Source organism: Bacillus sp. FJAT-49711, assembly GCF_018343715.1.
In the GTDB taxonomy this organism is placed as follows: Bacteria; Bacillota; Bacilli; order Bacillales; family Bacillaceae_C; genus Lederbergia.
On sequence record NZ_JAGYPL010000004.1, the window covers coordinates 173,015 to 288,357 of the forward strand.

At 36.0% G+C, this 115,343-nt stretch carries 108 protein-coding genes, 1 tRNA gene, 1 pseudogene and 2 riboswitches (2 of these 112 running past the window's edge); of the genes and pseudogenes, 25 read left to right on the forward strand and 85 right to left on the reverse strand.

Annotated features, from left to right (window positions below):
- Positions 1-1,490, forward strand: partial view of an IS66 family transposase gene (gene tnpC, locus KHA96_RS18500; RefSeq protein WP_213128674.1) — the 3' portion only. Its footprint begins 82 nt before the window's first position; the window shows 1,490 of its 1,572 coding nt (coding positions 83-1,572); the start codon falls outside the window, past its left edge; its stop codon occupies positions 1,488-1,490.
- Positions 1,491-1,736: 246 nt separating this feature from the next.
- Positions 1,737-2,306 (forward strand): hypothetical protein, encoded by a 570-nt coding sequence (locus KHA96_RS18505; protein WP_213130806.1) that lies wholly within the window; start codon positions 1,737-1,739, stop codon positions 2,304-2,306.
- A 102-nt stretch (positions 2,307-2,408) separates the two neighbouring features.
- Here the strand turns inward: KHA96_RS18505 and KHA96_RS23410 are convergent, their stop codons facing one another.
- From KHA96_RS23410 to KHA96_RS18520, 3 genes are all read right to left on the reverse strand, one after another.
- A complete protein-coding gene (locus KHA96_RS23410) occupies positions 2,409-2,549 on the reverse strand; it encodes a DUF1572 family protein (RefSeq protein ID WP_349305813.1) in 141 nt (46 codons plus the stop codon).
- A 292-nt stretch (positions 2,550-2,841) separates the two neighbouring features.
- Positions 2,842-3,267, reverse strand: a complete 426-nt coding sequence (locus tag KHA96_RS18515; protein ID WP_213130807.1) for a GNAT family N-acetyltransferase — start codon at positions 3,265-3,267, stop codon at positions 2,842-2,844.
- A 188-nt stretch (positions 3,268-3,455) separates the two neighbouring features.
- The gene (locus KHA96_RS18520; RefSeq protein ID WP_249315743.1) at positions 3,456-3,956 is read right to left on the reverse strand and encodes an NUDIX domain-containing protein; all 501 of its coding nucleotides are present in this window, start codon (positions 3,954-3,956) and stop codon (positions 3,456-3,458) included.
- A 1,156-nt stretch (positions 3,957-5,112) separates the two neighbouring features.
- On the opposite strand from KHA96_RS18520, the gene KHA96_RS18525 reads away from it, so the two are divergent.
- Together KHA96_RS18525 and KHA96_RS18530 are read left to right on the forward strand one after the other, a co-directional pair.
- Positions 5,113-5,433, forward strand: coding sequence for a hypothetical protein (locus tag KHA96_RS18525; RefSeq protein WP_213130808.1), 321 nt, complete (start codon positions 5,113-5,115; stop codon positions 5,431-5,433).
- Between the two features lie 50 nt (positions 5,434-5,483).
- Entirely contained in the window at positions 5,484-5,774 is a 291-nt protein-coding gene (locus KHA96_RS18530; protein ID WP_213130809.1) for a hypothetical protein, read from the forward strand.
- An 87-nt stretch (positions 5,775-5,861) separates the two neighbouring features.
- On the opposite strand, the gene KHA96_RS18535 is transcribed toward KHA96_RS18530, so the two are convergent.
- The 15 genes from KHA96_RS18535 to KHA96_RS18605 all read right to left on the reverse strand — a co-directional run bounded on the left by KHA96_RS18535 (position 5,862) and on the right by KHA96_RS18605 (position 18,453).
- Positions 5,862-6,410: a hypothetical protein gene (locus KHA96_RS18535; RefSeq protein ID WP_213130810.1), complete on the reverse strand. Its 549-nt coding sequence runs from the start codon at positions 6,408-6,410 to the stop codon at positions 5,862-5,864.
- A gap of 41 nt (positions 6,411-6,451) precedes the next feature.
- On the reverse strand, positions 6,452-6,916 hold the full coding sequence (locus tag KHA96_RS18540) for an NUDIX hydrolase (protein ID WP_249315745.1): 465 nt from the start codon (positions 6,914-6,916) through the stop codon (positions 6,452-6,454).
- A 313-nt stretch (positions 6,917-7,229) separates the two neighbouring features.
- Positions 7,230-7,718, reverse strand: coding sequence for a GNAT family N-acetyltransferase (locus KHA96_RS18545; RefSeq protein WP_249315746.1), 489 nt, complete (start codon positions 7,716-7,718; stop codon positions 7,230-7,232).
- A 952-nt stretch (positions 7,719-8,670) separates the two neighbouring features.
- Positions 8,671-8,889 (reverse strand): hypothetical protein, encoded by a 219-nt coding sequence (locus KHA96_RS18550; protein ID WP_213130811.1) that lies wholly within the window; start codon positions 8,887-8,889, stop codon positions 8,671-8,673.
- A gap of 154 nt (positions 8,890-9,043) precedes the next feature.
- A complete protein-coding gene (locus KHA96_RS18555; RefSeq protein ID WP_213130812.1) occupies positions 9,044-9,460 on the reverse strand; it encodes an NUDIX hydrolase in 417 nt (138 codons plus the stop codon).
- 133 nt (positions 9,461-9,593) lie between these two features.
- Complete coding sequence (locus tag KHA96_RS18560; protein ID WP_349305798.1) at positions 9,594-10,028, reverse strand: NUDIX hydrolase; 435 nt, start codon at positions 10,026-10,028, stop codon at positions 9,594-9,596.
- 126 nt (positions 10,029-10,154) lie between these two features.
- A complete protein-coding gene (locus tag KHA96_RS18565; RefSeq protein ID WP_249315748.1) occupies positions 10,155-11,528 on the reverse strand; it encodes a UDP-N-acetylmuramoyl-tripeptide--D-alanyl-D-alanine ligase in 1,374 nt (457 codons plus the stop codon).
- A 490-nt stretch (positions 11,529-12,018) separates the two neighbouring features.
- Positions 12,019-12,456, reverse strand: a complete 438-nt coding sequence (locus tag KHA96_RS18570) for a GNAT family N-acetyltransferase (RefSeq protein WP_213130813.1) — start codon at positions 12,454-12,456, stop codon at positions 12,019-12,021.
- A gap of 520 nt (positions 12,457-12,976) precedes the next feature.
- Positions 12,977-13,747 carry a class I SAM-dependent methyltransferase gene (locus KHA96_RS18575; protein ID WP_213130814.1) on the reverse strand — a complete coding sequence of 257 codons (771 nt, stop codon included), beginning with the start codon at positions 13,745-13,747 and terminating at the stop codon, positions 12,977-12,979.
- 174 nt (positions 13,748-13,921) lie between these two features.
- Positions 13,922-14,794: a methyltransferase domain-containing protein gene (locus KHA96_RS18580; protein WP_213130815.1), complete on the reverse strand. Its 873-nt coding sequence runs from the start codon at positions 14,792-14,794 to the stop codon at positions 13,922-13,924.
- 107 nt (positions 14,795-14,901) lie between these two features.
- Entirely contained in the window at positions 14,902-15,684 is a 783-nt protein-coding gene (locus KHA96_RS18585; protein WP_213130816.1) for an SDR family oxidoreductase, read from the reverse strand.
- 669 nt (positions 15,685-16,353) lie between these two features.
- Entirely contained in the window at positions 16,354-16,959 is a 606-nt protein-coding gene (locus KHA96_RS18590) for a hypothetical protein (protein WP_213130817.1), read from the reverse strand.
- Between the two features lie 170 nt (positions 16,960-17,129).
- Positions 17,130-17,495 carry a hypothetical protein gene (locus KHA96_RS18595; RefSeq protein WP_213130818.1) on the reverse strand — a complete coding sequence of 122 codons (366 nt, stop codon included), beginning with the start codon at positions 17,493-17,495 and terminating at the stop codon, positions 17,130-17,132.
- 104 nt (positions 17,496-17,599) lie between these two features.
- Positions 17,600-17,887, reverse strand: a complete 288-nt coding sequence (locus KHA96_RS18600) for a hypothetical protein (RefSeq protein ID WP_213130819.1) — start codon at positions 17,885-17,887, stop codon at positions 17,600-17,602.
- Positions 17,888-18,036: 149 nt separating this feature from the next.
- A complete protein-coding gene (locus KHA96_RS18605) occupies positions 18,037-18,453 on the reverse strand; it encodes a hypothetical protein (protein ID WP_213130820.1) in 417 nt (138 codons plus the stop codon).
- Between the two features lie 467 nt (positions 18,454-18,920).
- Here KHA96_RS18605 and KHA96_RS18610 point away from each other — a divergent pair, with 467 nt between their 5' ends.
- Positions 18,921-19,088, forward strand: a complete 168-nt coding sequence (locus KHA96_RS18610; RefSeq protein WP_213131133.1) for a hypothetical protein — start codon at positions 18,921-18,923, stop codon at positions 19,086-19,088.
- 493 nt (positions 19,089-19,581) lie between these two features.
- Here the strand turns inward: KHA96_RS18610 and KHA96_RS18615 are convergent, their stop codons facing one another.
- The 3 genes from KHA96_RS18615 to spoIIP form a co-directional block, all read right to left on the reverse strand.
- Entirely contained in the window at positions 19,582-20,244 is a 663-nt protein-coding gene (locus KHA96_RS18615) for a nucleotidyltransferase domain-containing protein (RefSeq protein ID WP_213130821.1), read from the reverse strand.
- A 61-nt stretch (positions 20,245-20,305) separates the two neighbouring features.
- Complete coding sequence (locus KHA96_RS18620) at positions 20,306-21,043, reverse strand: alpha/beta fold hydrolase (protein WP_213130822.1); 738 nt, start codon at positions 21,041-21,043, stop codon at positions 20,306-20,308.
- 294 nt (positions 21,044-21,337) lie between these two features.
- On the reverse strand, positions 21,338-22,465 hold the full coding sequence (gene spoIIP / locus KHA96_RS18625) for a stage II sporulation protein P (protein ID WP_213130823.1): 1,128 nt from the start codon (positions 22,463-22,465) through the stop codon (positions 21,338-21,340).
- A gap of 370 nt (positions 22,466-22,835) precedes the next feature.
- Here spoIIP and KHA96_RS18630 point away from each other — a divergent pair, with 370 nt between their 5' ends.
- Positions 22,836-23,204, forward strand: coding sequence for a VOC family protein (locus tag KHA96_RS18630; RefSeq protein WP_213130824.1), 369 nt, complete (start codon positions 22,836-22,838; stop codon positions 23,202-23,204).
- A 1,010-nt stretch (positions 23,205-24,214) separates the two neighbouring features.
- Here KHA96_RS18630 and plsY read toward each other — a convergent pair.
- From plsY to KHA96_RS18695, 14 genes and pseudogenes are all read right to left on the reverse strand, one after another.
- Positions 24,215-24,835, reverse strand: a complete 621-nt coding sequence (plsY, locus tag KHA96_RS18635) for a glycerol-3-phosphate 1-O-acyltransferase PlsY (protein ID WP_249315750.1) — start codon at positions 24,833-24,835, stop codon at positions 24,215-24,217.
- Positions 24,836-24,949: 114 nt separating this feature from the next.
- On the reverse strand, positions 24,950-25,159 hold the full coding sequence (locus KHA96_RS18640; RefSeq protein ID WP_349305814.1) for a DUF2651 family protein: 210 nt from the start codon (positions 25,157-25,159) through the stop codon (positions 24,950-24,952).
- A 12-nt stretch (positions 25,160-25,171) separates the two neighbouring features.
- Positions 25,172-26,107 carry an aminoglycoside phosphotransferase family protein gene (locus tag KHA96_RS18645; protein WP_213130826.1) on the reverse strand — a complete coding sequence of 312 codons (936 nt, stop codon included), beginning with the start codon at positions 26,105-26,107 and terminating at the stop codon, positions 25,172-25,174.
- A gap of 143 nt (positions 26,108-26,250) precedes the next feature.
- Positions 26,251-26,842 (reverse strand): annotated as a pseudogene (locus KHA96_RS18650) (GNAT family N-acetyltransferase).
- A gap of 387 nt (positions 26,843-27,229) precedes the next feature.
- Positions 27,230-27,730 (reverse strand): DinB family protein, encoded by a 501-nt coding sequence (locus tag KHA96_RS18655; protein ID WP_213130827.1) that lies wholly within the window; start codon positions 27,728-27,730, stop codon positions 27,230-27,232.
- 743 nt (positions 27,731-28,473) lie between these two features.
- Positions 28,474-29,172 (reverse strand): hypothetical protein, encoded by a 699-nt coding sequence (locus tag KHA96_RS18660; RefSeq protein WP_213130828.1) that lies wholly within the window; start codon positions 29,170-29,172, stop codon positions 28,474-28,476.
- Between the two features lie 78 nt (positions 29,173-29,250).
- Positions 29,251-30,492 (reverse strand): ABC transporter substrate-binding protein, encoded by a 1,242-nt coding sequence (locus tag KHA96_RS18665; RefSeq protein WP_213130829.1) that lies wholly within the window; start codon positions 30,490-30,492, stop codon positions 29,251-29,253.
- A gap of 842 nt (positions 30,493-31,334) precedes the next feature.
- Positions 31,335-31,871, reverse strand: a complete 537-nt coding sequence (locus tag KHA96_RS18670; protein ID WP_213130830.1) for a hypothetical protein — start codon at positions 31,869-31,871, stop codon at positions 31,335-31,337.
- Positions 31,872-31,887: 16 nt separating this feature from the next.
- Positions 31,888-32,013, reverse strand: coding sequence for a hypothetical protein (locus KHA96_RS23295; RefSeq protein WP_283248474.1), 126 nt, complete (start codon positions 32,011-32,013; stop codon positions 31,888-31,890).
- A gap of 138 nt (positions 32,014-32,151) precedes the next feature.
- Positions 32,152-32,733 carry a class D sortase gene (locus tag KHA96_RS18675; protein WP_213130831.1) on the reverse strand — a complete coding sequence of 194 codons (582 nt, stop codon included), beginning with the start codon at positions 32,731-32,733 and terminating at the stop codon, positions 32,152-32,154.
- A 132-nt stretch (positions 32,734-32,865) separates the two neighbouring features.
- Positions 32,866-34,872, reverse strand: a complete 2,007-nt coding sequence (locus tag KHA96_RS18680) for a leucine-rich repeat domain-containing protein (protein WP_213130832.1) — start codon at positions 34,870-34,872, stop codon at positions 32,866-32,868.
- 222 nt (positions 34,873-35,094) lie between these two features.
- The gene (locus tag KHA96_RS18685; RefSeq protein WP_213130833.1) at positions 35,095-35,706 is read right to left on the reverse strand and encodes a response regulator transcription factor; all 612 of its coding nucleotides are present in this window, start codon (positions 35,704-35,706) and stop codon (positions 35,095-35,097) included.
- Entirely contained in the window at positions 35,703-37,511 is a 1,809-nt protein-coding gene (locus KHA96_RS18690; protein WP_213130834.1) for a sensor histidine kinase, read from the reverse strand. Before KHA96_RS18690 ends, KHA96_RS18685 begins: the two co-directional genes overlap by 4 nt.
- Positions 37,512-37,791: 280 nt before the next feature.
- Positions 37,792-37,876, reverse strand: a riboswitch (cyclic di-GMP riboswitch).
- Between the two features lie 641 nt (positions 37,877-38,517).
- Positions 38,518-38,590: transfer RNA gene (locus KHA96_RS18695), tRNA-Arg, on the reverse strand.
- 291 nt (positions 38,591-38,881) lie between these two features.
- Here KHA96_RS18695 and KHA96_RS18700 point away from each other — a divergent pair.
- Both KHA96_RS18700 and KHA96_RS18705 read left to right on the forward strand, forming a co-directional pair.
- A complete protein-coding gene (locus KHA96_RS18700) occupies positions 38,882-39,025 on the forward strand; it encodes a hypothetical protein (RefSeq protein ID WP_213131134.1) in 144 nt (47 codons plus the stop codon).
- Between the two features lie 143 nt (positions 39,026-39,168).
- Positions 39,169-39,315: a hypothetical protein gene (locus KHA96_RS18705; protein WP_213130835.1), complete on the forward strand. Its 147-nt coding sequence runs from the start codon at positions 39,169-39,171 to the stop codon at positions 39,313-39,315.
- A 43-nt stretch (positions 39,316-39,358) separates the two neighbouring features.
- Here the strand turns inward: KHA96_RS18705 and KHA96_RS18710 are convergent, their stop codons facing one another.
- Positions 39,359-40,786 (reverse strand): aldehyde dehydrogenase family protein, encoded by a 1,428-nt coding sequence (locus tag KHA96_RS18710; RefSeq protein WP_213130836.1) that lies wholly within the window; start codon positions 40,784-40,786, stop codon positions 39,359-39,361.
- Between the two features lie 126 nt (positions 40,787-40,912).
- Between KHA96_RS18710 and KHA96_RS18715 the strand changes: the two genes are divergently transcribed.
- The 6 genes from KHA96_RS18715 (at position 40,913) to sspL (ending at position 44,836) form a co-directional block, all read left to right on the forward strand.
- Positions 40,913-41,284 (forward strand): GntR family transcriptional regulator, encoded by a 372-nt coding sequence (locus KHA96_RS18715; RefSeq protein WP_213130837.1) that lies wholly within the window; start codon positions 40,913-40,915, stop codon positions 41,282-41,284.
- 5 nt (positions 41,285-41,289) lie between these two features.
- Positions 41,290-42,153, forward strand: a complete 864-nt coding sequence (locus KHA96_RS18720; RefSeq protein WP_213130838.1) for an ABC transporter ATP-binding protein — start codon at positions 41,290-41,292, stop codon at positions 42,151-42,153.
- Positions 42,150-42,803, forward strand: coding sequence for an ABC-2 transporter permease (locus KHA96_RS18725; protein ID WP_213130839.1), 654 nt, complete (start codon positions 42,150-42,152; stop codon positions 42,801-42,803). Before KHA96_RS18720 ends, KHA96_RS18725 begins: the two co-directional genes overlap by 4 nt.
- 13 nt (positions 42,804-42,816) lie before the next feature.
- On the forward strand, positions 42,817-43,392 hold the full coding sequence (locus KHA96_RS18730) for an ABC-2 transporter permease (RefSeq protein WP_213130840.1): 576 nt from the start codon (positions 42,817-42,819) through the stop codon (positions 43,390-43,392).
- A 295-nt stretch (positions 43,393-43,687) separates the two neighbouring features.
- Complete coding sequence (locus tag KHA96_RS18735; protein WP_213130841.1) at positions 43,688-44,617, forward strand: DMT family transporter; 930 nt, start codon at positions 43,688-43,690, stop codon at positions 44,615-44,617.
- A 57-nt stretch (positions 44,618-44,674) separates the two neighbouring features.
- The gene (gene sspL / locus KHA96_RS18740) at positions 44,675-44,836 is read left to right on the forward strand and encodes a small, acid-soluble spore protein L (RefSeq protein WP_213130842.1); all 162 of its coding nucleotides are present in this window, start codon (positions 44,675-44,677) and stop codon (positions 44,834-44,836) included.
- A 404-nt stretch (positions 44,837-45,240) separates the two neighbouring features.
- Here the strand turns inward: sspL and KHA96_RS18745 are convergent, their stop codons facing one another.
- The 8 genes from KHA96_RS18745 to pabB form a co-directional block, all read right to left on the reverse strand.
- A complete protein-coding gene (locus KHA96_RS18745; protein WP_249315752.1) occupies positions 45,241-46,713 on the reverse strand; it encodes a sulfatase family protein in 1,473 nt (490 codons plus the stop codon).
- Positions 46,714-46,841: 128 nt separating this feature from the next.
- A complete protein-coding gene (locus KHA96_RS18750; RefSeq protein WP_213130843.1) occupies positions 46,842-48,335 on the reverse strand; it encodes an extracellular solute-binding protein in 1,494 nt (497 codons plus the stop codon).
- Positions 48,336-48,372: 37 nt separating this feature from the next.
- A complete protein-coding gene (locus tag KHA96_RS23160) occupies positions 48,373-49,239 on the reverse strand; it encodes a carbohydrate ABC transporter permease (protein ID WP_213130844.1) in 867 nt (288 codons plus the stop codon).
- Between the two features lie 15 nt (positions 49,240-49,254).
- Entirely contained in the window at positions 49,255-50,235 is a 981-nt protein-coding gene (locus KHA96_RS18760; RefSeq protein ID WP_249315753.1) for an ABC transporter permease, read from the reverse strand.
- A gap of 127 nt (positions 50,236-50,362) precedes the next feature.
- Positions 50,363-52,648 carry a helix-turn-helix domain-containing protein gene (locus KHA96_RS18765; RefSeq protein WP_213130845.1) on the reverse strand — a complete coding sequence of 762 codons (2,286 nt, stop codon included), beginning with the start codon at positions 52,646-52,648 and terminating at the stop codon, positions 50,363-50,365.
- A gap of 485 nt (positions 52,649-53,133) precedes the next feature.
- Entirely contained in the window at positions 53,134-53,970 is an 837-nt protein-coding gene (gene pabC / locus KHA96_RS18770; RefSeq protein ID WP_213130846.1) for an aminodeoxychorismate lyase, read from the reverse strand.
- A 1-nt stretch (position 53,971) separates the two neighbouring features.
- Entirely contained in the window at positions 53,972-54,553 is a 582-nt protein-coding gene (gene pabA / locus KHA96_RS18775) for an aminodeoxychorismate/anthranilate synthase component II (RefSeq protein ID WP_213130847.1), read from the reverse strand.
- Complete coding sequence (gene pabB / locus KHA96_RS18780) at positions 54,550-55,944, reverse strand: aminodeoxychorismate synthase component I (RefSeq protein WP_213130848.1); 1,395 nt, start codon at positions 55,942-55,944, stop codon at positions 54,550-54,552. The genes pabA and pabB overlap by 4 nt, the downstream gene beginning before the upstream one ends.
- A 148-nt stretch (positions 55,945-56,092) precedes the next feature.
- Between pabB and KHA96_RS18785 the strand changes: the two genes are divergently transcribed.
- A complete protein-coding gene (locus tag KHA96_RS18785; protein ID WP_213130849.1) occupies positions 56,093-56,335 on the forward strand; it encodes a hypothetical protein in 243 nt (80 codons plus the stop codon).
- Between the two features lie 36 nt (positions 56,336-56,371).
- Here KHA96_RS18785 and KHA96_RS18790 read toward each other — a convergent pair whose 3' ends face one another.
- The 3 genes from KHA96_RS18790 to KHA96_RS18800 all read right to left on the reverse strand — a co-directional run bounded on the left by KHA96_RS18790 (position 56,372) and on the right by KHA96_RS18800 (position 58,704).
- A complete protein-coding gene (locus KHA96_RS18790) occupies positions 56,372-57,013 on the reverse strand; it encodes a ThuA domain-containing protein (protein WP_213130850.1) in 642 nt (213 codons plus the stop codon).
- Positions 57,014-57,022: 9 nt separating this feature from the next.
- On the reverse strand, positions 57,023-57,475 hold the full coding sequence (locus tag KHA96_RS18795) for a VOC family protein (protein WP_213130851.1): 453 nt from the start codon (positions 57,473-57,475) through the stop codon (positions 57,023-57,025).
- 98 nt (positions 57,476-57,573) lie between these two features.
- Positions 57,574-58,704 carry a DEAD/DEAH box helicase gene (locus KHA96_RS18800; RefSeq protein WP_213130852.1) on the reverse strand — a complete coding sequence of 377 codons (1,131 nt, stop codon included), beginning with the start codon at positions 58,702-58,704 and terminating at the stop codon, positions 57,574-57,576.
- 87 nt (positions 58,705-58,791) lie between these two features.
- Between KHA96_RS18800 and KHA96_RS18805 the strand changes: the two genes are divergently transcribed.
- On the forward strand, positions 58,792-59,706 hold the full coding sequence (locus tag KHA96_RS18805; protein ID WP_213130853.1) for an MBL fold metallo-hydrolase: 915 nt from the start codon (positions 58,792-58,794) through the stop codon (positions 59,704-59,706).
- A 296-nt stretch (positions 59,707-60,002) separates the two neighbouring features.
- Here the strand turns inward: KHA96_RS18805 and KHA96_RS18810 are convergent, their stop codons facing one another.
- The 8 genes from KHA96_RS18810 to KHA96_RS18845 all read right to left on the reverse strand — a co-directional run bounded on the left by KHA96_RS18810 (position 60,003) and on the right by KHA96_RS18845 (position 69,400).
- On the reverse strand, positions 60,003-61,478 hold the full coding sequence (locus KHA96_RS18810) for an amidase family protein (RefSeq protein ID WP_213130854.1): 1,476 nt from the start codon (positions 61,476-61,478) through the stop codon (positions 60,003-60,005).
- 3 nt (positions 61,479-61,481) lie between these two features.
- Positions 61,482-62,018, reverse strand: a complete 537-nt coding sequence (locus KHA96_RS18815) for an MFS transporter (RefSeq protein ID WP_213130855.1) — start codon at positions 62,016-62,018, stop codon at positions 61,482-61,484.
- On the reverse strand, positions 62,015-63,463 hold the full coding sequence (locus KHA96_RS18820; RefSeq protein WP_213130856.1) for an FAD-binding oxidoreductase: 1,449 nt from the start codon (positions 63,461-63,463) through the stop codon (positions 62,015-62,017). The genes KHA96_RS18815 and KHA96_RS18820 overlap by 4 nt, the downstream gene beginning before the upstream one ends.
- A gap of 168 nt (positions 63,464-63,631) precedes the next feature.
- Positions 63,632-65,344, reverse strand: coding sequence for an acetate--CoA ligase (gene acsA, locus KHA96_RS18825; RefSeq protein WP_213130857.1), 1,713 nt, complete (start codon positions 65,342-65,344; stop codon positions 63,632-63,634).
- Positions 65,341-66,060 carry an ABC transporter ATP-binding protein gene (locus tag KHA96_RS18830; protein WP_213130858.1) on the reverse strand — a complete coding sequence of 240 codons (720 nt, stop codon included), beginning with the start codon at positions 66,058-66,060 and terminating at the stop codon, positions 65,341-65,343. Before KHA96_RS18830 ends, acsA begins: the two co-directional genes overlap by 4 nt.
- Before the next feature lie 14 nt (positions 66,061-66,074).
- Positions 66,075-66,824, reverse strand: coding sequence for an ABC transporter permease (locus KHA96_RS18835; RefSeq protein ID WP_213131103.1), 750 nt, complete (start codon positions 66,822-66,824; stop codon positions 66,075-66,077).
- 119 nt (positions 66,825-66,943) lie between these two features.
- Positions 66,944-67,918: an aliphatic sulfonate ABC transporter substrate-binding protein gene (locus KHA96_RS18840; RefSeq protein WP_213130859.1), complete on the reverse strand. Its 975-nt coding sequence runs from the start codon at positions 67,916-67,918 to the stop codon at positions 66,944-66,946.
- A 129-nt stretch (positions 67,919-68,047) separates the two neighbouring features.
- Positions 68,048-68,158: riboswitch (SAM riboswitch) on the reverse strand.
- A gap of 99 nt (positions 68,159-68,257) precedes the next feature.
- Positions 68,258-69,400 (reverse strand): trans-sulfuration enzyme family protein, encoded by a 1,143-nt coding sequence (locus tag KHA96_RS18845; protein WP_213130860.1) that lies wholly within the window; start codon positions 69,398-69,400, stop codon positions 68,258-68,260.
- 255 nt (positions 69,401-69,655) lie between these two features.
- Here KHA96_RS18845 and KHA96_RS18850 point away from each other — a divergent pair, with 255 nt between their 5' ends.
- The 3 genes from KHA96_RS18850 (at position 69,656) to KHA96_RS18860 (ending at position 73,370) form a co-directional block, all read left to right on the forward strand.
- Entirely contained in the window at positions 69,656-70,870 is a 1,215-nt protein-coding gene (locus KHA96_RS18850; protein ID WP_213130861.1) for an IS4 family transposase, read from the forward strand.
- 424 nt (positions 70,871-71,294) lie between these two features.
- Positions 71,295-72,428: a zinc-dependent alcohol dehydrogenase gene (locus KHA96_RS18855; RefSeq protein WP_213130862.1), complete on the forward strand. Its 1,134-nt coding sequence runs from the start codon at positions 71,295-71,297 to the stop codon at positions 72,426-72,428.
- A gap of 105 nt (positions 72,429-72,533) precedes the next feature.
- A complete protein-coding gene (locus tag KHA96_RS18860; protein ID WP_213130863.1) occupies positions 72,534-73,370 on the forward strand; it encodes a VanW family protein in 837 nt (278 codons plus the stop codon).
- A gap of 27 nt (positions 73,371-73,397) precedes the next feature.
- On the opposite strand, the gene hisIE is transcribed toward KHA96_RS18860, so the two are convergent.
- The 8 genes from hisIE to KHA96_RS18900 all read right to left on the reverse strand — a co-directional run bounded on the left by hisIE (position 73,398) and on the right by KHA96_RS18900 (position 82,679).
- Positions 73,398-74,063 (reverse strand): bifunctional phosphoribosyl-AMP cyclohydrolase/phosphoribosyl-ATP diphosphatase HisIE, encoded by a 666-nt coding sequence (hisIE, locus tag KHA96_RS18865; RefSeq protein ID WP_213130864.1) that lies wholly within the window; start codon positions 74,061-74,063, stop codon positions 73,398-73,400.
- Positions 74,053-74,814, reverse strand: coding sequence for an imidazole glycerol phosphate synthase subunit HisF (gene hisF / locus KHA96_RS18870; protein ID WP_213130865.1), 762 nt, complete (start codon positions 74,812-74,814; stop codon positions 74,053-74,055). The genes hisIE and hisF overlap by 11 nt, the downstream gene beginning before the upstream one ends.
- A gap of 153 nt (positions 74,815-74,967) precedes the next feature.
- Entirely contained in the window at positions 74,968-75,555 is a 588-nt protein-coding gene (gene hisB, locus KHA96_RS18875) for an imidazoleglycerol-phosphate dehydratase HisB (RefSeq protein WP_213130866.1), read from the reverse strand.
- Positions 75,548-76,609, reverse strand: coding sequence for a histidinol-phosphate transaminase (gene hisC / locus KHA96_RS18880; RefSeq protein WP_213130867.1), 1,062 nt, complete (start codon positions 76,607-76,609; stop codon positions 75,548-75,550). Before hisC ends, hisB begins: the two co-directional genes overlap by 8 nt.
- Positions 76,606-77,889, reverse strand: a complete 1,284-nt coding sequence (gene hisD, locus KHA96_RS18885) for a histidinol dehydrogenase (protein ID WP_213130868.1) — start codon at positions 77,887-77,889, stop codon at positions 76,606-76,608. Before hisD ends, hisC begins: the two co-directional genes overlap by 4 nt.
- A complete protein-coding gene (hisG, locus tag KHA96_RS18890; RefSeq protein ID WP_213130869.1) occupies positions 77,886-78,506 on the reverse strand; it encodes an ATP phosphoribosyltransferase in 621 nt (206 codons plus the stop codon). The genes hisD and hisG overlap by 4 nt, the downstream gene beginning before the upstream one ends.
- Positions 78,503-79,627 carry an ATP phosphoribosyltransferase regulatory subunit gene (locus KHA96_RS18895; protein WP_213130870.1) on the reverse strand — a complete coding sequence of 375 codons (1,125 nt, stop codon included), beginning with the start codon at positions 79,625-79,627 and terminating at the stop codon, positions 78,503-78,505. The genes hisG and KHA96_RS18895 overlap by 4 nt, the downstream gene beginning before the upstream one ends.
- Before the next feature lie 253 nt (positions 79,628-79,880).
- Entirely contained in the window at positions 79,881-82,679 is a 2,799-nt protein-coding gene (locus KHA96_RS18900; protein ID WP_213130871.1) for a glycoside hydrolase family 3 protein, read from the reverse strand.
- Between the two features lie 447 nt (positions 82,680-83,126).
- Between KHA96_RS18900 and KHA96_RS18905 the strand changes: the two genes are divergently transcribed.
- Positions 83,127-84,266, forward strand: a complete 1,140-nt coding sequence (locus tag KHA96_RS18905; RefSeq protein WP_213127372.1) for an IS110 family RNA-guided transposase — start codon at positions 83,127-83,129, stop codon at positions 84,264-84,266.
- Positions 84,267-84,423: 157 nt separating this feature from the next.
- On the opposite strand, the gene KHA96_RS18910 is transcribed toward KHA96_RS18905, so the two are convergent.
- The 12 genes from KHA96_RS18910 to KHA96_RS18965 form a co-directional block, all read right to left on the reverse strand.
- On the reverse strand, positions 84,424-85,419 hold the full coding sequence (locus tag KHA96_RS18910) for an ABC transporter ATP-binding protein (protein ID WP_213130872.1): 996 nt from the start codon (positions 85,417-85,419) through the stop codon (positions 84,424-84,426).
- Positions 85,394-86,422, reverse strand: a complete 1,029-nt coding sequence (locus KHA96_RS18915) for an ABC transporter ATP-binding protein (RefSeq protein WP_213130873.1) — start codon at positions 86,420-86,422, stop codon at positions 85,394-85,396. The genes KHA96_RS18910 and KHA96_RS18915 overlap by 26 nt, the downstream gene beginning before the upstream one ends.
- 18 nt (positions 86,423-86,440) lie before the next feature.
- A complete protein-coding gene (locus tag KHA96_RS18920; protein ID WP_213130874.1) occupies positions 86,441-87,370 on the reverse strand; it encodes an ABC transporter permease in 930 nt (309 codons plus the stop codon).
- Positions 87,370-88,299, reverse strand: coding sequence for an ABC transporter permease (locus KHA96_RS18925; protein WP_213130875.1), 930 nt, complete (start codon positions 88,297-88,299; stop codon positions 87,370-87,372). Before KHA96_RS18925 ends, KHA96_RS18920 begins: the two co-directional genes overlap by 1 nt.
- Before the next feature lie 118 nt (positions 88,300-88,417).
- A complete protein-coding gene (locus KHA96_RS18930; protein ID WP_213130876.1) occupies positions 88,418-90,115 on the reverse strand; it encodes a peptide ABC transporter substrate-binding protein in 1,698 nt (565 codons plus the stop codon).
- A 200-nt stretch (positions 90,116-90,315) separates the two neighbouring features.
- Entirely contained in the window at positions 90,316-91,269 is a 954-nt protein-coding gene (locus tag KHA96_RS18935; RefSeq protein ID WP_213130877.1) for an ABC transporter permease, read from the reverse strand.
- Positions 91,262-92,182, reverse strand: coding sequence for an ABC transporter ATP-binding protein (locus KHA96_RS18940; protein WP_213130878.1), 921 nt, complete (start codon positions 92,180-92,182; stop codon positions 91,262-91,264). The genes KHA96_RS18935 and KHA96_RS18940 overlap by 8 nt, the downstream gene beginning before the upstream one ends.
- Before the next feature lie 5 nt (positions 92,183-92,187).
- Positions 92,188-92,892, reverse strand: a complete 705-nt coding sequence (locus tag KHA96_RS18945) for an ABC transporter ATP-binding protein (RefSeq protein WP_213130879.1) — start codon at positions 92,890-92,892, stop codon at positions 92,188-92,190.
- 1 nt (position 92,893) lies between these two features.
- On the reverse strand, positions 92,894-93,262 hold the full coding sequence (locus tag KHA96_RS18950; protein ID WP_213130880.1) for a GntR family transcriptional regulator: 369 nt from the start codon (positions 93,260-93,262) through the stop codon (positions 92,894-92,896).
- A gap of 5 nt (positions 93,263-93,267) precedes the next feature.
- The gene (locus KHA96_RS18955; RefSeq protein ID WP_213130881.1) at positions 93,268-94,053 is read right to left on the reverse strand and encodes a hypothetical protein; all 786 of its coding nucleotides are present in this window, start codon (positions 94,051-94,053) and stop codon (positions 93,268-93,270) included.
- A 244-nt stretch (positions 94,054-94,297) separates the two neighbouring features.
- Positions 94,298-94,876, reverse strand: a complete 579-nt coding sequence (locus KHA96_RS18960) for a DNA-3-methyladenine glycosylase (protein ID WP_213130882.1) — start codon at positions 94,874-94,876, stop codon at positions 94,298-94,300.
- Positions 94,877-94,891: 15 nt separating this feature from the next.
- Positions 94,892-95,848, reverse strand: a complete 957-nt coding sequence (locus KHA96_RS18965) for an alpha/beta hydrolase (RefSeq protein ID WP_249315754.1) — start codon at positions 95,846-95,848, stop codon at positions 94,892-94,894.
- Positions 95,849-95,990: 142 nt separating this feature from the next.
- On the opposite strand from KHA96_RS18965, the gene KHA96_RS18970 reads away from it, so the two are divergent.
- The 4 genes from KHA96_RS18970 (at position 95,991) to KHA96_RS18985 (ending at position 100,529) form a co-directional block, all read left to right on the forward strand.
- Entirely contained in the window at positions 95,991-97,292 is a 1,302-nt protein-coding gene (locus tag KHA96_RS18970; RefSeq protein ID WP_213130883.1) for a homoserine dehydrogenase, read from the forward strand.
- Positions 97,289-98,350 carry a threonine synthase gene (gene thrC, locus KHA96_RS18975; protein ID WP_213130884.1) on the forward strand — a complete coding sequence of 354 codons (1,062 nt, stop codon included), beginning with the start codon at positions 97,289-97,291 and terminating at the stop codon, positions 98,348-98,350. The genes KHA96_RS18970 and thrC overlap by 4 nt, the downstream gene beginning before the upstream one ends.
- Positions 98,347-99,261, forward strand: coding sequence for a homoserine kinase (thrB, locus tag KHA96_RS18980; RefSeq protein ID WP_213130885.1), 915 nt, complete (start codon positions 98,347-98,349; stop codon positions 99,259-99,261). Before thrC ends, thrB begins: the two co-directional genes overlap by 4 nt.
- A 104-nt stretch (positions 99,262-99,365) precedes the next feature.
- Positions 99,366-100,529: an iron-containing alcohol dehydrogenase gene (locus KHA96_RS18985; RefSeq protein WP_213130886.1), complete on the forward strand. Its 1,164-nt coding sequence runs from the start codon at positions 99,366-99,368 to the stop codon at positions 100,527-100,529.
- A 151-nt stretch (positions 100,530-100,680) separates the two neighbouring features.
- Here KHA96_RS18985 and KHA96_RS18990 read toward each other — a convergent pair whose 3' ends face one another.
- From KHA96_RS18990 to KHA96_RS19035, 10 genes are all read right to left on the reverse strand, one after another.
- Complete coding sequence (locus tag KHA96_RS18990; RefSeq protein WP_213130887.1) at positions 100,681-101,454, reverse strand: FixH family protein; 774 nt, start codon at positions 101,452-101,454, stop codon at positions 100,681-100,683.
- 69 nt (positions 101,455-101,523) lie between these two features.
- On the reverse strand, positions 101,524-102,927 hold the full coding sequence (locus tag KHA96_RS18995; RefSeq protein WP_213130888.1) for a sensor histidine kinase: 1,404 nt from the start codon (positions 102,925-102,927) through the stop codon (positions 101,524-101,526).
- The gene (locus KHA96_RS19000) at positions 102,924-103,598 is read right to left on the reverse strand and encodes a response regulator transcription factor (protein ID WP_213130889.1); all 675 of its coding nucleotides are present in this window, start codon (positions 103,596-103,598) and stop codon (positions 102,924-102,926) included. The genes KHA96_RS18995 and KHA96_RS19000 overlap by 4 nt, the downstream gene beginning before the upstream one ends.
- Position 103,599: 1 nt before the next feature.
- Positions 103,600-104,574, reverse strand: coding sequence for a YncE family protein (locus KHA96_RS19005; RefSeq protein WP_213130890.1), 975 nt, complete (start codon positions 104,572-104,574; stop codon positions 103,600-103,602).
- Between the two features lie 183 nt (positions 104,575-104,757).
- Positions 104,758-105,900: a polysaccharide deacetylase family protein gene (locus KHA96_RS19010; protein WP_249315755.1), complete on the reverse strand. Its 1,143-nt coding sequence runs from the start codon at positions 105,898-105,900 to the stop codon at positions 104,758-104,760.
- A 167-nt stretch (positions 105,901-106,067) separates the two neighbouring features.
- Entirely contained in the window at positions 106,068-107,801 is a 1,734-nt protein-coding gene (locus KHA96_RS19015) for an AAA family ATPase (RefSeq protein WP_213130891.1), read from the reverse strand.
- Positions 107,802-108,338: 537 nt separating this feature from the next.
- A complete protein-coding gene (gene mgsA / locus KHA96_RS19020) occupies positions 108,339-108,722 on the reverse strand; it encodes a methylglyoxal synthase (RefSeq protein WP_213130892.1) in 384 nt (127 codons plus the stop codon).
- 18 nt (positions 108,723-108,740) lie between these two features.
- A complete protein-coding gene (locus tag KHA96_RS19025) occupies positions 108,741-110,798 on the reverse strand; it encodes a tetratricopeptide repeat protein (protein WP_213130893.1) in 2,058 nt (685 codons plus the stop codon).
- Positions 110,799-110,957: 159 nt separating this feature from the next.
- Positions 110,958-111,944: a Gfo/Idh/MocA family protein gene (locus KHA96_RS19030; RefSeq protein WP_213130894.1), complete on the reverse strand. Its 987-nt coding sequence runs from the start codon at positions 111,942-111,944 to the stop codon at positions 110,958-110,960.
- 248 nt (positions 111,945-112,192) lie between these two features.
- On the reverse strand, positions 112,193-113,389 hold the full coding sequence (locus tag KHA96_RS19035; RefSeq protein WP_213130895.1) for an MFS transporter: 1,197 nt from the start codon (positions 113,387-113,389) through the stop codon (positions 112,193-112,195).
- 762 nt (positions 113,390-114,151) lie between these two features.
- Here KHA96_RS19035 and serA point away from each other — a divergent pair.
- Positions 114,152-115,343, forward strand: partial view of a phosphoglycerate dehydrogenase gene (gene serA, locus KHA96_RS19040; protein WP_213130896.1) — the 5' portion only. The gene runs 419 nt beyond the window's last position; the window shows 1,192 of its 1,611 coding nt (coding positions 1-1,192); it begins with the start codon at positions 114,152-114,154; its stop codon lies beyond the right edge, outside the window.

Sequence of the window (115,343 nt, forward strand, 5' to 3'; positions counted from 1 at the left end):
AACAAAACAAAGAGTTATCAAAACAGATTGAAGCGTTAACCGAGCAAGTTCGCCATTTAACTAAGCTTTTATATGGATCCAAAACTGAAAAAATAAAATATAACTCACCGGACGGACAAGCGTCCTTATTTGACGATGATCCGACTTTTAGCGAATCTGAGCACACAGATGAACAAAGCCAACAGACAATTTCTTATGCTGTTGTACGAAAGATTCAAAAGAAAAAACGAAATGATTCATTGCGGAGTGATGTCGAAGTAGAAGCATTTCATCATCATCCGGAAAATACTCTTTGTGACTGTTGCCATGGGCAAATGATCGAAATCGGCACTACAATCGTTCGCGAAGAAGCGGAATTTATTCCTGCAAAGATGAAGAAAGTTCAACACGTTGAACACGCATATGAATGTACTAAGTGCAAAGGAGATTCATTTCAAAAAGCGCAAATTAAACGTGGCAAAGCACCACATCCAGCTATTCAAAGGAGTATTGCCAGTCCTAGCGTACTGGCCAAAGTAATATATGATAAATTTTCACAATACTTACCACTTTACCGTCAGGTAAAGGAATGGGATCGTTATGGTCTTAATACCAATGATAAGAACCTTTCAAATTGGGTCATTCGTGCATCGCTGGATTGGCTATTACCGATTTACCTACGAATGAAGCATTTGATGATGGATAAATCGATTTTGCATGTCGATGAAACATATGGCCAAATTATTAACCGGTCCGATGGGAAATCTGGTCAAGCCAATGCCTACAATTGGGTGTATCGAAGTGTGCCAAGCCAAGGACCAATAATCACCCTGTTTCAAAGCGCATTATCACGGGCTCGCTCCGTACTTGAAAGTTTCATAGAAGGCTATTCTGGAACGATTGTTTGCGATGGTTATTCTGCTTATGGTAAGTTGGAAGGCGTTACCTTCGCAAATTGTTGGGCGCATGTTCGCCGTTATTGGCTAAAAGCTGACAGTAAAAATGGTCGCATTGGCGTGAGCTATTGTGATGATTTATATCGTCTGGAAAGGAAATTCAAACATTTGTCTCCAAGTAAGCGAAGAAAAAAACGCCAGAAATACTCGAAGCCAATTGTAGAAAAATTCCTTGATTGGGTTGAAACATCACCGTTCTACGGAAAAAACGCCCTTGGCAAGGCAGCTGAATATACCCTGAATAGAGTAAATGGACTTAAGGCGTTCTTGAATGATGGGCGCATTGAAATCGATAATAATCCAGCTGAAAACGCCATTCGCCCCAATGTTTTAGGTAGAAAAAACTGGTTGTTTAGTGTTAGTGAAGCCGGTGCGAGAGCGAACGCCATATGTTTGAGTATTGCAGAAACGGCCAAAAGTAACGGCGTTGATTTTTATGAATACATAAAGAAACTTTTGACGGATCTTCCGAACGCCGGTATTAACCAGAACCCAGAAATTTTAGATCAATACCTGCCTTGGTCAAAAATGATTAAAGCAGAATGTAGCAAATAATTGAAGTAAGCCGTATTTCGATTGAAAAAATCGGGTCATACGGCTATTTGTGATGTGTACCGGATAGGTACGCTTATTTTTTATAATTCGGGCTTACTAAAAAGCAATTACCGAGACATTATTTGATTTTAAGTTAATCTGGAAGTTCTCCCCCAAACAAAGGAATTAACTTCCAGATTTCAGGATATTACATTATAATTTAGTTATACATAATCAAAGAGGTTTTGGGAGGATGGGGAAGAACAATTGAAAAAAATTATATTATTTGTATTGTCATTGTCCTTGCTTTTAATTTCGGGTTGCCTAGGTAGTAATCCCAAAAAACTTAATACATCTATTTTAAAAAGTATCAGCGAGACTAAAAATGAAAAGGGAGAAATTGGTCTAACCGAATATGAAGCTCCAACGTTAAAAGATGGATTGAAATCCCTTCCATTTAAGGTTAAATTACCCCACGATTTCCCATTTGATTTTGTAGGATACTTACCACCTGTAATATACGATCTTGATGGCGATCGAAAAAAATTGCTCGTAATGTTTAATACTACCCCAATAGCGAAAGAAGGTATTGGAGTCATTGTAAAAGCCTATTATCCTAAAGATGAGGTAAATGGTGAACCCGACACTTCTATTTCATCTAAACCCCGATATTCTGAAGTTGAATTAAAAAATGGTGTTGTTGGTAGACTCTATAATTCTGATAATGTGTTTTTTGATATAGATGATGTTACGTATTCTGTATATTATTTAGATTTCTACAAAAGTGATAATCAGGTTTATGAAGATATAATTGATATTGCAAATCAGATGTTTTGATATACAAAAAAGCAGAACAAAACAGTATCCTCTATGACTTTTACTTAGATAAAAGCATATTTCTTAGCTGATACTTTCTGATTAAATTGTTTCGAACCGTTTTTAGAAATACTTAGAATAGTCCGTTCTTTTTCCTATTTGTTTTCCAATATAAAGAATCTGCCCTAAATGATAACTAATATGAGCTACTTCAGTTTGGATTGCTTGAAGAACACTTACAGGTTGTTGTTTATGTGTAACAATTTATTTAAATCCTAAGTTTTTAGATTTTCAATTGTGTTAAAAGCAGTTTGTTTCTATCAGAAAGAAGATTAAGCAGTTCTATAATATAGCTATGTAAGAAAAGAATTTCTCTTCAAGACTCCTACTTTTTGTTTGAAAAACCCTTCCAAAAATAGCGTTAATCCTTCTGATTAACGCATCTGTCAGGTTAAGCCGCATATTTAACGTCCATTTTTGGTATCTTGTTAATTTTACTGAAAAGTGAACCATCAAATTACCTTTCTTTTCTTAAAAAACTCTACTGTTATTAAAATTAAGTTAAATCCTTTTTTAAATAGTAATGCTTATGTTCTCTACCCACGTTTTCCAACGTTCCATATACTTTATAGCCATGCTTTTCATAAAAACCTAATGCTTGAAAACTCAACGTATCTAACTTAATAAAATCACATTCCTTTTCAACAGCTATATTTTCTGCTGTTAACAGTAGTTTAGTTCCATAACCCAGTTTCCTAATATCTTCACCTACAAATAAGTTATAAATTTCTAACCAATTCCAACAGATTGAACCAATTAATCCGCCGTGTACAACTCCTTCGTCATCCTTAATGAACAAACCAATTTCTTCATATCTATCTCCCAAATCTACCGAAAAGTGCTTTAAATTAAATTTATAAAGCTCATCATCTACATGTTGTTTTGCTTTTCTGTCTAATTCTTTAGTAATATAGAAACTCATAATTTATATTTCCCCTTAGGATATTTTTAATAAAAATTCTAGATTGATTCGAAATAGTTATGTACCTTAAATTTAAGTGGAGACTTTTTTAGAGTATCTATTGATAAACATTCAAATCGTTGTTATAACCATTTTATTGACGATACATTCATATCCTTAGGAGGAACATTTTTCTATCCACAGAATTTCTAAAAACCAATGGTCTCTTTGATGACTGACCATTGTATATCAGACTTAAATTCATTGTTAGTCATCATCGTTCCAACAAAAACATCATCAATATCGTTATTATTCAAATAATGTTTAATAGTTAAATTGATAATTTTCGAGGTATATAAAGATGATATTTCATTTTTCGGAATCCAATATAATTCCCCTTCGTCTGAAGGAATAAAGTTCCTATGCTTTGTTTCTCCAAAATAAACATACTGTTGACGTATTTCTCCGCTATTTTTTTCAAGTAAAATATATTTTTGCCTAAAGTTATCAATGTCATCTATTTTAAATCCTGTTTCTTCTTTTATTTCCCTGAAACTTGCCTCCATTGGTGAATTAAGTTCATTAGGTTCTATATGACCTCCAATTCCTCCCCAAAATGCAAAATTAAAGATTTTACTTTTCTCCTTTTTCATCATTAACACACTTCCTTCATTAATCAGGAATGCGGTTGCCATTTGACGGATTTCCAATAATACCACCCTCTCTATACTCTTAAACTATTTTTTTACCGTACTGCTTCGTTATTTCCATAACAGTTCCAGTTTGATAAAGAAGATTATTATAATGTTATATACTTATAATAGCTTCTTAGCATGTTTTATATTTTACTTTACTTATGTAGGAAATCTATAGCGGAATTATATCTCTTTTGGTGCCATCCATATAATATTATCAAGCATTGCGTTATTCTTCTCGAGTTCTACAAAAACTTTTTTATAAACTTCAGGAATTTCTTCTACATTAATAAAAAGGCACAAATTACCTAATACACTAAAGAGAAAACCGTACTGTTATATTCGTGATTTATGAAATATTAATTTTTCCAGATACTTACAAAGTATCAAATAAAATGATACTCGTCTACATAACTATTAAAATATTTCGTATAGATAAGACATATCAAATTATGTTACCTCCTTACATCTCTACTGTTATCAATGGATCTTTAATAGAATTAATTAAATATAATAAATTTGCGTCAAAAATATATTGAATTATCGTCAAAGTAGTGTCAAGGTAGGTTGAGACGTGTTCCATGTCCAAGATATAACCGATTCCGTAAAAGCCAGTAATATTAATACCATATAGGAATTATCCAAAACGAATAAACAATTTGTAAATGAATCTGTATCTGTCGGTGACAACATAATGGAGGATCGGGCCTATAAGACAATGCTTTTTGACGGTTATTTTAACAATGGCGGTAGTTATGATGGGTCCTTCCCTAATGGAAAACGTGATCTATTAATAGCAGGTGATTATTGCAGATGAATTGAGCCACGACTGCGGAGTTTTGAGCCATTCATTGCGGATAAAAGAGCCACCATTTGCAGAACTCAGAGCCACAGCGTAGCTGCTTGCCATTGACTGTAACGCCCGATTCTTAGTATCCGTTGGAAGGGGTCAGGGCCCCGCCAGCGGATGCTTAGAATCGATTTGTCCGTGTTATCATGTTTGAGCAGATATGCCTATTAGGCATTATTTTTGGCACACTTGCGATAGGTCCACCACACGGACAAAAGATAAGTCAATGGTGGCGGACTAGCGAATTTACTCTACATTTGGCGGTAGAGTAGCATTTACCTTTACTAATAGCGGCTCCTTTATCCGCACTCACTGGCTCTATTGTCTGCAAACAGTGGCTCAAAACTCCGCACAGGTGGCTCATTCTGTCCGCAATACTCAGCAGGGAAGTTTCAAATATGGTCTGAAGTTCCATTGGATATAAAAGAGCAACAAGAAGCAGTCGATCAAATGATTACGACAATTGAAAATTACTATGATACAAAAAAATTCGCGCTAAAAGTGACATATCGTACCAACCCAAATTTCCTAAATGGGAAAAGCGAAGAAGAATCTGGAGGTTGGTCGGTTGGATATAAAATGCCAAACAATCCTAATATAATATTTAAACATTTTGAGGGAATTGATCCTTATAATCCGTGAGGTAATTTTTTTTACAAATGGTTTTCGATGCATTGAGGAGAGATACTAAAATGGACAAAAAATTTATAACGGAAATGACAAATACGGCCGTCATCAGTGGTTGGTTATTTAATATCATTTGTCTGCTTGGAAAGGTTTTGCCTTGGTTCTCCCTCATTGCAATATTAGGTAGAGGGATTGGAGGATTGATATACCTATTTAATATTTTTGCTCTAATATTGTTAGTCATGTATGGCTGGAAAAAAATAAAGGAAGGCATTTATCTTAGAAACTTAATTTTTATTATCTTGTTTTTAATTATTTTCCCTATGATATTCAATAAAACTATGAGTCTTATTTAATAAGCCATAAACCTATATGAACTGTGAACTAGGCCCATTCTCTGCAAGGGTCCCAGCCGTTGTAAACAATATCTAAAATCATTTTGTCTAATCCCCCTTGTGATTTTCGATAAATGCTTCTTCTTCCACTGGGTCCATTATTCCTTCCGCTGCGCCGACATTTCCACCTTGGAATGCTGTTAGTTCACCATCTATCCATTCATCATGTTTAGTTATTTCTGCTTTTTCTTTATCCAACGTATAGGTATCTCCATAAAGGAATTCAATTTCTCGCCAAAGTTCTTGTTGTGTTGGATATTCCTGCTTAGACCAATATCCTTTTTGCCTCACTTGTCCTCTCTTATCAACACGTAATGTCACACCCATCGTCGGATTTTCGATATCATTAACGTCGAATTGACCGACCGTATAACCATCTCCATATCGTTTCGGTAAAATCGCAAACTCTTTATCTGGGTAGTTATCTTCCAAATAGTTGATAAGTTGTTCATATCGCTCAGCATGCGTGTTCGCTTTAAAATTAGGATAGGTTACATAGTATCCCACAAATCCAATGACAACTACACTCGTTAACGAAATCGCCCATTTTTTTCTCTCAATAAATATAAGCCAAATACCTATGATCGCAATCAGCACTACAACTCCAACTAGAAAAAAATATACATTTTCACTGGGACTCATGTAATTACACGTAAATACTCTTGAGGATTATTTATTACAAAGTGTTTCTCTATTGATAAAAGAACTTCTTCATTTCCGGGTAATGAAACTGTTTTTACAGCATCATTAATCGATAACCATTTGTACTCACTATGTTCGTAATTTAATGTTACTTCTTCGTGTTCCTCCACATATCCAACAAATACAGGAGCAACATAAATATAATTTTCTTTTGATGAGTAAATCTGATCAAAGTTATTAGAAGTATACAATAAGACCTGTTGGATTCCAGTTTCTTCTTTTACCTCTCTTAAAGCAGCTTCCCAAGCAGTTTCCCCCTCTTCGATACTTCCACCGATATAACACCAAACATCTCTTAGCACAGAGGTAGCTCTCTTTAATAATAAAACTTTGTATTCATTTTCTGTCTTTTTCAATAAAATAATTGCAACACCTGTACATCTTATTGGTACTTCAAACATTTCCTTCCCCTCATTCATCTGAATTTTCATTAAAAAGGCTAACTTAAGAGCAGCTTGACCTCTTGATTTCAGTCGTTAAATCATATATGAAAATTTATTCAGCTGCTTTTATATTTCCTCCTTATTTATTGTACAAATTCATATTCTCCTTGGATACAAAAAAAACGAAACCACTGGGTCTAAGCTCTGTTAAGCCAAGACTAAGATGAATTTTTAAATAAGTAGTTTTATAAATGAAGTGAGAATGGCAAAAGATTTTTCATTGTCTTATTTACTATGACACCCTTTAGTTGAACACTAACAAAAAAGTTCTTTATAGACATTTGGTAGAAAAAGATTGGATGTATTTTTTTAAGTCTTGTCTATATATTTCAGTATATAAACCATTAGTGTATTCACTGATGATTTTTCGCCAAAAATGGATTGCAGATTCATTTATAATCATCTGAGCAACTTTCCAATTTGCCTTATATAAATCAAATGCTTTACTTGCTGCCTCTCTTCCTAATCCATTTCTTCTATATTTTTTAAGAATCATAAAATCATAAATTACATGCGTCGGGTCAGGGTCAACATCAAAATTTTCAAATAAAACAACTAAAAAACCAATAATTTTTCCATTGTAATTTATAAAAAAGGGATTCCATCTGGGGTCTCGCCAATAAAACTCTAAATCTACATCATATAATCCTAGGCTATTTATATCTTCCTCTGTATATTTGCTAAAATCATAAAGATAAAACTGATACATGTTCTCCAGAATTTGTTTACTTTCCTTAGTTACTGAAACGAGCTTAATCAATTATTTTGCCTCCTATTATTCAAGGTAGACAGCACCAAAATAACCATTCCACTAGTATTCCTCCTCTTAGTTTAAAAAATTCTGCAAAAATAGCGTTAATCCTTCCGTAGGATAAACCTTTTATCTAATCTTGAAGCAATCCATTTGTGGTGTTTTCTTTCCTCGCCCGCACTTCCTGGGTCTTTACCGTTCATTATGTTTAAAATGGCTTCATCGTGATTCCCCCTAACAATAGATACATCAGTCCGGGAAAATAACAAATCTAGAACTTCATTTGTTTCATGTCCGATAGCAATTAAAACACCTAGACAATAAATGTGTTAAATCTGGTTATCTTTATCGATGTCATCTAAGACGGCCTTCAATGCACAACTATTTCCGTAAATGTCAGTAATAATAGCGACTTTATTGCTTTTATCCATTAATTCCACCTCATATATAGGAATCACTATTACTTCTTTAAAGTTAACTTGAATTCCTTCTTTAATTAAATCTGCTAATAAGAGTCAGGAAGGTCTTATTAAAATATTTTTTCTTCCATGTTAAACTTTTTGAAAACACGCCAAATCCTCTCCAAATTACTTGGTGAATTTTATAAAAATGGCAATCTCCTCTGAATTAAGTCAAATTTAGAAATACTCATTATAAAAGCTTGTTTAAACACTATCTCTAATAAGTCCTATAAAAAAGTAATCCGTATAAACCGATTACAACTATTATACGAAGGCACCCATTTAGTTATAGAAAGAAGAACTTAATTTCTAACCAGTATCGACTTTTATTGTTTTATCATTTGTTCATTGATTAGACGTTCTTTGTCGTCCAAATTAAAACTGCCGTTTGTCCAACTTGGAAGAATTCCATAGCCCTAAATAGTCTCTTGCTTTGCTTCGTAAACTATTGCTTTCAAACGTTTTCCTTCAATGTCTTTTTCTTTTAATTCATAAGTGTATTATGTAACCTCTTCTCCTAAATGCTCACTTAAAAATGTCATACCATTCGCTTCATGATTACTAAACATTTCATTAGGAATATCTAATATAAAGGTTTCAACTTCGATAGACTTTTTAATTTCCCACCCTTTTTTGGATAAATATACTTTATGATCCTCATTAAGGTTTTCTTGATTAAAAGCAGAAACGAATAAAATCCCAATAAGTATTAATAACATTCTTATTTTTATAACAATACCTTCTCTTTTTAATAATGATATTTAATTCAATACAGTTTTCTTCTGCTTCGTTACATAGATAAGGGAAAAGCCATCCTTCATCAAGACAGCAACGTATCCGTGGGATAAAAAAGATTACTATCATTATATATATTTATAATAGCCTTTCAGCAAGTTTTATATTTTCCTTTAAATATGCGGGTAATCCATTGTGGGATAATATCTCTTGGGTTGTCATCCATACGACATCATCAACTTCATCCGTACTTTTAGCAAAGGCCTCACCCGATTTATGATGACATATAAAAACTATGTCAATAACATTAAGCCCTGAATCAGTAACAAACGATGAACTATTTACATATCTTAGGCCTGTCACTTCGATTCCCACTTCTTCATATATTTCTCTTTGCAAAGTCCTTTCCAAAATATCGGAAAAATTTCCTTCGATTTCGCACTTCCCGCCAACAAGGGAAAGTGAGCCGCCTGCGTGTTCCTCCTTTTTACTTCTAAAAATTAAAAGCCATTTGTCATTTCGACGAATTGCACCTTCTACATTTACAATAAACATTAAATATCCTCCTACATATATTTATAAGCCTTCATTATGCTTAAAGTTCTTTTTAAGGCTATCTTCAAAGAAAAATGACCGATTTTCCATTTTGTAAAAATGCACTCCGATATTTGAATAAGATAACTCATAATTATTTTCTTAACGCTTCTTTTATCGCCCAATAATGGTGTTCATGGATTAGAAGTTGTTCAGCATTATCTAAATCAATCCAACTAGTATAGTGATCATCTTCTATGGGTTGCTGAACCTTGTTCAATAATTTTACTAAATAAAAATAAGCATTATTAAGTAGTGGCTCACCTTTAATTGATTTGAAGTATTTCATTGCATTACCAATATAAGAATCTACTGTTATCTTAAAACCTGTTTCTTCTAACATCTCTCTTCTTAAACAATCTATATCATATTCGCCATTTTCAATTCCGCCTCCAGGTAAAAAATAATCACCATTGGAATTTTGAACAGATAAAACCTTATCCATGTCAGAATTAAAACAAATGGCATAAATCCCTTTTCTTGTTTGATAATCAAAGTTATCTATCTTCTGCCCAAAAACTTTAACCACGTTATCACCTGCTAAATGAATTCTTTTTGCTAAACTTCATTAGGCTAAATTCATTGTCTATTTTTATCACCATAAAATCCTCTAGTTTCTTTATCTATACTTTTAACCTACTTGTTATTAAAAGTATTATAATTTATTTACAATCTCCTCTAATGCCATTCCGCGTGAACCTTTCACTAAAATAACATCGTTAATATCAGAAATGTCCTTAATAAAATTTACAATTTTGTTTTTATCCGTAAAATGTTGCACTCTCGATTTACTTAAATTTATTCTAGCTTCATCTGCTATGAATTTAGATAGAGGACCATATGTAATAAGAAAATCAATTTTGCTTGGATTAATAAATCTTCCAATCATTTTATGATATTCTATTTCATGTTCTCCTAATTCCAACATATCACCTAAAACCAAAATTTTCTTATCGTATCCTTCCAATTCCTGAAAAGTTTCAATAGCAGCTTGAACAGAATTTGGACTAGCATTCCAGGCATCATTTATTATTGTGCAACCAATCTTCGATCTTAATTTTTGCATTCGCATCTCAGTAATAGTTAAATCTCTCAATCCTTTTATAATATTTTCGTCTTTAATTCCGAGTTCCTTTCCAACAACAATCGATGCTAAAGCATTTTGAACATTATATTTTCCCATTAAAGGAACAGTATATTGTGGTGAATTCTTATGATTTATAAAGAAACTGAATTCAGCAGATTGAGCAAATATTGAACGAGTATAAAAATCATTATGCGTTTTCTCACCAAAAGTTATAAATCTGATGCGTCTTGAATAGTGAGTATTTTTTATTTGTTGTAAAAGTGGCTCGTCACCGTTATATACAAGTAATCCATTTTCTTTTAATCCAGCGACAATTTCTAATTTTGCTTTAGCAATACCTTCTCTAGAACCTAAAGTTCCAATGTGTGATAAGCCAATCATAGTGATAATGGCTATGTCAGGCTGGGCGATTTTAGATAATTGTTTAATCTGACCTCTTTCACTCATACCCATTTCAAGGACCATCATTTCATCATCTTCTGATACTTCTAAAATGGTTAATGGCAATCCAATCTGACTATTTAAATTACCTTTTGTTTTATGAACTTTAAATGATGTTCCTAAAATGGAATTTACCATATCCTTTGTGGTTGTTTTGCCATTACTTCCAGTAATACCAATTACTTTAATAGAAAGCTGATTTCGATAGGAAGATGCGAGTGTTTGTAAAGCAGCTAGTGTATTATCTACGAAAATCAGTGGAATCCCTTTCGGAGGATTTGAGTGATCTTTCTCCCATAAAGAAGCAGTAGCCCCCTTTTTTATTGCTTCAGCAACGTAATCATGTCCATCCTTTATGCGTACAATGGGAATATACAAATTTCCTTCTTTCACAGTTCTTGAATCTATTGATACACCTCTAACACCTAAATTTTCAAAATGTGCTTCTAAGCCGTCTCCATTGATCATCTCTTTGATAACCTTTAGGCTTCTTTCTATCAAGTTAACTCCTCCATATATAGGTATTATAAAAATATAAACCTAATCCATAAGGATGTATCCCGCTTTTAATTAAATTAACAAAAGAACTTCATTAGCAACACTGTTTTCAATGACACCTTTCGTTAAAGAAATAGCGTTCTATTACCACGTAGTCTTAAGCTGAAAAATATATTTCATTTTTAGATATCATACGGGTTCCTGAAACGAGAATAACTCATATGAATTTTTCATTTTATCTTATTATCTTTACACCAGAGGTAAGTTATTTCATTATTGTATAACTTGCACATTTAGTTGATAGCGCTTCCATATTAATGACATCTCATAAACGACTACCCATAATGTGATTATCTTCTAGTACCACACTCTACAAAACCCGTTTTTTAATGGTAGCGAATTGCATTTTTGTTAGATTCATATACTTTTAAAAGTCCTTAACTCTTGTTGCCGTTAATAACATAAGCAATTATACAAATTGTATATAAAAATATTATCTAACTTTTTTAGTAAAACAATATGATAACTTATCAAAACCTTTGGACTCATAAAAATCATGTGCTTTTGTCCGTTGAAATCCACTATTTAATATAAGGTAAGAAAGTCCCTTCTCTAAAGCATAATTTTCAACATGTTTAAGAAGTTTAGTTCCTATTCCTTTTTCTTGAAAACTTTCTTGTACAGCAAGACCATTTATTTTTAAGTATCCTATTTCGTATTCTAATGCCATTGTTTGTACCACCGTGATACAACCTACTACCTTGTTTTCTATCAATGCGACAAAAGTTTTGTAATTTTCATCTTTATTCATTTTTTCAAACCGTTCGGAAATATTTGCAGCATTAACAGTGCGACTTCCCAATTCATTATTCCATAAAGATATTACTACCAAATAATCGTTTTCTCTAATTTCACGAATTTCAATATCCATATATATCCTCCGATTTTTAATCATAGTATGTGCTCCTCCCATAATAATTCAACGAACTTTACAATAAATCCTTTTCCACTGAACTCCTTATACTTTTAGTAAATTCTTTCACATAGTCTTAATGGATATTAAGGTTTATTCCATCAAAAAAGATCGTCTTTAGACGACCTTATACTTGATTAATATTTAATATTATTTTTTTCCTTTGGTGCTACAATTACTTTAACCTCAAGTGCTTCGATCTGTTCAATTGTCTCTAGATCAGCATCCCATTCCGTAATTAATATATCTAGGTCTTCGATTCTTCCTTTAATAATTTTCTACTTAAGCTGGATTAACCACTAAGCTTACGAGGTTTATTGTAAAAAATCCCGCGTTACCTTTTTTCTGAGTAAACATCTCATTTTATATTTTTCTAATATACTATATATCGTAAAAGTGCTAGATGTTCTTTGCTGATGTAGAAAAAGCGTTTCCGTCTTTTACAGAAACGCCAATGTTAGTGAATAAACAAATATATTTAATTACTTTTAATCGCAACAATCATATAATTTGCCGGTATAAATTGATTACCTTTATCTGGTTCTTCATACATCTTTTTTATAATAAAACCTTGTTGCGCAAATGAAGTAATAATGTCAGAAAATGTCCATTTTCGTAAATATGTTTTAGGTAATGTCTTTTGTTCCTCTTCAGGGAAGAACCCTTCATAAGCAACAGGATTAAAGTGTAAAGTTTCGTTAAAATAACCTTCTTTAAGAATCAGAGTTCCCTCTTTTTCATTTACTTGTACAATTTTACTAAAAGGGTGAAAATCCCTTAATATTAGTTTCCCATTTTCCTTTAGTAAAGCAACTATAATTTGCCCTAATTTTTCCAAATCTGAAAAGTAGTGCAATATTCCGAATTCCATAAATACAATATCAAACTGGCTTTTCATTTCCTTAATTGGAATATCAAATAGATCCGATACGATGTAATTTATATTTACATTTGCTTCTTTTGATAATTCTCTAGCATATCTAGCATTTTCTTCAGAAATATCAACTATCGTTACATCCGCACCAAGAACAGCAAGAGCAACAGCCCTAATTCCACCAGAACCTAATAAATTTGCAATCTTTTTTCCTGAAACATTTCCGAGGTCTTTTTTATAATAGTTAAGCCATCTATCAGTATTATCTCTAATATGTTTCCCCATTTTTTCAGGTGTTCCATAATTCGTAACCCAATGTTCATATGCTCTATACTCCCAAGCCATCTTATTTTGTTTACTTTGCTCTTTTTGCATAAAGACCTCCTTTATTTTTTCAAATCAAATTTATTTGGGGCAATTTCACTTTCTAGCGGCTTGTTCCTCCCAACTGATCTGTTTATATGTTTCGGAATTCAGCAATATAAGTCTTATCCTTCTGGAATATCTATCATATTTTTAGTAAGCTCAGAATTTAGATTGATTGCATTTTTATTTCTCTCCAAAGGTAATTTTCATACTAGGAGCGTATACTATAGAGGAGTCAATATTAAATATTTGTGAAAACAATAGTTCAGCTTCATACTGAGCTTGTGCATTCTCCAAAGTAACCCCACGTTTTTTTAAACCTTCAATAAACGCTTCCTTATTAGATGGATCTTCCCCTAAACCTTCCCCTTTTAAAGAAAAATATAACTTTTGTTTATCTTTTTGATCCATATTTGAATTGAGGAAGTTTACTTTGTCACTGAGTCTGCACTCGATGTTTTTTACACCCAATTCTGCTAGATATAAAGGAATTTTAGCTCCGATATTTCCATCTTTACCATATTGTTTTTCATCATCTTCAAATAGTTTTTGTAGAATGCCAAGTTTCATAATATGTGTTTGGTCATACCCATCAACATAGTATGAAGACATATTTGAAATCCAGTGAGGTTCAAAACAAATTATTTTGCCTTCGTTTACAACAGAATTAATCATTTTTTGAAGCATTCTTTTTGAGTCAGACATATGTAAAAGAAAAGCGTGACAAACGGCAATATCATACTTATTCTCTAATTCTATCTCGTTTGCATCCGCTACAAAGAATTCAGCTTCATATTGGAGATTATGAAAAAGCTCTCTCCCTCTATTAATAAGCTGTTGCCCTTTATCTATTCCTGTATATTTCGAACCAGTCGGTAATAGAGGTAATAGCTTAAGCCCTAAATATCCAAATCCACAGCCAAAATCGATAATATGTACAGGTTTAGATAGCTTCCAAACGTATTTCACTAAAAACTCTAAATAGTCATCATTATAATATAAATCTCTGGTTCTTTTGAGATATTCCAGCTGGGTATCCCAATAATACTCTTTCAATTGATCTCCCCCTTTTACACATCGAACAAATTGCTTTGCTCTAATAAACAAAACGGAACAATACAACCATCGTTCCGTTTCATTCATGCTAACAATAAATCTTTTAATTAGTCCCAAAATCCCCCATCTGAATGAATAATTTGCCCCGTGATCCATTCAGATTCGTCACTTGCTAAAAAGACGATTAATTTAGCCGCATCTCTAGGCTCACCGAGTCGACCCATAGGAAATTTCGGTAATAAAGATTGCTTCAACTTATTACTCATCCATCCACTATCTGTTGGTCCGGGGTCCACGGCATTAACCGTGATTTTAAGCGGTGCTAACTCAAGGGCGACTGATTTTGTAAAAGTTGAAACAGCCCCTTTTGTTGCAACATAAGCTAAATTGCCGGGTTCAGGTGATTTGTCTTGACCTGACACCATATTAATAATTCGTCCCCCTTGTTTCCCTTCAATTTGACGTACAAACTCAACTGTTAAAAGACACGTACCTCTAATATTTACGCCATAATGAGCATCAAGAATTTCCGCATTCATGGTACGAAAATCTACGTCTACAGAATGTGTCGCATTATTAACAAGAATGGATGGAGAACCAAGTTTCTCGTGAACTTCATAAAGTAGTTTTTTCGGAGCATCTGGTTGTGACAGATCCAATTCCATTGATTCACATCGTACTCCAAGGTTGCGAATCTCATCTACAAGATTTTGAGACCAATCGGAATCATCATTTTTATTAAACCACTCCATCTGACGATCATAATTTGACCAATGTGTAAAAAAAATGTCCGCCCCTTCTCTAGCTAATTCTCGACATATTGCAGTACCAATCCCTTTTACTCGACTAGCGCCAGTCACGATTGCAATCTTATTTATTAATCTTTTCATATAAGCATCTCCTTACCGGAAAGGCTGAACAATGCACTATTGGAAATGTAAACTACCAAAAAAGCGAATACCCAAATTAGGTATTCGCCCGGTGTTTATAGCACACGAACCCAGCAATCCTTTAATGGTGTAAATAATGATGGGAAATTGCCCCTTTTTCAAATTGAAAAGGGAATCAGCAACTCCATTCAATTACTAAGCCATTAAAGAATATCTCCCATTAAAGTCCATGCTCCTTTCGTACATCTCCGTAGATAATATGATATCTTAAACAACCTCTTTAGTAAAGGGCTTACATTTGCAATTATAACTTATCTAACGCGGATTTTAGCTACTCTTTTTCTAAAAACAATATGTTACTTATCTCCATTCCTTCTCTCCACTTATTCCTACTAGAATACACTTAAACGGAATCACGAGAATCTCAACATAATATTCAGCCATGAGTATCCCAATAAAATTCGTGATTTCTAATTACATGGAATTTATTGGAACTAGAATCATTCCTTAATTCCAAAGGCTCATAGAATTTTGGCAATAATACAGCGTATTCTTTAACTTTTTGAACTACTTCGAAATTAAATTTACTCTCGACTGGAGACATGAACCAAAAAAGGTTTTTCGCCATATACCCAATATAATATTCGCTTGAAATTTCGGCATTACTATTTAATCTAACTTCAAGATTATTTCTAAATAGTTCCGAAACTCATTAATACTTAATAACTCTCCGTGTTTGTTTGTAATATATATCCCCCAGGAAGCATCTAAATAAAGCCATTTCCTTAATGATTCTGAGTAAACTATCGTTATAACATGGCTGTCCATATCATAAGCGTCATATGGACGACAATGAACACGACGGGAACGAAACCCCATACTAAGATAAACTTCATTCAGGACAGTCGCAATGGCATAGCAATTAACTTTGATTGTTTCTCTATCAATTAAGCTTAAGATATGTAATGCATTACAAGGCAGTGGAGGCATTACATTTCCATGCCCCAACTTTCCACTTACCCAATACATAAGAATTAATATTTTGGACAATTCATCGCCGTCACCGGCAATTTTTTCTAATTGATATTTATCTCTTATATTTTTTAATTCTTCACTATTATGTATGTGATACTTAAAATCGACATTATCATTAGAATTTGACTCTGTATCAAAGTCGGCTAAAGTTAAAAGTTCTATATAATAATCTTTAAATTCAGGAAGATACCCAAACATATTATCACCTGCCAAATCGTATTCTTTAAATCCGTAATCCATATACATGATCACGATAGAATTGTATATACTAGGGAAATAAATTGTTAGAAGAATGGGTTCATTATATTTTTCTTAATTTATGAATAATTGTTTAATGATTTTATGTTAATCATATTCTCATTCTTCCTGCTACTCACTTTTATCAATTTATCCCGTTCGCCTTAAGACGATTAATAAATTATTGTGTACCACCTTGTGTAATATTGATAGGCAACACTTTGTGTTATATTCCCCTTCTCAAATACTAAAGCATTTGAAATCTCGTTTCTTTCTACAAAACGCCAGCCGTCTTTTTCCATCATATTAATGTATGGCTCCATTTCTCCCCGTTTTACTAAATATCCGTAAATATCATCTATTTCAACTGATCCCTTTACCTCAGCTATCTCTTTGTCCAGAAAAATAAGTTTAGATATTGCTACTGCTAACGGTATAGGATTTCCCTCTTGAAAAATCACGTCTTTCTTTTGAATAATAAAGATGGATAATAGGCTAAACAATAGAACTGTTATAATAAAGACCTTTGATTTTAACATTTAATCTATCCTTTTATATTTATTTTCATTTAAGCTGCATCATTAGCTTAATATATTATTAAATGTGCATTATATTTTAGAACACGTTCATTGATTGTTGGGTTTTATTGGTTCATTACATTGTAACCTATCCATCCAATTAGTAATATATTTGGAGCAATTAAAAAAACTGTTAGCCACCTACTATTTTTTCTTAGGGTAAAAGCAGCACCAAGATAAAAAAGTGGAAAAACTAACCCCCACCATTTAAAACTCGGGGTAGCAGCTAAGTAAAGTGATAACGGAGCTATTAATAAACTAGAAATCACAAGAAAGAACGGCTTTTTCATATAAAAAGCCATAATCGAAAGTATAATCGAAACGATCATGAATGGCCAAAAGAATCTACCCATAATTTCCCCCTTAAAATATTTCCTTAATCTTAAATAATGGCTATCTCGAGTTTCCAGCCTTTTACTATATATAGTGAATTTGATCTCCCTATTTGTAACTTAAAGTGATAACAGCGAATTACTCTCTTAAACAATAGAATTCGTTAAAATTAATTTCCATTTAATCTATTTATAATTTTCAGTATTTTATTATCTATTATAATATCAAGGTTTTCATTAAATACATAAAAAAGCAACAAATTATTTACTTCATACACCTTATATGAGACCACATTGAAGTTTGCTGTTTTATTATGAAATTCTTGCAAACCTTTTTCTCTTTTATCATTTGAATCATAGATATAAACCAACAGGAGCTTCCCCTCTAATTCATAAAAAGATGGTCTCACCCCATTTAGTTTCATACCAAAAATTTTACTATCTCTCACATTACTTACTTTAAGTGACATTTGTTCTTCATCAAACAAAGATAGCGTTTCTTCCAAGGTAATTGCATTGGAATCTTTTGTTTGGCAAGCTACTATTAAGAAAACCATTAGTAGAAATGTTAAAGGTATTTTATTCAATGAATTGCCTCCTTAATTGTTAGCAATCAAAGTTTAAAAAGTGCTTGTTATAGTAAATAAGACAATTAAAAAGATGCTTTCATCGGCAATCGATCTTTAACTCTTGGACTATTAACTCAATTATCAGCTATGGCCGTTAACCGTTGAAGGGTTGGAGATCCAAGTGCATTAGGAAACGGGGGTTGTCTTACAAAAATTTCTACACTTATTATCATTGTTACGGGATTTTTTATTCTTTCCCGATGTTCTTATTAAGCTATCATCTCTCTCCTCTAGAATTACAATCTTAACTAAAAAAGTATTTATCCTCCTTAGCTCAAAGACCCGATAGTTGATATATAAAAAGTTAGTAAAATAATCAAAGTCATTGCCTGCTTTTGAGAAAAGCCGTTATATCTAATTTTAATTACTAATAACGAATTAAGGATTCAAATATGTTAGAATCTTCCTTAGGGAGGGTGTTTTATATGGTTGTATCAAGTGTATTAAGTTTGTTATCTATGTTAATTACAATAGCTTTACCAGTGGCGGGGGTATTTCTTTTAATATGGATTTATCAGATTAAGAGAAATAGCGAAATCCAAGTTGAACAAAACAAAGAAATCATTCGCCTATTAGAAAAAGAAAAAATATAGTAATCGTTGATTTTGAACCCTTAAATTCATTTCTTTTTGGGTTCCTTATTATTATTTGTCCTAGATTAGAACTAATAAATAAGAAATTATCCAACTAAAGTCAATAATGGAAGCATCGCTACAGGCTTTTTCATACATAATGCCACAATTGAAGTATTCAAACAGATCATGAACGGCCAGAGGAATATGCCCATAATTGCCTCCTTAAAATTTTCCCTTATCTTAATAATGGATAAAGTGATTACAAAGAATATATTCTGAACCTACAAAGAACATTTACCTTACCTTCTTTTTCCAAATAGAAATTCGTACATTATTAATACTGTGAGGATCAACTGCGCGATACTTTGCCAAATTGAAGCTATTAATTTATATTGAAGCAATGAATATTCTTTTAATTTTCTCCCTTGTATCATTATCCTTTTTAAGCTTAACGGTTGCGGCCAAGAGAAAAAGCAGTTGATCATAATGGCTTCCTTCTTTACTCGATATTTTATAGTTTAGGAATCCACTCGTGAGTATCGGGATGACAAATTTCAAGAGATCTCTTTAACCATTGTTTTTGTTCTATGGATAAATGTGGTAAGGATGAGTTAAAGTCTTGTTCATGCTTAGATGCATCTATTGAATTTATATAGGTTGATTTATACAATAAAACAATTTCTGGAGACAGATATTGAAGTCCATCTTTTATTAGAAAGGCACTATTAATAGATCGTTTTATAGAATGATCATTTAAAATATAGTAAAAATAATTTTCGTCCTTTTGATTAAATAGAAATTCAATATAATCAAAAGCTACTTGTTCATTAGCTTTAATTGAAAATTGGTATGTATTTTTTTCATTTGTCGGTTGTAAAGCACATCTAGTGTTACTGCTTGGAAAACAAAATAAATTTCGTTTCATTTGTGTTTTAGAAGAATCAAACAATTCAAGTACCTTTCCACCACCACAAGCTTCAAAAACTCTCCACCCTTTATTTATCATAAAGGTAATAATATTTGGTCTATCCTCCCAAAACGCAAAAATATCTACATCCGTATGTGTTCTTGTAATTTTTCCAATAAAGAGGTCAATCGCACACCCACCACATATTGCCCATTTGAAATTTGCATCTTCTAAAAATGTTTTCACACTGGATATAATATTTTCCATTTTGCACCTCATTTTTTCTAGTAAAGCCGCTGAAACTTCAGTATCAGAAATTTAAATATTTTCATTCTATTTTTTCCACCATTTCTCTAATTGCTTCTATAACTGCTTTGGGTTTGTCAATATGAACAGCATGGCCAGCATTTTCTACAATAATATATTTGCTATTTGACGACATATTAGCCAACTCCTTCTGAAATGTTGTCCAGCAAGCCCAAGATTCGGATGTATGATGTGGCTGTGAACTACCTGTTAAAACAGTTAACGGGATCGTTCCAAGGGATTTTACAGCTCTTACTTGCTCTAAGCTTTCCTCAAATGTACTAAGTGAACTTTCAAGGGAAAACCCACTAAAATAATCTTCCTGTAATTCTTTACTCCACAAAGGAACCATTTTTTCATTTTGATCTTCGTGGGAAGAATCTAAAAGTATAACTCCAGCTACCTCATCTGGATACTTACCTGCATATAACCTAACATTTAATCCTCCAAATGAATGTCCTACTAAAATATAAGGAGGTCTTATATTTGCTTTTTTAAGTAATCTTCTAAGGTTTTCAATAATTTGCAAACTATGCTTTGGCCTTTCACTTCTTTCACTCTTTCCGATCCCGTCTCTGTCATACATAAATACATTGGCAAATATTGATACTTCATCCTTAATCGGAAGCCAATTATTTAGATCCCATCCATACCCAGATTCAAAAACAATGGTCATATTATGAACCGGCCCTTCCGAATATTCATAATGTAAATTCACCCCATCAACATTCAGCTTTTTACCGATAATATTGGGATCCATAACTTCCCTCCATAATAACTTTATATAAACTTTTCCATAAAGAACTTAGGATCTCCTGCTTATCAGGATATGGAAAAAGCTTTACTCCTTATGGAAATAAATGAAGTACTAAAAAATATGTCATAACTTAATTGATTAAATCCTGAATATTGTAGGTAATTAATAACTAAAGCAAAAAAGTACTCCAATATTATTTGAATTTGTGATTTCTAGAATCACAATCCATAAGTAAAGGAGCACTTTTTTAAGAAAGAATTATAAACATATACTCAATATCACAAAGTCCAATATATACTATTGCTTGGTCGCTTCATTTTCTTTCCAATAATAATCAGCAAAAACTTCTGCCAAAGCGTCTATAGTGTTATTCAGCTCTTCAATGTTATTATCTACACCTCCCAGTTCCACTAATATTGCTTTGTCTGATACATCTTGATTATAGACTCCATTTCCTTGGTATCTATTTTTCAAGAAAACTCCACGGCTGATACCGGGATATTTTTTTTCTAATTCACTATTAATTTTTTTTGCGAATTCTAAGTTTTTTTGGTAATTTTTATTTTCTTTTCCAACTATAAAATATAGTCTTGCAAATGGTTTACCTTTTATATTTTTTGTAGTTACTGCTTTTCTAGCTGAATCACGGTGTATATCTATAAAATATTGGATATTTTTATTATTAGCTAGAGCTGTCTGAACAATTTCATGTGATAGTTTGTATGAATCAGAATAATCCCATTTCCGTTTTAATAACTCATTATTTACGTTGGTCTTATTATGCTCAACACCTATCCCCAATGCTATCAAACTATTACTTAATTTTTCACCAACAGCTACCACATTTGCCTTACTATCAGAACTAAATGCTTCATCTGGAACAGTTGCGTCTTTTAGTAAAGGAAGAAAAGATTCTAGATTATGTGTATGATAAATAAACACACTTTTGGATTCATGGACTACAGTATTGTCTGTATCGTTTTTATCCGTGTTATTATTAAACTGATCGTGAACTTCTTTTTCTATAAAGTTTTTAGGGGGTGGCGATTCAAAAGGAAGCGTCGTCAAATCGGTTCCTTCCCCTGCAACAATTATTTTTGTATCATAGTTTGCTAATCCAGGAATCTCATTTATTAAAAAGCTTCGAGTATCAGAAGGTTTTATATTTATGATTATTTTAAGAAGTCCCTCAGAAATATTTTTAAATGATAAAAAGTCACTTTGATAAGTAGGAAAGAAATAATGATTTTCAAATTTCATAACTTGAATAAATAACTCATCTGCCTTAATATCCTGAAACAGCTTTTGCATTACTTCGGACTTAAATTCATACTTATATATGATGCCTAATAAAAGTATTGAAACAATAAGTATCCTAAAAAACAATAATTTATCGGATCTGTCTCTATATCTGTGATTTTTCATTTATTCACCCTCTATTAATAGTACGAATTTTAATCTTGTATTCTATGTTTACTATCAATATGTTTTTTCATTGATAAATATTCATATATTATTCAAATGGTGAATATTAGATTTCAATTCTCTATTTATTAATATTGCTTTGAATTAAGCCTTATTGAAAACAGCAGCCAACTATCGGAAATAATTAAATGAAAAGATCACTTTTTATAAAAGCGATCCGATCAAATTATACATTCCTTAAAATCTTTCATCGTCCTTTCTTTCAAAAATCTAAGTTCTCTATAATTTGAATTTTTTCACTATCGGAATAGTCAATAATGGACTATTATATAAAAGAAGATACATACTATTCCGTTGGGAGGAATGCATTATGAAAATGGAACATATAGGAATTATGGTTAAGGACATGGATGAGTCTCTAGCATTTTATCAAAACATCCTTGGTTTAAAATTAAGAAGTAGAGAGTGGTTAAATGACACAGTGGAGCTTGCCTTCTTATATTTTACAGAGCAGCCAAGTGTAGAGATTGAACTTGTTTATGGCGTTCAAGTTGAAAACGAAGGGATCGTAAATCACTTAGCCTTTACAGTTGAAGATATTGAAGCCGAACTCGCACGCTTGAAAGAAGCAGGTGTCAAATTGGTAGATGAAGAACCTCGATCTATTTTAAAAGATAATGTTAAAATTGCGTTTTTTGAGGGTCCGAATGGCGAGAAGCTAGAATTGGTAGAAAGATAAGGGAGGAAAATGAAGTAAATTTTATATCAGATTGAACATACAATGATTGTAAACGAATAATATTTTTAAGTAGTATATCTTCAACAAATAAGTGCGATGCTTCAATAAGGAAGGTCGCTCTTTCTTATTGATGGAACGAAGCGATAGAGAATAGGAGATTTGATTATGAACTGATAATAAAACAAACCGTTAAAGAAACTTTTAATTTATTGCCTCTAATTTGGTTTAATTCAATTGTACCTTTTTTATTTGGCATTTACATTTCGCTTCTTTTTGTAAAAGTGTAGGATAAGTACAATCCATCACAATCTGATCTAAATTTATTAAGAAAAGAATAATTTTTAATGCTTTAGAATTGATCCCGATAGCAACTTTATATTTTATTCGAACTACGCATTAATATCATTTTTAATCTTGCCAAGCTGTAGATGTTTTTTCAAAAAGGTTTTTTTTTATCTATCTGTTTTTTCTATTCTTTATGTTAGATTTGATGAATAGACAAACCGCTAACAAAAATGCTATTGTTGCAAGATTAGTATAAGTTCGTGCTAATTCAATCGCATGTACTGGCTTAAAGAATATTGATTTGTATCCATAAATCAAGAATGCACAAAGTATGATAACTGTCACTATGTTTAATACTCTTTTGAACATACATTTCACCTTCTTTCTTCCTTCCGGTTATCATTGACAACCATCTAAGTGATACCCTTCAAAGTAAGAGATTGGAACCTTTTTGAGTGTTTACTAAATAAAAAGATTCCATTAAATCCTGACGATATTGATTGTTATGAAAACGATGATGTATATTACGTGATTAATCTGTCGAGTAAATGAACGTAAACAGGCGAAAAGCGAAGATCCTCCTTCCCTATTTTTGTCCGCTTTTTTGATTATTTCCCTACCTTAAAACGCTATTAAATGATACTAAAGTCATTTAAAAATTTATATTTTATTCAGCAAAAGCAACCGTTTAAAGAACCGGCAAGATGCTCAACGCTGCGAAGAGATCAATAAGTAAGTTTATTTTCAGTTCCTAAAAGCAGCCTTTTTATATTTTCCCTATGTCTAAAAATAACCATTAGAGCCATTAGCCATACAAAAATATTAAAATATAAGGTATGCCCAAAAACAGGAATAAATGAAATAGCCGCAATAAGCATTGTAGCTAATATGGTGCCTAAAGAAACATACCTTGTTAAAGCAATTATTATTACAAAAAAACCAATGCATAAAAGGGCCATAACCCAGTCAATCATAAACAGCACAGCCACTGACGTTAGTGCTCCCTTTCCTCCTTTAAACCTAAAATATACCGGCCAGTTATGCCCTATAACCGCGCCTGCGCCTGCCACCAAAAGGCTTAAGGAATCCATCGTCCCTCCTGAATAAAAGTAAACGCCAAGTAACAAGCCTATAGAACAGGCAATTATTCCTTTTAATATATCTCCCAAAAGAACAAACACCGCAGCAGATTTCCCAAGTGTTCTTAGAGTATTGGTAAGCCCGGCGCTTTTGCTTCCGTGGTTTCTTATATCCATGCCGTATATTTTCCCTACAATCACCGCTGTATTCAGACTACCTAAAAGGTAACCAAAAGTTAAGGCAACAAAAATCTTTAAAATATCCATCATCAATTTCCTCCCTTACCTCCACAAACTGGCTCTTTTATGGCAAATCATTATGGGACAACTACACCTGTTAATTGAGCAAGCCAAATCTTTCAGATGAAATCATATAGCAAATTACTTTCTAACAAACTTTATAATTAAGCTAATAATTACGGAAATAACCGTGTAAATTACTACCCAAATACAGAAAGACTTATTAAATACAGTGAAAATTAAAATTGTAAAAACAACAAAAATTAATAAAGGTATTACAGACAACTTTTTCAAGAAAAACATTCCTACAATCGACATGATCATAACAATGATAGGCAAAACTAACAACACCAAAAGATATATTTATCTAATCAAAGCCATATCAACAACTTGTTTCGCAAACGCAGCACAGGGTTTAATTAGGTCAGGACTTTTATCAATAGCCCATCTCAGTTTGTCGAAAGCTCTTAACAGCAACAAAACTCTCACGCTAGAGAGGTCCTTTTCCATTAAACCATAGCCATCTAGATATGCTTTAAATTCTTCATTATTGGGCTCCCTACCTAGGATTTGGCACTTCAACATTTCTATAATGTCACCATAAGGTATCACTGATACTTCTGCACTGCCCCAATCAAGTAAAAATACCTGTCCTTCATTATTGACGATTGTATTCTTCAATGAGACATCCCCATGATTTAAAGCAAAATGGAACTTCTCTTCCTTCAAACCTTCGAACAGTTTTCTAATTTTTTTAGATTCTGTCTGATTGATTACCCCAAGCTCTATTAACTGATCATTCTCGGTTAAACTGTTGATATTATAATTTACATAACCCAACCAACTACCATCTGACCCTGCATGAGGAGGCGACTGAAACATACCATGTATTGAAATCAGATTTTCCCCATATCCCTTAACTGGAATCGTATGAATTAGTTTGGCGTAAGCGCCAAGTTGCTTCCAAATATCCCTCTTGGGTTTCGTACTATCTAATCCGTTCTCTCCATCTATGAAGGTTTGGATCATATACGCGGTTTCGTCAACTATACCAATAGACAATACCTGTGGACTAGGAATGCCAACTGCTCGAGCTTGCTCGATGCACCAACTTTCTTTAACAAAACTCGAATATGTATCCGCTTTGTTCATGCGAACTACAACTTTCCTGTTATTCGTCTCAGCTACACAAACTTGATTTACGCTTCCTTTACCTATTATTTGATATGATTTTATGACCCTTTCTTGTAAAAAATCCTCTGTAATTCGTTCTGCTTTCGAAACATGCGATTGTATCATAAAATTCTCCTTATTTAACTATGTAATTAGACTGCATTTATCAATTACTTAATATTTCCTCTTAAATTCCCGTTTGTACAATAACTTCTACAAAAATAGCGATAATCCTTCTTGGACTATCGCACCCGTTCGTTTAAAAAGCACTATAAAATATTCAAATATTTTTCATAGCAAACACATTCATGAATTCGTTGGTTGGATGTTTTAAACTGCTCAATCTCTTCTCCTACGTAATGTGCGAATGAATTGACTAAGTAGAGTTTAGGGATGATACTTTGAATTCTATTTTTCATTTCATTTCCTTCAAAGTAAATATGGTAGTATGAATCGACTTTATTAAACAACATTTTTTCATACCAGTTCTGTACCCAACAGTCATCTCTAGTCCAGGCTTCAAAACGATTTAAACCTAAATCGACTGCTCGCTTTTCCGCTTCTTGAAGTAGTTGCTCGCCAATTCCTTGTCGATAATAATCTGGATGAACTGCAATATGCCAGATCATTCCTCCTAAACCTTCCGCCCTTGAACAAACTGTCTTTTCTTCCTTTTCATACTCTACATCAATGAGACCAACAATTTCTCCGTTTAATTCTGCAATTAGTTCGATTGCAGAATTCTCATAGCTTTCCTTTTTATTTAAAACATTATCAAAAATAAGCTGTATTTAAAAATGATAGTGTTCTACATCGAACCCAACCTATTTCATCAGTATCTTTATATTCACGAATAATCAATTTATATTTTCTCCCCCTTAAGAACTTGTTGGTTGAAGTTAAAACCATGACCTTGGTTAATGAAAAATCTGGCCTTTATATGAAAAAAGGACACTTATCCTTATTCATGGATAACACACGATTACATAAGATCATTTTTTTAAATAAAAAACGTTGATATTATGAGAGATTTGATAATCGCGCTTTAATAGAATATAATGCTTTTTAAAAATTTTGCGGACAAATCTTCAGACAAATAATTCTGGTTGAATACATAACGCTATAAACTTTGATTTTATGGCAAACATTAAGAGTATGTTTTGAAAAAAAATGATCAAACATACTCTTATTTATATGGCAAATTAACTTTTATAGAGATAGGACTTAGGCTCGTCTGACACGCACTCGTTACTTAATAAACCTTTGTTCTAATTCAACCTTTTGACGCAAGTGATGACGAAAATGCATACCAACCAAATCATACCATTCCCTTGCATTCAGCCAGCCGAACCCTCCATGCTTGACTTTATAATTCGGGTTTATATTATCCACTTTTGATTCCCATTTGCTCAACCTTAGAATTACTTGTTTCATTCTGCTAATAAGTTCGTCAATGCTATTCGAATTATTAGGTGGAGTATTTAGTTCATCCGGTAATTTAATTTTAATTGGTGGAAACCCTCCGTTCTTATATAAATGCTCACCAAACTCCGTTTTCCCTAGGGGTTGTTCATCATTTAAGGTAGCACAAGTTTCCATATTATCTAGATACTCATGAGCAACAAGAATTAAATGGTCATACATTTGTCCAATAGACCAAACCCCTTCTTCCGATTTATATCTTAGCTGTTCCAATGAATAATTTTGAAGCTCGCTTTTGTAAGTATTAATCATTTTAAGTTCGGTCAATTTAATTCCTCCTTTGGTACTTTTTAACTCATATCTTAAATTTTATATATATATAACTAATTATTCAATCTTCGATTATAAATACCTTCGTTCACATGTTCCGTTAGTTTAAAAAAGAACCTCACAATCTCCTCTATATTTAACCAACTATCCAATTTTGTTGAAAACGTTCCTCAACAATTAATCAAACTTTTTTATAAACGTCGTGACTTTATTGTTGCTTTATAATAAAGTTTGATTAAAAACAAGCCATTGAATGTTAATGGATCAATACTCTTACTATTTTATTTTTGAAAAAAGATTGTTCAAAACGCTGATTTTTGACATTCTTAGGATTTATTTTTGATAAAAAAGTTATATCATTTCAGTAATCCTTATTCCACTAAATCCCCTGTTACTTTAAGTAAGATCGTTTCACATACTTAATAACTCATAGCCATAAGTATCACCTTTGTCCAAATTAAGGACAGTTTCACATTCTTTCTTTTTTCGTCATCACTACTTCATCTTCAATAAAAGCATTCAGTCGCCCCTATGTGAATACCTTCCCACAGAAATCAATAATGATTTTTAGAGCCAGATAAAAAAAGCTTCCCATTTAGTATTTTTACTAAAAAGAAGCTTTTTTGGTCAAAAATATGGGTGTATAATGATTGAAAATCGTAAACTTTGGACGTCATACAGCTAATTGAACTTCATGATCATCTTTTTTAAAAATGCTTTAACCTTAAAGGACAACGGATTTAATCCTTAGGTGTTCCTTGTAATTGCTGATATTTTGTCATCCTTTCAATCGCTTCCTCCCGCATATTGGACAAAGATTGTAATCTGTGCATATCCATCTGTTGATTCTGGGACTGAACATTGATTTCAGAATTGACTACTTGTGTAACTCCTCCGGCTATTTGTAAACTTCCTTGGACTATTGCTGCAGTAAATCGTTGGTCTGCAGCATTTCGCATTCGTTCTACATCTGCTTGTAGAGCCGCTATTGATTCATTTAATTCCTGTTGGCGTGATTCTAGAGCCGCAGATCGCATTTCTGCACTTAATTTTTTCAACAGTGCTCCCACAACTAGTTCGTCTTTACTATTTCGTATTGCTACTTCTGTTGCTTGAGTGACTTCCAATAATTCATTTAACTTTTGTAATTGTCGGTCTCCATCCCTCACTAAGTCACTCTGTTTTTTCAATTGACTATCTAGTAACCGAAGTTGGTTCTCCTGAACCTGTATGATCGAAGTTATTACGTCCTCTCCTATTAAATTGGCATGACCAACGCTTTTAACACTAGCCAACATCTGCTGTTGTGATTGGGTATCCATATTTTCATAAGCTTCAAGTGCTTCCTTCATTTCATCTTCATAACGATCTTTTTCAACCGCATAACTATTTTCATTCCCTATCCCAAAAAAGACTGCCAAAATGATGGCTATACTCACACAGCCTACTCCTATGTTGCGAATCCACATGTCCATCTTCTATCACCTTTCATTATTTAAAAACATCCATTGTAAGAATTAATTAGGAGAAATATATCCTGGAAGGCCTGGATTCCTTAAATATTTTGCGGTTTGAATCCAATTGTATGAATCCTCAATATCTTCCTGAACCTCCCATATATCATAATGATAGTATTTGCGATCTCCTTTTTCGTTTAAAGCTGTCCACCCTGTTACACCTGCATAAGTCGCTGACCCTTCTATCATATTATTCATCAATTCTTCTCTGTCAAACGGATCTTTAAGTTGATTCATCACAGAAGCTAACATGCCTGGAATATCATAAGCAAACAGTGCATCAGGAAGAAAGGGGCCTTCTGTAAAAGTTTCCAATTCAGATTGAATGGTGTTAAACAAGGTTGAATCAGGAATACCGAATGTTACTCCTGTCAAATTCACTTGTGATGCCTTTTGTGCAATCTCTTCATCATCTAAAATGACTGGACTGAGTGTAACAGTATCCGTTCCAAACCAACGGATTCCATCCATACTATCTTCTTTATCACTATTTCTAAGCATATCGGCTATTTCATCAAATGCAACTGGAACAACTGCAATCCGTTCCTTTTCCATTTCCAAACTCTTCACTGCATTCGCAATTTTTTTCGAAACAAGTTCCCAATCTGTTTCCTTTGGCTGGTAAATTACTGGCTCTGTGACCGTCCCATGAAGTGATTCAAATTCTTCCGTAAACTGTTTAGTTAATTCACTACCATAAATATCATTTCGATAAACGGGAACTACTGCATAAACTCCTTCATATGCCAATAGATTTGCTAATGCTTTGGCTTGTTCAGTATCATCAGGAACCATCCGAAAGACACTATCTCCTTCAATTCCAAGTGTAGGTGAAGTGCTACTATAACTGATAACGATAGCACCTTGTTCAGACGCCCAAGGTTGTATACTTTCTACTTCTGCACTTGAACCGGCAATAAAAATTTCATGCCCTTCTTCCCATAATTTCTTTGCTTTTGAAAGAGCAACTTCTGGATCACTCTGACTGTCCTCAACTGTAAGTTCGAATTGCAGATCCAATCCTTCTTCTTCCCAGTTTTTATTGGTATCTTCCACACCCATCTCAATTGCTAGTTTACGAATTTCCCCTTTTGATCCTAACCCACCACTCAACGGTAATAAGGCCGCCAATTTGATAACATTTGTATCTTTTTGAGTCTCTTGAATAGAACAACCATTGACAAATATCAAAAGTGATAAAGAAAGAACCCAAACTAAGACAACATAAAACTTCCCCTTCATCAGTCCCTCATCACCCTTTCTCACAAACGAAATAAAATCGCATTTCTCCATGACTATAATCTTTTTGTATAGTTTATTGAATAGGTTTTAAAAAAAAAAAGATATATTTAGTCTAGATGATTACATTCGATAACAGCAAAACCACATTTAAGAGATTGACATATTTATCTAAAATTGTTACAGACTATCAGAATAGTAAAATAGAGTTACTAATAAAGCATCATATTAATACCTTAAAGGTATAACTTAATCAGAAATAAAACTGAATAATAAATTACAGTATTCTAGACTATTATTCAATTAGGTGCTATAAGCATAAGCCTAATTATCAGATTTTCCACACGAAATCCGAATATGCACCACTTGCGTATTTTGGCTCTTTTCACATTCCTAAAAGATACTGCCTTTGATAGCATTTATTAATTTCCATATACAGGAATTTCACAAATTATTGATTTTTAGTTAATATTGTTCGAATTGAGTACACCCTATTGATACAGGGTTTCTTTTTTTATCGTTGTAAATTCACAGAATCCTATGCTACCCAATACGCGAAATCATCGGAATGTGCAACCACATTTTCTTTTGAAATCTAACATCAGTACCGTCTAGTAAACAAACAGCAGCGAATAGGACTGATAATGTTCATCGAATTATTGTCGGTTTTCTTCATATTTTGGACGAAAAAACGACCATTCACCCCCATCAGACTGGCAGCAGGTTATTAAAATAGTCGCTCCACCTATGTCTATTTCTAACATGAATCATTTGAAAATTGCTTACCCAAGCTTTCCTTATGCGAGCATTGGTAGTGTTTAAATGGGATTTGGCTCTGCTTTCAGTTAACGCATATTTTCAATGATGGACGATCTGTTATCTTGCATTTTCTTAATAAAGTTCGTCATTACATCAAATGCTTCTTGTCGCTTATTGGACAGAGATTGTAATCTGAGCATGTCCATTTGCTGGCTATTGGACTGGGCGTCCATATCCCTTTTCAATTGATTAATTGTTTCTTCTAATTCTTGGGTTTTATCCAATGGTCCCTCTGCATGTCTTATTTCGGCTAATTCCGCTTTAGCAACGTTTATTTTTTCGCTTAATTCGCCTATTTTTTGATTTCTTTTTTGTACCTCGTTAATCTGGTTTTTCAATTGTTCTTCTAATAGTCGAACTCGCTCCTGCTGAACTGACATCAACGCAGTCTCCAAGTCCATAGCAGATATATCGATACTTGATACTTGCAATCCAGCCATAAACTGCTGTTGTGATTGAGTGTTCATTTTTTCGTAAGCTTCGCTAGCATTCTTAACTTCATTTACATTACTATTCGCATAGCTTTCTCCAGAAAAGGCTGCAAAGGTTATTGCTATAATCATACTTCCTACTCCCAGGTTACGAATCCACTTGTTCATACGTTTCTTCTCCTTTCATCATAAGCATTCCATCTTCTAGTAAGACAGGATTATTCATAACGTTAACAAATTCTTCCTTTGTAAGTGTAATCAAATGATGGTTCATTGCTGTAACAACATATTGGTGTGCAGGCTCTGAAACACTACTATCAAGCTGTTGGTAAAATCGTTTTACTTAAACTATTAAAGCAACTAAACCTTCCAAGAAGGCATTATGTTATACCTCGCTAGTTTGTTTTTTCAATTAGTCATAAATCCTTTCTGCATAAATAATATAGCGATCTGGTGCATTACCGATAAAACTAAAAGGATAACAGGTGGACAAAGTTAAAATTTCATCAGGTGCTGTGGAACGAATCACTGTCCTATCATCCGCATCAACAATATCTGTATCAAAAATTTCATAAGTATATGTACCGCCATAACTCATCTCGACAACGAGTGTGTCTCCTATTTGCAGCTCTCCCAAACCTCGAAAAACAGTATCCCTATGCCCTGATAATAAAATTTGATCTCCTTGATCAGGTAATGCTGTTGTCGTATAATGCCCGACCCCGCGTTCTAGTTCATCCTCGTTTGTACCAGAAATAATGGGCAATTTTTTATCTAGTAAGGGGAGATGCAAGATGCCAATGACATCTCCTGTTTCGATATGGAAATCATCCGGAGATGGTGATTCCTCCGATTCAATCCGCTCTTCAATTAGCTTCTGAGCTTTTTGAAACGATTTTTTTTGTTCTGCCTGAGTGTTCCATATCAGGCTAACTGCATAAATTAGGAACCCCAAGCCTACCAAAAATAATAAAATCGGGATTATCCTTTTCATTGACCTGTTTCTCCTATTAGCGTGATATTCAGTACTATTAATCTCTTGTGCATATCTTTTTATCTTTAATAAAGAAAACACCTGGAAATAAAACTTCCAGGTTCAATGACCCTAAATATTATATGTGTTATCTTATGCTGTTTCTTTTCTTTTTTGAAACCAGATTAGTACTGAGCCTAAAAGAATAAATATAACACCAATTATTAGGAAATTCATCATATGTGTGGACGTATTTGGTAGTACATTACCAGATTCAGATTCAGTTATAGGTCGAGTTCCTGGCTTACTTCCAGAAACAATTTCAGATTCAGTTTTAGGTCCAGTTCCCGGCTCATTTTCAGAATCAATTTCAGATTCAGTCCCCGTTCCATCTGTAGCTTCTTCTTCCTCAAATACAGCATACGTACTAAAGTGGTTTGTTTCAGCTGTAACGAAGCCGTTTGAGTAAGATCCTCCTATATTTTCCCATTCTTTCGTTTCTGGATTAAAGTACCACACTTTCATATTTTCATCATTCTTTACTTTGGATTTATCTACCGTGAACATAAGAGTAACAGGCTCTGAAAAGTTAGAAATGTTCCCTTCATCCGTTTCAATCGTAAAGTCATAAACAGCCGATAGTGCACCTTTTTCAGGTTTTTTCCTTTCCATTAATATCTTAACGTCCTTACCATTTCCTAAAAGATGAGCTGGTATTTTGACAGCAGCATCTCCCTTATTGATTTCAACAGTTATGTTATTTTCTTGTAACATTTTAATTTGCGCAGAAGTTAAGCTTACATGTGCCTCTTGCTGATCTTTTAAATCAATCTGCAATACTCCGTTTTCCCCTACACTATTAATATCGTCGTAGGAAATAGTCGCAACATTACCAGTAATTGTTGGTTTAATCGTGGTTTGTTGCGAAGTCTTTATTTCTTCAGGTTTCACATTAAGCGTCTTTGTAATGACGTGACTTCTATTTATTAATCCAAATTCCAACTGAATGCCAACTTCATACTTCTTTCCTTTTTCTAAACCAGTAAACGTATACTCAGTGTCTTTTAAGTCATGGAATGTCTTAACTTGTTTACCATCCAAGGATAATCTGATTTCATAATACCCATTTCCAAATGATAAATGTTTTTCAGAAATGTCCCATTCCACCGAGATTGTGTCTTTTGTTACTTTTTTAGTGATAAGAACAACAATTGCATCATGCAAAACAATAGCGTCTTTCTTCATTAACGCTTGAACGATTTGAATTGCAGGAGAACCTTGGTTTAAATTTAACGGATTTTTCTCGATATTTACATAATTTAATTTTGGCAGTATTGATAAAACTTCAATGTTAGTAACTTTATTATTTGACACATCTACACTCTGTAAATTAGATAATTTCCCTAACTTGCTAATATCACTAATATTATTATCATTTAACATAATGGAGGTTAAATTCTTGATGTTTGCAAGCGGGGATACATCCGACACTTTATTTCCTGATAAATATAACTCTTTCAAATTCGTTAATTTTGCTAAGCCCGAAAGATTAGAAAGTTCATTATTAGAAGCGTCTAAAACCTCTAACTTTGTTAACTTACCTATCGCCGAAAGGTCTGTTACACTATTTCCCGCCATTCTTAACATTTTTAAACTTGTTAATTTACCTATACTTGAAAGATCCGAAACTCCATTATTACTAATGTCAAGAGACTCTAGCTTTTTAAGTTGGGCAAGAGGGGTAAAATCCTTTATGCTACTATTTCCTAGACTTAAATAATTTAGGTTTTTTAAATATTCTATCCCCGAGAGGTCAGAAATTCCTCTTGATGAATATAGATCTGTGATGGTTAATAAATCTTCTTCAGTTATATTTTCCCACTTGCCCAAGACCCCATAAATAGCTTGTGCTAAGTTTTCATCATTAAATTTTATACCTGTATCTTCTATACCTTCTGAATCTGATGTGCCTTCTATCTCTTCAGTGATATTCGAGTCTACTATGTCTGTACTAGGTTCAAGATCCTCCGCAACTTCAGTATTTACTTGATCTGCAGCATTTGTTCCTTCTTCATTCGCATTAATGGATTTCGCAGTAAATCCAAACTGTACAATAAACCCTATAGTTAATACTAGAATAAATAATTTTGTTTTCTTCAAACGTATTACCTCTTTCGACATCAAATTTTATCTTTTCTTATAGATTTCTATAACAAAATTGCTGTACCAGGTCTATAGACTTGGTTCTTAGGCACATTTGTTAAAAAGTATAGCCTTAATCCTTTCATAGAAAATGTAACTAAAGTCATGGTTTTCGATATTTTTTGACAAAAAAAAAGAGCCTGATGGCCCATTGATCTTAAAAAACACACAGGAGAGGACTTAACTCATCATCCCAAGCCCCTTGGCAACGACCGTAGCTTGAACTCTATTTTTTACTTGCAGCTTGCCAAATATGTTAACGACATGGTTTTTAACTGTTCCTTCAGACAACTTATAATTGACAGCAATGTCCTTATTAGACATGCCCATACATATTAATCGCAATATTTCTAATTCCCTTTTTGTCAAAGGTTCAATAAAGGGAGGAGATGTTGCCGATGAAGTTACTTCTACTTTTTCCTTTTCGGCGGCTCTTTCCTCTGTGAAGATTCTTTCAAGTGTTTTAGCAAGCCTTTCTTGAGAAAGGGGCTTTACGATGTAATCATAGGCATACACATCAAAAGCGGGTAAAGCATATTCCTTATGAGAAGTTATAAAGATCAGCTTAATTTGCAAGTCCCTCTCCCTTAACCTTCTTGCAAAGTCAATGCCATTCTCCCAAGGCATACTAATATCAATAAATACGACGTCGACTTTATTATTCTGCAGAAAAGAAAATGCAGGTATCGTATCATTAAAACTACCTATGATTTCAACATTATTAATCTTGCCCAGCATTCGTTTCATGATCAAGTGCATTGCCACTTCATCATCGATTATGACGACTTTCATCCTATAGACCTCCTTATGGCATGCCCGTCAGAGTGTTCGGTTCTTTCTGTGGGAGTTGGAGTCGAGAAATAAAAGGTGCTTCCATGTTTAGGGGAACTTTCGAACCACATTTCCCCTCCATTTATTTGAACAAACTCTTTGACTAGAGTAAGTCCGAGCCCAATACCTTTTTCGCCGGCTGTTCCGATTGAAGATACTGGATATGGTTTCTGTAACAATCCATTCATCTGCTCAGGATCAATTCCTTTACCGGTATCGATTATCGATATGATCACTTTATCTTCTGAATGATTAGCTTTAATATGGATACTTCCTTCATAATCTGTAAATTTTATAGCATTTGATAGAAGGTTCCTAATAATCAAATCAAGCATTTCCTTATCGGCGTACACGATCATATCATTATGTATATCAGAAGTGATGCTGATTCGTTTTCGCTCACTTTGTATGCGGAACAGACCTACATTTTTCTTGACGGCTTGAGATATGTTCCAAATAACTGGATTATATATCATCCCACCTTTTTGACTCCGAAACCAATCTAGTAAACTTTCAACTAGTGTAAACGTATTTTGAATTTGCTTTTCCATTTCAAATGTGATTTCATCGTGCTTATTTCCGCAGTCCCGCATTTCATCTTTCAAAATCTCCATTAAACTAACAAGTATCGTAAGTGGGTCACGAATATCATGAGCAATAACTGTGAACATTTTATCCTTAAAGGAATTCAGTTCGCTCAACTGCTTTGAATTGGCAAGTAGTTTCTCCTCTGTCAGGACTGCTTCCGTTATATCGTTTAACATTAGCATCCTTCCAACGCGCTTCCCTTTCTTATCATAAACATCCGTCATAGAAACTTGATAATATTTATGATCCTTTTGGTTTGTTATCTTTATTTTTCTTTCTATAGAAACCCTATTAGTGATGATTTCAATCATGTTTGGGTAGGGGGTAAATACTTGTGCAGCCGACCGGCCAATCACTTTCTTATCATGTAACTCTTTAAAGATCTGTATTGCGGAATGGTTAAAGCTTGAGATGCTATTATCTAGATTAAGTACAATAACAGCATCTTTCATCGATTCAAACACCTTTTTTAATGCATGAGGGACTAATTTCATCATGTTGAATTGATAAATTCCCCACATAAAGAATATACCCAAAAAAAGAAATCCAAATGGAGAGATATCGATAGGAGTGCTCAGAATTCCACTTAAGTATAAAAGTGTAATACCGTAAGGCCCACATGACCCTATCATGATTAAAACCACCTGTTTCTTCATATGGACGGACGCTTTTAGGTACATCCAGAATAACAGTCCCATCCCTACAAAAAACAAAATGTAAGAATAGGAGACATGGAGTATATAAAATGGACCGGCAGTCGATGAAACCAGTGGGAATCCTTCTGAATTGTCAATCACCATATCGCTGTAAAACAAATGATGCCATTCGTTTGTATAATGACTTGCAAATGTAAGAAATGGAACAATCGCCAGTAATAAAAAAATCCATTTTTGAAGAAACTTTCTATAGTTCGTATATTGCAAAACCATGATAAACCAGATAAATGTGCCAAACGAAATACCTATATACTCAACCTTAAGCCAAAAGCTTATTTGGTGCAGATTTGAACTCATTATTTCAAAGGCATATCCAAAGGAATAGAAGGCCCCTGCACACATACCAAAGAATAAGCTGACCGAAATAGGAAATTCTCTTTTTTTCCACGCGAGGTAAGCAATATATAGCAAACAACAAGTAATTGCCATTAGAAGGATAAATAAATACTGATTGTAGCTCATTCGTCAGTTACCTCCGCCTCACTTCATTTTTCATCTTTTTATATCTATTAATGATCCAGTAAAGTCTATATCATCCATGCTTCCTCACGGCTATTATGTGTAATGGCACTGTGTTTTGGAAATGGTATGAGTTTCAGGAATTGAATGTTCCTTTAATCTTAAAAGGCTTCATATCCTATTTTTTATTTCATTGTTGAAAAAAATCATTAAACTGCTCTTTTTGTATAAAAAGTCAAAGGTATACCTATGAAAACAGGTACACCTTCTGGAGTCTACTTTCCTTGGTAACTTGGCCACCTGGGCAAAAGTACTTTAGATCCTTAGCTTTACTTCCTTACCTTTCAATATCTTTGCCATTATATAGAAATTTCCTATAATTCATTATAACAAAATATTACAAACATCATAGATTATTGACCAAAAATACAACTTTTCAATAACTTTTTACCTAAAGCTTAGAAAAAATCATATTTTTATTGGAATATGTTATAGAATCGTCAATTTAGGATGGTTGATGAAATTTTAAAGAAAGAGACATCTATATTCTGGTGAAAAGTTAAACTTTGCCTTATTGGAGTTAATTCATCTACAGGATTTCGATATAGAGTTTCTATAAGGCTTTCCATTATTTATTATATTGATGACACCCAAACAGTCATGAATAAGATTTTGAAGGCTGATTGTATGGTGGATGGTGCGCGGATATATCAGGAGTTGATTTCTGGGAGTTTAAAAAACTTCACTCCTACTTGTATAAGCATGTTTCAGTCTGATTGGGACAAATATCCCGTTTAAAAAGCGAACCTATGATAGTACATCATCTTTAGGGACAACCGACTAATCTTAATTTCTAAGGAGGAGATGATGAATCCAGTAGTAGGTCTGGATGTTTCTAAAGGGGAGAGTCAAGTACAAGCATTCTTGGATAAGGGTAGACCTTTTCGTAAAAGTTTCAGTGTCTTTATTAAAATATAAAAAAAACCTTGAAACATCAAGGTTTTCAGAGCGGCCCCGACAGGAATCGAACCTGTGACGCACGGTTTAGGAAACCGACGCTCTATCCTCTGAGCTACGGAGCCATGTTGATATTTTATCGATCAATTCTTATAACGACCTTTATATTATACATGATGAAGAAATATAATGAAAGACTTTTGCTAGTTCATATTAAAGGATTCTATTCCACATTATTTGTTATGTTTTACATGATTTTCATATTTTTGACACAAAAAGAGATGGATGTTTATTATTCCACAAAATTCTTTTGATTAAATCTCAAAGTTACTCTATACTATTAGTAGTGTTTTAGATTATTAAATTATGAAATTTACTATAATTTTTAATATAAATATTTTTAGGGGGGATTTCACGTGCAACTTTGGACCTTTTTGGGATTAATGGCCATATTGGGTGTAGTTGGATATTTTATCATGTATTTTGTCAGTTCTTCTATGGATTCTAATGATGCAAATCAGATCGATGAAGTGCCTCAAAATAATTTCAACCAAAACTAATATATGAAATTAAACCTCCCACCTTTTTGGTGTTGGAGGTTTTTTGCTTTTTCTATACATATGATAACTATGAATACTTCCTTTTTTAGTGATTTACCGCTCCTTCATGCATATATTTTTAGTAGCACTGAGGAGGGGATGAAATGGAACTATTGATTACACTAGGACTTTTAGGTGTCATTGGATCAGTTTCTTATTTTTTCATGTATTCTTTAAGATCGGCAATGGATATGGACTCTATCACTAGGATTGAGAAGGTGCCGCCAAATGATATGAATAAAAAACGTTAAGGACGAAGTTGTCCCAGCCATAATAAAGGTGGGACAACTTTTTTTATTTAAAATTAATACTAATCATCTTCATTCGTGTCATTTCTCTTATTGCATACTTTACGCCTTCATGTCCGTAGCCTGAAGATTTTATTCCTCCATATGGCATATTATCAAAGCGTAATGTAGGGACGTCATTAATTAGGACCTGCCCCACTTCCAGTTCATGTGCAAAGCGAAAGGCTTGTTTCAAATTATTCGTAAAAACGCCTGCATTTAAACCATATTGGCTGTCATTCATTAGTTTTAACGCTTCATTTTCGTTTTCAACTTTGTTGACCATCACAACTGGGCCAAATACTTCTTCACATGCGACTTTTGCGCTTGATTTAACATCTGTAAGAACAGTAGGAAGAATACCGTTATCCTTCCTTTCCCCTCCGCAAAGCAGTTTCGCTCCCTCATTAACAGCTTCCTCCACCCATTCAAGAACACGTGCTTGTGATTTTTTATCAATCATTCCAGTGACAACTGTATCTTCATCCGTTGGGTCACCAAATATAAGCTTGTTTGTCTTTTCAACAAACCTCTCTAAAAACTTTTCCGCTAAGCTTTCATGAACATAAATTCTTTGCGTATGAATGCATACCTGGCCGTTGTAACTAAATGCTCCGGCAACTGCCTTCTCCACTATTTCTTCGAGATTCTCCTCTACTGATGCATCTATATAAAGGGCAGAATTACTACCTAATTCCAGTGTTATTCTTTTAAGTCCCGCTTTATTTTTAATTTCCTTTCCGACCTTTGGACTTCCCGTGAATGAAATCTTTTGAACTCGCTCATCTTCGAGCATGACTCCAACAAGAGCAGATCCATCTCCAGGTACAACATTTACCACTCCATCTGGCAGCCCGACTTTTGAAAAGAGTTCTGCTAGTTTCAGCGATGTTAGTGGAGTTTTTTCAGCAGGCTTTACAACGATTGTATTGCCCGATGCAATGGCAGGTCCGACTTTATGGACAACAAGGTTAAGCGGAAAATTAAAAGGCGTAACCGCTCCAATGACGCCTAACGGCTCGAATATCGTGTAAGCATCTCGACCCGCACCTCCAACCGCAGCTTCAAGTGGGATTACCTCCCCAGCAATCTTTTTAGCTTCTTCACCAGAAAATTGCAATGTTTGTACTGAACGGTCTACTTCCGATCGTGATGCAGAAATGGGCTTACCTGATTCAGCAGTAATTAACTTTGCAAATTCTTCCTTTTTTTCCGCAAGTAAACGGGCTGCGGCAAACAGAATATTAGCGCGATCGACTGCTGGCATTTTCTTCATTGTTTGAAAAGCTTCATGAGCGGATGCTACCGCCTTTGCTATATCAGCTGCTTGTCCTTCTCCTACTTCTGCGATCACTTCGTCATTGTAAGGGTTAGTCAGTTCATATGTTTTCTCCATATTTTCAAACTTTCCATCGATGAATACGCCTATTTTCATTTCATCCACCTCTCCTGCAATGTTGTTCCTTTTACTATAACAAAAGGAAATAAAAATCACACTGTTGACAAATCTGTTCATACTGTATATATTCATTAATAACAGTTATAACAGGCAGGTGATGAAATGAATGTCATTATTTCGAATAGTATTGAGCAGCCGATCTACATTCAAATAAAGGAACAAATTAAAGAGCAAATTTTACGAGGGGATTTAGCGGAAATATCTCCACTCCCTTCAATCCGTAAATTGGCAAAGGATTTGCAAATTAGTGTGATTACAACAAAACGCGCTTATGATGAATTGGAATTAGAAGGATTTATAGAAACTTTCCCCGGAAAAGGATCGTTCGTCGCCGCGCAAAATCACGAGTTTTTAAAAGAAAAACAATTAAAAATGATTGAAGAGAAGCTAAACGAGATTATTGATGACAGCAAAGCATTTGATATAGGTCTAGAGGAAATTATACAAATTTTAACTGTGTTGTATGAGGAGTGAGCAGTTTGGAAAATATCATTGAAATAAAAAACGTCCGTAAAAAAATTAAGGATTTCGAACTAAAAAATATTTCATTTGATTGTAAAAAAGGATACATCATGGGCCTAATTGGACCTAACGGAGCCGGCAAAAGTACGTTGATTCGCTGCTTAATGGATTTAATGAGGATTGACTCAGGAGAGGTAAAATTATTCGGTATGACTCATAAAGAGAATACGAAAGAAATAAAACAAAAAATTGGCTTTGTTTACGATGAAAGTCATTTTTATGATGATTTTTCAATAGAAAAAAACAAAAAAATCATTGCCCCCTTCTATCGTGATTGGGATGATCAAACTTTTTTAAACTATATAGAAAAGTTCAATTTACCTTTAAAGAAAAAAATAAAAACTCTTTCTAAAGGGATGAAAATGAAATTTGCCATCGCGATGGCTTTATCACACAATCCTGATCTAATTATTTTGGATGAACCTACAGCTGGCCTCGATCCAGTATTCAGAAGAGAAATGTTAGATATTTTACAAGAGATTATCCAAGACGAAAATAAATCCGTGTTCTTTTCCACTCATATTACAACCGATTTGGACCAGGTGGCGGACTATATAACTTTTATTAATAATGGTGAAATTGTATTTAGCAAGGAAAAGGATATTATTTTCGAGGAATATTTTTTATTAAAAGGTCCTGACTCATTAGCTAGTGAAGTGCCAAAAGTGAAGACTGTTGGTGGTAGAAAAACGGGAGTCGGTTTTGAGGCTCTTGTTAAAGGATTAGATCAAATTAATCAACAGCTTCTCAGTCAATTGCATGTAGAGCGGCCTTCCCTTGAAACGATTATGTACTATACCATTAGGGGAAATTTATTATGAAATCATTACTTTTAAAAGATTTATATACTCAAAAGTTATTTGCCTACTTTTTTCCTTTTCTATTACTATTTCCTTTTTACGTAAATTCAATAAATGCAGTAGGCAATTTTAGCTTTGTTGCTGTTTATGTCTCTTTTGTAGCCATTTGGATGTCCGTTTATTCGAACTTTGGAACTGCAGCGTTAAACAGAAGAGAACAAAAACTAATGTCGAGCCTTCCGGTTACAAGAAAAATGATCGTTCAGGCAAAATATAGTGGTGTCATTATGTGGTGGGTTATTGGATTAGTTAGTTACGGAACACTTGCTTTCTTTACATCAGTATTAATGGGAAATGCCTTCAGTTTTAATGGAATAACGGATTTAGTTATTTCACTTTTCGCTACTTTGGCAATAGTTTCCTTTTTTTATCCACTATATTTTTTAATAGGCTACCAAATATCTGCCTTTATAGCGATTTCTATCCCGATGGCCGTTTTTTTGGGAATAACCATCCTGTCAATGGGAAATGAAAATAGAGAAAATATATTGGTATCCATCATTCCTGCTGATCGACCGTTGATCTATTTTTCGATCATTCTGGCATGTATCATCATAAGCTTTTGTTCTTATAAATTGTCAGTTTTGATTTTTGAAAAGAAAGACTTGTAAAGGGGGCAGCTCCATGATTCAATTAGTCAAAGCAGATATAAAGAGTATTAAAATACAGGATTACTTTATACTTGTCCCTTTTGTTTTTATACTCGCTTTCCTTGCAAATCCTGGTTTTACATCTCCATTTTATATGTGGATTTTCTATTTTACACTTGGGGTTTTTAGTATTTTTGTCGATCGGAAAAGACAAGAAAAAGTTCTGCCTGTTATGATGAGCATACCAATTACGAGGAAGGAATTCGTCGGAGCTAAATATTTGCTCGCCATCGTATGGTTTTTTCTATCATCCATCGGCGCTGCCCTCATTGCATTGATATTTGATTGGAAAATGGACTTTTTTAACTTTAATGAATGGATCACCGTGTTTTTATTCGTTTTATTGTTTTTAGCTATTTTTCTGCCACTTGGACTACTTTTTAAAACAGCAAGTTTCTATATGACTTTTATTCTTATTTTCATTATCACGATTAGAGAAACATTTGGGGCACATTCAATCCAATTTCATCCCATCATGTTATTATCGATTATTCTTTTCTGCCTTTCCTATCTTATTACTGTAAAAATATTTGAACGGAAAAATATTTAGCTTTTTATGTGGAGGCCAGTGAATCTGTCTCCTTTTTTTTCGAAATTGGAGTTAAGGTTTTAATAAGCATCTATTTATAAAGGAATTATAATTTAGCTGATACACGTCTTATCGCACGGGATATTTTGGGACAAAACAAGCACATTGAAAAATCCGTAGATATTTTTTATTCCCACGAGATTTTTTAGGTATATTGTTAAGATTTTTATAATTATATTAACAAATTGGTATATTGGACTACGAAACTTTATGATATGATAATTTCTTGGAAGTCATATAGAAAGGGAATCGTATGATGAAAAAAACGAATTTATTTGCTGATTCCAGTCTTCTTCTCATTGCGTTTGTTTGGGGAGCGACTTTTGTTCTCGTTCAAAATGCCATTGCTTTTTTAGAACCGTTTTCTTTTAATGGGATCCGATTTTTGATTGCCGCTATCCTCCTTGGAGTTTGGTTTTTGCTTTTTGAAAAAAAGCAATTACAGTATTTAGATAAAAAGCTATTGGTCTCGGGCTTTATTCTAGGAATTTGGCTGTTTTTAGGGTATGCCTTTCAAACGATGGGGCTACTATATACATCATCTTCTAAAGCTGGATTTATTACTGGATTAAGTGTTGTATTAGTTCCTCTTTTTTCATTTTTTATACTTAAATTTAAGCCCGGATTAAATGCTATTATCGGTGTTTCTGTTGCAACAATCGGATTATATTTATTAACGATGACCGATTCTGTTTCACTTAATATTGGAGATGGATTTGTTTTTCTCTGTGCGATTGCATTTGCATTACATATTATTTTTACAGGAAAATATAGCAAGAAATATCCATCCCTCCTTTTGACGCTTATTCAAATTTCCACTGTATCAATTTTATCGATCATTTTTGCTTTTTTAACGGAAGACTGGCGCCTAGCCATTCAACCTGAAGTGTTGTTTAAAGGCAATGTATTGGCGGCTTTAATCATTACTTCGGTTTTTGCCACCGCTCTAGCTTTTCTAGCTCAAACGAGTGTTCAAAAATATACAACTCCAACTAGGGTCGCTTTAATTTTTGCAACAGAACCCGTTTTTGCTGCAGGAACAGCGTATTTGTGGGCGGATGAACGTCTTTCTTATAGTGCACTTTTTGGTTGTTTACTTATTTTTGTAGGAATGATCTTTGCCGAAATGCCGTTAATCAAGAAACCACGTATTTCTAAAACGGAAAAATTGAAAAAAGGTGCATAGTTTCCCACATTTTTACTCATCTTAATATCGAGATGAATCTTTAAAGAGGTGATTTTGATGAGTAAAAGTAAACAAAACCGAGACGCAAAAGATGGAGGCAACGCACGCGGGAAGCTAGCTCCTAGTGTTAATCCTCAAGGATATGGACAAGATACAGAATTTTCACAAGAACCAAAAACCAAACTTGAAAATGCAGCTAAAAAGAAAAATACGAAATGAATTAAAAGAGATGCGTAATCCTAACTAAGGATAACTAGTCCAGAAGATAGATTTCATTTTCCAAAAAATTGGATATAATCATAACAAGCAGAACATAAATTAATAAATCGCTTCGGTGCGCTAACATATAAACGGCCACGCGATAGTTGATTCCCTTCTTGGGGAGCAGCACAAACGTAGGAAAACCGCCAAAGTGGGGAAAAACTCAGTGGCGGTTTTAGTCTTTTTTATGAAAAGACAATATAGCTATGACCATATTGAAAATAAAATCATATTCGTTTGTGATTATATACTGTTATATGGCACAGAGAAACCTTGTCTATCGCTTCATTTACTATATCAAAAGTACAGAACTTTATAAAAGTAAGTTCATAATTATAAAACAATTCTTGAAGGTTTTTTTCTTATTTACTTTGATAATATAATATTACTTTATCACTTTCTTCATGGACTTTATTCCCTTCTGAATAAATGCCTCCCCTTCTTAATTGACCATATCCTGTTACAGGCTCCTTTGTTCCATCGATGCTTGGATCAACATATTCATGAAACCAATTTACCAAATCGCTTTTCATTTTCTTAATGTTATCCAAGTATTCACTTTGGCCATACAGATTCTCACTTTCCTCTGGGTCCTCTGCCAAATTATAAAATTCATGTGGACCATACGGATATCGATGAATGTATTTCCATTGTTTGTTTCGAATCATGCGCACTGGCCCATATTCATCATAAATATATATATTTTTATCTTCTTCCACACTCTCACCTTTTAAAGTTTCTGCAAAGCTTTTACCTGGAAGCCGGTTATAATTTGAAATATCAATATTTAAATAGTCTAAGATCGTTGGGAACACATCATATTGGCTGACTAATTGTTCACTGACTACTCCTTGTGGAATTTCAGTTGGGTGCGAAACAATAAATGGAACTTTTACTGAAGTATCAAACATATTTTGTGGAAAAGTCCCATTACCTTTACCCCATATACCATGATGGCCCATATTCATCCCGTTATCTGATGTAAAAATAATAACAGTACTCTCGATCAAGCCGTTTTGTTCAAGATAGTCCATGATTCGCCCAACATTATCATCCATCGCAGTGATGGAAGCATAATATCCACGCAATAAATCTTTTCTAGTTTCTCCAGTTCCATGTGGTGCAGTATTAACTTGCCATGGGTGAATAGGTAAATCAGGCAAAACATTAAACTCACAATCTCTATACATCTCAATATATTCCTTCGGATGATTCCCTTCGTCCCATGGGCTATGAGGTGCTGTGTAATGTACACCTAAGTAAAAAGGCTGATCTTCCTGACTCAATTCTTCTAAAAAATCAATCGCTTTATCAGTAATCACATCAGTAATATATTTTTTCTCAAAGTAAATGTTCCCTTCGTACACCATATCACCGTTATAATATTCACAGCCGCCGCGTGCAATGGTAAACCATTTTGAAAATCCTTGTTGAGGATTCACACTGTCTCCTAAATGCCACTTCCCTGAAAGTGCGCAAGTATAACCATTTTTAGATAGCACATCCGTATATGTGACTTGATCCTTCAAATACTCAATTGCTGAGTGTTCACTAGCGAATATTGGATTATCCTTTAGTTCATGGTATTTCTCGATATCGATATTCCCGCCTCGCAACCAATCTTGAACCCCATGTGCAGACGGTATATTACCGGTCATTAATGAAGCTCTTGCTGGTGAACACACTGGTGAAGTACAAAAGAAGTTTTCAAATCTAACACCATTTTCGGCTAATCGGTCTATATTCGGTGTATGTAAATCTGTAGTACCTGCACAATTTAATGCCCAGGCCCCTTGATCATCGGTGAGGATAAATAATATGTTCGGTTTTTTCAAGTTGCTGCCTCCTTTTATAATATATCTGTTATGTTAAAGGTTCCTACTCAAGCATTTAGTAGGAACCTTTTTATATAAAACTAGCATTAACAGATGCCCACACTACCTATGAAATATTGTTCAACTTATTACTTTTGCCCTTTATATGCTATATTTACGGCTTCTAACACCTTATTGCCACCTTGGTTCCTCCACTTTTCAGATAACTCTTTAATACCACTGTCAATATCTTTTTTACCAGTGATCATATCAATAAAATATTGATTAAAAATCTCATCAAGAATACTCTTATTTTCAATTTCTTCATCCGTTGTTAAGTTGACGAGATTAGGTACCATATTTTCCGTGGCAATTTCTACTGATTCTTTAGCACGATCAGCTTGTGGTTCTGTTTGTGGCAAGTAATTTTCTGTTAATGGCCAAACAACGCTTCCCCAAGCTAATGGATGGGACCAGCCGTTGGAAGAAAAACCGTCCTTTTCACGTTCTTCCTCGTTATAAATTATTTTGTCGCCCTCTTTTGTATAGTGCACTCCTTCTATACCTAATTTTAGCAAATCGCGTCCTTCATCTGATAACATGAATTCGATGAATTTTACAGCTTTTTCAGGATTTTTTGCATTCTTAGTCACTGCAGTGAACAAACCAGATTTAGGTGATGGATTCATTCCTTTTTCACCATTAGACCCTGCAGGTGGAGCCATAAAACCAAGTTTTCCTTTAGAATCTACTTTTTGTAAGTTCGTTTCAAGGCGATTTACATGTCTAAACAATGGTGCTTCCATAAAAGCTACTTTTCCTTGATAAAATTTTTGCTCGCGTTGTTGAGAATCGTTCAACAGAAATTCTATATCTAGCAATTTTTCATCCCATAATTTCTTTAGAAACTCCATACCTGGTTTAAATGATGAATGTTCAAAAAACGGAACTACTTCACCTGCATCGTTTAAAACATAATCTCCATGTGGTAAACCGTTTGCAAAGAATATAAAATTGAATCTGCTATCTTTTTGGGCTGTTAAGCCGTAAGTATCGGCCTTTCCATTACCATCAAGATCTTTCGAAGCTATTAACTTCATTGCTTCATAAAATTCATCCAATGTTTTTGGCGGTTCAACACCAAGTTCTTCTAACCAATCAGCACGGTAAGTAATGGCTGCATTTGCTCTTTCTTCAATAAAAGGATATCCGTAATATTTACCATCAACACTTGTCCACTCTAAATTTTTTAATTTTTCGCTAACCGTTGGCATCTCTGATAAATAATCATTAATTGGTATTAGAATACCTTCATTAATCCACTGTTTTAAAGTTGGAGATGGATAATTGATTGTAACGACGTCGGGCAAATCTCCACTCGCAATAGCTACGTTAATTTTTTCAAATCCTCCCTCAGGGACAAACTGTACTTCAAGATCAATACCTAACTTCTTATTAATTTCTGCAATAATACGGTTGTCCGGTTGAATGGCATTTGCAGCATTATCACCCGGTGTTAAGAAAACAAGTTTGTTATCCTCACTTTCTTTACTATTGCCTTTTGATGACTTATTACATCCAGCCATTGCAGAGACGATTATAATAATAAAAACAAAACTTATCCATAATTTGTTGTTTAACATAAAGATCCTCCAGATACTATAATATTAGATTTTTTTCTTACTCTTTTACAGCTCCTAAAGTAACCCCTTGCATAAAATATTTTTGAAAAAACGGATAAATCATTAATACCGGGATAGTAGTGATCATGATCGTTGCCATTTTAATAGACTGACCAAGAAGAAGTGGATTATCTCCTCCGGACTGAAATGAACTTTCACTTTCGATTAACATTGACCTTAAAAATAATTGAAGTGGCCAAATATCCCTATTTGTCACATACATAACAGCTGTGAAAAAATCATTCCATCTAGTCACTGCATAGAACAGTGCAATCGTGAAAATAACTGGTAAGGACAAAGGTATGACTATACGGAATAAAATACCGAAATCACTGCATCCATCTATTTTGGCAGATTCCTCTAAGCTTTCAGGGATCGATTGAAAAAAGCTGCGCATAATAATTAAATTGTATGTTTGGATTGCATTTGGAATCATCATAGACCAGATTGTATTCGTTATACCTAATTCACGAACTACTATATAAGTTGGAATAAGCCCCCCACTAAACATCATTGTAAAAACAATGGCAAACATGATAAGGCGGCCACCAGGAATATTTTTTTTCGATAATACATACGCAGCTAGGGTAGTCGCAAACATACTAATGGCTGTCCCTAAAATCGTAATGGTTGCACTGACTCCGTACGATTTCCACAGTTGCTCCATCTTTACTAAATATTGATATGCTTCAAACGTAATCTGCTTCGGATACAAATGCAGGGTAGTCGCTACGCTTTCTTTCATTGGAGTAATAGAAACAATAAGCGCATCCCAGAACGGATACAATGTGACTAAAGCAATTGCACTTAAAAAAATATAATTAAATACATCAAATATTCTACTTCCAAAGCTTGTTCGAACCACTAATATCTTCCTCCCCTAGTAAACACCCTGTTGCCCCATCCTTCTAGATAACTGATTAGCAAGTACGAGAAGTGTAAAATTAATGATTGATTTAAATAAACCAACAGCAGCAGCCAAACTAAAGCGGCCCTCAGTTAAACCAATACGATAAACATAAGTATCAATAATATCAGACACGTTATAAACGCCTGGATGATATAAAATAAAAATTTGTTCAAAACCTGCTTCCATTAAGTTACCGATTCTTAAGATTAGCAATATGATGATTGTTGCACGAATGCTTGGAAGAGTAATATGCCATATTCTTTTCCAACGATTGGCTCCATCCATTATGGCTGCCTCATATAATTGAGGATCTACACCAGCAAGAGCGGCCATAAAAATGATGGTATTCCAGCCAAATTCCTTCCAAATCATCGACCACACTAATGTACTTCGAAAATAACTTTCATCCGTTAAAAAACTTATTGGCTTCCCACCGAACAAACGAATAATATCATTGACAATTCCACTATCAATTGATAAAAGACTTATTAGTAAACCACCCATAATAACCCAGGAAATAAAATGAGGGATGTAAATAATCGTTTGAACTGTCCTTTTAAATAATGTTTTCCTAACTTCATTTAATAGTAGAGCTATGATCAATGGAAATGGAAAACCAAAAACAAGGCGATACAAACTAATTACCAAGGTATTCCAAAACACTTGCCAAAACTTATCAAGCTGAAACAGGTAAGTGAAATGATCGAATCCAGCCCAGCTACTTCCTAATATTCCATCGGTGAAATTATAGTTTTTAAATGCTATCAAAACACCGTACATCGGATAATAATGAAAAATGAAGTAATAGGCTAATGCGGGAACTAGCATTAGATACATGTAACGAAAAGAATACATTTTTGCCCATACTCTCTTTTTCTTTATTAAGTCCGTGTTCTTTCTAGTTGTAATAGGTATTTGAGTTTGCATAAAAAATACCATCCCCTCCTTCATAAAAGTGTAAAAAATGTGGAAGCACTTTCATGTTAAGAGAAGATGGTCTTAGAGACTAGATTAATATTTTTTGTTTGGTATCATTTTTTATTTTTCTATAGGTAACATTTTTTATGATTGGTATTATTTATTCACTTTGACTGGTAGCGCTTTCCAAAAAACTCTGCTTTCGATACTCAGTAGGAGTAAGCCCCGTATGTTTTTTAAAGTTCCTAATAAAATTTTGTTTGTGGCCAAAGCCAGTTTCGGAAGCAATATCTACTATATTTTTAGAAGTTGCTTTTAGCATAGTCATTGCCTCTTTTAAGCGAATATCCAATAAATAATCACTGAAATTCTTACCAGTCACATCTTTAAACAACTTAGATAAATAATGACTATTCATATAGACAATATCTGATAAAATCTGAAGACTAATTGGTTCACGAAAATGATTATGAATATATTCAGTTAATGTGTTAATGACTTCCACATTTTTATTTTCTCGTTTGTCTTGTAGATTAGATGAGATATTCATCATCACTTCTTCGAACCAAATTTGAATTTCATCCAAATTTTGAAGCTTTTCGAATTCAACATATAAACTATCATACTCATTTTCTTTATTCCCGATTAGTTCAACACTTATAATTGCAAGTGAATTAAGTAAGTGCGTTAAGATCATTTTTTTATTTATATACCCAAATTGAGTATCATTTTTAAGCTTTGAAATCATATTTTCTTTAATTTGACAAGCCTTCTCGATATTACCCGCTTTTAACTCATTCTCAATGGATTCTATCATTTTTCGATATTCAATAAGTTCATTGCGATTTAGGTGATTTATTTGAATTTCGTTAAATGATAATATACTTCCTTCCCCTGCTAGCCATTTATATACAAGTGCTTCTTTCGCTTCAGTATAGGAAAGTGATATTTCTGATAGCCCTTTATATTTTCCTCCAATGCCAATCGAGATAGAAGCCATTGGAAATTGGTCATTAATCATTTTTTTCATATATAGAGCCATTTCTTTGATTGTTTCTGAATTCAAAGAATCGGAATTCATTATTATCACATCCTGTTTATGAAAATCACTTATATACACTCCTCCACCGTATTTTCCCATTATTTCTTCACACAATGATCGAAGTTTGTAATGGAATAAATCTATAACCTGCTGATCTTTATCAAATTTCGATATGTAATCGCTTCTTAAAACTAATACGATAAAATTCTTATGGAATAAATGTATTTTATAATGTTGAACTTGCTGAACAATCTCACTCTCAATTAGATTTGTCCCTGAAAGCAAATTTAATATGACGTGATCCCTAAGAATAAGTTCACTATTTTTAAATTTTATTTTGAATTCATTGTTCTCTTTAAACAAGTGGTCAATAGATGTACGAATAAAACTAAATTCATCTTTAATAGAATTATCAACAAATGAATTTTTATTTTTGTATAAGTCTTCTACAATTTTTCTTATAGGTTGGTAATGTTTACTTGAAACAAATATAATGAGCAGAATTCCTATTATTAGGGTGGTTAATGTAACTGAAAGGGTTATATATATAACCTCGCTTGATCTTTTCACTATCTCTTTATAAGGGTTTAAAGTAAGATAAATCCAACCATTTTTTGATTCTTGAAATGAAACTAATGTACTTGTACCATCAATATCTTCAATAAAGTAACCATGGTGATTAGCTTTAATCCGAGCTATATCCACTCTATCAAATTTCTTTAAAAAGATACTTTTATCTGTTGAAGATAGTACCTTTCCTTCGTTATCTAGTATCACGACATTTCCTAGCTTTTTATTGTTCGTATTAATGACCGCCTTATAAAGTACATCTTCTTTTAGATTAATAACAAGAATACCTTTCTTTTCTTGATTTGAAATAGGAAGACTTGTATAAAAGCTGATTACATTTTCTGATTTGCCATTTGAAGTTACTATTTTATTCGCTTTCCATTCTGTTCTATTATGATTATTAATAACATTTTGCAAATCTTTTTGGTCATGATACTCATTTAAACTAGTAATTCCTGAATTAGAGATAAATTTTTGATTAATGGAGCTATATAAAAGCATAGAATGAAGATATTTAGACGAAGTCAAACGGTCCGTAAAAAGAGCACTCGTATTTTTCAAAAATTCATATTCTTTTCTTAGATCCCAAGAAAATAAAACTGACTTGTTGATATCGCTGTTTAATGCTAGGGATAATGCTAATTGTTCTACTTCTCCCATAGCTTGAGTAACAATTTTCTCAGTCTGTCCAAGAAGTTCGCTGTTATGATCAAGTGCTTGTTCTTTTAATATGGAATTGGTATTTTGATATACAAGAAATCCAATTAGTAATGTGATTAATATTATGACGATCACCAAATGAGATAACAAACGAATATAAATGGTTTTTCTCATCTTCTTCCATCCTTGCTTCTCAAATTTTAAATTTTTTGCTTAAATTACATCGAAATAATCTGAATGTATAAATTATATAATATATTCCTAATATAATCACTTCGGTTAAGAAAGCTCCTTAAATAGACTGGAGTTGAAACTATGTTTAAACTTTTTTATTTTGACGGTTATCTAGGTTAAACTCCATATTGTTAAGTACATGAATTTTAAACTCAAAAAACCTTTTTATTTTTTGAAAATCAGGGTGTAATATTTTATAGAAAGTAAAAAAGCCGTTTCGATGCTGCTAACATCGAAATGGCTTAACAATAGAGAGTTTCCTTTATGGGAAGTCAGAACAAACGTATCAAAAAACGGCTGAGATGAAGAGAAAAAACAATGGGGGTATAGATACTTCCAATGTTATGATCGTTAGTGCTTCAAATTCAATAATACGGCAGCAAGAAACCTTGTCTATCGCTTCATTAAATCATATATGTCTCAGTTTATTTGCTGATTTTACTTTTATATAACTGACTTAGCTTATTAAAATATTCTCCATTTTTACCTGGAAAATGTTTTTCCTCCATTTTCCTTACTGGAACTATTTCTTGAACAGAATTGGTAACGAAGATTTCATCTGCCTCTTCTAATACATATTTCATATATAATCCTTCCTCTACCACCATTCCGGTTTTTTCAGCCAGTTTCATTATAAATTGACGAGTAATGCCATTTAAAATTCCCGTTTGCAATGCAGGTGTATACAAGACATTATTCTTAACCCAAAACACATTTGAGGTGACGCCTTCAGCTACAAAACCTTTAGCAGTTAAAAAGATCCCTTCCTTAATAGGGTCTGCCCCCACTTCCCGTTTAGCCGCCACATTATTTAAAAAATGATGTGATTTTAAACGGTATGTTGTTTCGGGTGTATTGCGTGTGAGTTGTAAAATAACGGCTTCTTTTTCTACTACTCCACTTATAGAAGGAAGTGGTTTTTGAAACATGATGATCGTTGGATTGTCATAGGATTCAGTTTGTAAACCAATGTCTCCAACGCCTGCTGAAACATTGAATCGTATATAAGAATCTTCTAAGCCATTTAGCTCTGAAAGCTTATTGATAATCTCCAACACTTCTTCATATTTGAATGTACGTGTGATGAGCAATTCATGCAAGCCAGCATTTAGCCTTTCCAAATGTTCCTCTAATAAAAATGGATAACCGCTGTATGTCCTAAATGTTTCAAATACACCTAAGCCATACATATATCCATGATCAAAAGGTGAAATCATCGCTTTTCCTTTTTCTAAAAATTGCCCGTTCAAATAAATAAACATATTATATAACTTCCATTCGATAGCAGTTAATAAAATTTTGCAGGAGCTGTTTTCCAGGTTCCGTCATAATGGATTCAGGATGGAATTGCACGCCTTCGATTGGCAACTCTTTATGTCTTAATCCCATAATTTCTCCTTTATCGGTCCAAGCAGATACTTCTAAACATTCCGGCAAGCTCTCTTTTTTTACAATGAGCGAATGGTAGCGAGTTGCCCGAAATGGGTTATTCACATTGAAAAATAATGTTTTTCCATCATGAGCTATTTCAGATGTTTTTCCATGGAGAAGCCGCTCCGCCTTCACAACCTCACCACCGAACACTTGCCCAATCGCTTGATGGCCGAGGCACACTCCTAGTATTGGAATCTTTCCCGCAAAATACGAAATTGTACTGAGCGAAATGCCAGCTTCATTCGGTGTGCAAGGACCTGGGGAAATGACTAGGAAGTTCGGTTGAAGTTGTTCGATTTCTTCGATTGATATTTCATCATTTCTTTTTACGACAATTTCTTCACCCAGCTCGCCTAAATACTGAACAAGATTGTAGGTGAAAGAATCATAGTTATCAATCATCAATATCATAATTCCATTCTCCTCGTTTCTGCCGCTTCCTTCGCTTTCCAAAGTGCAGTCGCTTTTTTCAATGATTCCTCGTATTCCGCTTTAGGATCGGAGTCAATAACGATTCCTGCACCTGCCTGCACATGGCACATCCCTTCTTTTACTAGCATTGTACGGATGACAATATTTAAATTAACATCATTATTAAAGCCAATCCAACCTAGTGATCCTGTGTAGACACCACGTTTAACAGGCTCTAGCTCTTCAATTATTTCCAGTGTACGGATTTTAGGTGCACCTGTAATCGTTCCCCCTGGAAAAACAGCTTCAATTAAATCATAAGCACTTTTATCATGTGACAATTTGCCACTTACAAGTGATACGATGTGCATAACATGGGAGTATTTTTCTACTGTCATCAATTCGTCGACTTTCACAGATCCATATTCGCAAACCCGCCCTAGATCATTCCGTTCCAAATCTACAAGCATAATATGCTCAGCATTCTCTTTTTCATTTTCAATTAGTTCATTGGCCAAACGACTATCATCTTCATCGTCTACACCACGTGGCCTCGTCCCTGCAATTGGACGTGTACTGACCATAGCTCCATCTTTCTTTATTAACAGTTCCGGAGACCCTGATACAATTTGAAATCCAGGCGTGTGCATGTATCCCATATAAGGAGATGGGTTTAACGTCCTTAATTCGTTATAGATTTCGATAGGATCGATTGTTAATTCCATCGATTGTCTAACCGTTAAGTTAGCTTGAAAAATATCCCCCTCTGAAATATAATGTTGGACTTTTTCAACGGCATTTACATATTCGTCTTTTGATAATGAAACTTGCAGTTCTTTGTTTCCAATTTTCCCTTCGCGCGATGTTTGCGTAATAGCAGGAGTTTCCTTCCACTTTGCGATTGCGTTTTTCAGTTTTTCCTTCGCGTTGTCACGATTCAACACCATAATCCATAAGCATTCTTCCTCATGGTCAAAAACGGCCCACTCATCGAATACGAAAAAATAGATCAAGGGAGATTTCAAATCATCCTTCGCTATGTTGGGCAGTTTTTCGATGCACCATGCATAGTCATAACTTATGTATCCAATCGCTCCTCCTTGAAAATCTGGAATGTCAGCAATTGGGGGAAATTCAAACTGCTTCATCCACGATTCTAGTACCCTAAGAGGCTTCCCAGAAAGAACCGTTTTCTCTCCGTCGCTATCAATTACAACCTCATTTTCATTACCCTCTATTACCGCGAATGGCGAAATACCCGCGATGCTATATCTTCCGACTCGACCACTTTCGAGTAACACATGGTGATGAGCATGAGCGGTTAAATGTACATATGTATCAAAAAACTTTTCTTTTGTAAAAGGTATTTTTTCATATAAAAGAGTTTCCAAAGCTAAACCTCGCTTTCAATCTTGGATATCAGCTTAATTTTAAAGATATATACAAAGATTGCAATATCGATTTCAAAAATATATGATAAATCTGTTTTCATCTTCTCGATGTCGCCTTATAATAAAAGGATGAAGGGAAGGGTGAAGGTTGAATATTTTAAAATGGTCGTATACGAGGCATTATAATATTAAAGCTCGATTCGATGATTTTCCCAACTCAGATGTGATTTTCAGGCAAATAAAAGATTACTATTTTATCTATACTGTAGCATGGTCAAAGGGAGATCCCGTTGTTGAAAGAAGACATTTAGAGGAAATGGAATTTCTCATAAATAGTGAACTTGGTACGATAGATTACTATAAAAAAAGATTGGCTTACATTAAGGCTTAAAGGGAAATCGATGCTCGTTCGATTTCCCTCCTTTTTTTACGGTAGACTTAATTCTATGGATTTCGCAAGGAGTGTCGTAGTCATTGGATGCAATAAGCCTTCTTCCAAATGTGCAGGTGTTAGACAAACGACACGGCCTTTGCCATATTCATGAGTCCACCCGGCAATCGATGAGCCATCCACGGATTCTGAGGTTAGAAATACATTTGTGTTTTCTTCATCGCAAACAACAAAATAATGTTCATCAAGGAATTCAAAATCGCTATAGTTAGTTAATGACATTCCTTCAACTGCCTTATATGTAACGATTTGATGCTTATCTGGGTGAAATTCAAAATAGCCTTTTAGCATGGATGTATATATTTCAATATTTTCATAGGATGCTAGACCCGAATGCCAAGCAATCCAACCGCCGCCTTCTTGAACATATTGGCTAATTGCGGATGCTACTTCATCATCCATCCAAGTTTGAATCTTTTCATCTTGTGGATTTAACCGATTTTCTTTAAAAAAAACGACGGCATCCGGTTTACTTTGTAAATGCTCGATTATATTTTCTGCAGAAGTGTATTCAATTGTTACTCCTTGTAATTCTTCCAAAGCTTTATTGAGTGAGGCAACTGCCCATTCTTCTTTATGATAAAAGTCACCAACCATTGCAATAATTCGCTTAGTCATTTATATCACCTACTTATCGTTTTCCAACAGTTCGATCATCACTTTTAAATCCTTTACGGAGTCAATATATGCATAACGTCCACCCTCATATTCACCTTTTTGCACAAGCGGCATATTGGCTTGCTCCAGAACCTGAATCTTTTCTTTCATTCCTTCTATTTGAAATGCGATATGATGAACTCCCTCGCCATGCTCATCAAGATGCTCTCTCCAAGTACTTGGCTGTTCGTCCGGCTCAATTAATTCCACTTGCACCGATCCCATATCAAAAAAAGCTAGTTTTGCTCTTGCTATGGATGGCTCTCCCTTATACTCCGTCTGCGCCTTTTCTATCGTATCCGTGGTGATCGCCTCCGGTTTTTCTACACCAAAGAAATCAGCATACACTTGCGAAGTCTTTTCAATATCGTGTACGAGAATTCCAATTTGGGTAATGACATTTGTTCCTAATAGATTTTTCATTTGTTCTCTCCCTATCACTCTTTATTTAAGCGCTTTCAATTATATTATAACCGATTTAAAATCAGGCAGGTATCACCACTGCCTGATTATTATTCGGTTTATTTTTTCGAAGGAATATTAACAAATTGTCCTTTGAATATTCTTTTTGGATAAATGGTAAGGTTTAACTGCTTTCCATACTTTCTTAGTTCTCTCTCATCCCTTGGTGTTGCGAACGAAACAACGGTGCCCTCAGCTCCCATTCGTCCTGTTCTACCTGATCGATGTATATACTGCTCAATATCTTTTGGTAGGTCATAATGAATAACATTTGTTAATCCTTCAATATCAAGTCCTCTTGCCGCAACGTCAGTCGCAAGCAATAATTTTACTTCCCCATTTCGAATAGATTTTATCGCTTTTTCACGCTGACTTTTTCCTAGTTCACTATGAAGGATGGCAATAGAAACATTTTCAAACTTAAGCTTTTCAGCTAGCACCGTCATGTTTCCAACGTCCTTAACAAAAACGAGCCCCTTCATCCCATTCATAGCAGCCATTTTTTGAAGGAGTTTTGCTCTTTCCCTTGGTTCACAAAGCAAGTAAAAATGTTCAACTTTTGAAGCGTTTTCTGTTCTGTTCACTTTTATAAATTCCGGCGTTCTTCCTATCATGGCGATAACTTGATCCGGTTCTTCCAGAGAAGTCGCTGAAAACAATAAAAGCTGTCTGTCATTCATCGTAGATTTTACGATTGTTCTTACGGCATCTAAATGCTCCTTATTTAGCAATTGATCCCCTTCATCAAGGACTATTGTTTTTACTTCATGCATTTTTAATTTTTTCATTTTAATTAATTCTAAAATTCTTCCCGGCGTGCCTACTACGATTTGTGGTCGTTCTTTTAATTTATCGAGCTGCCGTTTAATATTGGCTCCGCCTACAAGGGAGGTCTTCTTAATACTTGTTCCTTCCGTCCACTTTTGAATTTCTTGATAGATTTGCATGACCAGCTCTCGAGAAGGAGCTAAAATTACAGCTTGCAAATCATTACTTTTTTCATTGATTTTTTCTAAAATAGGGAGTAAATAGGCGACCGTTTTCCCTGTTCCTGTTGGAGATTCTGCAATTAAATCTTTCCCCTCTAATATGACAGGAATGGCTTTCTCTTGAATTTGTGTAGGTTTATCGAATCGTGAATTTTGCCAGTTTTGTTGTAAAGACGTTTTTACATTTGCTAAAATATTCATTACTTTTCCTCACTTTATGGCAATGTCTTTGCTTATCATACTATAATCTATTATAGGAACAAAAACCATTTTATTGTGAGGTTTATGATGAAAAGGAAACGCTATGAAAATCTAGATCAAGTTTCTACTGCAAAAACATTTAAGGATTTACGAAATTGGCGGAAAGAAAGAAGAGGCAAGAATAAAGATTTGTCTTTTCAAGTTCCGTCAGTACAACCAGAGGTGCAATTTTTACATACAAATAAAACCGAACCTACTATTACTTGGATTGGCCACTCGACTTTTCTCATACAGATTAACGAGAAAAATATTTTGACTGACCCTGTATGGGCGAATCAACTTGGAATAGACAAGCGGCTTACTCCTCCAGGTATTCATATTACTGATTTACCGCCTATTGATATAGTTCTTATTTCACATAGCCACTATGATCATTTGCATTATTCTTCTATTAAAAAGTTAAAAGGAAATCCTCGTTTTTTAGTTCCAGTTGGTCTTGGGCAATGGTTTAGAAAAAGAAAGTTTCAACATGTAATCGAATTTAGCTGGTGGGACGAGCAAAAAGTCGTAGACTTAGATTTTACATTTACTCCAGCGCAACATTGGACAAAGCGAACATTGACCGATACAAATCGATCACACTGGGGTGGCTGGATTTTAAACAATGACAATACTTGTATTTACTTTGCTGGAGATAGTGGCTACTTTAAGGGATTTCAGGAAATGGGAAAGCGACATTCAATTGACTACTGCCTAATGCCGATTGGTGCTTATGAACCCGAATGGTTTATGTCGAGTCAGCACGTGAACCCAGAAGAAGCTGTTCAAGCCTTTATAGATACAGGTGCAAAATATATGGTGCCCATGCATTATGGTGCATATCGCCTCGCTGATGACACCCCGAAGGAAGCTTTGGACAGATTGTGTACGGATTGGGATCAGCGTGAATTAGAGAGAGAGCGCTTAAAAGTGATGAAAATTGGAGAGACGATTAGGCTCTAACCTTGGATGGAGAACTGTAGGCTAAAACATTAATTCTCAAAAAAGGTCGCTTTCATTTAAAAAAGTCGACCTTTTTACGGAATATTAATGAAGTTAAGCTTTGGTTATTGGCCGTTATTGGATTCTATTAGCCGTTATTGGATTCTATTAGCCGTTATTGGATTCTATTAGCCGTTATTGGATTCTATTAGCCGTTATTGGATTCTATTAGCCGTTATTGGATTCTATTAGCCGTTATTGGATTCTATTAGCCGTTTCGCTCGGCAGCCTCGCGAAACGTATGCCAAAAGTGAGCACTATTTCCCGCTTTCTTCCTTCAAAACAGGTGCTTTTCTATGTTTTGTCGCCTGTTCAAAAGCGTAAGCTATTTTTAGCAAGGTCTCTTCGCTAAATGCGGTGCCGGTAAATGATACTCCAAAAGGTTCTCCATTAGGAGTGTATCCAGCTGGGACAATGACTGTAGGGTATCCGGCTTTTGCAGCGATGCCTGATCCTCTATCGCCGCCAAATAAGATAGCATCTATATTATTTTGTTTTAAAGCAACATCAAGACCTTTGTCCCGGGAAAAGTATTGGTCTTTTTCCAAAGAATTAATATATTCTTTTTCTAATAAAGTACCGCTCGTATTTTCAGATTCTACTAGCAACTTTTGGCCGTATTTTAACATCGCCTTTGGATGCTTGTAATTGTAAGCAATAACATCGGCTAATGAGCGAATCTTGTTAGAGTACGACGTTGCACTTAGGTATGCGTTTAAATCTGGTTTAAATTCGTAAACTAAAACATCATAGCTCCATTTTTCTTCAGCAGATGGAATCACGATGTCTTCCACAATTTCAGCACCAAGCTCACGCAAACATTGGACTGCATCACCAATCATTTTTATTTTATGCTTATTTAATCTGTCGGAGTAAGGTTTTCCGGCAATTCCGATTCGAAAACCATTCAATCTTTTATCCGTTAGAGCAGCTGCGTAATCAATGGGCAACGTGGTCGGATTTGATAGAGTAGCAGGATCTTTTTCATCTAGTCCAGCAATCGTATTCAATACATGTGCTGCATCCTTGACTGTCCTAGCCATCGGACCCGGTGTATCTTGGCTATGGGCAATCGGAATCACTCCGCTCCGGCTTACAAGCCCAACAGTCGGCTTTATTCCTACAAGTGAATTTTTTAAAGACGGGTTTAATATCGACCCTGAAGTCTCCGTTCCAATGGAAGCGGCGGCAAAATTTGCGGCAATCGCAGCGCCTGATCCAGAACTAGAACCGCCAACATCAAATTCTCCGTACGGATTTAATGTCTGGCCACCTCTAGAACTATATCCGCTCGGCATACCAATCGTCATAAAATTAGCCCATTCTGTCATATTCGTTTTCCCAAGTAAAATCGCTCCTGCTTCACGCAATTTAGCCGCAACAAAAGAATCGGCAGCGGCACGGTGATTTTCTAGAGCTAGCGAACCGGCAGTCGTATGCATTTTATCTCCAGTATCAATATTATCCTTTAGTAGAATTGGAATTCCATGTAATCCACTTCTAGCACCTTTGCTTGCGCGCTCTGCATCCAATGCTGCGGCAATTTGCAAAGCATCGGGATTTATCTCTAGTACAGAGCAGATTGCCCCGTCAAAATGAGATACTCGATAAAAATACATATGTACAAGATCTACAGATGTTATTTCCCCGGAAGCTAATTTTCCCTGCATATCTTCAATTGCAGCTTCCAGCAACCATTCATCATGCAACTGTTTTAATTTTGGATTTTGCATTGTTCAGTTCTCCATTTCTACAATTTTTAAAACGAAAAAACCGCTAATAAATAAAATTAGTGAACTTATATAAAAAATAATATCCAAAGTAAATAGATCGATTATAAATCCGCCGAACATAACAGCAATCCCCGTAAAAATCGAAGTCCAAAAATGATATTTTCCAATTGCAAACCCGCGATTACTGCGATCTGTAAAATCAGCAAGCATTGCCTTTTCGCTCGTTTTCTGTGTTGCGCCAATTATCCCAAGTACGATTTGCAGTACATATACCTGCCATACGTCTGTAACAAGAGGGAAAAACAACAATAATATGGCCATTCCCCAACTACCAATCAACAAAAATAGTCTTCTTCCTAATCGATCTGACCATTTTCCAACTGCAATGTGGACTAGGGACGAGCTGATCGTAAATAGCCCATAGGAAATACCGTACTGTAAAAAGCCTCCCCCAACTTCTTTAATAAAGATTAAATAAAACGGAAAAACGAGACTGCTGCCAAGGATTGAAATACTTTGCGATACGACGATCCATCTCATTTTCCATACTCCTCATAAAACTGGTTCATAAATCTCTCATTCGTATCATACTCTCTCTTTTTTTGAAAAAACTCATCCGTCAACGGATAAGCCGCCTCCATTTGTTCTTTCGTAGGATAATGGTAGTAAGGCAAATAATAGGATCCATCCATTTCCAACGTCATATCAATTATTTTTCTAATGACTATCCTATTCTTTTCTATTTCCTTCTGTGAAATTCCTTGATTAATATAAAAAACAAGTGCAAACATATCTTCTTTCGCGTAAGAAAGATAAGCTTCTTCGTTTTTTGGCACATATCTCACAGTAATATTTAATACATTTAACTTATTTTCTGTTAGAAGCTCCCTTAACCTATCAACATATTCAGGAAAATCATTAACAGGAATAAAATATTCTTGAAGTATATCCGTATCGTTTTTTCCCTCGTAATTCAAAAACTCAACTTCCGGACGCATAACATTATTTCTCGAAATAATTTCTTCTTTTCCCTCTTTAAATGCTTGCTTCTGAACAAACCAAACAAAGTTTTTACCCCAGTCAAAATTCCGTGAAAGTCCAAAAGCGAATTTATTTCTGCGGATATATTTTTCATCCACCAACTCTTTATAATCATCCAGCTTTTTTTCATCTGTTATATAGTAATTCGTCACATACATTTCTGTTAAAAAGCTTTTAGGAGCAACAGAAATTCTTGAATTATGCATGTCAATATCGGGGTTATCCAAAACTTTTTCTTTAAAATATTCGGGATAATCATGATAGTCGATCCATTCAGTCGTGGTTTTATATAATACGTTGTTAGTCAGTTCGATATCTACATCCAAAATGACCCCAAATAAACCGTACCCGCCATGGACTAGTCGAAATAAATCTTCGTTTTCTGTTCTACTAACATCAATTATGTCACCATCAGCATTCATGAGTCGGAAAGAACGAATGCTTTCAATTAAAGGACCAAAACGTATATCCCTTCCATGAACGTTTACACTCATCGACCCGCCGATCGTAAAAATATTAGGAGCCTGCATTGTTTTAATAGAAAGACCATATGGATTGATCGCTTCCTGAACATCCTCCCAAGTGGCTCCACTTTGCACAGTAATTAGTTTTTCATCGGGATCGACCTTAATGACTTTATTATATGTAGTCATATCAAGGACAATCGCATCCTTATAATATGTATGTCCACCTTGACTATGCTGCTTTCCAGCAATCGAAACCTTCAAGTTTTTTTCCTTCGCTTCCTGCAAAAGAGCCTTCATCTGTTCTACTTCCTGCCCTTTCACAACCTCATTTACCTTTATAGGAACCAAACGCCCAACATCACTCATCAAAGAATCATCTTTCTCCTTATGTTGAAAGGAAAAAACAAAAAACAAACAATAAACCACAATAAAAAACACCAAAAACATTAAAACATTTCTACGAGAAAGCACGTACATCCCCCTTCCACCTTTATATATTTTACCAGTTTTACATAGAAGGAAAGGTGTAATTGAATAGTCAGAATAAATTTAATTGTTTTCAATTTGTTTGAGTGCCTGGCACTCAAACAATTCTCAAACAATTCTCAAAAAAATTAAAGAACCCGTAGTGGGGACGGGTTCTTTTTATGCTTCGATGGTTTTTAGTTTTTCGATTTCTTTTGCTTTTAGTTCTCTGCGGAGGATTTTACCGCTGATTTTTGTTTTTGGCAGTTCTTCTATAACTTCAATTTCTCGCGGGGCTGAGTGAGCCGCTAATTGATTGCGGACGAAGAGTCGGATATTGGCTAGTAATTCGGGGGAAGATGTATATCCTTTTTTCAGTACGATAAAGGCTTTTACAATTTCTCCACGGATGAAATCTGGCTTTCCGATAACTCCAGCTTCTGCAACCGCTGGGTGTTCGATCAGTTTGCTTTCCACTTCAAACGGTCCGATTCGTTCCCCAGAAGAATTGATCATATCATCGCTTCTTCCTTGGAAAAAGATATATCCATCTTCATCTTTTAAAGCAAGATCCCCGGACAAATACCAATCTGATCCAAAGGGAAAATAGGATGCATATTTTTCTTCATTTTTCCATACTTCCTTCATGATGGCTGGCCATGGTCCTTTTATCGCCAAATGCCCGACTTCCCCTACAGGCAAAACATTGCCTTCATCGTTTAAAACGGCAGTTTCAATTGTCGGAAGTGGTTTTCCCATCGACCCTGGCTTAATAGGTTCATTTGGCAAGTTTACAATTAATTGTGCCCCTGTTTCAGTCATCCACCACGTATCGTGGATGCGTAATTGTAAATTTTCCACACTCCAATAAATGACTTCAGGGTTCAGCGGTTCGCCCACACTTAATATATGACGGAGTGAACTGACATCATATTTTTTTAATGTCTCAACTCCCTCAGCCATTAGCATTCTAAATGCTGTAGGAGCACTATACCAAACTGTTACGCCTGTTTTTTCAATTGTTTCATACCAACTTTCTGCATTGAAACGTCCTCCATGCAAAACGATTGTAGCACCATTCAGTAAAGGCGCAAATATACCGTATACACAACCTGTCACCCACCCAGGATGGGCGGTGCACCAGTATATATCATCTTCTTTCAAATCAAGCACCCATCGGCCTGTTATATACTGCTGGATCATCGCCCGATGCGCATGAATAATCCCTTTCGGCTTCCCTGTTGATCCGCTTGTGTAGTGGATATTTAAGCCATCCTCAAGATCCACCCATTCAATAATGTTCTCCTCTACTTCAGTTTGTGCAAGCTCTTCTGGAATCGAGATGGCGTAATTAGTCGTAATATGTTCATCAGTTAAAAAAATCGTAGTCAAGCTTGGTAAATCCTGCAGAGGGACACGCTGTAAATATTCTTCATTCGTAATCAGATATTTCCCTTCACAATCAGAGATGCGGTCACGGATTGCTTCTTCCATAAAAGCTTCAAATAGCGGACCTACAATCGCACCTAATTTTATTGCTGCTAAAATAGCGATGTGGCATTCAGGATGTTTTGGTAAAAAAACGAATAGGAAATCTCCCTTTTTTACACCATGTTTTTTTAACACACTTGCCCATCGATCTGTTGCATCTTTCAATTCACGATAACGTAATGTCACTTCACTATTTTCCGAGATATAATGAAGAGCGATTTTTTCACCGTTTCCGGATTCAACATGGCGATCAATACATTCATAAGCCATGTTCACCTTACCTGTTTTATGCCAGCTAAAATGTTTTTCAACCTTTTCCCAGTTAAAAGATGGATTCCTCTCTAAATCCTTTAGCACATTATAAGAGCTATCATTAGGAGGAATAATGGATTGTCTCGTCATAGTTGATCCCCCTTCGAATTTCGATTTAAATCAAGTAAATGCAATATTTCAGATTTTTTTTCAACCAATTTCACATCTCCCCGTGAGCGTGGTTTTTCTTGTTCAATCTTTATCTCGGCAAACAATTCTCCAGGCTGACCGCGTAATATAAAAATTCGATCGCATAAATATAACGCTTCGTCTATATCGTGGGTGACGAGGATCATCGTTGTTTTTCTCTCATCCCAAATCGACAACAATAAATCTTGAAGCTGCATTTTTGTAAAAGCATCTAATGCACTAAATGGTTCATCTAATAGCAACACATCGGGCTCCGTTATAAGGGATCTAGCAATCGCGGTTCGTTGCGCCATTCCTCCCGATAAATCTTTCGGATAATGGTCCGCAAATTCTTCTAGTCCAACTAATTGTAATAGTTCCTTTGCCAATTCTTGTTGTTGACCTTTTTGGATGCCGAAACAAATATTGTCTTTGACTGTTAGCCACGGCATTAAACGCGGCTCTTGGAACATCATTCCTACAGTCCGTTTGGAAAAGGAAAATCCTCCTTGATACTGCTTATCCAATCCGGAAAGCACGCGCAAGAGCGTACTTTTCCCACAACCACTTGTACCAAGGATGCCAATCACTTCCCCCTCCTCAATGGAAAAGGTCACATTTCGAAAACCAGCTTTCCCTTCATTGAATGTCCTAGTAATATTTTGTACAGCCAGCATTTCGAAGTCCTCCTTTATCGCTGATTTGAAAAGCTATCTTGCCAGCTAAGCGATTTTTTCTCGATATTTTTTAAAAATGAATCGGTCAATTTTCCAATGACGGCAAATAATAAAATACTGGCAATCACTAAATGTGGGGAATACGTGTTTTGGCCGACGACGAGTAGATAGCCTAATCCTTTACTTGCTCCCATAATTTCTGCTGCTACGACAAACATCCATCCAAGACCTAACCCACTGCGAAGTCCTACTAAAAAAGATGGCAAGGATGCTGGTAAGATAATTTTTATTAAAGTTTGTGATGAAGTAAATCCATATATTTTTCCAACTTCGATCAGCTTGCGGTCGACACCTTGAATCCCGGACACAATATTTAAATAGACTGGGAAAAATACACCAACAGCAATAAGAGTAATTTTTGATGGCTCACCAATACCCATCCAGAGAATAAATAATGGTACCCATGCCAATGAAGGAATCGATCTGAAGGCTTGAATTAATGGATCCATTAATTTTTCCATGACTGAAAAATACCCAACAGCAGAGCCGAGAAGAAGTGCTGCAATAGTACCTAGAAAAAATCCCGCCGCGACTCGAAATAATGTCGTTCCAATATGGCCCCAAAGGGTTCCAGCTGCTCCCATTCCAATAATTTCTTGAATGATTTTTGTTGGTGTAGGCAATAAATGCGGTTCGATTAAACCAATTCTTCCTGCTGCCTCCCACGTTATTAATAGAATAAGTGGGATAATACTGCCAAGCATCCAATTGTAATTAATTTTTATGTTTCGCTTTTTTTGTTCCGTTGTTTGCTGATTTTTTACAGCAACCTCAATAGCTTCACTTCTTCCACTCACAGAAAGCACCACCCTTCTTTATCTTTCTATTCACTGATGAAATAGCTCGGGTTAATCAAATCTTTAACAATCTTTTCAATATCAGCTTTTTCTTCTATTAAACCTTCATTTTTTAAGACGTCACCCGCAGCTGTAATAGCCGTTATTTGCTCATCCCCAGGTTTTGATGAAGAAAAATCATTTCGACCAATTTGAATTTTTGCAACTTCCAAATCGATTTGCGCTTCTTTTGCTAAAATTTCTGCTGTTTCTTCAGGATGATCAATCGCCCATTGACGCGCTTTTTCATATGCTTCAATTACCTTTGTTACGTACTCGGGGTATTTTTCAGCAAATTCTGTGCGTACATTTAATGTTCCATACGTATTAAAATCGGGATTGCGGAAAAAAAGATTTGCGCCTGCTTCCTTTTCAATTCTGGCCATATGCGGATCAAGTCCCGCCCATGCATCCACTTCCCCTGAAAGAAGTGCCGCTGCCCCATCTGCATGCTGAAGATTAATGATTTCTACATCTTTTGCAGACAAGCCATTGTCTTCTAATGCACGCAATAAGAAAATATATGGATCAGTTCCAAGAGTGGCAGCTACCTTCTTGCCTTTTAATTCTTCGACATTACTAATCGTAGAATCTTTCGAAACAAGCGCGGTCCATTCAGGCTTAGAGTAAATATATATAGCTTGAATCGGAGAACCTTTTGCTTTTGCTAAAAGAGCAGCTGCACCAGCAGTAGAACCGAAATCAACGCTTTTTGAATTTAAAAATTCAAGAGCTTTATTGCTTCCTTGGCTTAATACAAATTCTATTTCAATCCCTTCTTTTTCAAATAATTCTTCAGCAAATCCTTTTTCTTTTAAAATGAGACTTGTTGGCGAGTAGTGGGCATAATCTAGTGTTATTTTTTTCGGTTTTCCATTTGCTCCACTTGCTTGACTAGAGCATCCTGTTATCGTCACTAATGCCAATATAACAAGTAAAAATTTTAAAAATGATGATTTCATTTTTTGTTCCTCCAAATCAAATTAATATTATTCGTTTACTTGGTTTAATTCATATACAAGCCTTCTTATTTTTTCATTGACATCAAAAAGCCCCCTTCCTAAGAAGAGGGCGAATATATACGGTTCCTCCTCTTATCTTCCAGATCCATGATCTGTAGGATTTAGCACCTTTGCCAAACGTATCGTTTGCAGGTTGCCGGGCTTCATCGGGCCTATTCCCTCCGCCACTCTTGATAAGAGTTCGTAATTTAATTGTTTAAAGCATTAATTCATTTCATTTGTAATGAGAAGTATAAAATACTTTATATGTTATGTCAAACCATTTTTTGAAAAATCTACCTAGAGTGATGATTCAATTGCTGATAATAGCTGCGCTAATATTTCTTTTGGATTTTCTATTCCAATGGATATGCGTACGACATGCTCGTTTATTCCTAGCTTTTGCTGTGCCTCCGGAGGCAAATTTCGATGGGATGTCCCGAGTGGATACGATACGGATGTCTCGACTCCCCCTAAAGATGGAACAATTTTTATCCAGCCAAGTGATGCAAAAAAGGTACTTATGTCACAGTGAGATGACAGTTCAATGGTTACGACTGCGCCATTTCCTTTTTCGGAAACAAACTTAGGAAAATACACTTTATTTACATTGGAATTTTGCCTAAGCTCATCTGCAATAAACTGGGCATTTTGATTTTGTTTTTCCATTCGTAAAGCGAGTGTTTTAATGCCTCTACATGTAAGCCACGCTTCAAAAGGACTAAGATTGGCACCAATGCTGATGATTTTTTGACGAACAGATTGAATCAAATCTTCACTGCCGACAATGACACCAGCGGAAACATCACTATGACCGCCAAGGTATTTAGTTGCACTATGAACGACGAGGTCCACCCCGTCTTTATATGGCTGCAAAACATAGGGAGTCGCAAAAGTATTGTCTACCATAGAGAATAAATTGTGCTCTTTCGCTATATCAACGAGCTTATTTATATTTTCTGCACGCAGAAATGGATTTGTAATAGTTTCTGTATATAATAGTTTCGTATTTTCACGAATTGCTTCTTTAATCTCTTGTTCGCTGCCGAAAGATACGAAAGTAACGTCAATGCCAAAGTTTTTCAATTCAGAATCAAGTAAATGATATGTACCACCATATAAATCATCACATGCAACAATATGATCGCCATTTTTCGAAACAGCTAGAATTCCCGCCAAAATGGCTGACATCCCAGAAGAAGCAGCAACTCCTGCTTCCGCACCTTCCAAAGCCGCCACAGCAGCACCGAGCTCATCCGTATTCGGATTGCCATAACGTGTATATAAGTACGGAGTCTCACCCTCAAAATAACTCTCAAGATCATCCAAATTCTTAAAAGAAAATGAGGACGTCTGGTAAATAGGCGTAGCCTTGCTCGTAAAATCACTCTTACTTTTTCGTGATTGATGTACTGCTAATGTCTCAAAAGAAACGTCCCTCATCTGCCACTCACCCCTAAGCTGATTAATAATTGAGATTATACTTTTAATTCCCCACAGTGTCAAAAGTGCCAGGCACTCGAACGATTCTGAATTGTGTCAGAGTTGCTTGAGTGCCCACTAGTGTTGCACGTTTGTAAAAAAATGTAAGGTCAGACTAAATATTAATTTTCCACCTTGCGGTAAAATAAAAAAACTCCTAATGTAGATAGGGAAAGACGACCTCATCAGTTCCCTACACTACAAAAGGAGCACGCAATGAATAGTGTAGATCAAGATTTAGTCTTTCGTCAATATTTATCTTTATTACCAGCCACAACACTGGCATGCCCATCCCATAATTACAACTTCACAAAATTATCGGATGAATCCTTAGTGAAAATATTTCTCCTTTCGACCCTCTTTCGCTGGGGTAGCCTTCGGGAAATCGAAGTAGCTATAAGGTCGAAAAAGCAGATCCAAAATGAACTCAAGATTGGCTCCATTAGTGCTTCTCAGATAAGCCGTCGGCTTAGGTCCTTGGATACAGCTGAGTTATCAGCCTTGTTGGGTCGCATCGCATGGAAATATTGGTCCATTAAGTCCAAGGCAAAAGGAATCCATTCAAATGTAGGGATATTACGTATCATTGATTCAACGTTCATAAAATTGCCCAACCAGGCTTCCGACTGGACGGCTGTATCAAAAGATTCCAGCGGGGTAAAATTGCATCTTTGTTTGGCCGTTGCCTCTTCCGACAGTGTGTTTCCTGAACGGATGATTCCTTCCACCTCCAATGTTGCGGATATAGATGCCGTCAATCATTTGATTGATTGTGACGATGCCACCTATGTCATGGATCGTGGATATGGTGAAAAAACTAAAATAGGCGGTTGGCTTAGCAGGGGCGTCAAGTTCTTAGTCCGTGTAAAAAAGACCTTTAAAGTTGAGACATTGAGAGAATATACCCCTGATGTACCTAATGTAACAAAGCATGCGAAAGTCTCGATAAGGACAAGGCCTGAAAGGTTGAAGCTCGTTGAATTTACGGATAACGAAGGCACATTTTTCCGAATCTTGACAAATCGCTTGGATTTAACTGAACAGGAGATCATGGATACCTATAAAAACCGATGGTTTATTGAGATTTTCTTCAAATGGTTAAAACAACATATTAAAGTAGAGCATCTATTCAGCCATTCGCCGATTGGAATATGGAATCAACTATTCCTTTCTCTCATTACCTTTGGATTGCTTGAGATATTAAAACTACTGAAACAGCCTAGAAAAACAGCTTGGCAATTTTTAAGGATCCTTCGCCAATATCTTTTGGATTCGTGGGATGAAGTAAACAGGGAATTTTATCGCCCTCAAAAAAGAAGCAAAGGAAGACAGAAGGTACCTAGTAAAATACCTATCCCACGAATATATGGTGAAAATGTAGCAATTGTCAGCCCGATTTCAAAGGATCATTACGTAAAGAAAGAAAAATAGAAAAGTAAATATTTACAAAAAAAGGGAACTGGGTCGAAATAGACTGAGCGTTACCTTTTTTTAAAAAATAGAATGAAAGCGACTGGAAAATTTTTACTTTTAAATCAAAAGTTACATTTATTGGTTATCGTGCAACACTAGTGTTGAGTGCCTGGCACTCGTATAATTCTGAATTGTATCAAAGTTGTTTGGGTGCCTGGCACTCGTATAATTTTGAATTGTGTCGAAGTTGTTTGGGTGCCTGGCACTCGTACAATTCTGAATTGCTTCTACGTTGTTTGGGTGCCTGGCACTTAAACATGCCTGGCACTTAAACATGGCACTGGTACAACGCTCTCGTTCAAAGACACTCGAACTCAATTATTTTCTTTAATAAAGGGGCAATATATTTATGAGTGATTTTGGTTAAGGGAGGGTGCATAGGATGAAGGCTGTTACGTATCAGGGTGTGAAGAAGGTTGGGGTGAAGGATGTTGCGGAACCGAAGTTGGAGAAGAAGGATGATGTTATTGTTCGGATAACTTCTACTGCTATTTGTGGGTCCGATCTTCATCTGTATCTTGGAAATATGAAAATGCGGGATGATTATATTATTGGGCATGAACCGATGGGAATTGTTGAGGAGGTTGGGCCAGAGGTTACGAAGGTGAAAAAAGGCGATCGCGTGGTTATTCCATTTACGGTAGCATGTGGAAAATGTTTTTATTGTGAAAACCATATGGAGAGCCAGTGTGATAATTCCAATCCGCATTTGGATACAGGTGGATATTTTGGCTATACTGAAATGTTTGGCGACCACCCTGGAGGGCAGGCCGAATATTTAAAAGTTCCATTTGGAAACTTTCTTCCGTTCGTCATTCCTGAATCTACTGAACTGGAAGATGAATCACTTCTTTTTCTTTCGGATGTCCTTCCCACTGCTTATTGGAGTGTGGAAAATGCCGGAGTCAAGGAAGGTGATACGGTCATTGTTCTCGGTTGCGGTCCTGTTGGACTAATGACACAAAAATTTGCATGGATGAAAGGGGCAAGACGTGTCATAGCAGTTGATCACGTTGAATACCGTTTGAGACATGCGAAGAAAATAAACAAAGTTGAGATTTATGATTTTACAAAACATGAAGACGCAGGATTATATTTAAAAGAAATAACAAGAGGCGGCGCAGATGTCGTCATTGATTGTGTTGGTATGGATGGTAAAAAAACACCATTAGAAACGGTTGGACAAAAATTAAAGCTGCACGGCGGAACACTTAGTGCCATAGAAATTGCGATGAAGGCGGTTAGAAAATATGGGACGATTCAGTTGACCGGTGTATATGGATCAAACTACAATCTATTTCCTTTAGGCGAATTTTTTACACGCAACATCACCTTAAAGATGGGGCAAGCACCTGTCGTTCACTATATGCCAAAGCTATTTGAAAAAATCATTAATAAAGAATTTGATCCAACGGAAATTATTACTCATAAAATTCCATTAGATCAGGCTTCCCATGCTTACCAGATCTTTAACGATCACGAGGATGAATGTATAAAAGTTGTGTTAAAACCATAATCGGAGCGGTTCCCTTGCATCAGTTTGCAAGGGATTCTTTATTTTCCACAAAGTGGATTGGCATTAGTGTATTATAATTATAAAATTCAGTTTTTGGGGGTATGTATGAATCCTATACAATTGAGACCAAAGCAAAGATCAAAATATAGAATAATGCTTGGCAAAAAGTACTTTACGACAAAAAGACATTTAGAATGGATTTTTTCAGGTAAAAAGTTTGCAAATAAAAAGCAAGCAGAATTACTACGATATAGCGCCTTTACACATGAGACAATCCTCATGAGACAATTGAAAGACGTGGATCTGTGGTTTCAGCGAAATAAAATAACTAATATTAGAATTGCAATTAATAAGTTAAACGGCCTAATTATTAGACCAGGAGAAACCTTTTCTTATTGGAAAACAATAGGAAAACCATCTAGGAAAGATGGCTATGTAGATGGAATGGTTTTATTTTATGGTAATTTTATGAAAGGAGTCGGCGGAGGTCTCTGTCAATTGTCCAATTTAATATATTGGACAACCTTGCACACATCTTTGACTGTAACAGAAAGACATCGCCATAGCTTTGATGTATTTCCGGATTCGAGTCGTACACAGCCCTTTGGAAGCGGCGCCACTTGTTCCTATAATTATTTGGATTTACAAATAAAAAATGAAACAAACGAGCCTTTTCAGCTCCATCTTTATTTGACGGATACACATCTTGTAGGAGAGTGGCGAACTACGATTGAACCTCTATTTTCATACACTGTTTATGAAAAGGAACATGCGATTACACCAGCCTATTTGGGTGGTTACATTCGGCATAATGTTATTTATCGAAAAAAATATAATCGTCTAAACATACAAATTGCTGACGAGTACATCGTTGAGAACCATGCCATTATGATGTATGAGCCACTTTTAGAAACTACTGAATATAAAAAAGGGGCGCATTGACTTTAGTGTCAAACGCCCCTGTCGATTTTACCAATTTTGAATCTCCGGTCTTTCTGTTTTAGCATTTCCTTTTTTCGAAGAACGCTTGCGAAGCTCGGATTCCACATCCTCTAAAGATACACCTTGTTCGGCAAGAAGTACGAAGCAATGATATAGTAAGTCGCTCGTTTCATATACTAGCTCTTCCTTGTCATTATTTTTTGCTGCAATAATGACTTCTCCCGCCTCTTCAATAAGCTTTTTAGCGATTTTATCTATTCCTTTTGTAAACAAATAATTTGTATATGAGCCCTCAACTGGTGTGGATTTACGATCTTGGATTTCTTCCATTAGATCCGCATAAATCGTTTGGTTTTCACTATAATCTTCACTCTCTTCTTTCCCTTCCAGCTCTACAGATTGGAAAAAGCATGTTCTTTCTCCAGTGTGACAAGCTGGCCCTAAAGGATCCACTTTTATGAGAAGTGTATCGCCATCACAATCATACTGGATAGTTTTAACGATTTGCTTGTTTCCAGAAGTAGCTCCCTTATTCCAATATTCATTTCTCGAACGGGAATAAAACCAAGTTTCTTTCGTTTCCACGGTTTTATTAAATGCTGTTTCATCCATGTAGGCGAGCATAAGCACTTCTTGTGTTTGATTATCTACTATCACAGCCGGAAGCAGGCCTTTTGAAAAATCAAGCTTCACTTACGTCAACTCCCCGCTCCTTACAAAGTGCTTTTACCTCACCGACAGTCACAGTTCCTTCGTGAAAAATGGAAGCCGCCAAAGCCGCATCTACATTCGTTTTTTCAAACGCTTCTACAATATGCTCGGCATTTCCACAGCCGCCGGAAGCAATGACCGGAACTCCAACTGAATCAACGATCGCTTTTGTAAGTTCTAAATCATAGCCATCCTTTACACCGTCACGGTCAACACTTGTCGGCAAAATGGATCCTGCTCCTAATTCCTCAAGCTTTTTGCTCCATTCAATGGCGTCAATTCCCGTATCTTTTAATCCCCCGTGAGTCATAACATGCCACGTTCCATCAGGAAAAAGTTTTGCATCTACTGCTGCTACAATACGATCGGCGCCAAATTTTTCAGCTGCTTCAGAAATGAGCTCAGGACGTGCAACTGCAGCAGTATTAATTCCTACTTTGTCAGCACCAGCATTTAAAATACGTTCAATATCTTCCAATGTGCGAATACCGCCGCCAACCGTAAATGGAACTGTCACTTTATCAGCAACGCGTTTCACAACATCTACCATTGTATCTCGACCTTCTGTCGTTGCGGAGATATCTAAGAATACCAATTCATCCGCACCATTTTCACAATAGGATTTCGCCATTTCAACAGGGTCTCCCATTTCACGCATACCTTCAAAATTGATTCCTTTTACGACTTTTCCGTCTTTTACATCTAAGCATGGAATAATTTTTTTTGTTGTCATAAAGCGCCACCCCTTAGTTTAATTGTGCTTTCATACATAGCTTTTCTTACGATTGCTTCATTGATTCCGATAGCTGTAATATCAGCTAAATTTTATGATTTCTAATTCCACCAGAAGCAATAATATTACATTTAACAGCATTCGTTAAAAGATTTACTCTATCAATCCTTTAGTTGAATTAACCCCTTGTATATTAGGATCAATGCGAATCGCTTCCGCCAACGCACGACCAACAGCTTTAAAAATCGCTTCAATTTTATGGTGTGTATTTTCTCCATACAAAACACGAACATGCAGCGTAATACCAGCATTAAAAGCAAATGCTCTAAAAAATTCTTTTACTAATTCCGTATCAAAATTTCCTAGTGATGGTGTTTGGAATTCACCTTCAAAATGAAGGAAGGGTCTTCCACTTATATCAATAGCAGCAAAACCAAGCGTTTCATCCATCGGTACGTAAGATGATCCGTAGCGGACTATTCCTTTTTTATCACCTAATGCTTCTCGTAATGCTTTTCCAAGTACAATTCCCGCGTCCTCCACAGTATGGTGGCTGTCGATATGTAAGTCCCCATCGACTTTCAGTGTTAAACCAATTCGACCATGGCGGGCAAATGCTTCCATCATATGATCAAAAAATCCAACACCTGTTTGAATTTCTACTGTCGATGGATCATCTAATCGGCATTCCAGTTCAATTTTCGTTTCTAATGTTTCTCTTTTATTAGATGCACTACGCATACATCTCACTCCATTCGTTTAAAGCAGTTTGGAGCTTCACATGTTCATCTTTCGTTCCCACGGAAATCCTGACTGCTTTTAATGCTTCGTCGTCAAAAAATCGAATCTTAATTTTTTGTTCATATAAGAAGTCAGCTAACGCCTTAGCCTTATCCATTTTGATGAGAAAAAAATTAGTATGGCTAGGAAATAATGTTGCGCCTTCAACTTTGTGAACAAATTCTGTTAACATTTCCTCAAGCTCAGCAATTTGGCCAAGCTGTATTAATAAAAATTGGTCCAATATATTTGGATTTCCTAGTAATTGAGTGCCAATTTGTGCAGATACGGTATTGACGTTATAAGGTGGCTTGATGCGACTGATGCCTTCAATGATTTGCTCATTCGCGATTAAAAACCCAAGTCTCAGTGCAGCCATCCCCATTGCTTTTGATGCCGTTCTTAAAATAATTAGATTTTCATAATCCAATACTTTTTTGGCAAATGACGACTCTCCGGCAAAGTCGATATATGCTTCATCAAGGACAAGAACACCCTCTACTTGACGCAGGACAGATATCAACTCATCGATTTCTGCTTCAGCATATAGCTGCCCTGTCGGATTATTCGGATTCGACAATAGCATAAGTTTAGGTTTTCTTTCAGCAATTTCCCCTAAAACCTTTTCCAATGGCAGTGAAAAATCATCATTTAACTGGATCCGTGTAACTTTCGCTCCCATGATGACAGCATTTTTTTCATACATTGAAAAATCAGGCTCCAAAACGAATACCTCGTCGCCAGGGTCTAGAAAATATTGAGAAATTAAAGAGATTAGTTCATCCGATCCGTTTCCCGGAATAATATGATCAGCGGGAAATCCACTAAAATTTCCATAAGCTTGAACAAGTGCATCGGAACTTTCAGCTGGATAACGATTAATAAGTGTCTCCTGCAACTTACCAAGATCCACTGATGTTAATAAGCTCATGAATGCTTCATTATTATCTAATCTGATCATGTCATACTCAGGTTTTACCTTATATGGTGTCAAACCTTGAAGTGCTTTTCTCATTGTTCCAGCCTCACTTTCACAGCACGGGCATGCCCATCCAATTTTTCCTCTGCAGCAATTTTTTCAATATAAGGTGCTGCATGGCGGAGTGCTTCCTCAGAATAGTAAACAAAGGTTGTTTTTTTCACGAAATCATCTACTGAAAGACCTGAAGAGAATCTTGCAGTCCCAGAAGTAGGCAATATGTGGTTCGGACCGGCAAAATAATCTCCGACTGGCTCAGGAGTATAGCTTCCAATAAATACGGAACCAGCATTTTTCACCTTGCTCAAATATTGAAGTGCATTTTCCACTTGAATTTCTAAATGTTCAGGGGCAAGTGCATTGACTAACTCAAATGCTTCATCAATGGATCCGACAACGACAGCAGCGCCTTCATTCAAGAGAGAAACTTCTGCGATTTCCCTTCGCGGCAACAGAGCACATTGCTTTTTTACTTCAGCCAAAGTTTCTTCTACTAATTGCTCTGAAGTAGAAAAAATAAAAGCACGTGCTTTTTCATCATGTTCAGCTTGTGCAATTAAATCTGCTGCAACGAACTTAGGATTCGCTGTTTCATCTGCGATTATAGCAACTTCTGAAGGCCCCGCTATCATTTCGATCCCAACATCACCAAAGACAAGTGACTTAGCTGCCGCCACATACGCATTTCCCGGACCAACGATTTTATCAACCGGCTCGATTTCTTCCGTTCCATAAGCCAAAGCTGCAATGGCCTGACTTCCGCCCATTTTATAAATCTTATGGACCCCTGCAATATCAGCAGCAACCGATAAGATTGGCGTAATTGAACCGCCGCCGCGAGAGGGTGTTGCCATCACAATTTCGCGCACGCCTGCCAAAACCGCGGGAATTGCATTCATTAATACTGAAGATGGATAAACCGCTGTTCCACCTGGGACATATACTCCTACACGATCAATCGGGCGAAAAAGCTGTCCAGAGATAATGTCATCCGTCATCTCCATCATCCGTGACTGCTGCAATTGTTTTGAATGGAATTTCCGAATATTATCAGCAGCTTTTTTTAGCGCTTCAATTAAGTCATCAGGAACTTGTTCCCATGCTGCTTTTCTTTCTTCTTCTGTAACTTCCCATTTTTCAGGAATACCTCCATCAAATTTCAATGTGTATTCCTTTAAAGCTGATTCGCCATTACTTCTGATGTTTTCAAGCACTTCTTTGACGGTCGATAAAACTTGATCTTCAAATGCTTGTTTTTTCGTTTTTCGCGAAATAAAAGCTTCAACGAATTGTTCGGGTGAATAAGTAGGAATCATATAATCCCCTCCTCTACGCGGAACGAATCTATTAATGGCGTCAAAATAGATCTTTTTAATTTTAAAGAATTCCGATTCGCAATTAAGCGGGCAGAAATAGTCAACATTTCTTCTTTCACGACGAGTCCATTTTCTTTTAACGTATTTCCCGTCTCAACAATGTCGACGATATCATCTGCCAGCCCTAAAAGTGGGGCTAATTCCACTGAGCCTTCCAATTTCACGATATCTACCGATTTTCCTTGGTCTCGGAAATATTTCGTCGTGATATTCGGATATTTCGTTGCGATCCTTTGCTTTCGCAGAGGCGTCAAATTCGATGGCTCCCCTGCAATAGCAAATCTGCATTTTCCAAATGGAAGCGGCAATAAATCAAATACATCCGGTTGGACTTCTAATAAAATATCCTCGCCTACAATTCCGAGATCGGCAATCCCATACTCTACATAAGTTGCGACATCAATCCCTTTTGCGAAAATAGCACAAAAATGATCTGTTTCAACTTGCAGTTTTCGACCTTTATCAAGCAACGGATTAACGTCATAATCACGATCCTTTAAAAATTGAGTAAATTGCTTCTCCAACCTACCTTTTGTCAGTGCAATAACAGGTTTCATCGTTCGATCACCTCAAACTTTCCATTTAAATTCTTAATTTCGTATACTTGGTCATAATCTTTTACATTTACTGAATCTGATTGGACATCTACAATACAATTTTGAAATGATTCCCGAACATTTTCAGCAAATGCTAAGGATTCTTCATTTGCAATAATACAGACTTTTTCCAATGACTTCGTTTCTTTTACTTGGGCTGCCAATACTTCAACATCAAGAGCAATTCCTACTGCTGAAATGCTTTCGCCAAACTGCTCATATAAGCGATCATAACGGCCCCCCGAAAAGCAAATTGCACCTGAGCTTTGTAAAAATCCTCGGAACATCAATCCAGAATAGTATGGAAGATTTTTCACTCTTCCAAGATCAACGAGAATTTCTCCACTGCCTGATTGCTGTAAAATATGGGCAAGCTTCTTTATATGTCGTAAAGTACCTAGCACATTTTCTCGTTCTTTCCATCTTTCTTCATATTCTGCTATGATTTCGATTGGCCCGAAAGCATCAACTAATGATGCGATCTCTTCCGCTTTCTCTTGATCACTATGAGCAAGCGCAATTTGATACACTTCATCCTTTTTCTTATCATGCATCGCTTGCCTCAATCGTTCTGCTTCAACCTTTGATAATTGGAGCTCCGAAACGAGACTTTCATATATTTCAGTATGGCCCAGTTCAATGACACACGTACCAACCCCGATTTCTTTCAAAAAAGCCTGCGCCATTAATAAACATTCACTTTCTCCCATTAATTCTGGGTGATGTAAAATTTCTACACCAATTTGGTGATATTCCACACCTGGCATGTTCCGTTTAAAAATAGACCCTTGATACGCCCATTTTTGCGGCTTTTTTTCTTGAGTTGATAAGGCACGCGCTATCGCTGTCGTCCAGTCTGGCCGCAGTACCTCAATTTCTCCTTCACTGTCAAACCACTTCATCATATCTTGTAATTTCATATCAATAAATTCATTCGTAAAAGTTGAAGCGTACTCGATGACAGGTGTTGAGATGGGTTTGTACCCTCTCATCATCGTAATTTGTCTAAACTTCTCCATCACCTGAAAACGATTATTAAGAGAAGTCCCTATTTCATCTTTACTACCAGCTGGTAAAAACAATCCAATTCACTTCCTGATTCTTTAGTTCGTTATCACTCTACCAAACTAAAGGATTTTTTAATTTCTACAAATATATCATAAATCAAATGTATGCACAAGGATAATTTTTTGAATATGAGAAAGCGCCATGCCTTCTCTTGCAACTCCAAAATTGGAGGGGATAAGCTTGAGCTAATCCATCAGGCCAATTATAATTTCTTTATTTAAAAAACTCCCCCTATATTTTATGTTCGGAGGAGTTTTAACTAAAATCTTATCTATTGTCCATCATTATGCGAATTTGTTCTTCAAGAGATTCTGTCATCTCTATTTTACAATCGGAAATTTCCATACCTGTTTGTCCAAAATAGATTTTAAGATAGAAGTTAGGATTAAAGACAACTCCTAAATCAATACTTTCTGTTTTCCATTCTGTATCTTTACCTGTCAAGGTGATGGTTTTAAGTAATGCATTATCTTTAAAGAAAGATACAGGTAGCTGTGCAAGTGGCAGGTCTATTTTACTTCTGCATGAAAATTGGATTTGGTATTTTCCTCTTTCTTTTACAGTGACTTGGAAAATAGTAGATGCCCCTTTTTGCGTCTTTAGCATATCTGGGGTAATCGAATGTTCACCCGCCACTTTTATTTGTTGCATATCAAACATGGCTGCATCTTCTTCAGTTATACTCTTTTCCAATTCTCGATCCAGTTCACTTTCAATACCCCTTATTCGATCAAAGGTTGGAAATTTCATTAATGCTTTGCAAATATTCATTGCACTGCGTTGATACTCACCAATTGTCACACGACCAGATGCTAATCCTTCAACAGCATTATCTTGGGTTGTATTTTCCTTGGCATTTGCTGTAACCATGAACAAATCATTCTGATTTCTTACCATCGCTGCAATATTTTTGATGCTTCCTTGTTCTCCTTCGTCATTTCCTTTTGCCCACCAGTCGGTCATAACGATTCCGTCAAATCCCCATTCTTCTCGTAACACTTTCGTTAGCAAATCATAGTTACTTGCAGTCCATAAGCCATTAATTGGTCCGTAGGTAGACATAATTGAATAGGCTTGTCCTTCTTTAACCGCTATTTCAAAACACTTTAAATAAATTTCTCGGAGCGCACGTTCAGATACAACGGCATCTACATCATTGCGCTTATACTCTTGGTTATTGGCAGCAAAATGTTTGATTGTTCCAGTTACACCATATTTGTGCATTCCCTTTAACTGCGCCGCGGCAATCTTCCCTGTTAAAAGCGGATCTTCAGAAAAATATTCGAAGTTTCGACCATTCAAAGGGTTTCGGTGTAAATTCATTCCAGGTCCAAGCAATGTATCGACCCGATTTTTACGAAGTTCCAAACCGACAATTTCAAATAGTTCTTGTGATAAATCTTCATTAAATGAGGCAGCTAGGCACGTTCCATTTGGTAAGGAAAAGGCAATTGTTCCACAGTCCATACGGATCCCACTCGGTCCATCTGCACAACATCCTAAAGGAATGCCAAAGTCTAACAACTCATCTGTGACTCCACCAAATGCACCTGCTGTTCCAGGCGTTACTTTAGGTGAACTCATTCCCTCTCCTCGAACGACACAAGTTAAATCTTCCTCTGATAGTTGGGCAATAAACTGTTCGATCGTTACTTTCTCGTCTGCTACATCACTAAGCTTATATCCTTTATCTCCAGTAAAAGGGATTGCTTCTGGGCGTTGCATCTTTTCTTCTATCGCTATAGTTCTTTGAGGAACTATTTCAAAACCAATCTTCACTTTTTCATTATCACGAACAATTGGTTTCATCCGTTCAAAGGTAGTAACAGGCGCTAAAACTTCCGACAATTTTTCAATTACCATTATCTCATCTTGCACAAAACTACCTGCTAATGATGCATTCCGAACATCGTTTCCAATATAAAACTCGTATGTCCCTTCCTCTAATACGTAACTTGACTTATGTCCTGTTACTCCACTGTCATCATATGAAGCGAATGTTGCCTTTCCACATTCGATTGTAATCGTTTCGGATTCTCCAGGTTTTAATGTTTCGGTTTTTGCAAACCCACTTAGACTGCGTAATGGTTTTCCGAGCTTTCCTTGCGGAGCGTTTAAGTATACCTGCACCACTTCTTTTCCTGAGAATGCTCCAGTATTTGTTACTGTAACCACCGCTTTAACAGCTTCATCTGGTACACTGAATGATTTAATCTCGATTGAGAATGTTGTATAAGAAAGCCCATATCCAAAAGGATACAACACTTTATCATTTGCAAATGTTTCAAAATAACGATACCCCACATAAATGTCTTCCACATAATGGTTTTCCTTTTCATCTCCAAAATAAGGAGTAGAAGGATAATCAGCTATATCAAAAGCGATCGTATCTGTTAACTTACCACTTGGTGAAACGGTTCCATTTATTACATCAAGTACGCCATTTCCACCTTCTTGTCCTCCTTGCCATACATACAGAACTGCAGAAGGATCATATTTCTTAACCCACTTCATATCAATGATATTTCCAACATTCAAAAGAACAATTGTTTTTTCAAACTTTTTACAGACTAACTGAAGCATCTCTTCTTCTGTTTCCGTTAATAAATAACTTCCAGCTTCAGCTGTTGCATCTTTATCTTCACCAGCTGTACGTCCAATGATAATAATAGCTGTATCCGATTCTTGTCTTGCAGTATCGACGAGATCCATAGAAAGTGGCATCTCCTCCTGTGACCATGGCTCGCTTGCCCAACCTTGTCCCGCATCGAAAGGATGTTGCTCAATCCACTCCAAGTATGTATTCTTTACATTCTTGTTCAAATGGTAGCTATCACTTTGTTCTAGAGCATCCAAAATACTTACGACATAAGATGTGTTAACTAGGCCTCCAGATCCGGTTCCGCTTTTAAAATAATTGAACTGACTTCTTCCAAATACTGCAATATTGTTTCCTTTTTGTAAGGGGAGAACTTGATTATCATTCTTTAGTAAAACAATTCCTTCAGCCACTGCTTGCCTTGCCTTTTGTGCATAACGGTCTAAATCAAATAATTTTGTCACCATTTTCCAGTCACCCTTCAAGTTAGTAAAACTAATAACTTAGTAATCTGCAAATAAGTATTTCTAATAAAAATTTAGTACCTTTAGACGCTACTTATATAATAGACGAAATGGGAAAGAGATTTCAAAAATTAACCCTATTTTAAAAAATACTTGTCGAATATAATATTCTACCCCATTTATGTCTCTACATAAAAAACTATCATGATCTTTCGCTCTCAACCCAGGAATGAAAATGGGTTTCTCGCTCCATAATGTTGATACCGCAAACAGTGAGTATATAACGTGGTCTTTAATGGTGGCTTGACCCTGTATAAAAAACTGTTGGAATGAATTTGGTGTACAACCCATTGTTAGCTCTCTCTTGTTGAGAGATGACTACGAACAGAAAAATGTTTAATTTCAAATTCATTCCACTGTTTGTGGAATACATTTAGAAGGTGGAGTGAAATGGAAACATTGTACAAACGATGTGCAGGTCTGGATGTCCATTCGGAAACAATTGTGGCCTGCGTGATTCTTGGTGAATCAGAGAACGATACAGTTAAGTTGATTGAAACATTTCCTACTTTGACGAAAGATCTGTTTCGTCTACTTAAATGGCTAGAAGAAAAAGAAGTGACCCATATCGCAATGGAAAGTACCGGAGTGTACTGGAAACCTGTCTATAATATCCTAGAGGACTTCTTTGACATTACTTTGGCAAATGCTCAGCGCATTAAAAATGTTCCTGGCAGAAAAACGGATGTTTCGGATGCAGAGTGGATTGCCAAATTATTGAGGCATGGTTTGATTGAGAAAAGTTTCGTCCCTCCGGAAGACATTCGCAATTTGCGAGATTTAACCCGTTTGAGAAAGAAATGGATTGGACATATGACTTCTGAAAAGAATCGGATCCAAAAAGTATTGGAGACTTCAAACATCAAATTAGGGACAGTCATTTCCGATGTTTTCGGAGTTTCTGGCAGAAAATTGTTGGAACAACTAATGTCCAATGGCTATATAGATCAAGAAGATGTCGAACAAAAGATACATGGGAGTATGGCGCATAAAAAACAATTAATTACAGATTCCCTGTTTGGCACATTGAATGATCACCAACTGTTTCTTATCAAACAGTCATGGATGCACATTGTCTATCTGGAAGAATTAATTTCCGATATTGAAAAAAGGATCGATGGGATACTGATAAACTATAAAGAAGAAGTAGAACTTCTTATCACAATGCCGGGGATTAAGAAAGATACTGCAGCCGTGATCATCGCAGAAATTGGAGTTGATATGACACAATTTCCAACTTCCAAGCACCTTGCGTCATGGGCAGGATTGTCACCTGGAAATCACGAAAGCGCTGGAAAACGAAAGAGTACGCGAACCGTGAAAGGAAACCCGCATATTAAGTCGGCATTGTGTGAAGCCGCTTGGGCGGTATCTAGAAGTCGAAGTAAAATGTTATCAGTGAAATATTGGTCTTTATCTGCAAGAAGAGGAAAGAAAAAAGCACTCGTTGCCATTGGACATCGAATGCTTACCATTGTCTATCATATGCTTCAGAACAAAGAACCCTACCACGAGCCTACTGCAACTTAGCATTATAGACAATAAATAGAAAAGTTATACGAGAAACCGTAAATTATGGTAGCTCTACTTTCCTATTGTAAATTTCAGTTGTTAGTTAGTTTTGACAATTGATATAAATCTTAAACAAGAATTTATTTTCACAGAAAAAGGAACCTATATAGTTCCTTCATACCTGATATAAATGACATGCGGTAAAATGCCCTGGCTTTACCTCTTGCCACTTAGGCTCCACTTTAGAACAAATTTCCATCGCTGAGAGACAACGAGTGCGGAAAACACAGCCGCTTGGTGGAGCAATCGGGCTTGGTACATCTCCTTTTAAGACGATGCGCTCCCGGTTCACGTCCGGATCTGGGATAGGAACAGCTGAAAGCAATGCTTGTGTGTATGGATGTAAAGGATCATCATATAAGCTGTTGCTGTCAGTCAATTCGACCATTTTTCCAAGGTACATGACGAGAATTCTATCTGAAATATATTTCACCATTGATAAATCATGGGCAATAAATAAATACGTCAACCCCATTTTCTGTTGAAGTTCTTTTAATAAGTTAACAACTTGGGCTTGTATGGAAACATCAAGTGCAGAAATGGGCTCATCACATACAATAAATTTTGGGTCAAGCGCAAGAGCACGGGCAATGCCGATACGCTGACGCTGCCCTCCACTGAACTCATGGGGAAAGCGGCTCATATGCTCCGGATTTAAGCCAACTAACTTCAGCAACTCCTTAATTCGCTCTTTTCTCTTTTTTCCACCTAGTGTTCGATGGATAGCAAAGGGCTCTCCAATAATTTCCTCAACGGTCATCCTTGGATTCAATGAGGCATAAGGATCTTGGAAAATCATTTGGATTTCCCTGCGAATCTTGCCCATCTCCCTCTGCTTATAAGAAAATATGTTTTTTCCATTATATAAAACCTCACCGCCAGTAGCCTCGTATAAACGGATAATGGTTCTACCGGCCGTTGACTTTCCACAGCCACTCTCACCCACTAACCCGACGGTTTCTCCTGGAAAAATATCTAATGATAACCCATCAACCGCTTTCAATTGAAAACGATCGATCGCAAAGTATTTTTTTAAATCTTTTATTTGTATTAAAGGGGTTTTAGAATCATTAAATTTTGTAAAATCATCTTCCACTAATTCCGTTGGCATTTGTCTCCCCCTTTTTAGGTTCTTGTTTTGCCATTGGATGATGCAGCCAGCAAGCAGCATATTGGCCGGGTTTTACCTCTTCAAGCTTTGGATTATGATTTTGGCAAACATTCATCGCATATTCACATCTTGCAAAAAATGGGCACCCTTTTGGAGGATCCAGTAGATCTGGAGGTGTTCCAATGATCGGAGCAAGCGGTTGCTTTTTGTCCATATTTAACTTCGGTATCGATTTCAACAAACCTTCCGTATACGGATGCTGTGGTTTTTTATACAAATCCCGAACGGATGCTGTTTCTACCACTTGCCCAGCGTACATTACTACAACCCGTTCACACATTTCAGCGACTACTCCAAGATCGTGGGTGATTAATATGATCGATGTTCCCATTTTTTGCTGAATATCCTTCATTAATTCCAATATTTGCGCTTGTATGGTTACATCGAGTGCGGTTGTCGGTTCATCTGCAATCAACAACCGCGGATTACATGCTAATGCTATTGCAATCATAGCTCTTTGCCTCATACCTCCAGAATACTCATGGGGATATTGATGGATCCTTTTTGAAGCTTGAGGAATTCCTACTAGTTCCAACAAATTCAAAGCATTATCAAAAGCTTCTTTTCTACTAATCTTTTGATGGCGTAAAATCGCCTCAATAATTTGGTCTCCAACTTTACTCGTCGGATTAAGGGAAGTCATTGGATCTTGAAAGATCATACTAATTTGTTTCCCGCGAATTTTTTGCATGGCCTTTTCGGAATGTGAAAGTAAATTCCTTCCGCTAAATTGGATCGACCCATGTTTGTAGCGAACAGAGGAAGCTGGCAATAGCTTCATAATGGATTTTGCTGTCACACTCTTTCCGCAGCCTGATTCACCAACGATCGCAATGGTTTCTCCTTCCTTCACATCGAAATTTACTCCTCGAACTGCTTTCACTTCACCTGCATATGTTTGAAAGGATACGTGCAAATCTTTTACTTCCAATACATTTTCCATTATCACATTGCCCCCTCTCTAATTCCGCAATCTCGGATCAAGGGCATCTCGAAGTCCGTCACCGAACACATTGAATGCCAACATTGTAAGTGAGATTAAAATGGCAGGTATATAAAGTTGATACAAGTTGCCAATATGAATGCTGCCGAGGGCATCGTTAACAAGCGTCCCCCAGCTCGCCTGTGGTGGTTGTACACCTAGGCCAAGATAACTTAAAGTGGCCTCAGCAAAAATGGCAGTCGGGACAGTGAGTGTTAGATTAACAAGGATTGGACCGAGCGTATTTGGAATCATGTGCTTCCTTAATACCCATCCCATATTGGCACCCATAGCGTTAGCTGCATGAACAAATTCCAATTCTTTTAACTGTAAAACTTGGCCACGGACAAGCCGTGCCATTGGGATCCACCCTGTAATCGACATGGCGATAATAATTGGCCAAATTCCTCTTTTCATTGCAATCATGACTAAAATAACCATCAGTAAATAAGGAATGGCGTACAATACTTCTGCAATCCTCATCATTATATTATCGGTTCGGCCACCTTTTTTTGCCGAAATACCTCCATACACAACACCAACTACAAAATCTATCAATGCGGCCATAAAGCCAATAAATAAAGAAATTCTTGCTCCGTACCATGCCCTCGTAAATAAATCGCGACCGGATGTATCCGTCCCGAACCAGTGTTCAGCATTCGGTTTGAGATTCTTTTTCGTAAAATCCTGTTCGTAATACGTGTAGCCATTTAAGTATGGACCTATAATTGCCATAATGAGTAATAAAATAATAATTACGAGACCAAACATTGCTAGTTTATTCATTTTTAACCGGCGCCAAGCATCGGCCCAGTACGATACAGATGGCCGAGATATTTTTTCCGCTTCTTTAAAATTATCGATTGCCGGCTGAAACATGTCCTCTGTAAATTTCAATTGTTTTTCCATCAGCTGTTCTCCTTTGCGATCTTAATTCGAGGATCGATCCACGTATAAGCAACATCAACGATAAAGATCAGAAAGATCAGTATGGCACTATAGAAAACAGTTGATCCTAAAATAACGGAATAGTCACGATTAAAAATACTTTTAACAAACATTTCTCCCATACCAGGAATTCCAAAAATATGTTCAATAATGAAGCTTCCTGTAACGAGGTTAGCGGTTGTAATTCCTAATACTGTTACAACTGGAAGGATTGCATTCCGAATAGCATGTTTAATAATAATCATGCTTCTGGAAAGTCCTTTCGCTTTAGCCGTTAAAATATAATCTTGATTCATGACCTCCAGCATACTAGATCGCATTAATCTAGCTAAAAACGCAGTTGGCATCATTGCAAGAGAGATAGATGGCAAGACAGTATGGGACCATGATTTCCAAGTTGCAACGGGTAGGACTCTCAAGTGAACTGCAAAGTATTGAATAAGAAAGGTGGCGAGAATAAAGCTAGGAACAGAGATACCAATGATCGCAATAATCATCGAAAGGTAGTCTGGCCAGCGGTTATGATTTAACGCTGCAATGACACCTAATATCAAACCAAAGGTGATCGAAATAATAAGTGCCTGCAGACCAAGATGAAGAGAGACTGGAAATCCTTTTTGAATATAATCATTGACTGTTAGTGTCTTTGATTTCATGGAAGGACCAAAGTCTAATTGAAGCAATGATTTTAAGTATAATCCGTATTGCACAATTTCCGGCTTGTCCAAATTATAATGTTTCTGCAAATTATTATATATTGCGGGCGGCATTGGACCTTCTTTCGCAAAAGGATTGCCCGGAATGATTTTCATGATAATAAAAGTAATGGTGATAATAACCCACAGTGTAATAACCGCCCATATTAGCCGCTTTAATGTATATTTCAGCATGAATACACCTCTTTTTAGCGTAACTTGAAGTGAATAAACGTAAATAGATGAAAAATCGGGGTATGCCACAACGACATACCCTTCATTTAGCATAAATTCATCCGCATATCTTGAACTTTTATTTTTCTATATCTGCATAGATAAACTGCGGATAACGATTAATTGGCGTAAAGATTCCTTTCACATGCGGCTTAACCATAAATGGTTTTGTATAAAAATAAATTGGAACGATCGGCATTTCTTCCATTAAGATTTCCTCTGCTTTATGCATTGCCTCCATACGCTCTTTTTGATCCATTGATGATTTTGCTATTTCGATTTGTTTGTCATACTCGGCATTTCCCCAGTTTGCGTCGTTAAATGGACCATCTGAAACCCATAGATCGACAAATGTCATAGGGTCTACATAGTCACCCGACCAACCTCCACGCGATATCTCATAATCGCCTGCTTTTTCACGGTCTAGTTTCACTTGGAACTCAACATTCTCAAGATTTACAGTAAAGTCTAGATTTTTACGCCACATCTCTTGGACAGCTTCCGCTATTTTTTTATGTCCTTCAGATGTATTATAAAGAATAGTGAATTTAGGCATTTCTTTCATGCCTTCTTCTGCAAGCCCTTCTGCCAGTAACTTTTTCGCTTCTTCAACACTTTCTTTAAAGAGGTCCCCAGAATTTTCTTGGAAATCACCACTTACATCGTTAATTCCTGGTGGAATGATTCCGAAAGCAGGCTTCTGACCACCTTGGGCAACGTGCTCAGTAATTGTATTTCTTTCGATAGCCATCGAAAGAGCTTTTCTAATTTTTACGTTATTAAATGGTTTTACTTCATTGTTCAAATTATAATAATAAACCGAAAAATCAGGACCATTATTAAATTCAGGGTTTCCAGCGTCTACAAGTTGACCTTGTACATCTTGCGGAAGTGGATAAGCGAGATCTAGCTCATCAGCCTGATACATTTGCCAAGCAGTATCCTCATTATCAATGATGACAAATTGGACTTCATCCAATTTAATTTTATCTTTATCATAATAGTTTTCGTTTTTCTCTAATTTCATGCTTTCTTTATGGTTCCATTCAGTCAGCTTAAATGCTCCATTGGAAACATAGCTTGAAGCCTCATGTGACCAATCAGGATTTTCTTCCTGCACCTTTTTATTGACCGGATAATATGTGTAGAAAGAGGTAAGATCCAGAAAATAAGGTGTAGGTGCGGCTAATTTTACTTCGAGAGTCTTTTCGTCCGTTGCTTTTACTCCAACTTTCGCCTCTAGCTCTTCATACTTTGACTCCTCTTCAGAGCTGTTATATTCTTCAGCTCCTACAATATAGTAAAGCTGGTACGCATAATCGGAAGCGCTTTTAGGATTGAGTGCAAACTTCCATGCATATTCAAAATCTTCAGCTGTAACGGGATCACCATTCGACCATTGTATGCCATCTTTTAAATGGAAGGTCCAAGTAAGGTTGTCATCACTAACATCCCATGTTTCAGCCATACCATCTACAATTTCACCTTCAGGGGTTTTCTTAGTTAAGCCTTCAAAAGCATGCTCCAAAATCCATGAATCATGAGTGCCTTGTGCCAATCCTGGGTGTAAGGCGCCGGGTTCCTCATTGTTATTAAGATACAGAACTTTTCTTTCCGGCTCTTGTTCAGGTTCTTTTCCTTCTTCCGTAGTCTTTTCACCTTCATCATCTTTTGGAGAAGGGCCTGCTTGCTCATCGGTTTTTCCGCTGAAACAACCACTAAGCACTAACATAAATACCAAAATCAGTGAAAATAAAGAAAATCTTGATGCTTTCAAAAGTAATCCCCCTTCATTCTTATTGTAAAAAAAACCAAACAAATCCCCACTGTCATTCTATGATGCTATATCGGATTTAATTTGTAATTTTCGTATATATCAAAATTTCCAATAGAAATACAAATTTGTATTTCTATAGAAAAAAGCCGATTCCTACCTTTTATGGATAAGAATCAGCTTGTTTTTTAATGTAGAGTTACTTAATTTGCTATATCTCTTTTTGTAAAAAATGCAAATGCCATTGCATGAAATATAATGAAGTAAATGATGATCATGATAATGGAAAACGAAAGAGTCATTCCATCCACAAGCGGCATTCCATCAACATACTGCATCAAATTTGTATTGGCAAATAAACTATACTTAGCCCAATCAAATTTCGCCGCTAATAAGTTTGTAATCGTTCCTCCCATGAGCAACAAGAAGATCGAAATACCGATCGCTAACCCGCTATTTCTAAATACGGCAGAGATCATAAATGCCATTGTTGTGAGCAAGAAGACACTTAATGAATTTAAAATATATGTTTTAATCAAATAGAGTAGAAGATTTTGTTCTACTACAGCCCCATTCACATAGGCAAGATGAACATTTTCTCCTGTTCCTTTTCCAAATAAGATTAATCCTAAAATGGAGACTGTTACAAAAAGTATTGCGAGCATCGTTAGTAGATAAAGAATCGTTGTCATATATTTTGCCATTAATATTTTCCAGCGTTTATAAGGTTTGATCAATAATATTTTTATCGTTCCCCACGAAAATTCATGAGCGACAATACCTGATGCAATGATGATTACTAATAGTCCAACAAAGCTAATTAAGCCGGAAGATTCATTTATAAAACTCCATACAGAATATGATTGTTCCGGAGGCAAATTATGTTCAATCCGATATTCATTGATAGCAATTTCTTTCGAATAATATTCTTTAAGTGAGGGTGCAGCAAATTCTACATTATCCAATTCAGCCTTATTCTGCTCGTTTTGTTTAACTAATACTTGTTTCCAATTTTCATTTACTGGCTCCTCCTTCGATTCCACATATTTAGTAATCCCACCAGCGCCTATTATGACTAGGAGAAGAAAGCCAATCATAATATACGTGCTTACTTGTTTGAAAATTTTTATCCATTCATTTTTTATAAGATTAAGCATTTACTGTGACCTCCTTGCCGTTTGTAATTTCTAGGAATCTATCTTCAAGTGATCTTTTTTGTCCTTTCACTTCATAAATAAGGAAATTGTTATGAACTAGAAGATTAATTACATTTGGTACTTCTTCTTTATCTAATACTAATCCGATTCCTTCTCCATTCACCTTTGAAGCATAGCCTTGTTTATTCAAAACATTTATAGCTTGTTTACGGTTATTAACTATAATTACATATTCTCTTTGATCTGTACTTGCATCCTCATTAACTTGTTGAACATTAATCAGTTTCCCTTTTTGAATAATAGCAATTCGGTCACACATCATTTCCATCTCTGAAAGCAAATGGCTGGAAACGATAACGGACATACCCTTATCCCGTGCAAGACTTCGCAAATAATCACGTATTTCTCGAATTCCAGCAGGATCCAGTCCGTTCGTCGGCTCATCCAAAATTAAAATTTTCGGATCATGTAAAAGACTTTGTGCAATTCCTAATCGCTGTCTCATTCCTAAGGAATATGTTTTCACCTTGTCATGAATTCTATCTTTCAAACCTACTAGTTCGATAACTTCATCGATCTTTTCTTTCGTTACCCCTTTTGTTAGTCTGGCAACTTGCTGTAAGTTTTGATAGCCTGTCAGAAACTTATATAATTCAGGGTTTTCTACGATAGCTCCAACATGCTTAATTGCTTCTTCATAATCTTTTACTACATTCTTCCCACAAATGGCAATCTCACCAGATGTGATGCCAATCAGCCCAACAATCATTCGAATGGTCGTCGTTTTTCCGGCACCGTTCGGACCAAGAAACCCAAATACTTCGCCTTCTTTTACTTCAAAACTTAAATCATCAATTATTTTTTTCCCACGTATTGTTTTTGTCACATTTTTCAACTCTACAACTGTTTTCATTATATTCACTCTCCCTTTTGAGCCATTGTTGATTTAAACCATTCGAGAACAGAATAGCCTTGTTCCTCTCGCAATGTTTCTACATTTTCATGTCCGATAATATGACCATTATAGATCGCAATCACTTCATCCATAATTGGTTCAATTTCGTCTATCTCATGGGTTGCAATAATAACGGTTTGCTCTTCAAAATTGATATAGGTTAACAAACTTTTTATAATAGAATCTCTAACCATTGCATCTAATCCTGAGAAAGGTTCGTCGAGTAATACGATCGGCGCTTCCCGTGCCAACGTTAAAACGAGCTTTAACCTTCCTCGATTTCCCTTCGACAGCTGTTTAATTTTCTTCTTGCCATCAAGTTTCATATCTATCAAAAGCTTCGCTGCCCTATCTGCATTGAAGTCAGGAAACTGAGTATCATAAAAATGAATCATTTTATCAACCGTAAAGGAATCATAAAACATATCCAATTCAGTTAAATATGCTACTTTCCTGCTTATTCTGCGAGTCACCTTCTCATTAAAAACCGTGACTGTCCCGCTGTTAGGATAGACAAGCCCTGCAACCATCTTTAACGTAGTTGATTTCCCACTTCCGTTCGGACCAAGCAATCCGTAAATTTTTCCGGATTGAAACTGAAGGGTAACGTGATCTAATGCTTTCTCAGAACCGTACTTTTTTGTTACTTGATTAAACTGGATCGCCATTTCAATCCCCCTCGCTTAAAAATGCTTCCAATCCGCTTATCATCTCTTTTTTTGAAAGTCCAAGCTCTTCCATACTTTTAACAAACTGTAAAATAATTTCCTTTTGCATCGTCTGCTGCAGTTCTTCTACAATACTTTCCCTTTCTATAACAAACGTACCCTGCCCTCGTCTCGTTTCCACTATTCCCATCCTTTCCATTTCAGCATACGAACGTTGAATGGTGTTTGGATTTACACCTAATTGAATCGCCATTTCTCGTACAGACAGCAATTTCTCTCCTGGTTTTAATTCCTGTCGGACTATTCTTTGAAAAATTTGATCCGCTATTTGTACATAAATTGGTTTTGATGCTTCAAAATTAGTTGTCATCCACATTACACCTCCACTTTTCTATCAAGGAGTCTGCTTGCAATGAGGAAAAGGATAATGGAAAAAGTAATGTAAAGAAAAATAGGAATGATCGGGACAGGTATATCTGTATAGACAATCGTCCATCCGTTGTCCTTGACGTAATCCATCGAAGGTCCAATATTTACATTAGCTGTTAAACTAAAAAAGCTATCTCCCAACACGTTGAGCCTTACTAATAATGATTCAAGGATGCCAAAAACTACCCAAACTAAAAACACTATCAGCCAGCGGAAATTTTTCAAAGCTGGGAATTTTCCAAGTGAATGATAAATCGTCCAAAGAAAAACAATCCATATTACGATATACAAAGAAGTAGCAAAAATGGCGATATGGAAAAGGAATCCTTGCTGTATAGGTAGAAAATCCTTGAATTCCGAGATTAAACCTATTCTCATTAAAAATTGCATAAGTATGATCCCATACACAACGAGCAATAATTGAGACAGGATTTGCAATAGTGCAGCAGCACTAATTTTTGCAAGCAATAACTTTTTACTGTTTTGTGGGTTGTAAAGCCATATTTGAGTCTTTCCTTCTATATTTAACACGTGCAAAATCATCATAGGCATTACAAACAAATGAATGCTCATAAGCATGATATAGATTGGAACAACAATGCTTGGTTCATCCCAATATTCCTGCAACACAAATCCTCCAACCATACTAAGGAAAGAAAAAATAAGCCAAGTAATATACCAAAATCTCATTAAGAGCATATCTTTTTTCATTAATCCCCAAAATGCAGTCATCAAAGGCACCTCCAATTGTTCATGTATTAGTGTACTAACCAAATAGTACACTAATACAGAATGACGCGTCAAGCGAATTTTTGTAAAAAACTAAAGCCCTTCATTTTTTCTTATCAACTTGATGGTTATATTGGACAGATCTTTATTCTTCCGCATCATTTTGTCCAGCAAAAGTGCTATGATAGACACATCACTGTTCTCTAGAAGCAATTTGTCCAACAAAAAAACGCATTAGCTGCGTTTTTTATCGTGATACATATTGATTTCCTTTCACCCAGAAACGCCATGGATATTCGCGTGCTTCTCCCGTATTTTCGATACCGATGCGCTTTCCTTCCATGATTTCCCTAGGGGAAATGCCTTGTGCAATATACAAAGGAGGAGCAAGTAAAGTACGACCATAATCTTCCATCGTAATCCCCATTGCCTTTGTTAATTTTCCCGGTCCATTCGTTAAATTTTTCTCCTTGTCTACTGGTCTGCGTTTAAACATTAAATCTACTCCTTCATGCGGCTCCAATGCTCTAATTAAAACCGCGTGCGGCTCATCAACCCCAGAGCACACTATATTTATTAAACAATGAGTGTGCATTGAATATGTATAAACGAGACCAGCCTTCCCGTACATAATTTCCGTACGCTTTGTTCTTCTATTATTAAAACTATGGGCTGCACGATCATGCGGTCCCATATACGCTTCTGTTTCGACAATAAAGCCGGATGTAATGCCTTCTTCTGTTTCCTTAATGAGGAGACATCCTAAAAGGGCTTTTGCTAGATCGATTGTTGGTTGTTGATAAAATTTCTCCGCTAATGGCTCCATTTCTCTCGCTCCCTTCTACTGTGCATCAAGTGCCGCCTCGAAGAATTCGTTAACTTTTTTACTATATTCCTCGGGATTTTGCTTATATGATTCCACATGACCTTCGCCATCAGTCAGCCAAATTGAAAAAAAATCTGGATGTTTACTCACCATCTTTTCACTTTCGGTGTAAGGAATCAACTCATCCCCCTTATTATGTATGAAAAGTACCGGAAGTGTTGCCAACCTATCAAGCCCACTCATTGGACTAGCATCATTAATATCCAATTTTGTCATAAGAGGCAAGATTCCAAGGATGAGAGGGGTAAAAGGAAAATTCGGAAGATCTGACCATTTTGTCATATTTTTTTTAAGATATTCATGTAGATCACTAAACGGGCTATCTGCGACAACCGCTGCAACATCATCCGTTTCGGCAGCAGCCATTAGGGAAGTAGACGCTCCCATGGAAACACCAAGCAATCCTATTGGTTCTTTGTAATTTTTTTTCGTCCAATTAATCACGCCGAGTAAATCCAATTTTTCCTTTGCTCCAATCGTAGTCATTTCCCCATCAGAATTTCCAGAATGACGAAAATCAAAAGCAATTATTCTATACCCATCTTCAAGAAGCTCTTTTGCAAGAGGCAAAAATGGCATTCCTTCTTCTACTCGATTTTCTCCATATCCATGTGAAAAAATAATATTCATTTTGGGCTGTCCTTCCGGTTCTAGTACCCATCCCGAAAGTTTTGTCTTACCATCTTTACTTAATATTTCAATATCTTGATAATTAATACCATAATCACTTGGAAGTACATTAACCGCTTTTTGATCAGGCCTTAACATTTTCATCCCTTTATAGGTAGATATAGCAAAGCATACAATGATAGCTAATACGATGAAAGCGCTACTGATCATAACCCATTTCTTTATATTTATTTTTTTATGTTTTACCTCAACGACTCTCATCATATTACCTTCTTTCTCCAAAAAACAATTCTAGTTAAATAGTATTGTAGAGCATTTTCGCTTACAATTAAAATGAAAAATATCTTGACATAAGGCTATAAAATGTCTACTATATGGAGACAAATGTTTTTTTACAAAGGACATTGGAGAGGTGAAGACAAAAATGAAAAACTACGTTTCTATCGGTTTGCTAGGTTTGGGAACTGTTGGTTCCGGTGTTGTACAATTAATTAATAATCATCAAGAGGAGCTTGTCCATCAAGTTGGCTGTGAAGTAAAGGTAAAAAGCATTCTTGTTCGCGATGTTGATAAAGAACGAGATATTCAAATTGGGCAAACACACCTCACCACTGACCCGAATGATGTATTACAAGATCCAGAAATTGATATTGTGATTGAAGTAATTGGCGGAGTTGAAGAAGCCCGCGAACATATTATTCAAGCATTAGATGCTAAAAAACATGTCGTAACGGCTAATAAAGATCTCATCGCATTATACGGACCTGAATTACAACAAAAAGCACTAGATAATAAATGTGATTTATTTTATGAAGCAAGCGTTGCCGGAGGCATTCCTATTTTAAGAGGTCTGTCAGACGGACTCGTTTCAGACCGAATTCAAAAATTAATGGGAATTGTGAACGGGACAACGAATTATATTTTAACAAAAATGGATGAAGACGGACTCTCTTATGAAAGTGCACTAAAAGAAGCACAAGAGCTTGGTTTTGCTGAAGCTGATCCTACTTCTGACGTAGAAGGTCTAGATGCCGCTCGTAAAATGGCCATTTTAGCTAGGCTTGCCTTTTTCACAAATGTAGAACTTCCAGATGTTGAAGTTTCCGGCATTAGCAATGTTTCCGTACAAGATTTAAATTACGGTAATAAATTGGGCTATGTGATGAAATTAATCGGTCTTGCACATTTTGAAGATCAACAATTGGAGGTAAGTGTACAGCCAACATTCCTATCGAAAAGCCACCCGCTTGCATCCGTTAAAAATGAATACAACGCCATTTATGTAAATGGTGAAGCAGTCGGTGAAACAATGTTCTATGGTCCTGGTGCAGGAAGCCTTCCAACTGCAACAGCGGTCATGTCCGATGTAGTGGCCGTCATTAAAAATATGAGACTTGGAGTTAATGGAAAAAGCTATGTTAAGCCTCGATTTGAAAGAGTGTTGAAAACACCGGATCAAAGATTTGGCCAATATTACTTCCGCCTTCATTTGAAAGATCAGGTAGGAGCTTTCTCTAAAATTACTAGCCTATTTAATGAATTGGACATTAGCTTTGAAAAAATATTGCAAACACCTTTAAGCAAAAATGAACTTGCAGAAATTATCATTGTCACACATAATGTTTCCATGGAGCGCTTTGAAAAAGCACTCATGGAATTAAGAGATTTGAGTGTAGTAGAAGAAGTGATCAGCTACTACCGTGTAGAAGGAGATGCAAAAAAATGAATTGGCCGGGATTAATTGCAAACTATAGAGATTTTTTACCAGTAACAGATGAAACACCGGCATTAACGCTACAAGAGGGAAATACCCCATTGGTACATCTCTCAAACTTATCCAATCAGCTTGGGATTGAATTGTATGCGAAAATTGAAGGAGCCAACCCAACCGGATCATTTAAGGATCGTGGAATGGTCATGGCTGTTGCAAAAGCAGTTGAATCTGGAAGCAACTCGATTATTTGTGCTTCCACTGGAAATACATCCGCGGCTGCAGCTGCATATGCAGCAAAAGCCGGCATTAGAGCAATTATCGTCATTCCAAATGGAAAAGTCGCACTTGGAAAGCTTGCTCAGGCGATGATGTATGGTGCAGAAATAGTCGAAATTGAAGGAAATTTTGACGAAGCTTTAAATATGGTTCGAAAAGTGAGTGAAACTTCCGCGGTGACACTCGTCAATTCTGTCAATCCTTATCGTCTAGAAGGTCAAAAAACAGCCGCATTCGAGGTTTGTGATCAATTAGGCGGCGCACCGGATATTCTTGCTATTCCAGTTGGAAATGCTGGTAATATAAGTGCTTATTGGAAAGGTTTTAAGGAATACAATGATGTGAAAAAAACTGGACTTCCTAAAATGTTTGGTTTTGAAGCCGAAGGTGCTGCAGCAATTGTACAAGGGCAGCCTATTGCTGAACCAGAAACAGTGGCAACTGCGATACGTATTGGAAATCCGGCAAGCTGGCATCTAGCGGTCGCAGCCCGTGATGAATCCGGTGGAATGATTGAATCAGTTACAGATGCTGAAATTCTTGAAGCCTTTAAACTGCTTGCTAAGACAGAAGGAGTGTTTGCTGAACCTGCATCTTGCGCTTCTATCGCAGGAGTTTTACAACAAGTGAAGACTGGCAGCATTCCAAAAGGCAGCAAAGTAGTCGCAGTATTGACAGGAAACGGTTTAAAAGATCCACAAACTGCTATTTCAGAAATCAATATTGATACTGTTGTTCTTCCTAATGATGAAAAAACTGTATTAGAATATATCGAAGGTGTTGTAACTGCATGAGTATGTTCAGCATCACCGTTCCGGCAAGTACGGCAAACCTTGGACCCGGATTCGACTCTGCTGGATTGGCGTTAAATTTATACTTAACACTGCGTGTTGAAAAATCAGAGCAATGGGAATTTATACATCAATCTGTACATCTTCCCCCTGCTCCTAAAGCTAGTGAACACTTAATTTATGAAACGGCCGAACGGACGGCGAGTAAATATCATTCCACATTACCATCTTGCAAAGTCATTGTAGAAAGTGATATTCCGCTTGCTCGTGGACTTGGCAGTAGTGCTTCAGCTATTATAGCGGGCATTGAACTTGCCGACCAGTTATGTGAATTATCACTTTCTATGGAAGAAAAGTTAAGGATTGCAACCGATATTGAAGGGCATCCCGATAATGTAGCTGCTTCCCTTTACGGCGGATTAGTCATTACGTCGCAACTGGCAAATAGCGAAATAGAAGTGTTTCAAAAAACGGAAGCAGATCTTGATTTTATCGTATATATTCCTGTCGTTGAATTAAAAACAGAAGATGCGAGGAAGGTTCTGCCGGATCAATTTGCACGCAATGAAGCTGCTAAAGCAAGTGCAGTTGGAAATGTTATGATTGCCGCACTAGTTTCTGGAAATTATCAGCTTGCTGGAAAGTTGATGGAAGAAGATTTATTCCATGAACCATACCGATCTTCCCTCATTCCTAACTATGATAATATTCGCCAAGAAGCAAAATTAGCTGGGGCATATGGAACGGTTATCAGCGGGGCAGGGCCAACAATGATTTCCTTTGCACCAACAGGTAATGGGGAAGCCGTTGCTTCACAGCTTCAGAAATTGCTCCCATCATATGAAGTAATCGTTTTGAAAATGGATCAAGCAGGAAGTCGAGTTAATCTTGATGTATTGAATCATCATTCATGACAAAGATAGCCTATGGCAAAAGTGCCTAGGCTTTTTTAATGTTTACATTTTTGCATTCTCTTATTTTTTCAACGATAATAATACATAAAGGGGGCTGAACAATTATGGATAATTTTACTTTTTGGAATCCAACAAAACTTATTTTTGGTAAAGGGCAAATTGAGCAATTAAAAACGGAAGTACGTAAGTATGGTAAAAAAGTTCTCCTCGTATATGGCGGCGGAAGTATTAAAAGAAATGGTTTATACAATAAAGTAATGGCTTTATTACAAGAAATTGATGCTGAAACCTTTGAACTGTCGGGAGTCGAGCCGAATCCGCGGATCTCTAGCGTTAGAAAAGGCGTAGATATTTGTAAAAAGGAAGGCATCGATTTTATATTGGCCGTTGGCGGCGGAAGCGTCATTGACTGTACTAAGGCCATTGCAGCTGGTGCAAAATATGATGGAGATGCATGGGATGTTGTTGTTAAACGAGGCAGTGTGAATGACGCCCTTCCATTTGGAACCGTTTTAACTTTGGCTGCCACTGGATCAGAAATGAACTCTGGCTCTGTTATTACAAACTGGGAAACAAATGAAAAATATGGTTGGGGCAGTCCTCATACTTTTCCAAAATTCTCAATCCTTGATCCAGTTAACACATATACAGTACCAAAGGATCAAACCGTTTACGGCATCGTTGATATTATGTCGCATGTTTTTGAACATTACTTTCATCAAGCGGAACATACAGAGTTACAGGATCGTCTCTGTGAATCCATTTTACTTACTGTAATGGAAACAGCTCCAAAACTTGTGAATGATTTGGAGAATTACGAACACCGAGAAACCATTCTTTACAGTGGAACGATGGCTTTAAACGGAATGGTCAATATGGGCTTCAGCGGCGACTGGGCAACTCATAATATTGAACACGCTGTTTCTGCCGTCTACGATATTCCACATGGCGGCGGACTGGCCATTCTTTTCCCGAATTGGATGAAACATAATTTACAAGTAAATCCTGCTCGTTTCAAAAAGCTTGCCGTTCGCGTGTTTGGTGTTAATTCTGAAGGAAAAACAGATGAAGAAATCGCTTTGGAAGGAATCAAAAAGCTCCGCGAGTTTTGGAGTAGCATAGGAGCACCTTCGCGCCTAGCTGATTACGACATTGATAATAGCAAGCTTGACATCATGGCAGATAAAGCAATGGTCCATGGTGAGTTTGGGAATTTTAAAAAGCTAAATAAGGAAGATGTAGTTGCTATTTATGAAGCATCATTATAGTAAACAAATTAGATTAGATGATGGAATTGCTTGCCGGCAAAACTGAAATATCGGATAGTCGATTCAGTAGAACAACTGTCAACCCGGAGAAGCTGCCAGTAAATTGAATAATTCCATTTAGCATAAAATAAAAACCTGGGATCCCAGGTTTTTATTTTACTTCCACTTCATATTCTTCATGTTCATGCAATCCTTCATCATTTTGGACGTGAATTTTAACAGAATATAATCCAGCTTCATTAAAAGCATGTGTTCCAGAGTATTCTCCAGCCTTTGTTTCACTGGCATCTACCCATTCATGTTTATCAGAGATTTCATCATTCCAAATCTCATAGCGAACACGAGCTTTTTCTAAAGGCTGATCGTGATCTTGTAAATGGACAATAAATTCCGTGTTTTTCCCTTTTTCTATGGACTCCGGTTTCATAAAGTGCATGCTAAAGTCTTCAGAATGATTGCCATGTTCATGATCTCCGTGCTCATGATCTCCTTCTTCGTGATCACTATGAGTATTTTCATCTTGCACACCCTCGCCAACTGTAACTGACTTTTTAGGCATCGTATGCAATCCACGAGCTGTCACATGCACTTGTACGGTGAACATACCGTCGTGATCAAAAGCTTTTTTTGCTTCATACGTGCCGTCTTTATGATTAACGGAATCAATCATTTCACCTTCTTCTTTTTTCCCTTCTTCCCACACTTCAAATACAACTTCATCTGCATCTGAGACTTTTTCATCCCCTTGTGTAACAGTGGCTTTAAATGGGACTTCCTCGTTTACATCTGCTGTCTCTTGAACCTCTAACGCCACGTCTAACATTTCAGGCATTTCATCCTCTTGATTACTATTTTTGCCACTATTACATGCGGCTAGCATAAAAACAAGCATACTTATAGAAATAATTCCAATTAACTTCTTCAAATTTTTCTCCTCCAGTTAAATGATAAAGTAACTTTACAATAATTTTGTGTAATTCATGTGAAATAAAAGTTACTTTTTATTGAAGTTGATAAGCGGCAGTCTAATAAAAACAATGGTCCCTTTGCCAACACTGCTTTTAATATTTAAAGTTCCTTGATGCAGCTTTATTAACTTTTCTACAATAGATAAACCTAGACCTGTTCCGCCTTCCTTTCTTGTCCTCGCCTTGTTCACCCGATAAAATCGTTCAGTGATTTTCTTTAAATCTTCTTTAGGGATTCCACTTCCATTATCTTCAATTGCCAGCAATGCAAAATCGGAATCCTCTTTTATTAGTGATATCTTAATCGTACTATTTTGAGCTGAATAGCGGATTGCATTATCCAATATATTTAAAAATGCTTGTTCAAGACGTTCTGCATCTGCCTCAACAATTAATTCATAGTCCAACTGATACACTAAATCTATTCCTTTTTCAAGCATTCTAGGCTTACTTTTCTCAATCGCTTCCTCAATTGTTTGTGCAAGAGATATAGGGGCTTTTTTTAAAGAAAACTCTTTTGATTCTAGTTTAGCTAATTCCAATAAATCATCTACAAGTCTTTCCATCCGCTTAGATTCACGTACAATGATTTGCTGATACTTATGAACATCTTTACCTGATACAATCCCCATTTGAATGGCTTCCATATACCCTTTTATGTGGCTTAATGGTGTTCTTAATTCATGAGAAACATTAGCTAAAAACTCTTTTCTCTGTTCATCCTCTATTTGAATCGATTCAGCCATTTTATTAAAAGTCTTGGCAAGCTGCCCGATTTCGTCGTCATGATAATGATTGATTCTAGTAGAAAGGTTTCCATCCGCCAGCTCTTGTGCTGCGATCTTCATATCAACCATCGGTGTAAGGAGAGACTTTATCCACTTATTTCCCATTGTCAGGGCAATTAGTAAAAAGATAGCAGCCCCTACTAGCCAATAGATAGTGTATTGGAATGTCATCTCGTTTAGCTTTGCTAATGGGTAGTAAATATAAATAATTCCCTCTAATCTTTTTTCATCTAATAAAGGGATAACTGCAGAAATGACTTCCCGATCCAACCTATCTACTCGTCCTTTCTTAAAGACGATATCCCCCTTTAACAGCTGCTCTCTTTCTTCCCCATTAATTAATGCTTCATAGTCCATTTCAAAAGGTAGACACATACTTAATTCCCGTGGGTTTTTAACCGCAAAGATTTCGAATTTCGATTTACTATTAAACCAATTAATTTCATCCATCATTTTTTCTGATATCGTCCCCGACTCATAAGATTCCGCGAGGCTTGTACCGGTATCCAGCATTTCCTCTTTCATATTTTGAACATACAATCGTTCATATAAAAAGAAAGAAAAAAAGTAAGTGGATATTATCGAAACAATAAATGCAATCAATAATGCTAATGATAATTTACGAGCTAAACCTAGCTTCATTTCGGCAACTCCAATTTATATCCGCATCCCCATACGGTCTGTATCATACTCCCAGCTTCCTTGCCAATTTTCATGCGCAAAGTTTTAATATGAGTATCAACTGTCCTTAATCCACCTTGATAATCCATGCCCCACACTTGATCAAGAAGCGCTTCTCTCGTAAAAACTTTTCCAGGATAACCCATCATCAAACCGAGTAATTCAAATTCCTTATAAGTGACGTTAATGTCTTCATCATTAATCGTAAGTTTTCTCTGATCCACATGTAATTTGATCGGCCCAAATCCTAACGTAGATTCTGAAGTTGCTCGTAAATCTCCTCTCCGCAATACTGCTTCTATTCTAGCGACAAGTTCCCCAGGTGAAAAAGGTTTTACAATATAATCATCTCCACCGAGCTGTAAACCTTTAACTTTATCCCATTCTTCTCCTTTTGCGGATAAAAAGATAATTGGAATATTACTGTTTTTACGAATGGCTTTACAAATTTCAAAACCGTCCACATCAGGCAGCATAATATCAAGCAAGATAAGATCTATCTTTTCAGTTTCAAGCAACTGTTTGGTTCCTCTATAGCCAGCTGCTTCAAACGTTTTGAAACCTGAATTATGCAAATACATGGCAATGAGGCTGCGTAAATCTTCTTCATCATCCACTATTAAAATATTCATCTTAATTCACCTTCTCACGTACAATAATAACAAATGGTCCCTTGCCTACTTTTGTTGTCCGCTCAATTTTTAACGAATCAGGGTTTATCCAGTACAGCTCTTCACTGTCAAATCCTGCTACCATTATGTTCCCTTGAAAATAATGGATTGCAAAAGGATTCGCCCCTACTTCCAATTGCTCAATCAATTGTTTATCGTGAGTAAAATGGTAGAGCATATTCGTTCCATGGCTGATAGAATATATACCATGACTATTTTCATAAAAGTCTACGGGCATGAGCGGGGCAGAAATTTCCTCTTCTATCTTCTTTGACTTTAGCGAAATAACAGAAATGGAAGATTTGGCTTTATTCCCTACTCCATGGCCACCGATCCATATTTCTTCCTCGTCTTCACGCAATAACATTCCTACCGAGGAAGAAGGTATCGAAATTTCATCACTCACTTCCAATGTACTCAATTGAATAATAGACAATTCTTCTCCTTGAAAAGCAGCTACATACAGGTTAAGGTCGTCTGCCGCCATCGCCATTGGATAGTTCTTCGTTTTGATTTTATTCGTTTCATTTCCTTTTTTATTAAAAAAGAGTACTTCATTGCGATTTTTATTAGCAAAAGCAAATTTAGAAATCGATGGAATGTATATACCATTCACGATCCCTTTACCTGTTTTTATGGTCTTCTCTATTTTTCCAGTCTTAACTGAGTAAAAATCAATTCCTTCGACTTCGGGACCATATAAAACTAATGTGTCACCATCTGTATGCAAAAAACCTCCGGTGTACATTTTGTTAAAATTCCATTTTGTAAGTTCCTCTCCGCTTTCGTTAATAAAACTCATACTATTTTCTTTTACATTCAAAGTCGCTACGAATGGCTGACTGTTAGTAATCGGTTTTTGCTTCTTTTCCTGACATCCTGTCAGAAAGATTACCATTATGATTGTGAAAGCAGTTATGAAATTAATTATCTTCATTTCATCTCTCCCTCGATATAAAGAAGGTTCTTTATTTAAGAATAACCTAATAATGTGATATATTGATGAAATTACTATGTAGTTTTTAGGAATATTGGGCAACCACAAGTTAAAAAGCCCAAGGAATCCCCTGCGCTTTAATGTTTGTAATATATTTATATAGACTCACGATTAGCTCCGGATTTATTTAAACTGTACTGGCTTCATCGTTTCATCCAATGCTCTCATTTCATAACCGTTATCTTTATAATATTTTAATACTTTTTCTAAATGGGCGAGCGTGGTCGGCTTTTCATGCATTAATACAATGATTGGCTCATTTTTATTAAATTGTTGCGTTTGGTGGATGACATTATTTACATATGCCCCATTCGTCATCTTCCAGTCAGTCGAATCAATGTTCCAATCCCACAAAATCAGCTTCTCTTTATCGGCAGCAGCTTTAAATGGAGCTGTCACATACGGCTTTGACCCGTATGGCGCTCTTATAAGATGTGTCTGCACATTGGTTGTTGTTTTAATAAAATCGATCGCCTTATTCATTTCACCTATAAAACTTGCAGGAGAACGATATATTTTTGAGACATCATGGGAAACCCCGTGAACGCCTACTGCATGCCCTTCCTTAACCATTGCTCTTACGGCATCTGGATAATTTCTCATATTTGGTTCAAGCATAAAAAATGTGGCTTTTGCATTGTATTTCTTTAATATTTTTAATATATCTTTCGAAACAGCATGAGGACCGTCATCAAATGTCAAATAAACAATTTTGTCTGTTTTTGCTGGCTGCTCTTTTTTTGGCGTTTTCTGAGGAGTCTTTTCTTTAGCAGGTTGTTCTTTATCTTGCTGATTCTTTTTGATATTTTCATTATGTTTTTCTAATTCTTTTTTATGTTTTTCAAGTTCTTTTTCATGCTCACGTATTTCTTGTTTACGTTTCTCTAACTCTTGTTTTTGCTTTTCTATTTCTTCTGTATGTTTTTTTAATTCTTTCTCATGATTCTGTCTATCCTCTACATCGATCGATTGCCCATTTCCTTTCGCCTCTTCGGTTTGGTTATCTATTTCTATCCCTTGCTCATCTTGATTTTTTTCTTTTGCCATATTTGTTTTGCCTTCAATGCTATCAGATTGTTTATCTTTTGCATTTACATTTTCAACGGCCATTGTCGGCATTATTATATTTTTACGAGCAGCAGCATTCTTTTCAGCGATCCCATCCCAAATGAAATACGTTAGGACCATGATAAACAAAATAAAAGAACCGACTGTTATTTTCCCTAAGCGATTTAATTTTTTTCTTTTCCTTTCCGACCCCTTCAATCCCTTCAACCCCTCGACATGATTCTACTAGTATCATAAAACAGTTTTATTCAAAAAGCGTTACAGAAAGGTTACAATTATTACAGTTTAATTGTAATATATTTTAACTAACATTTGGGCAGAAAAAAATCCCTTCTCAAAAATATTTGATGAAGGGATTGAAGATATTAGTTGATTGCTAGTTCATCTTGTCGAAAGGAACCTGTTCCAGTCACAATTTCTTGCACTTCTAATCCATCTAATGTCTCTTTCTTCAACAGCTTATCAACCAAATGATCAAATTCAGCTTGATGTGCTTTAATCATTAGCTCTGTTTTTTCTAATGCCTTTTGAAATAAATCTTGCATTTTTTCATCTTTAGCTTGTTTATGGAATGTTAAAGTAAATCCATCTTGAAGCATACCTGTTTCGACCATATCTTCTAATATTTGCTTAGCTTGCTGAACATCTCCACTAACACCGATGCTATGCTCACCAAGATAAATACGCTCCGCTACGCCTCCTGCGAGAATCATGCTTACTTGATCTAACAACTCACTTGAAGTCGTTAAATGAAGTTCTTTTTGAATAGGTGCAACATATCCTAAAGCTTGTCCACGCGGGATAATGGTTGCTTTACGGACAGAGCCAGGTTTCGTTAATGCTTGAATAAGAGCGTGCCCTGATTCATGGATGGCTACACGTCGCTTCGTTTCAGGATCATTCAATGCTCTTGATGTATTCCCAAGTATGGTTCGATCAATAGCATAGTCCAAATCATCCATATCGACTACATCTCGACCTTCACGAACAGCTTTTCTACTTGCTGATTCAAATAAATTGCTAATTTGTGCACCTGAAAAACCAGTAGTGCTTTCAGCAAGAGTATTTAAAGAAGCATACACTTCATGGGACAATCTTTTTCCTTTTGTGTGGATGTCGATAATTTCTTTTCTTCCTTTTGTATCCGGCAACGGCACTTGGAAAGTAAAGTCAATTCTTCCTGGACGGAGGAAAGCGTCATCCAGCATATCTTTTCTATTCGTAGCTGAAATGAAAAGAATTCCGTCGTTTGCATGTCCACCATCAAGCTGGACAAGCAACTCAGTCAATGTTTTTTCTGCTTCTTCCCCACCATGCTGTTTCCTTTTCCCTGCAAGTGCATCCACTTCATCAATAAAGATAACGGCTGGAGTTTGCTTTCTTGCATTTTCGAATAATCCTCTAATACGCGATGCCCCTACTCCAACAAATAACTCTGTGAACGCAGATCCACTTGCTGAAAAAAAGCTAGCTCCAATTTCATTTGCAATCCCTTGGGCAAGTAATGTTTTTCCAGTCCCAGGAGGTCCGTATAATAAAATCCCTTTCGGTGCTTTAATCCCAATTTTTGAAGATCGTTCTGGGTTTTTAATAATTTCTAAAGTTTGGTGGATTTCTTCCTTCATCTCTTCAGGTAAACCACCGATATCATCTAGTGTAATACTCGGAAGCGGTAATGGTTTTGAAGTGCTATGTTTCATTTTCGTAATGCCTGCTCCACCTTTTCGCTGAACAATGACGGCGGCGGCAATTAAAAGAATCACAATTCCTCCAAAGATCCAATTTCCTGCTTGACTCCCGTCAGAATACTTATAGTTAACATTATATTTTTCAACTAGCTCTTCGACTAACGGGCTATTTGGACGAAAGTGAGAAACATACTTTCCCTCAGGTGTATTTATATAAAGTGTACCATCTGACATTTCTTTAAGTGTTACAGACTCTCCATTTTGAGCTTGAATGGTTTTTTCTATAGCTGAAAATGGAATAACCGTCCCCTTATTCATAGTCAGAACTACCCACAAAATGACTGATGCAACAACGACAATCCCAATGGCTAAAGGAACAATTTTCGATGCGATTCTGGAATTAGATCTCACTGTTCCATCTCCTTTATAGAAAAGCGCAAGCGTCTTCGTCATCGACGTTAAAACTTCAGGGCCGTTGACTTATCGTTGAAGGGCTAGAAGTTTTCTTGTCAATTGGCGCCGGGGCTAGACATTATTTAAATTAGAATCTAGCAATAAGTATAACATTATTTTAATATAATGGTCATTATACATTTTATGACATTTTCATGACTAATTGACTTTTTTGCATATAAGAAAAGCGGAGGACCCCTTAGGGGAAGGAAGACTATAGGCGCAACGTTCTGTCGCTTCGCCTGCACGAGACATTCATTTACGTCGCAACGCCTTTCTAACCCGCATTCTGCGGGCCTCCAACAAGCAAATGTTCTGAGTCAAAAAAGTCCGGGTCATTGACTTTTATTGACTCCGTTTATTTGACCTTGAGGCTGGCGCCAAGAGCTAGATAATGAAAGACTTGTATTAAATAAGGATCGTATAAAATTTTTTTACTTCCTTTACTTATAAAAAAGAACCTTGCATCACAAGGTTCTCTTCAATCATTAGATATTATCGCCAATCAAGAAATCCTTTCTCCAACCCTCTAATTAAAATTTCCGCAGTGCCCATGTTTGTCGCAAGTGGCACACCATACACGTCGCAAAGGCGCATTAAAGCAGAAACGTCTGGTTCATGAGGCTGAGCTGTTAAAGGATCACGGAAAAAGATGATCATATCCATTTCATTTTGGGCAATGTACGCTCCAATTTGCTGATCTCCCCCAAGGGGACCCGATTGAAAACGGCGAATTTCCAATCCAGTCGCTTCCATAATCTTTGCTCCTGTCGTACCTGTTGCAAATAACTCATGTTCTTGCAAAATTAATTTATAGGCAGTAGCAAATTGGATCATATCGTCTTTCTTTTTATCATGTGCAATCAATGCTATTTTCATGCTCTTTTTCCCCCAACATTAAAATTTTTCTGCTGATTCCCTATCAATGCGTTTACTATAATTTATCCACTCATATTGGCGCAGTTTTACTTCAAATAGTTTCAAACGATTGAGGAATAACTCGGGATTGGATTTAAGCTTTGCTAAATCTACCTTGTTGCTTTCTACCTTTTCATCCAGTTCGTCTACAGTTTGTTTCAATATACTTAACGGTTCCCGAAAGAATATGTGAACATCTCTGCCAATGGCTTTTTCCAGTAATTCAAACTGTTTAAAGAACTTCGTTGTAATGGAATTGGCTGTTTCTTCGTACGTTTCGTTTTGTATATAGCTTTTATACGTATTAGCAAGTATTGCATTATTTTTCGGAAGTACTCCTAATAATTTCCCTGCACCTTTCAGCAATACTTGAGAAGGTGTTCTTCTCAATAAAATATTTTCTTTTTCAATATTGACCGAACTTGTCATCCTGTCAATATCCCTTTTCCAATCATCGATGATTTGAAAATCGCAAAGCAGTGTCAATTTCTCCTCAGCTAGCAGTACGTTAAATCCATCGGCCCATTCAGTCATTTGATCTTGGCATTTTGACAGTTCTACTTGTGAAAAAGCGAGCCAGTCTTCCAGTGAGCGAATAAAAATAGGAATGATCATATTATTTAAATATTCATCAATTCTTTTATTCATCTCATTATTTACATCTAGATGAATTTTTCCGAAATCACTATCTTCTTTTATTATTTCCGATGATTCTCTAATTAGTTTTGGAATCGTTTTTTGTAAATCTGTTTTAATCTCTTCCTTAATATTGTTATAAGCTTCAGCGATAACATGTACTTTTTCCTCTTCCAAATCCTCTAATTGATGAATTGATCCTTGCATCCTCGCTAAAATATCATCATCTTTTTCGATTGATTCGGACAATAAAAGACTCGTTTTTTCTTGTTGTTCAAGCAAACTCGTTATACTTTTTCTAATTGCTAATAAGAGGTTTGTTGTCAGTTCATGCTGCCCTATCTCTACATCGTCTATGATCCATTCAATATCTTCACCGACAGCCAATTGATTGGACTCTGCCCAATTTTTAATAGATTGAAAGATTTCAATACATTCCCGAAAAATATCAGTGTTGTGATTGACCTTCGATAAATCGGATTCCGCCTTTTCAACAATCTTACTATTTAGTGTTTCAGGAAAAATATCATTCCACGACAATATCGCTGTAGAAACAAATAACGAATTATTTACATTTGAAACTTTTTGCCATGCTTTTAAAAACATAGGCATCATTTTTTCTACTTCTGTTAAGTCGTACATCCCATCAATCAATTCAATAAATGAACCCTCGAATAATTTGGACAGACGATTGTCATTCTCCACGGCATTTTCTATTATGATGTCATTTATCGTGTGCAACCAAGTATGATAAGTGTTCTGATTATGATAATTTACCCAAAGTCCTGCAACAGTATTTGAAAATTGTTGAAGATTATCCTGAGCTTGAACTGTTATTACTGGGGCAAAAAAAGCAGGATCGTGATATTTTGCGTGCCCCTCGTTAATATAAGTATTTAATGTTGTATACCAGCTATTAGACTTTGTACGAATAGCCTCGTTGGCAGCAAGCTCAATAGCCCGATTCCAATCTTCCTGATTTTCATAAAAAGCTCTTGCCAATTTGGTTACATTTGGATAATCAGGATTAAGTTGGACAGCATTTTGAATCATTTGATTCGCCTCAGAGAACCTGCCCTTCGCGAAATATAACCCAAATAATTGCAGGGTAATTTCGGTATTAAGTATTAGTGAATCAGTAGTAACCGTTTGATAAATGTTCTCTGCCGTATCCAATAAGTCGAGTTCAATATACGCATCAGCCATATTTTTTCTGGCCCATGGTTCTAGTTCATTATGAATACTTTCCCATTTGAAAATGGCAGCTTCAAAATCTTGGCAATGATAGTAAGCTTCACCTTGTGCAAAACGGATCATGGAAAGATCGGGAAGATCCTTTTTTTGTTCTGCAAAAAATAAGTCCCCCAATACATTAATAGGATGTCGTTTTTCATTATCCAATATAAACGTCTGATAATATGTTTTTTGGATAAAATTTTCTTCAAACGCCATTTTTTTCACCGTCTTCCAAATGAATTTTATAAGAAAAGCGTAAGCACCTGATTAGAAAAAAGTCTGCTTTCGGACTTTTTTATCCGCTCTAAAGTTGGACATGATATCCTACGCTTTATCGGCAGGATACACAAGTCCAATCTGCTTTCTTGCTTCGGATAGAATCCTGGCAGTAATTAAGGAATTTTCATATGAATTAATTTTAGATTCCATCATTCCCGATTTTATCAAATTAATAAATTCTTCTACTTCATAATACATGGAAGGAACTATATAAGGCTGACCTATATTTTCCATTTTCCCATTTCGGTATCGGATTTCCACCTTTTCCGGTGTCGAAATTTCATCAATGATCAAGCTTCCGTCCTCACCTTGTATTTCTGATGGAGTATAAGAATTGACGATTTTAGAATGAGTTAAGACGGCTTCAAATTCATCATATTGTAAAAGTAGGCTACCACCTCCATCTACGCCCGAATCAAGCATAACTGCATTAGCCTGAATTTTTTTCGGTTCCCCGAATAAGACAACAAGGGGATATATACAATAAATACCCAAATCCATTAACGATCCATTCGAAAAAATGGGATTAAATGCATTTAATATCGTTCCATCTCGATACGCATCATACCGCGAAGAGTATTTTGAAAAGTTTGCGAAAAACCTTCTAACCTTTCCGATTTTATGTAAATTTTCCTGAACTGCAATGAAATTTGGTAGCAGTGTCGTTTTCAGCGCCTCCATCAACAAAACATTATGACTTTTAGCTGCTTGAATCATTTTTTCCAGCTCAGTAGGATTGGAAGCAATTGGCTTTTCACATAAGACATGCTTGCCATTTTGAAGAAACATTATAGATTGCTCAGCATGGAATGAATTGGGACTTGCAATATAAACGGCGTCCAAAGCATCACTTTGAGCCATCTCCTCTATATTTGTATAAACGGTATTCACATCATACTTTGCTGCAAACTCTCGCGCTTTTTCTTCAGTGCGTGAATAAACAGCAGTTAGTTGAAAATCTTCTATATGCTGAGCGGAACGAATAAACTCGGCTGTAATCCAATTCGTTCCAATTATTCCAAAACGAATCATCCCTTACCCTCCCATTATAATGAAAATCTTTATATGTTTATTCTTACTATATTTCATTTGCGGAAATCTTGCATTTAAAAGATAGAATTTTATCGAATTATCAACATTTTTCGATGATCGAACCCCTTTGATCATCCCGAAAAAAAGAAAGACGTCTCCTATAATGTTACTGGCCAGCAGTTAATTAGGAGATGTCCCCATCAAAAAATGATTTTATATATAACATAAGTCGTTTAACTTGCTTGGATTCACTGCGACGCATTCTGTTTCCGGGCGGCTCCTTTCTTTGTCCAAATATACGTCAGGATGAAACAGCCGAGTAATATAATTGCACCAAATGCAAAAGGGATGTTCCTATGCCAATCAAATAAGGTGCCAGCTAATGCGGGCCCAATCATATTTCCTAAGCTCATATAGGAATTGTTCATACCAGCAGCATACCCTTGTTCATCGCCCGCGGATTTTGAAATTAATGTATTAACGGCCGGTCGAATTAAAGTAGTTGCAGTTGAGAATATAGTCGCAACCAATAAAATGATGTAAAAACTGCTGACAAATAACATCCCATACAGACTAATAGCTGCTACAAATAGACCAAATAAAATAATTCTCATTTCACCGAACGCAATAAATAATTTATTTAAAGCAAAAACTTGAACAATGACACCGACAAAGCCACCAACTGTAATGACAATAGCAATGTCGTTTGGCGTATAATTAAATTTATATGTCAAAAACATCGTTAAAGTGGACTGGAAATTAGCAATGCCAAAAGAAAATACAAATACAACGATTAAAAAAACAAAATAGCTAGTTTTAAAAGAGCGGGCCATTTGTTGAATAATATTTTCGCCTTTTGGCAGTCCCTTTGGCTGCTCCTTAACTACAGGCCTGATTGATGGGAGGATCATTAAAGATAAAATTCCGGCCAAGATTGTGGCAGACCCTCCAAAATAGAATGGGAAATGCAAGCTGATATTAGATAATAAACCACCGATTCCTGGGCCAATCATAAAACCTAATGAAATTGCAGCCCCAAGCCAGCTCATTGCTTTCCCACGTTCTTCATTAGTTGTTATATCGGCAGTATAGGCCATTACTGGGGGAACGATGAATGCAGAACCAACTCCTGTAAAAAATCGACAAAGATAAAGCATCCAAAGTTCGGTAGACAGCCCAAAAGCAATTTGCGAAAGACCATTCAATAGAAGTCCGAAAATAATTAATCTTTTCCGTCCATAGCGATCCGATAAATTTCCAGCAGCCGGAGAGAATATAAATTGGGCAAAAGCAATGATTGCTATCATAAAACCTAATGCTTGTCCCGCAGCTCCAAACGTTTTCAAATACGTTGGCATAACCGGAATAATAATTCCAATCGCACTAAATGTGATAAACATATTGAACATTAAAATATATATAGCAAATTTTTTAGAGATTTTCATATGGCTTTACTCTTTTCATTAATATAGTCGTCTATAATGCACCTTATTATAGCTTTGTTGGACCCTATAAACAAATAATACTGTTTCCATACAACTTGGCAGGAGCAAAAAAAACAACCGTGTTGATTAAATCATTTTTAACACGAATCTATGATTTGTTTATAACAAGACATCTCGACCACAACCTCAGATTCAAAAGCTTTTCCTCCATTTGCCCTTAGCCTTTCGATTTATTTGCATTTTTATTAAAAAATGAAAAAGTAACATAATCACAAGTTTTTCTTGAAAATATTTCTTCAACCTCTTGCATCATGAACTTCTTGTGGTAGAATATTTTGTATATTCAATTCGACAATTAGAATACTGATATGTAATGATGAAGAAGGTTTTTAGATAATAGCAAAGAGAGTCGGTGGTTGGTGGAAACCGATGTATTGTCTACTATTGCCCAGCACTTCTGAACTGGCTAAACGCCCGGCTCCCGCCGTTATCGACTCGAGGCTGATTTGATTTTTAATCAGTGAACGAGGGTGGCACCACGATATCACGTCCCTCATAACTTGGCGAATGCTCATGTTATGGGGGCGTTTTCATTTTAGCAAGAGAGGCGTAGGGGCACCTGATCATGGGAGACAGGCAAATGTTCTGAGTCAAAAAGCCTGTATTTTGACTTTTATTACTTAGGTTATTGCCCCCGAGCCCCTGGCGCCTGAAGCTAGATCAGAAAACAAAACAAAAAAGCAGAGGAGATATGGATATATCATGTATAAAATTCTCGTATCAGATGCAATCAGTGACAGTGGTTTAAAGGCACTTTATGATCATCCAAATTACACAGTTGATAAAAGACCAGGTCTGCCACCTGAAGAATTAAAAACAATCATTTCAAACTACGACGCATTAATTGTGCGCAGCCAAACGCAAGTGACCGCTGATATTTTAGAAAATGCGGAAAAATTACAAGTAATTGCTCGTGCTGGTGTCGGAGTTGATAATATTGATGTGAAAGCAGCTACTAAAAAAGGAATTATCGTCATTAACGCACCAGGCGCCAACACAATTTCTGCTGCGGAACTGACAATGGCCATGATGCTTTCATTAGCAAGAAGCATTCCACAGGCCCACGCCTCCACTTCTGCTGGAAAATGGGAGCGCAACTCTTTTAAAGGTGTTGAAATGTTCGAAAAGACACTTGGAGTAGTAGGAATGGGAAAAATCGGAACAGAAGTAGCCATGCGGGCTAAAAGCTTCGGAATGAAGATTCTTGGGTATGATCCGTATTTGACTGAAGATAGAGCAGATCAGCTTGGAATCAAGAAAGCATCTTTAGATGATATCGCAGAAGAAGCTGACTTCATTACCATCCATACACCACTTATTAAAGAAACACGCGGCCTTATTAATGACGACTATTTGGCAAAAACAAAACAAGGCGTTCGCATCATCAATTGTGCCCGCGGAGGAATTATCGATGAAGCTTCACTTGTAAGAGCATTAAATTCAGGAAAAGTTGCAGGAGCCGCACTTGATGTATTTGAATCGGAGCCTTCAACGAATATGGAGTTATTATCTCATCCAAATATCATTGTAACACCGCATCTTGGCGCATCCACCGTTGAAGCCCAAGAAAAGGTAGCGCATGAGGTAAGTGAAGAAATCATCGAAATTTTTGAAACACAGTCTATTAGCCATGCGGTCAATATGCCGCAAATTTCTGGGGAAACCCATAAGAAACTTCAGCCATTTATTACTCTTGGTGAACAAATGGGAATGCTAGCGATTCAATTATTAAAAGAAGCTCCAGACAATGTTGAAATCAATTACTATGGTGAGCTTGCGAAAGAAAATACAGATTTACTAACTCGTACAATAGTCAAAGGCATCCTATCTCACCATTTAGGAGATACTGTAAATCTTATTAACGCTCATCATTTGTTAAAGGATCAAGGCGTAT

Excerpts from the sequence above, each read along its gene's own strand:
- KHA96_RS18595 (WP_213130818.1), bottom strand. The coding sequence starts at position 17,495 with ATGTTAAAATCAAAGGTCTTTATTATAACAGTTCTATTGTTTAGCCTA.
- KHA96_RS18570 (WP_213130813.1), bottom strand. The coding sequence starts at position 12,456 with ATGGATATTGAAATTCGTGAAATTAGAGAAAACGATTATTTGGTAGTA.
- KHA96_RS18830 (WP_213130858.1), bottom strand. The coding sequence starts at position 66,060 with ATGCTGGCTGTACAAAATATTACTAGGACATTCAATGAAGGGAAAGCT.
- KHA96_RS18645 (WP_213130826.1), bottom strand. The coding sequence starts at position 26,107 with ATGATACAATCGCATGTTTCGAAAGCAGAACGAATTACAGAGGATTTT.
- KHA96_RS18735 (WP_213130841.1), top strand. The coding sequence starts at position 43,688 with ATGAAAAAAACGAATTTATTTGCTGATTCCAGTCTTCTTCTCATTGCG.
- KHA96_RS18555 (WP_213130812.1), bottom strand. The coding sequence starts at position 9,460 with ATGTTTATTGTAAATGTAGAAGGTGCAATTCGTCGAAATGACAAATGG.
- KHA96_RS18910 (WP_213130872.1), bottom strand. The coding sequence starts at position 85,419 with ATGCCAACGGAATTAGTGGAAGATGATTTTACAAAATTTAATGATTCT.
- KHA96_RS18985 (WP_213130886.1), top strand. The coding sequence starts at position 99,366 with ATGGATAATTTTACTTTTTGGAATCCAACAAAACTTATTTTTGGTAAA.
- KHA96_RS18610 (WP_213131133.1), top strand. The coding sequence starts at position 18,921 with ATGGTTGTATCAAGTGTATTAAGTTTGTTATCTATGTTAATTACAATA.
- KHA96_RS18925 (WP_213130875.1), bottom strand. The coding sequence starts at position 88,299 with ATGCTGAAATATACATTAAAGCGGCTAATATGGGCGGTTATTACACTG.
- thrC (WP_213130884.1), top strand. The coding sequence starts at position 97,289 with ATGAATTGGCCGGGATTAATTGCAAACTATAGAGATTTTTTACCAGTA.
- pabC (WP_213130846.1), bottom strand. The coding sequence starts at position 53,970 with ATGTTTATTTATTTGAACGGGCAATTTTTAGAAAAAGGAAAAGCGATG.
- KHA96_RS18620 (WP_213130822.1), bottom strand. The coding sequence starts at position 21,043 with ATGGATCCCAATATTATCGGTAAAAAGCTGAATGTTGATGGGGTGAAT.
- KHA96_RS18835 (WP_213131103.1), bottom strand. The coding sequence starts at position 66,824 with ATGCTTGGCAGTATTATCCCACTTATTCTATTAATAACGTGGGAGGCA.
- KHA96_RS18860 (WP_213130863.1), top strand. The coding sequence starts at position 72,534 with ATGAATCCTATACAATTGAGACCAAAGCAAAGATCAAAATATAGAATA.
- KHA96_RS18670 (WP_213130830.1), bottom strand. The coding sequence starts at position 31,871 with ATGATTATAGCAATAACCTTTGCAGCCTTTTCTGGAGAAAGCTATGCG.
- KHA96_RS18730 (WP_213130840.1), top strand. The coding sequence starts at position 42,817 with ATGATTCAATTAGTCAAAGCAGATATAAAGAGTATTAAAATACAGGAT.
- KHA96_RS18515 (WP_213130807.1), bottom strand. The coding sequence starts at position 3,267 with ATGAGTTTCTATATTACTAAAGAATTAGACAGAAAAGCAAAACAACAT.
- hisC (WP_213130867.1), bottom strand. The coding sequence starts at position 76,609 with ATGAGAAAAGCACTTCAAGGTTTGACACCATATAAGGTAAAACCTGAG.
- KHA96_RS19005 (WP_213130890.1), bottom strand. The coding sequence starts at position 104,574 with ATGAAGATAATTAATTTCATAACTGCTTTCACAATCATAATGGTAATC.
- hisF (WP_213130865.1), bottom strand. The coding sequence starts at position 74,814 with ATGACAACAAAAAAAATTATTCCATGCTTAGATGTAAAAGACGGAAAA.
- KHA96_RS18945 (WP_213130879.1), bottom strand. The coding sequence starts at position 92,892 with ATGGCGATCCAGTTTAATCAAGTAACAAAAAAGTACGGTTCTGAGAAA.
- KHA96_RS18750 (WP_213130843.1), bottom strand. The coding sequence starts at position 48,335 with ATGTTAAACAACAAATTATGGATAAGTTTTGTTTTTATTATTATAATC.
- thrB (WP_213130885.1), top strand. The coding sequence starts at position 98,347 with ATGAGTATGTTCAGCATCACCGTTCCGGCAAGTACGGCAAACCTTGGA.
- KHA96_RS18765 (WP_213130845.1), bottom strand. The coding sequence starts at position 52,648 with ATGAGAAAAACCATTTATATTCGTTTGTTATCTCATTTGGTGATCGTC.
- KHA96_RS18820 (WP_213130856.1), bottom strand. The coding sequence starts at position 63,463 with ATGTACGTGCTTTCTCGTAGAAATGTTTTAATGTTTTTGGTGTTTTTT.
- KHA96_RS18600 (WP_213130819.1), bottom strand. The coding sequence starts at position 17,887 with ATGGGTAGATTCTTTTGGCCATTCATGATCGTTTCGATTATACTTTCG.
- hisD (WP_213130868.1), bottom strand. The coding sequence starts at position 77,889 with ATGATTCCTACTTATTCACCCGAACAATTCGTTGAAGCTTTTATTTCG.
- KHA96_RS18590 (WP_213130817.1), bottom strand. The coding sequence starts at position 16,959 with ATGGATTACGGATTTAAAGAATACGATTTGGCAGGTGATAATATGTTT.
- KHA96_RS19030 (WP_213130894.1), bottom strand. The coding sequence starts at position 111,944 with ATGATTCGTTTTGGAATAATTGGAACGAATTGGATTACAGCCGAGTTT.
- KHA96_RS18905 (WP_213127372.1), top strand. The coding sequence starts at position 83,127 with ATGGAAACATTGTACAAACGATGTGCAGGTCTGGATGTCCATTCGGAA.
- KHA96_RS18710 (WP_213130836.1), bottom strand. The coding sequence starts at position 40,786 with ATGAAAATAGGCGTATTCATCGATGGAAAGTTTGAAAATATGGAGAAA.
- KHA96_RS18950 (WP_213130880.1), bottom strand. The coding sequence starts at position 93,262 with ATGACAACTAATTTTGAAGCATCAAAACCAATTTATGTACAAATAGCG.
- KHA96_RS18665 (WP_213130829.1), bottom strand. The coding sequence starts at position 30,492 with ATGAAGGGGAAGTTTTATGTTGTCTTAGTTTGGGTTCTTTCTTTATCA.
- KHA96_RS18995 (WP_213130888.1), bottom strand. The coding sequence starts at position 102,927 with ATGAAGCTAGGTTTAGCTCGTAAATTATCATTAGCATTATTGATTGCA.
- KHA96_RS18575 (WP_213130814.1), bottom strand. The coding sequence starts at position 13,747 with ATGCAAAAAGAGCAAAGTAAACAAAATAAGATGGCTTGGGAGTATAGA.
- KHA96_RS18540 (WP_249315745.1), bottom strand. The coding sequence starts at position 6,916 with ATGTTTGAAGTACCAATAAGATGTACAGGTGTTGCAATTATTTTATTG.
- KHA96_RS18705 (WP_213130835.1), top strand. The coding sequence starts at position 39,169 with ATGGAACTATTGATTACACTAGGACTTTTAGGTGTCATTGGATCAGTT.
- sspL (WP_213130842.1), top strand. The coding sequence starts at position 44,675 with ATGAGTAAAAGTAAACAAAACCGAGACGCAAAAGATGGAGGCAACGCA.
- KHA96_RS18550 (WP_213130811.1), bottom strand. The coding sequence starts at position 8,889 with ATGTTATTAATACTTATTGGGATTTTATTCGTTTCTGCTTTTAATCAA.
- KHA96_RS18795 (WP_213130851.1), bottom strand. The coding sequence starts at position 57,475 with ATGAAAAATCTATTAGGAACAAATGTCATTACCCAAATTGGAATTCTC.
- KHA96_RS18935 (WP_213130877.1), bottom strand. The coding sequence starts at position 91,269 with ATGCTTAATCTTATAAAAAATGAATGGATAAAAATTTTCAAACAAGTA.
- KHA96_RS19000 (WP_213130889.1), bottom strand. The coding sequence starts at position 103,598 with ATGAATATTTTAATAGTGGATGATGAAGAAGATTTACGCAGCCTCATT.
- acsA (WP_213130857.1), bottom strand. The coding sequence starts at position 65,344 with ATGACGAGACAATCCATTATTCCTCCTAATGATAGCTCTTATAATGTG.
- KHA96_RS18685 (WP_213130833.1), bottom strand. The coding sequence starts at position 35,706 with ATGAAAGTCGTCATAATCGATGATGAAGTGGCAATGCACTTGATCATG.
- KHA96_RS18760 (WP_249315753.1), bottom strand. The coding sequence starts at position 50,235 with ATGAAGGAGGGGATGGTATTTTTTATGCAAACTCAAATACCTATTACA.
- hisG (WP_213130869.1), bottom strand. The coding sequence starts at position 78,506 with ATGAAACCTGTTATTGCACTGACAAAAGGTAGGTTGGAGAAGCAATTT.
- KHA96_RS18850 (WP_213130861.1), top strand. The coding sequence starts at position 69,656 with ATGAATAGTGTAGATCAAGATTTAGTCTTTCGTCAATATTTATCTTTA.
- KHA96_RS18955 (WP_213130881.1), bottom strand. The coding sequence starts at position 94,053 with ATGACTGCATTTTGGGGATTAATGAAAAAAGATATGCTCTTAATGAGA.
- KHA96_RS18585 (WP_213130816.1), bottom strand. The coding sequence starts at position 15,684 with ATGAAAAGATTAATAAATAAGATTGCAATCGTGACTGGCGCTAGTCGA.
- plsY (WP_249315750.1), bottom strand. The coding sequence starts at position 24,835 with ATGGATATTTTAAAGATTTTTGTTGCCTTAACTTTTGGTTACCTTTTA.
- KHA96_RS18815 (WP_213130855.1), bottom strand. The coding sequence starts at position 62,018 with ATGAGATGGATCGTCGTATCGCAAAGTATTTCAATCCTTGGCAGCAGT.
- KHA96_RS18800 (WP_213130852.1), bottom strand. The coding sequence starts at position 58,704 with ATGAATATTTTAGCAAATGTAAAAACGTCTTTACAACAAAACTGGCAA.
- KHA96_RS18900 (WP_213130871.1), bottom strand. The coding sequence starts at position 82,679 with ATGGTGACAAAATTATTTGATTTAGACCGTTATGCACAAAAGGCAAGG.
- KHA96_RS18530 (WP_213130809.1), top strand. The coding sequence starts at position 5,484 with ATGGACAAAAAATTTATAACGGAAATGACAAATACGGCCGTCATCAGT.
- KHA96_RS18960 (WP_213130882.1), bottom strand. The coding sequence starts at position 94,876 with ATGGAGCCATTAGCGGAGAAATTTTATCAACAACCAACAATCGATCTA.
- KHA96_RS18715 (WP_213130837.1), top strand. The coding sequence starts at position 40,913 with ATGAATGTCATTATTTCGAATAGTATTGAGCAGCCGATCTACATTCAA.
- KHA96_RS18840 (WP_213130859.1), bottom strand. The coding sequence starts at position 67,918 with ATGAAATCATCATTTTTAAAATTTTTACTTGTTATATTGGCATTAGTG.
- KHA96_RS18790 (WP_213130850.1), bottom strand. The coding sequence starts at position 57,013 with ATGACTAAGCGAATTATTGCAATGGTTGGTGACTTTTATCATAAAGAA.
- KHA96_RS18725 (WP_213130839.1), top strand. The coding sequence starts at position 42,150 with ATGAAATCATTACTTTTAAAAGATTTATATACTCAAAAGTTATTTGCC.
- pabA (WP_213130847.1), bottom strand. The coding sequence starts at position 54,553 with ATGATATTGATGATTGATAACTATGATTCTTTCACCTACAATCTTGTT.
- KHA96_RS18675 (WP_213130831.1), bottom strand. The coding sequence starts at position 32,733 with ATGAAAAGGATAATCCCGATTTTATTATTTTTGGTAGGCTTGGGGTTC.
- KHA96_RS18855 (WP_213130862.1), top strand. The coding sequence starts at position 71,295 with ATGAAGGCTGTTACGTATCAGGGTGTGAAGAAGGTTGGGGTGAAGGAT.
- KHA96_RS18690 (WP_213130834.1), bottom strand. The coding sequence starts at position 37,511 with ATGAGCTACAATCAGTATTTATTTATCCTTCTAATGGCAATTACTTGT.
- mgsA (WP_213130892.1), bottom strand. The coding sequence starts at position 108,722 with ATGAAAATAGCATTGATTGCACATGATAAAAAGAAAGACGATATGATC.
- KHA96_RS18630 (WP_213130824.1), top strand. The coding sequence starts at position 22,836 with ATGAAAATGGAACATATAGGAATTATGGTTAAGGACATGGATGAGTCT.
- KHA96_RS18915 (WP_213130873.1), bottom strand. The coding sequence starts at position 86,422 with ATGGAAAATGTATTGGAAGTAAAAGATTTGCACGTATCCTTTCAAACA.
- hisB (WP_213130866.1), bottom strand. The coding sequence starts at position 75,555 with ATGCGTAGTGCATCTAATAAAAGAGAAACATTAGAAACGAAAATTGAA.
- KHA96_RS18810 (WP_213130854.1), bottom strand. The coding sequence starts at position 61,478 with ATGCAAAATCCAAAATTAAAACAGTTGCATGATGAATGGTTGCTGGAA.
- KHA96_RS18940 (WP_213130878.1), bottom strand. The coding sequence starts at position 92,182 with ATGAAAACAGTTGTAGAGTTGAAAAATGTGACAAAAACAATACGTGGG.
- spoIIP (WP_213130823.1), bottom strand. The coding sequence starts at position 22,465 with ATGAAAAATCACAGATATAGAGACAGATCCGATAAATTATTGTTTTTT.
- KHA96_RS18615 (WP_213130821.1), bottom strand. The coding sequence starts at position 20,244 with ATGGAAAATATTATATCCAGTGTGAAAACATTTTTAGAAGATGCAAAT.
- KHA96_RS18845 (WP_213130860.1), bottom strand. The coding sequence starts at position 69,400 with ATGAGGGACGTTTCTTTTGAGACATTAGCAGTACATCAATCACGAAAA.
- KHA96_RS19035 (WP_213130895.1), bottom strand. The coding sequence starts at position 113,389 with ATGAAAATCTCTAAAAAATTTGCTATATATATTTTAATGTTCAATATG.
- KHA96_RS23295 (WP_283248474.1), bottom strand. The coding sequence starts at position 32,013 with ATGAACCATCATTTGATTACACTTACAAAGGAAGAATTTGTTAACGTT.
- KHA96_RS18805 (WP_213130853.1), top strand. The coding sequence starts at position 58,792 with ATGAAAAGGAAACGCTATGAAAATCTAGATCAAGTTTCTACTGCAAAA.
- KHA96_RS18970 (WP_213130883.1), top strand. The coding sequence starts at position 95,991 with ATGAAAAACTACGTTTCTATCGGTTTGCTAGGTTTGGGAACTGTTGGT.
- KHA96_RS18920 (WP_213130874.1), bottom strand. The coding sequence starts at position 87,370 with ATGGAAAAACAATTGAAATTTACAGAGGACATGTTTCAGCCGGCAATC.